This window comes from Bacillus sp. REN16, from assembly GCF_020731355.1.
GTDB lineage: Bacteria > Bacillota > Bacilli > Bacillales > Bacillaceae_L > Ferdinandcohnia.
On sequence record NZ_JAJFZK010000011.1, the window covers coordinates 397 to 115,739 of the forward strand.

At 39.1% G+C, this 115,343-nt stretch carries 111 protein-coding genes and 1 pseudogene (1 of these 112 running past the window's edge); 34 read left to right on the top strand and 78 right to left on the bottom strand.

Translation table 11 applies throughout. The features are described 5' to 3' along the window. The first annotated feature begins 396 nt into the window (after positions 1–396). The gene (locus LKW28_RS16010) at positions 397–540 is read left to right on the top strand and encodes a hypothetical protein (protein WP_229141359.1); all 144 of its coding nucleotides are present in this window, start codon (positions 397–399) and stop codon (positions 538–540) included. 195 nt (positions 541–735) lie between these two features. On the opposite strand, the gene treC is transcribed toward LKW28_RS16010, so the two are convergent. The 3 genes from treC to LKW28_RS16025 all read right to left on the bottom strand — a co-directional run bounded on the left by treC (position 736) and on the right by LKW28_RS16025 (position 3,421). Continuing rightward, entirely contained in the window at positions 736–2,418 is a 1,683-nt protein-coding gene (gene treC / locus LKW28_RS16015) for an alpha,alpha-phosphotrehalase (protein ID WP_229141360.1), read from the bottom strand. A 207-nt stretch (positions 2,419–2,625) separates the two neighbouring features. Then, positions 2,626–2,994: a DUF488 domain-containing protein gene (locus LKW28_RS16020; RefSeq protein ID WP_229141361.1), complete on the bottom strand. Its 369-nt coding sequence runs from the start codon at positions 2,992–2,994 to the stop codon at positions 2,626–2,628. Positions 2,995–3,049: 55 nt separating this feature from the next. Next, positions 3,050–3,421: a DnaJ family domain-containing protein gene (locus LKW28_RS16025; protein WP_229141362.1), complete on the bottom strand. Its 372-nt coding sequence runs from the start codon at positions 3,419–3,421 to the stop codon at positions 3,050–3,052. A gap of 276 nt (positions 3,422–3,697) precedes the next feature. Between LKW28_RS16025 and mreBH the strand changes: the two genes are divergently transcribed. Beyond that, the gene (mreBH, locus tag LKW28_RS16030) at positions 3,698–4,705 is read left to right on the top strand and encodes a rod-share determining protein MreBH (RefSeq protein WP_229141363.1); all 1,008 of its coding nucleotides are present in this window, start codon (positions 3,698–3,700) and stop codon (positions 4,703–4,705) included. 159 nt (positions 4,706–4,864) lie between these two features. Here mreBH and LKW28_RS16035 read toward each other — a convergent pair whose 3' ends face one another. After that, complete coding sequence (locus LKW28_RS16035) at positions 4,865–5,584, bottom strand: TerC family protein (protein ID WP_229141364.1); 720 nt, start codon at positions 5,582–5,584, stop codon at positions 4,865–4,867. Positions 5,585–5,835: 251 nt separating this feature from the next. Between LKW28_RS16035 and LKW28_RS16040 the strand changes: the two genes are divergently transcribed. Continuing rightward, the gene (locus tag LKW28_RS16040; protein ID WP_229141365.1) at positions 5,836–6,255 is read left to right on the top strand and encodes an SRPBCC family protein; all 420 of its coding nucleotides are present in this window, start codon (positions 5,836–5,838) and stop codon (positions 6,253–6,255) included. Continuing rightward, complete coding sequence (locus LKW28_RS16045; protein WP_229141366.1) at positions 6,252–6,623, top strand: ArsR/SmtB family transcription factor; 372 nt, start codon at positions 6,252–6,254, stop codon at positions 6,621–6,623. The genes LKW28_RS16040 and LKW28_RS16045 overlap by 4 nt, the downstream gene beginning before the upstream one ends. Before the next feature lie 231 nt (positions 6,624–6,854). Here the strand turns inward: LKW28_RS16045 and LKW28_RS16050 are convergent, their stop codons facing one another. From LKW28_RS16050 to LKW28_RS16070, 5 genes are all read right to left on the bottom strand, one after another. Beyond that, positions 6,855–6,998: a hypothetical protein gene (locus LKW28_RS16050; RefSeq protein WP_229141367.1), complete on the bottom strand. Its 144-nt coding sequence runs from the start codon at positions 6,996–6,998 to the stop codon at positions 6,855–6,857. Between the two features lie 217 nt (positions 6,999–7,215). Then, a complete protein-coding gene (locus LKW28_RS16055) occupies positions 7,216–8,412 on the bottom strand; it encodes an ATP-binding protein (protein WP_229141368.1) in 1,197 nt (398 codons plus the stop codon). A gap of 116 nt (positions 8,413–8,528) precedes the next feature. Beyond that, positions 8,529–9,209 carry a Na-translocating system protein MpsC family protein gene (locus LKW28_RS16060; protein WP_229141369.1) on the bottom strand — a complete coding sequence of 227 codons (681 nt, stop codon included), beginning with the start codon at positions 9,207–9,209 and terminating at the stop codon, positions 8,529–8,531. A 140-nt stretch (positions 9,210–9,349) separates the two neighbouring features. Continuing rightward, complete coding sequence (locus tag LKW28_RS16065; RefSeq protein ID WP_229141370.1) at positions 9,350–10,039, bottom strand: Na-translocating system protein MpsC family protein; 690 nt, start codon at positions 10,037–10,039, stop codon at positions 9,350–9,352. 225 nt (positions 10,040–10,264) lie between these two features. Continuing rightward, the gene (locus tag LKW28_RS16070) at positions 10,265–11,593 is read right to left on the bottom strand and encodes a polysaccharide biosynthesis protein (RefSeq protein ID WP_229141371.1); all 1,329 of its coding nucleotides are present in this window, start codon (positions 11,591–11,593) and stop codon (positions 10,265–10,267) included. A gap of 222 nt (positions 11,594–11,815) precedes the next feature. On the opposite strand from LKW28_RS16070, the gene LKW28_RS16075 reads away from it, so the two are divergent. Beyond that, positions 11,816–13,372, top strand: a complete 1,557-nt coding sequence (locus LKW28_RS16075) for an ABC-F family ATP-binding cassette domain-containing protein (protein WP_229141372.1) — start codon at positions 11,816–11,818, stop codon at positions 13,370–13,372. Positions 13,373–13,394: 22 nt separating this feature from the next. On the opposite strand, the gene helD is transcribed toward LKW28_RS16075, so the two are convergent. Next, the gene (gene helD / locus LKW28_RS16080) at positions 13,395–15,692 is read right to left on the bottom strand and encodes an RNA polymerase recycling motor HelD (protein WP_229141373.1); all 2,298 of its coding nucleotides are present in this window, start codon (positions 15,690–15,692) and stop codon (positions 13,395–13,397) included. Between the two features lie 283 nt (positions 15,693–15,975). Between helD and LKW28_RS16085 the strand changes: the two genes are divergently transcribed. Then, positions 15,976–16,197: a hypothetical protein gene (locus LKW28_RS16085; protein WP_229141374.1), complete on the top strand. Its 222-nt coding sequence runs from the start codon at positions 15,976–15,978 to the stop codon at positions 16,195–16,197. A 66-nt stretch (positions 16,198–16,263) separates the two neighbouring features. Here LKW28_RS16085 and LKW28_RS16090 read toward each other — a convergent pair whose 3' ends face one another. The 9 genes from LKW28_RS16090 to LKW28_RS16130 all read right to left on the bottom strand — a co-directional run bounded on the left by LKW28_RS16090 (position 16,264) and on the right by LKW28_RS16130 (position 24,763). Further along, positions 16,264–17,490 (bottom strand): ATP-binding protein, encoded by a 1,227-nt coding sequence (locus LKW28_RS16090; protein ID WP_229141375.1) that lies wholly within the window; start codon positions 17,488–17,490, stop codon positions 16,264–16,266. A 34-nt stretch (positions 17,491–17,524) separates the two neighbouring features. Next, the gene (locus tag LKW28_RS16095; RefSeq protein WP_229141376.1) at positions 17,525–18,727 is read right to left on the bottom strand and encodes a hypothetical protein; all 1,203 of its coding nucleotides are present in this window, start codon (positions 18,725–18,727) and stop codon (positions 17,525–17,527) included. A 178-nt stretch (positions 18,728–18,905) separates the two neighbouring features. Next, on the bottom strand, positions 18,906–20,051 hold the full coding sequence (locus LKW28_RS16100; protein WP_229141377.1) for an HD-GYP domain-containing protein: 1,146 nt from the start codon (positions 20,049–20,051) through the stop codon (positions 18,906–18,908). A 310-nt stretch (positions 20,052–20,361) separates the two neighbouring features. Beyond that, a complete protein-coding gene (locus tag LKW28_RS16105; RefSeq protein ID WP_229141378.1) occupies positions 20,362–20,994 on the bottom strand; it encodes a response regulator in 633 nt (210 codons plus the stop codon). Next, positions 20,987–22,027 carry a histidine kinase gene (locus tag LKW28_RS16110; protein WP_229141379.1) on the bottom strand — a complete coding sequence of 347 codons (1,041 nt, stop codon included), beginning with the start codon at positions 22,025–22,027 and terminating at the stop codon, positions 20,987–20,989. The genes LKW28_RS16105 and LKW28_RS16110 overlap by 8 nt, the downstream gene beginning before the upstream one ends. After that, positions 22,024–22,758, bottom strand: a complete 735-nt coding sequence (gene liaF / locus LKW28_RS16115; RefSeq protein WP_229141380.1) for a cell wall-active antibiotics response protein LiaF — start codon at positions 22,756–22,758, stop codon at positions 22,024–22,026. Before liaF ends, LKW28_RS16110 begins: the two co-directional genes overlap by 4 nt. A 99-nt stretch (positions 22,759–22,857) precedes the next feature. After that, a complete protein-coding gene (locus tag LKW28_RS16120) occupies positions 22,858–23,505 on the bottom strand; it encodes a PspA/IM30 family protein (RefSeq protein ID WP_229141381.1) in 648 nt (215 codons plus the stop codon). A gap of 49 nt (positions 23,506–23,554) precedes the next feature. After that, positions 23,555–23,902 (bottom strand): flagellar basal body rod protein, encoded by a 348-nt coding sequence (locus tag LKW28_RS16125; protein WP_229141382.1) that lies wholly within the window; start codon positions 23,900–23,902, stop codon positions 23,555–23,557. Positions 23,903–24,175: 273 nt separating this feature from the next. Next, a complete protein-coding gene (locus LKW28_RS16130) occupies positions 24,176–24,763 on the bottom strand; it encodes a DNA-3-methyladenine glycosylase (RefSeq protein WP_229141383.1) in 588 nt (195 codons plus the stop codon). 232 nt (positions 24,764–24,995) lie between these two features. Here LKW28_RS16130 and LKW28_RS16135 point away from each other — a divergent pair, with 232 nt between their 5' ends. Next, entirely contained in the window at positions 24,996–26,042 is a 1,047-nt protein-coding gene (locus LKW28_RS16135) for a hypothetical protein (protein WP_229141384.1), read from the top strand. A 17-nt stretch (positions 26,043–26,059) separates the two neighbouring features. On the opposite strand, the gene LKW28_RS16140 is transcribed toward LKW28_RS16135, so the two are convergent. From LKW28_RS16140 to LKW28_RS16150, 3 genes are all read right to left on the bottom strand, one after another. Further along, positions 26,060–26,887, bottom strand: a complete 828-nt coding sequence (locus LKW28_RS16140) for a cytochrome c oxidase assembly protein (protein ID WP_229141385.1) — start codon at positions 26,885–26,887, stop codon at positions 26,060–26,062. 204 nt (positions 26,888–27,091) lie between these two features. Next, positions 27,092–27,763, bottom strand: coding sequence for a GNAT family N-acetyltransferase (locus tag LKW28_RS16145; RefSeq protein ID WP_229141386.1), 672 nt, complete (start codon positions 27,761–27,763; stop codon positions 27,092–27,094). Between the two features lie 131 nt (positions 27,764–27,894). Beyond that, entirely contained in the window at positions 27,895–28,752 is an 858-nt protein-coding gene (locus tag LKW28_RS16150; protein ID WP_229141387.1) for a carbon-nitrogen hydrolase family protein, read from the bottom strand. 268 nt (positions 28,753–29,020) lie between these two features. Here LKW28_RS16150 and LKW28_RS16155 point away from each other — a divergent pair, with 268 nt between their 5' ends. From LKW28_RS16155 to LKW28_RS16165, 3 genes are all read left to right on the top strand, one after another. Further along, the gene (locus tag LKW28_RS16155; protein WP_229141388.1) at positions 29,021–30,004 is read left to right on the top strand and encodes a polysaccharide deacetylase family protein; all 984 of its coding nucleotides are present in this window, start codon (positions 29,021–29,023) and stop codon (positions 30,002–30,004) included. 84 nt (positions 30,005–30,088) lie between these two features. Further along, positions 30,089–30,283, top strand: coding sequence for a YwbE family protein (locus tag LKW28_RS16160; protein WP_229141389.1), 195 nt, complete (start codon positions 30,089–30,091; stop codon positions 30,281–30,283). Positions 30,284–30,307: 24 nt separating this feature from the next. Further along, complete coding sequence (locus LKW28_RS16165) at positions 30,308–30,784, top strand: hypothetical protein (protein ID WP_229141390.1); 477 nt, start codon at positions 30,308–30,310, stop codon at positions 30,782–30,784. 755 nt (positions 30,785–31,539) lie between these two features. Here LKW28_RS16165 and LKW28_RS16170 read toward each other — a convergent pair. From LKW28_RS16170 to pflB, 4 genes are all read right to left on the bottom strand, one after another. Further along, positions 31,540–32,601 carry a hypothetical protein gene (locus tag LKW28_RS16170; RefSeq protein WP_229141391.1) on the bottom strand — a complete coding sequence of 354 codons (1,062 nt, stop codon included), beginning with the start codon at positions 32,599–32,601 and terminating at the stop codon, positions 31,540–31,542. Next, entirely contained in the window at positions 32,585–33,109 is a 525-nt protein-coding gene (locus LKW28_RS16175; RefSeq protein ID WP_229141493.1) for an RNA polymerase sigma factor, read from the bottom strand. The genes LKW28_RS16170 and LKW28_RS16175 overlap by 17 nt, the downstream gene beginning before the upstream one ends. Positions 33,110–33,292: 183 nt before the next feature. Continuing rightward, positions 33,293–34,018 carry a pyruvate formate-lyase-activating protein gene (pflA, locus tag LKW28_RS16180; protein WP_229141392.1) on the bottom strand — a complete coding sequence of 242 codons (726 nt, stop codon included), beginning with the start codon at positions 34,016–34,018 and terminating at the stop codon, positions 33,293–33,295. A 22-nt stretch (positions 34,019–34,040) separates the two neighbouring features. Continuing rightward, positions 34,041–36,269, bottom strand: coding sequence for a formate C-acetyltransferase (pflB, locus tag LKW28_RS16185; RefSeq protein ID WP_229141393.1), 2,229 nt, complete (start codon positions 36,267–36,269; stop codon positions 34,041–34,043). Between the two features lie 466 nt (positions 36,270–36,735). On the opposite strand from pflB, the gene LKW28_RS16190 reads away from it, so the two are divergent. Next, entirely contained in the window at positions 36,736–37,692 is a 957-nt protein-coding gene (locus tag LKW28_RS16190; RefSeq protein WP_229141394.1) for a D-2-hydroxyacid dehydrogenase, read from the top strand. 42 nt (positions 37,693–37,734) lie between these two features. Here the strand turns inward: LKW28_RS16190 and LKW28_RS16195 are convergent, their stop codons facing one another. From LKW28_RS16195 to LKW28_RS16210, 4 genes are all read right to left on the bottom strand, one after another. Then, positions 37,735–37,965, bottom strand: a complete 231-nt coding sequence (locus tag LKW28_RS16195) for an excisionase family DNA-binding protein (protein ID WP_229141395.1) — start codon at positions 37,963–37,965, stop codon at positions 37,735–37,737. 214 nt (positions 37,966–38,179) lie between these two features. Further along, complete coding sequence (locus tag LKW28_RS16200; protein WP_229141396.1) at positions 38,180–39,757, bottom strand: M2 family metallopeptidase; 1,578 nt, start codon at positions 39,755–39,757, stop codon at positions 38,180–38,182. Positions 39,758–39,805: 48 nt separating this feature from the next. After that, positions 39,806–40,192 (bottom strand): DUF2500 domain-containing protein, encoded by a 387-nt coding sequence (locus LKW28_RS16205; RefSeq protein ID WP_229141397.1) that lies wholly within the window; start codon positions 40,190–40,192, stop codon positions 39,806–39,808. A 142-nt stretch (positions 40,193–40,334) separates the two neighbouring features. Further along, the gene (locus LKW28_RS16210; protein WP_229141398.1) at positions 40,335–41,054 is read right to left on the bottom strand and encodes a YebC/PmpR family DNA-binding transcriptional regulator; all 720 of its coding nucleotides are present in this window, start codon (positions 41,052–41,054) and stop codon (positions 40,335–40,337) included. Positions 41,055–41,399: 345 nt separating this feature from the next. Between LKW28_RS16210 and LKW28_RS16215 the strand changes: the two genes are divergently transcribed. Beyond that, positions 41,400–41,969, top strand: coding sequence for a helix-turn-helix domain-containing protein (locus LKW28_RS16215; protein WP_229141399.1), 570 nt, complete (start codon positions 41,400–41,402; stop codon positions 41,967–41,969). Positions 41,970–42,249: 280 nt separating this feature from the next. Here the strand turns inward: LKW28_RS16215 and LKW28_RS16220 are convergent, their stop codons facing one another. From LKW28_RS16220 to LKW28_RS16240, 5 genes and pseudogenes are all read right to left on the bottom strand, one after another. Next, positions 42,250–42,648, bottom strand: coding sequence for a VOC family protein (locus tag LKW28_RS16220; protein WP_229141400.1), 399 nt, complete (start codon positions 42,646–42,648; stop codon positions 42,250–42,252). Positions 42,649–42,693: 45 nt separating this feature from the next. Further along, entirely contained in the window at positions 42,694–43,581 is an 888-nt protein-coding gene (locus tag LKW28_RS16225; RefSeq protein ID WP_229141401.1) for a DMT family transporter, read from the bottom strand. A 66-nt stretch (positions 43,582–43,647) separates the two neighbouring features. Then, complete coding sequence (locus LKW28_RS16230) at positions 43,648–44,412, bottom strand: hypothetical protein (RefSeq protein WP_229141402.1); 765 nt, start codon at positions 44,410–44,412, stop codon at positions 43,648–43,650. Beyond that, the gene (locus LKW28_RS16235; protein WP_229141403.1) at positions 44,409–45,128 is read right to left on the bottom strand and encodes a hypothetical protein; all 720 of its coding nucleotides are present in this window, start codon (positions 45,126–45,128) and stop codon (positions 44,409–44,411) included. The genes LKW28_RS16230 and LKW28_RS16235 overlap by 4 nt, the downstream gene beginning before the upstream one ends. A gap of 160 nt (positions 45,129–45,288) precedes the next feature. Further along, positions 45,289–45,930, bottom strand: a pseudogene (locus LKW28_RS16240) (DsbA family oxidoreductase); the annotation flags it as partial. Between the two features lie 426 nt (positions 45,931–46,356). On the opposite strand from LKW28_RS16240, the gene LKW28_RS16245 reads away from it, so the two are divergent. Then, positions 46,357–46,578, top strand: a complete 222-nt coding sequence (locus LKW28_RS16245) for a hypothetical protein (protein ID WP_229141404.1) — start codon at positions 46,357–46,359, stop codon at positions 46,576–46,578. 97 nt (positions 46,579–46,675) lie between these two features. On the opposite strand, the gene qoxD is transcribed toward LKW28_RS16245, so the two are convergent. The 4 genes from qoxD to qoxA are packed head-to-tail and all read right to left on the bottom strand — an operon-like array spanning position 46,676 to position 50,472. Next, a complete protein-coding gene (qoxD, locus tag LKW28_RS16250; protein WP_229141405.1) occupies positions 46,676–46,957 on the bottom strand; it encodes a cytochrome aa3 quinol oxidase subunit IV in 282 nt (93 codons plus the stop codon). A gap of 1 nt (position 46,958) precedes the next feature. After that, a complete protein-coding gene (gene qoxC, locus LKW28_RS16255; protein WP_229141406.1) occupies positions 46,959–47,555 on the bottom strand; it encodes a cytochrome aa3 quinol oxidase subunit III in 597 nt (198 codons plus the stop codon). Continuing rightward, positions 47,552–49,501: a cytochrome aa3 quinol oxidase subunit I gene (qoxB, locus tag LKW28_RS16260; protein ID WP_229141407.1), complete on the bottom strand. Its 1,950-nt coding sequence runs from the start codon at positions 49,499–49,501 to the stop codon at positions 47,552–47,554. The genes qoxC and qoxB overlap by 4 nt, the downstream gene beginning before the upstream one ends. 56 nt (positions 49,502–49,557) lie before the next feature. Further along, positions 49,558–50,472, bottom strand: a complete 915-nt coding sequence (gene qoxA / locus LKW28_RS16265) for a cytochrome aa3 quinol oxidase subunit II (RefSeq protein WP_229141408.1) — start codon at positions 50,470–50,472, stop codon at positions 49,558–49,560. Between the two features lie 441 nt (positions 50,473–50,913). Here qoxA and LKW28_RS16270 point away from each other — a divergent pair, with 441 nt between their 5' ends. Both LKW28_RS16270 and LKW28_RS16275 read left to right on the top strand, forming a co-directional pair. Beyond that, positions 50,914–51,783: a VanW family protein gene (locus LKW28_RS16270; RefSeq protein WP_229141494.1), complete on the top strand. Its 870-nt coding sequence runs from the start codon at positions 50,914–50,916 to the stop codon at positions 51,781–51,783. Positions 51,784–51,932: 149 nt separating this feature from the next. Further along, positions 51,933–52,286: a hypothetical protein gene (locus LKW28_RS16275; protein ID WP_229141409.1), complete on the top strand. Its 354-nt coding sequence runs from the start codon at positions 51,933–51,935 to the stop codon at positions 52,284–52,286. A 36-nt stretch (positions 52,287–52,322) separates the two neighbouring features. On the opposite strand, the gene LKW28_RS16280 is transcribed toward LKW28_RS16275, so the two are convergent. Together LKW28_RS16280 and LKW28_RS16285 are read right to left on the bottom strand one after the other, a co-directional pair. Further along, the gene (locus LKW28_RS16280) at positions 52,323–52,772 is read right to left on the bottom strand and encodes a flavodoxin (RefSeq protein ID WP_229141410.1); all 450 of its coding nucleotides are present in this window, start codon (positions 52,770–52,772) and stop codon (positions 52,323–52,325) included. A gap of 16 nt (positions 52,773–52,788) precedes the next feature. Next, positions 52,789–53,496: a Crp/Fnr family transcriptional regulator gene (locus LKW28_RS16285; protein ID WP_229141411.1), complete on the bottom strand. Its 708-nt coding sequence runs from the start codon at positions 53,494–53,496 to the stop codon at positions 52,789–52,791. Positions 53,497–53,687: 191 nt separating this feature from the next. Here LKW28_RS16285 and LKW28_RS16290 point away from each other — a divergent pair, with 191 nt between their 5' ends. Then, complete coding sequence (locus tag LKW28_RS16290) at positions 53,688–55,043, top strand: transposase (protein WP_229141412.1); 1,356 nt, start codon at positions 53,688–53,690, stop codon at positions 55,041–55,043. Positions 55,044–55,551: 508 nt separating this feature from the next. Here LKW28_RS16290 and LKW28_RS16295 read toward each other — a convergent pair. The 5 genes from LKW28_RS16295 to LKW28_RS16315 form a co-directional block, all read right to left on the bottom strand. Continuing rightward, positions 55,552–56,544: a LacI family DNA-binding transcriptional regulator gene (locus tag LKW28_RS16295; RefSeq protein WP_229141413.1), complete on the bottom strand. Its 993-nt coding sequence runs from the start codon at positions 56,542–56,544 to the stop codon at positions 55,552–55,554. A 186-nt stretch (positions 56,545–56,730) separates the two neighbouring features. Then, complete coding sequence (locus LKW28_RS16300) at positions 56,731–58,362, bottom strand: glycoside hydrolase family 13 protein (RefSeq protein ID WP_229141414.1); 1,632 nt, start codon at positions 58,360–58,362, stop codon at positions 56,731–56,733. 24 nt (positions 58,363–58,386) lie between these two features. Then, the gene (locus LKW28_RS16305) at positions 58,387–59,211 is read right to left on the bottom strand and encodes a carbohydrate ABC transporter permease (RefSeq protein ID WP_229141415.1); all 825 of its coding nucleotides are present in this window, start codon (positions 59,209–59,211) and stop codon (positions 58,387–58,389) included. 38 nt (positions 59,212–59,249) lie between these two features. Then, entirely contained in the window at positions 59,250–60,149 is a 900-nt protein-coding gene (locus LKW28_RS16310) for a carbohydrate ABC transporter permease (protein ID WP_229141416.1), read from the bottom strand. Between the two features lie 153 nt (positions 60,150–60,302). Further along, on the bottom strand, positions 60,303–61,553 hold the full coding sequence (locus LKW28_RS16315; protein WP_229141417.1) for a sugar ABC transporter substrate-binding protein: 1,251 nt from the start codon (positions 61,551–61,553) through the stop codon (positions 60,303–60,305). Between the two features lie 526 nt (positions 61,554–62,079). Between LKW28_RS16315 and LKW28_RS16320 the strand changes: the two genes are divergently transcribed. Both LKW28_RS16320 and LKW28_RS16325 read left to right on the top strand, forming a co-directional pair. Continuing rightward, entirely contained in the window at positions 62,080–64,242 is a 2,163-nt protein-coding gene (locus tag LKW28_RS16320) for a glycoside hydrolase family 3 N-terminal domain-containing protein (protein ID WP_229141418.1), read from the top strand. A gap of 20 nt (positions 64,243–64,262) precedes the next feature. Beyond that, on the top strand, positions 64,263–67,595 hold the full coding sequence (locus LKW28_RS16325; protein ID WP_229141419.1) for a cellobiose phosphorylase: 3,333 nt from the start codon (positions 64,263–64,265) through the stop codon (positions 67,593–67,595). A 54-nt stretch (positions 67,596–67,649) separates the two neighbouring features. Here LKW28_RS16325 and narI read toward each other — a convergent pair whose 3' ends face one another. The 9 genes from narI to LKW28_RS16370 all read right to left on the bottom strand — a co-directional run bounded on the left by narI (position 67,650) and on the right by LKW28_RS16370 (position 78,607). After that, a complete protein-coding gene (gene narI, locus LKW28_RS16330) occupies positions 67,650–68,351 on the bottom strand; it encodes a respiratory nitrate reductase subunit gamma (protein ID WP_229141420.1) in 702 nt (233 codons plus the stop codon). Positions 68,352–68,682: 331 nt separating this feature from the next. Next, positions 68,683–69,285 (bottom strand): nitrate reductase molybdenum cofactor assembly chaperone, encoded by a 603-nt coding sequence (gene narJ, locus LKW28_RS16335; protein WP_229141421.1) that lies wholly within the window; start codon positions 69,283–69,285, stop codon positions 68,683–68,685. Next, entirely contained in the window at positions 69,282–70,784 is a 1,503-nt protein-coding gene (narH, locus tag LKW28_RS16340) for a nitrate reductase subunit beta (protein WP_229141422.1), read from the bottom strand. Before narH ends, narJ begins: the two co-directional genes overlap by 4 nt. Then, positions 70,774–74,451, bottom strand: coding sequence for a nitrate reductase subunit alpha (locus LKW28_RS16345; protein WP_229141423.1), 3,678 nt, complete (start codon positions 74,449–74,451; stop codon positions 70,774–70,776). Before LKW28_RS16345 ends, narH begins: the two co-directional genes overlap by 11 nt. After that, positions 74,435–74,719 (bottom strand): hypothetical protein, encoded by a 285-nt coding sequence (locus LKW28_RS16350; protein WP_420708898.1) that lies wholly within the window; start codon positions 74,717–74,719, stop codon positions 74,435–74,437. The genes LKW28_RS16345 and LKW28_RS16350 overlap by 17 nt, the downstream gene beginning before the upstream one ends. A 166-nt stretch (positions 74,720–74,885) precedes the next feature. Continuing rightward, positions 74,886–75,197, bottom strand: coding sequence for a hypothetical protein (locus LKW28_RS16355; RefSeq protein ID WP_229141425.1), 312 nt, complete (start codon positions 75,195–75,197; stop codon positions 74,886–74,888). Positions 75,198–75,236: 39 nt separating this feature from the next. After that, positions 75,237–75,662, bottom strand: coding sequence for a hemerythrin domain-containing protein (locus LKW28_RS16360; protein WP_229141426.1), 426 nt, complete (start codon positions 75,660–75,662; stop codon positions 75,237–75,239). Positions 75,663–76,760: 1,098 nt separating this feature from the next. Further along, a complete protein-coding gene (locus LKW28_RS16365) occupies positions 76,761–76,964 on the bottom strand; it encodes a hypothetical protein (RefSeq protein ID WP_229141427.1) in 204 nt (67 codons plus the stop codon). Between the two features lie 140 nt (positions 76,965–77,104). Then, positions 77,105–78,607 (bottom strand): MFS transporter, encoded by a 1,503-nt coding sequence (locus LKW28_RS16370; RefSeq protein ID WP_229141428.1) that lies wholly within the window; start codon positions 78,605–78,607, stop codon positions 77,105–77,107. 238 nt (positions 78,608–78,845) lie between these two features. Between LKW28_RS16370 and LKW28_RS16375 the strand changes: the two genes are divergently transcribed. From LKW28_RS16375 to LKW28_RS16390, 4 genes are read left to right on the top strand one after another with little or no spacing between them, the layout of a single operon-like run. Continuing rightward, positions 78,846–79,745 carry an ABC transporter ATP-binding protein gene (locus LKW28_RS16375; RefSeq protein WP_229141429.1) on the top strand — a complete coding sequence of 300 codons (900 nt, stop codon included), beginning with the start codon at positions 78,846–78,848 and terminating at the stop codon, positions 79,743–79,745. 1 nt (position 79,746) lies between these two features. Beyond that, complete coding sequence (locus tag LKW28_RS16380; protein ID WP_229141430.1) at positions 79,747–80,493, top strand: ABC transporter permease; 747 nt, start codon at positions 79,747–79,749, stop codon at positions 80,491–80,493. Further along, complete coding sequence (locus LKW28_RS16385; RefSeq protein WP_229141431.1) at positions 80,494–81,630, top strand: sensor histidine kinase; 1,137 nt, start codon at positions 80,494–80,496, stop codon at positions 81,628–81,630. Then, positions 81,627–82,229 (top strand): response regulator transcription factor, encoded by a 603-nt coding sequence (locus LKW28_RS16390; RefSeq protein ID WP_229141432.1) that lies wholly within the window; start codon positions 81,627–81,629, stop codon positions 82,227–82,229. The genes LKW28_RS16385 and LKW28_RS16390 overlap by 4 nt, the downstream gene beginning before the upstream one ends. A 76-nt stretch (positions 82,230–82,305) precedes the next feature. Here the strand turns inward: LKW28_RS16390 and LKW28_RS16395 are convergent, their stop codons facing one another. Together LKW28_RS16395 and LKW28_RS16400 are read right to left on the bottom strand one after the other, a co-directional pair. Next, positions 82,306–82,755, bottom strand: a complete 450-nt coding sequence (locus LKW28_RS16395) for a YueI family protein (RefSeq protein ID WP_229141433.1) — start codon at positions 82,753–82,755, stop codon at positions 82,306–82,308. A gap of 194 nt (positions 82,756–82,949) precedes the next feature. Continuing rightward, positions 82,950–84,380: a DEAD/DEAH box helicase gene (locus LKW28_RS16400; protein WP_229141434.1), complete on the bottom strand. Its 1,431-nt coding sequence runs from the start codon at positions 84,378–84,380 to the stop codon at positions 82,950–82,952. Between the two features lie 186 nt (positions 84,381–84,566). Here LKW28_RS16400 and LKW28_RS16405 point away from each other — a divergent pair, with 186 nt between their 5' ends. Continuing rightward, positions 84,567–85,760 carry an MFS transporter gene (locus tag LKW28_RS16405; RefSeq protein WP_229141435.1) on the top strand — a complete coding sequence of 398 codons (1,194 nt, stop codon included), beginning with the start codon at positions 84,567–84,569 and terminating at the stop codon, positions 85,758–85,760. A 157-nt stretch (positions 85,761–85,917) separates the two neighbouring features. Here LKW28_RS16405 and LKW28_RS16410 read toward each other — a convergent pair whose 3' ends face one another. The 3 genes from LKW28_RS16410 to LKW28_RS16415 form a co-directional block, all read right to left on the bottom strand. Then, positions 85,918–87,429 carry a sodium:solute symporter family protein gene (locus tag LKW28_RS16410; RefSeq protein ID WP_229141436.1) on the bottom strand — a complete coding sequence of 504 codons (1,512 nt, stop codon included), beginning with the start codon at positions 87,427–87,429 and terminating at the stop codon, positions 85,918–85,920. Positions 87,430–87,446: 17 nt separating this feature from the next. Next, a complete protein-coding gene (locus LKW28_RS23020; RefSeq protein ID WP_267498032.1) occupies positions 87,447–87,581 on the bottom strand; it encodes a hypothetical protein in 135 nt (44 codons plus the stop codon). A gap of 260 nt (positions 87,582–87,841) precedes the next feature. Continuing rightward, complete coding sequence (locus tag LKW28_RS16415) at positions 87,842–88,573, bottom strand: Crp/Fnr family transcriptional regulator (RefSeq protein ID WP_229141437.1); 732 nt, start codon at positions 88,571–88,573, stop codon at positions 87,842–87,844. A 306-nt stretch (positions 88,574–88,879) separates the two neighbouring features. On the opposite strand from LKW28_RS16415, the gene LKW28_RS16420 reads away from it, so the two are divergent. Beyond that, positions 88,880–89,311, top strand: a complete 432-nt coding sequence (locus LKW28_RS16420) for a GAF domain-containing protein (protein WP_229141438.1) — start codon at positions 88,880–88,882, stop codon at positions 89,309–89,311. 26 nt (positions 89,312–89,337) lie between these two features. Here the strand turns inward: LKW28_RS16420 and LKW28_RS16425 are convergent, their stop codons facing one another. The 7 genes from LKW28_RS16425 to LKW28_RS16460 form a co-directional block, all read right to left on the bottom strand. Further along, positions 89,338–90,831 (bottom strand): MFS transporter, encoded by a 1,494-nt coding sequence (locus LKW28_RS16425; RefSeq protein WP_229141439.1) that lies wholly within the window; start codon positions 90,829–90,831, stop codon positions 89,338–89,340. Further along, the gene (locus tag LKW28_RS16430) at positions 90,832–91,110 is read right to left on the bottom strand and encodes a hypothetical protein (RefSeq protein WP_229141440.1); all 279 of its coding nucleotides are present in this window, start codon (positions 91,108–91,110) and stop codon (positions 90,832–90,834) included. Continuing rightward, complete coding sequence (locus tag LKW28_RS16435) at positions 91,097–91,408, bottom strand: hypothetical protein (protein WP_229141441.1); 312 nt, start codon at positions 91,406–91,408, stop codon at positions 91,097–91,099. The genes LKW28_RS16430 and LKW28_RS16435 overlap by 14 nt, the downstream gene beginning before the upstream one ends. Before the next feature lie 180 nt (positions 91,409–91,588). Then, positions 91,589–92,116, bottom strand: coding sequence for a ubiquinol-cytochrome c reductase iron-sulfur subunit (locus LKW28_RS16445; RefSeq protein ID WP_229141443.1), 528 nt, complete (start codon positions 92,114–92,116; stop codon positions 91,589–91,591). 60 nt (positions 92,117–92,176) lie between these two features. Next, complete coding sequence (locus tag LKW28_RS16450; protein WP_229141444.1) at positions 92,177–92,734, bottom strand: 4Fe-4S dicluster domain-containing protein; 558 nt, start codon at positions 92,732–92,734, stop codon at positions 92,177–92,179. Further along, positions 92,735–94,903, bottom strand: coding sequence for a molybdopterin oxidoreductase family protein (locus LKW28_RS16455; protein ID WP_229141445.1), 2,169 nt, complete (start codon positions 94,901–94,903; stop codon positions 92,735–92,737). It lies immediately after the preceding gene. Continuing rightward, entirely contained in the window at positions 94,890–95,975 is a 1,086-nt protein-coding gene (locus tag LKW28_RS16460) for a hypothetical protein (protein WP_229141446.1), read from the bottom strand. Before LKW28_RS16460 ends, LKW28_RS16455 begins: the two co-directional genes overlap by 14 nt. Before the next feature lie 166 nt (positions 95,976–96,141). Here LKW28_RS16460 and LKW28_RS16465 point away from each other — a divergent pair, with 166 nt between their 5' ends. Beyond that, positions 96,142–96,810 carry a response regulator transcription factor gene (locus tag LKW28_RS16465; RefSeq protein ID WP_229141447.1) on the top strand — a complete coding sequence of 223 codons (669 nt, stop codon included), beginning with the start codon at positions 96,142–96,144 and terminating at the stop codon, positions 96,808–96,810. Next, the gene (locus LKW28_RS16470) at positions 96,803–97,909 is read left to right on the top strand and encodes a PAS domain-containing sensor histidine kinase (RefSeq protein ID WP_229141448.1); all 1,107 of its coding nucleotides are present in this window, start codon (positions 96,803–96,805) and stop codon (positions 97,907–97,909) included. The genes LKW28_RS16465 and LKW28_RS16470 overlap by 8 nt, the downstream gene beginning before the upstream one ends. 30 nt (positions 97,910–97,939) lie before the next feature. Here the strand turns inward: LKW28_RS16470 and LKW28_RS16475 are convergent, their stop codons facing one another. Beyond that, positions 97,940–98,812 (bottom strand): DMT family transporter, encoded by an 873-nt coding sequence (locus tag LKW28_RS16475; RefSeq protein ID WP_229141449.1) that lies wholly within the window; start codon positions 98,810–98,812, stop codon positions 97,940–97,942. Between the two features lie 144 nt (positions 98,813–98,956). Here LKW28_RS16475 and LKW28_RS16480 point away from each other — a divergent pair, with 144 nt between their 5' ends. Continuing rightward, positions 98,957–99,862 (top strand): nuclease-related domain-containing protein, encoded by a 906-nt coding sequence (locus LKW28_RS16480; RefSeq protein WP_229141450.1) that lies wholly within the window; start codon positions 98,957–98,959, stop codon positions 99,860–99,862. Between the two features lie 518 nt (positions 99,863–100,380). Here LKW28_RS16480 and fsa read toward each other — a convergent pair. Both fsa and tkt read right to left on the bottom strand, forming a co-directional pair. Then, on the bottom strand, positions 100,381–101,046 hold the full coding sequence (gene fsa / locus LKW28_RS16485; RefSeq protein WP_229141451.1) for a fructose-6-phosphate aldolase: 666 nt from the start codon (positions 101,044–101,046) through the stop codon (positions 100,381–100,383). Between the two features lie 104 nt (positions 101,047–101,150). After that, entirely contained in the window at positions 101,151–103,160 is a 2,010-nt protein-coding gene (gene tkt / locus LKW28_RS16490) for a transketolase (protein WP_229141452.1), read from the bottom strand. A gap of 312 nt (positions 103,161–103,472) precedes the next feature. On the opposite strand from tkt, the gene LKW28_RS16495 reads away from it, so the two are divergent. Further along, complete coding sequence (locus tag LKW28_RS16495) at positions 103,473–104,639, top strand: ROK family transcriptional regulator (RefSeq protein ID WP_229141453.1); 1,167 nt, start codon at positions 103,473–103,475, stop codon at positions 104,637–104,639. Between the two features lie 39 nt (positions 104,640–104,678). Here LKW28_RS16495 and LKW28_RS16500 read toward each other — a convergent pair whose 3' ends face one another. The 4 genes from LKW28_RS16500 to LKW28_RS16515 form a co-directional block, all read right to left on the bottom strand. Further along, positions 104,679–105,215, bottom strand: coding sequence for an HD domain-containing protein (locus tag LKW28_RS16500; protein WP_229141454.1), 537 nt, complete (start codon positions 105,213–105,215; stop codon positions 104,679–104,681). A gap of 32 nt (positions 105,216–105,247) precedes the next feature. Then, on the bottom strand, positions 105,248–105,970 hold the full coding sequence (locus LKW28_RS16505; protein WP_229141455.1) for an amino acid ABC transporter ATP-binding protein: 723 nt from the start codon (positions 105,968–105,970) through the stop codon (positions 105,248–105,250). After that, on the bottom strand, positions 105,967–106,623 hold the full coding sequence (locus LKW28_RS16510) for an amino acid ABC transporter permease (RefSeq protein WP_229141456.1): 657 nt from the start codon (positions 106,621–106,623) through the stop codon (positions 105,967–105,969). The genes LKW28_RS16505 and LKW28_RS16510 overlap by 4 nt, the downstream gene beginning before the upstream one ends. Positions 106,624–106,699: 76 nt before the next feature. Further along, positions 106,700–107,533 (bottom strand): basic amino acid ABC transporter substrate-binding protein, encoded by an 834-nt coding sequence (locus tag LKW28_RS16515; RefSeq protein WP_229141457.1) that lies wholly within the window; start codon positions 107,531–107,533, stop codon positions 106,700–106,702. Positions 107,534–107,773: 240 nt separating this feature from the next. Here LKW28_RS16515 and LKW28_RS16520 point away from each other — a divergent pair, with 240 nt between their 5' ends. From LKW28_RS16520 to LKW28_RS16530, 3 genes are all read left to right on the top strand, one after another. Beyond that, entirely contained in the window at positions 107,774–108,691 is a 918-nt protein-coding gene (locus LKW28_RS16520) for an ABC transporter permease subunit (protein ID WP_229141458.1), read from the top strand. Between the two features lie 15 nt (positions 108,692–108,706). Continuing rightward, entirely contained in the window at positions 108,707–109,603 is an 897-nt protein-coding gene (locus LKW28_RS16525; RefSeq protein ID WP_229141459.1) for an ABC transporter permease, read from the top strand. Between the two features lie 88 nt (positions 109,604–109,691). Beyond that, a complete protein-coding gene (locus LKW28_RS16530; protein ID WP_229141460.1) occupies positions 109,692–110,036 on the top strand; it encodes an ASCH domain-containing protein in 345 nt (114 codons plus the stop codon). Positions 110,037–110,079: 43 nt separating this feature from the next. Here the strand turns inward: LKW28_RS16530 and LKW28_RS16535 are convergent, their stop codons facing one another. After that, positions 110,080–110,505, bottom strand: a complete 426-nt coding sequence (locus tag LKW28_RS16535; protein WP_229141461.1) for a YbaN family protein — start codon at positions 110,503–110,505, stop codon at positions 110,080–110,082. 183 nt (positions 110,506–110,688) lie between these two features. Here LKW28_RS16535 and LKW28_RS16540 point away from each other — a divergent pair, with 183 nt between their 5' ends. Then, the gene (locus LKW28_RS16540) at positions 110,689–111,144 is read left to right on the top strand and encodes a DUF2269 family protein (RefSeq protein ID WP_229141462.1); all 456 of its coding nucleotides are present in this window, start codon (positions 110,689–110,691) and stop codon (positions 111,142–111,144) included. Between the two features lie 28 nt (positions 111,145–111,172). Here the strand turns inward: LKW28_RS16540 and LKW28_RS16545 are convergent, their stop codons facing one another. From LKW28_RS16545 to LKW28_RS16555, 3 genes are all read right to left on the bottom strand, one after another. After that, complete coding sequence (locus tag LKW28_RS16545) at positions 111,173–111,451, bottom strand: hypothetical protein (protein ID WP_229141463.1); 279 nt, start codon at positions 111,449–111,451, stop codon at positions 111,173–111,175. 123 nt (positions 111,452–111,574) lie between these two features. Continuing rightward, entirely contained in the window at positions 111,575–113,086 is a 1,512-nt protein-coding gene (locus LKW28_RS16550) for an acetyl-CoA hydrolase/transferase family protein (RefSeq protein WP_229141464.1), read from the bottom strand. Between the two features lie 150 nt (positions 113,087–113,236). Next, positions 113,237–113,881 (bottom strand): LytTR family DNA-binding domain-containing protein, encoded by a 645-nt coding sequence (locus tag LKW28_RS16555; RefSeq protein WP_229141465.1) that lies wholly within the window; start codon positions 113,879–113,881, stop codon positions 113,237–113,239. Positions 113,882–114,037: 156 nt separating this feature from the next. Between LKW28_RS16555 and LKW28_RS16560 the strand changes: the two genes are divergently transcribed. Both LKW28_RS16560 and LKW28_RS16565 read left to right on the top strand, forming a co-directional pair. After that, a complete protein-coding gene (locus LKW28_RS16560; RefSeq protein ID WP_229141466.1) occupies positions 114,038–114,514 on the top strand; it encodes a DinB family protein in 477 nt (158 codons plus the stop codon). A 560-nt stretch (positions 114,515–115,074) separates the two neighbouring features. Further along, on the top strand, positions 115,075–115,343 hold the start of the coding sequence (locus LKW28_RS16565; RefSeq protein WP_229141468.1) for a coiled-coil domain-containing protein. Its footprint extends 880 nt past the window's final position; only the first 269 of its 1,149 coding nucleotides appear in the window; its start codon is at positions 115,075–115,077; the stop codon falls past the right edge of the window.

Below are 115,343 nucleotides of genomic sequence, written 5' to 3' on the forward strand. Positions count from 1 at the left end.
CCGCGTAGATGCAAATACCTCCGCGACAATGCATATCTCTACGCGTAGATGCAAATACCTGCCCGACGATGCATATTTCCCCGCGTAGATGCAAATACCTCCGCGACGATGCATATTTCTACGCGTAGATGCAAATACCTGCCCGACGATGCATATTTCTACGCGTAGATGCAAATACTCGCGCGACGATGCATATCTCTCTTCCGAAGATGCAAATAAACCCGTTAAGATGTAAATTCGATTCACCAAACGCATATCCAATTTCTAAATACCAGTCAATTCCTCCCCCTCCTTGCATATAAGTATAGAAAGGGGCATCTTTGTGACGGAGGGACAGGTCCCTTAACCCTGGCTTCGTCGTTCTTCCTTGCAGCCCCAATATAAGGGGGGATACACTTGTTAGGACTATGGCTTACGCTGATTGGAATAGCTGTGTTGTATTTTATCTCCGCTGGATTCTGGTTTTACTTTGTTGCATCATCGATGGATCACGACGACACCACTAGAATTGACCCGCTACCCACAGATCGTGATTTTTAAAAAAGCCACACCCAATGACGGGCATGGCTCTTACAGTGTAGGCTTATCGTCTACACTTTTTTATTTTTAATCAAATACGTCTCGACGAATTTGCGCCTGATTTTTTTCGAGCCCGCTCGAAAAGCTTCCCCTGAAAAATCATGGCATCCGCCGGAGGCTTTAACTTAATTCTCGGGGATTTAAAACCCCGGAGAATTAAGTTAAATGATACACAACTGATTCATATGGCCGTAAGCTGATCCCTTTTGAAATATCCGTTTGCGAATCGCCATAGTTGGAAATCAGAAGATCCGTTGTGTGATTTTCTAGTTCAATGCTACCAGGAATCTCGAATGTTGCTTCTTTTCCGTAAAAATTATTTACAACAAGGAGCTTCTCGTTTTCCCCGTTTCTTACATAAGCAAAAATTTGCGGGTCATCCTCCAGTAAAAGCTCATAATCACCGTAAGTGATAATATCGTATTCCTTGCGGAGCTTAATCAGTTTTTGATAATGATAAAAGACTGAGTTTTTGTCCTCTAAAGCATTTTCAACATTAATGGTTTTATAATTGCCTGCAACATTGATCCACGGTGTACCGCTTGTAAAGCCTGCATGCTCTGATGCGTCCCACTGAACAGGCGTACGTGAATTATCACGGGATTTATGTTTCAAAATCTCAATGATTTCTTCGTTGCTCATACCCTGTTCTTTTTTTATGTTGTACATATTAATGGATTCGACATCACGATATTCCGAAATATCCTCAAATTTCGGATTAGTCATTCCAATTTCTTCACCCTGGTAAATATAAGGGGTACCTTGCATCATATGAATGGTTGTCGCAAGCATTTTCGCAGATTCTGTTAAATATTTATCATCATTTCCATATCTCGATACAATGCGCGGTTGGTCATGGTTGCACCAAAATAGGGCATTCCAGCCACCACCCTTATGCATTTCCACTTGCCAAGTTGAGAGTATTCGTTTTAACGCTTGGAAGTCAAAATCGGCAACCGTCCACTTATCCCCATTCGGGTAATCCACTTTTAAATGGTGGAAATTGAAGGTCATACTTAGCTCTTCACGTTCAGGATTCGAATACTTAATACAATCGTCAATTGTTGTTGAGGACATTTCGCCAACAGTCATACTGTCATATTTCGAAAAAACCTTCTGATTCATTTCATGCATGAATTCATGGACACGCGGGCCGTCTGTATAATACTTTCGGCCATCACCAGGCGCTACTGATCCATCATCATCAGGGAAGCGTTGGTCTTTTGAAATTAAGTTGATGACATCAAGACGGAAGCCGTCTACCCCTTTTTCAAACCAGAATGTCATCATGTTATAGACTTTTTTACGGACCTCTTCGTTTTCCCAATTAAGATCAGCTTGAGTCACATCAAAAAGATGGAGGTAGTATTGACCTGTTTTTTCGTCATATTCCCATGCATTCCCGCCAAATTTTGATTCCCAATTGTTTGGTTCATGGCCATCTTTGGGGTCCTTCCAAATATAAAAATCGCGATATGGATTGTCCTTAGACTGGCGAGATTGCTTAAACCATTCGTTTTCAGTTGACGTATGGTTAACGACGATGTCCATAATAATTTTGATGCCGCGAGAATGAGCTTCTTCAAGCAACCGATCAACATCCTCCATCGTGCCGTACTCTTCTTGAATTGCAAAATAATCACTTATATCGTACCCGTTATCACGCTGCGGTGATTTGTAAATAGGCGTAAGCCAAATAACATCAATACCTAATGCTTTCAAGTAATCGAGTTTTTCAATGATCCCTTGTATGTCACCGAGACCATTTCCAGTTGTGTCATTAAAACTCTTTGGATAAATTTGATAAACGACAGACTTCTTCCACCAAGGCTGTTTCAACTGCTACACCACCATAATTGTAATTTCTTGTAGTATTTCATAAATGGTAAATCTTATTTATAGTAGTAGTTTAACTTGTATATACAAGTTGGTCAAATTAAAAAATGGTGCATGAACGCCACCGCGAATTGGTTGGGTCCAGGCACCTTTGTATAGCGAGTCCTTATGTACTGTCACTATCTGAAATTTACTGTCACTAACTATTTTTCAAGTTGATTTTTCCACTTCCTGTTCCAAAACTTCCTTCAACACAACTGCCTGGTTATGCACCTCATCCTTTGCACCAAATAGAAGAGTCACTTTCCCCTCTTCATTCATGCGAAGTAATTCCTCGATTGCGGCTTTTTTCTCTTCATCTTCTTTTAATTCTTTTATGTATTGCTTCTTGAATTCTTTGAATCGTTCAGGTTTGTGGTTAAATTCTTTACGAAGTTCGGTGCTTGGAGCGATTTCTTTCATCCACAAATCAAGCTGGGCTGTGTCCTTTGAAATGCCTCGTGGCCAGATGCGGTCTACCAAAATCCGTTTCCCATCATCTTCACTGGCTGGCTCATAAATTCGTTTTAACACAATCATTTCTTCTCTCCCTTCCAAAAAAGGGGCAAAACAGATTGTTTTGGCCCCTTTCTCCTTATTTGAACTTATTATGCAATTTCATTTGATAGTCTTTGAAAACCGCCGAGTGAGAGGTCTTTCTATTTTTTAAGATCTGATTTAAGCGAAATTGTTTTTCGTTTAGCTTTTTCTGATAGATGACTCGTTGTTCCTCATCCTCACAATTATCAATCAGATTCTCGAAGGTGAGCAACTCTTTCTTAATTTCCGTTTCCTCATTAATGAATCCTGCATTTTTCATGACACGATATGCCATGCGAAGATCCTCTGGAATGCCAGAATCATTATCAAGCTTGAGAGGCTTGCCATATCCCGGCAGGTTTTCAAATTCCCCATCCTTATATGCCTTGCGAATTTTATCCTCTGAAACAATGTTTGAAAAATCCATGTGAATACCCTCCTTTTTTGGAGTGTTACTTCTATTACTATTTTACGTGTATTTTGAACAAATTGCCATTCTCCTCATATATTTCTCCTATATTTCATTTTTTACAATATGACAACAACCCCCAAAAATCGACATAATTTCATGAATTCTTATAAGGTGAAGTGGGTTAAATTGACTACTCATTAATACAGAGAAATATAGCTGAAAATGTTTTGGACACACGTTTTTAGGCTATTAGACATATAAAAAATGAAACCTATGAAGGATGGAGATAATATGTTTTCAAACGTAGAAATTGGAATTGACTTAGGAACTGCAAATATTCTAGTATATAGCAAAAATAAAGGTGTCATCATTAATGAGCCGTCCGTTGTCGCGATTGACACGGAAACTAATAAAGTTGTCGCTGTTGGGTCGGATGCAAAAAGAATGATTGGTAAAACGCCTGAAAAAATAGTAGCGATTCGCCCTTTACGTAAAGGTGTGATTGCAGACTTTAATGTGACTGCGGACATGCTTCGCCATATTATGAAAAAAGTAAGCCAAAAAACGGGTTATTCGCTTCGCAAGCCCAATGTGGTCGTCTGTACACCGTCTGGATCCACATCCGTCGAACGACGCGCCATCCAGGATGCGGTTAGACAATGTGGTGCCAAACAGGTTTACTTAATCGAAGAACCGGTTGCAGCAGCAGTTGGCTCTGATTTACCTGTTGATGAGCCAATCGCAAACGTGATTGTTGATATCGGCGGAGGCAATACCGAGGTTGCGATTATTTCCTTTGGTGGTGTTGTATCGTGCAATTCAATTCGAATCGGCGGTGACCAGTTCGACGATGATATCATTCAATATGTACGAAAAAAATACAATGTTCTTATCGGGGAACATACTGCCGAGCAGGTTAAATTTGAAATCGGCTATGCCCTTGTTGAGCATGAAATAAAAACAATGGATATTCGTGGACGCGACCTTGTTACGGGTCTGCCGAAAACCATTTCATTGCGTTCAACCGAGGTTCAAGAAACTTTAAAAGAATCATTACTTCATATTTTAGAAGCAATCCGCGCAACATTGGAGGATTGTCCGCCTGAATTAAGTGGTGATATCGTGGACCGCGGGGTCATTTTAACAGGTGGCGGAGCGTTATTAAATGGCATGCAGGAATGGCTCAGCCAGGAAATCTTTGTTCCCGTGCATCTTGCCCCTAACCCGCTCGAGTCGGTCGCAATCGGAACAGGACGTTCACTAAGTATTATTCAAAAGCTGCATAAGATAGCAAAATAAAACATAAAACATGGGGACGGTTCTCCCGTTCTCCTAAAAATTTCCAGAACCAACACATTGAACAGATTTCTCTTGGTTCATTTAGCTTTAGCCGTAAGATTGCCAGATATGTAATAGGAAAGGGCCAAATCACTAAGCGATTTGGCCCTTTTAACTTTATTATGCAGTATGTTGTAATGCTTCTCTTTTTGCTGCAATTTTTTTGTTTTTATAATACCCAAGTCCTAAGACAAGAATAGTTATTATAGCTGCGATTATATATGTTACTGGTCCATGCTCGATATGAAGGAAGTTTGTTAATCCTTCGTCCTTGAACACCATTTCCCCAGCAGTCCAAGCAAGAATACCTGCACCTACATAAGCAATCCATGCATATTTGTTCATGGCTTTTACAATGAATTTTGAGCCAAAAATCATAATCGGAATACTGATTAGAACACCAAGTGCGATCATACCAATGTGTCCGTCAGCAGCACCTGCAACGGCAACAACATTATCAAGACTCATAACCGCATCGGCCATAATAATTGTACCAATGGCTGCCATTATGCCGTTTGTTGATTTTACATGTGCTTCCGCTTCTTCTTCAACCAATACCTTGTAGGCGATGAAAAGGAGTAATATACCACCAATTACATTTACAAATGGAATTTTTAATAAGTAAACAATGATGGCTGCGAATAAAATACGTAAGATGACAGCACCACCGGTACCCCAAAAAATCGCTTTGTTTTGTTGTTCTTTTGGAAGGTTTCTTGTTGCCATCGCGATTACAACCGCGTTGTCACCAGATAAAATTATATCGATTGCAATGATTTTTAATAAAGCAATTGTCGCTCCTGACGAGATAGCTAGTCCAAGAATCGTTAGCATATCCATAGGGTAATTCCCCCTTAATTTATATTGTAAAATAGCTAAATTTTAATCACATAATCTAGAATACTCCTATTTTTTGTCACTTTCAATAATTGTGTTGAGAATCTTGCTTACAAAACCGCCACAATTATCCATTTGTTTATTTTCTAAAAATGCAAATACTATCTCAATATAACTTTCTTGACATAACACCTTTTGGTTACGTATAATCAAAAATGAAACCAAATAGTTTTATTTTTAAAGGAGCATGATTTATGGCAACTGTACCTGATATTAAGCAAACAGTATTAATTGAAGCACCGATCCAAAAGGTATGGGATCTTGTGTCGTCTGGTGAGGCCATCGGAACGTGGTTTATGCCAAATAATTTAGTAGCGGAGGAAGGCCATGAATTCCATATCCAATCTCCTTTTGGACCTTCTCCATGTAAGGTATTAGAGGTGGAGCCACCTCATCGTCTTACTTTTTCATGGGACACAGAAGGCTGGTATGTGGAATTTCTTTTAAAAGAAATCAATGGGAACACTGAGTTTACCATTATTCATGGCGGCTGGAAGGATTCTGAGGAGATTGTAGGAAAAGCTAAGCAAACAGCTGCGGATGTCCGCGAAACAATGAATGGCGGCTGGGCAGGCATTGTACAAAAGCTTCGTCGGGTGGCGATAGGCGAGTGAGTGAATCTGCTCAGAAATATGATGTGTTTCAAGCAATCGCCGATCCGACACGCAGAGAGGTGCTGCGCTTACTCTCGAAACAGGAATTGCCCATTTCAGAAATCACAAGCCATTTTTCAATGAGCCGGACGGCAGTGGCGAAGCATCTCCACATTCTTTCGGAGGCAAATTTAGTAAGCGGAAAAAAGGTTGGAAGGGAAAAGCGTTATCGGCTTCATCCTGAATCTTTTACGGAGCTTCATGAATGGCTTGCTTATTTCGATCAGTTCTGGAACAACAAGCTATCGGTATTAAAGCATATTGCCGAGAATGGTGCAGATGGTGGCGGGCTAAAAGTGGTGAAGCCTTCGGAGTTAGATAGTGAATAGAATTTTTTAAAGTGTCATGGTTAAGTACTTCATCTTGGTGATGAAGTACTTAACTTTTATAAAGAGCCTGATTGCGGTGCTGATGAAGAGGAAAACAACTCGGCATCTTACACAGAATCCTGTTCATAACAAGGATGAAGGACTTTCCGCTCGGGCTCCAGCTCCATTCGGGACTTCATCAACCTGACTGAAGAACTTTCCACTCAAGCTCCAGCCCCATTCGGGACTTCATCAACCCGATGAAGGATTTTCCGCGTAATCTCCAGCTTCGTTCGGGACTTCATCCGCCCGTTGAAGGTCTTTCCGCGTAAGTCCAGCTCCGTTCGGGACTTCATCCGCCCGATGAAGGACTTTCCGCTCGGGCTCCAGCTCCATTCGGGACTTCATCAACCTGACTGAAGAACTTTCCACTCAAGCTCCAGCCCCATTCGGGACTTCATCAACCCGATGAAGGATTTTCCGCGTAATCTCCGGCTACGTTCGGGACTTCATCCGCCCGATGAAGGACTTTCCGCGCGGGCTCCAGCACCATTCGGTCCTTCATACCACCGATGAAGTCCCCTAACCCCCACACCCTAACGCAAAATGGTCTTCATACCAGATGAAGACCTTCTTCCATTATTATTGGTAACAATATCTCTACGGTGGTGCCTTGGTTTTCGACACTATCGATTGTCATCTGCCCGCCGTGTTCTTGGATGATGGTTTGGCAAATCATCAAGCCGAGTCCGGTGCCTTTTTCCTTTGTGGTAAAGAACGCTTTGCCAATCCTAGTCAGCATGTCGGCTGGGATTCCAGAGCCATTGTCGGCAATTCGAATGACCGCATTGCCCGCTTTTGGATACATTGAAATATCGATAAGTCCCCCATCTTCCATCGCCTCAATGCTATTTTTTAAGATATTAATAAAAACCTGCTTTAGTTTATTTTCCTCACAATGGATGAACGCACCTTTTAGATCATCATTATAGGCTGTCTTAATCTGAATATTATGTAGGATCGCTTGTGTGTCTAATAAGAACACAACTTCGTTTAGGACATTTGTGATATTTTGCTTTCGCAATTGCAGCTTTTTCGGCTTTGCGAGCAGCAGCATCTCGTCGACAATTGTATTAATCCGATCAATTTCCGACACCATAATCTCTGAATAGGCATTCTTTTTTTCATCCTGTAAAAGCTGCGCAAATCCCTTTAAGCTTGTGAGTGGATTTCGAATTTCGTGCGCGATACCGGCTGCCATTTCACCAATCATGGAAAGCTTATCGGTTTGTTGAATGAGTTCCTGCCCCTTTTTCAACTCCGTAATATCACGGATGACAATATATTCACAGCTTTCTCCCCGATATGTAATTGGCATTATTTTGATCTCTGCATCTATTTCACCTAATGTAGGATGTTCAATTTTCCCCTCTGTAATCCTTTTAAATTTGTGCCCCTTTTCGATTTTCCGGGTTGATTTTTCATAATTGTATTGAATAAAGTCATCCAGTGAATGCCCGATGACCGATTTCTCATCAGCACCGATTAGATATTTGCCGGTATCATTGATATAGATGATTTCCTCATTATGCATAAGTAAAATTGCATATGGAGCATTTTCCACGAGAAAACGGAACTCTCGATTTTTTCGTGATTCATGAATGGATAATACTGAAGCAATAAGAGCTATCAGTAAAAGATACGGCTCCCAACGGTTCATAAGTCCAACATACAAGATTTGCCCTAAAATCAAAACTAAAAAACATAAAAAAACTGCAAAATTTAACGCCTTCCATCTCCTATTTCCCATTTCCACCCAACCTTTTCCCTATTTTACCAAAAAAAGAAAAAGACCTAACCTCATAAGTGAAGTTAGGCCATGTCGAAGGCTTGTCTGACGTTAAGACATCCTCGCATTTACCATGTTTATTTTAAAATAAAACAAATTAAGCTGTTATCATGTTTAAAGTTCCAGTCAACAAATATATCGTTAACCTCTCGGTGAAATAATTGATCAAATTTTCCATAGTGGTGCAGATAACTTTTTTCAAGATCGTCCTTTGTAAAATGGAGCTCCTTTTCAAACCCTGACTCGATTAACGCCTTTTCAATCGGAACCAAGATTCCTTCACGCTTCACAATAAAAATCCTCGGAGAAATTTGAAAACTAAGTGTTTCCTCCGGCGTCTTTTCGACAAGAAGGCTAATCCGAGCAACTTCAGATTCAAGTAGTGAAAAATCAACTTCCTTATTCATTTCCATTTGTACTAATGTGTCTTCCAACTCTGCAATTATGACGCCCGTATTATTCGGAAAGTTCCAATCATGAAAAAACGTCTTTACCTCTGTTTCAAGGGACACCTGAAATACACCCTTTAATTCAGGTAATATGCTTTTAATCACAACATCCCTTGCATGATCCACCTGAACATGATGATTCTCCTGCAAAAGAGCCTCTTCCATCGGTGAGACAAAACCACGGATATGCAGGACCAAAAAATGATCAGCTGTAACCGCAAAACAAGACTCGGGTCCCCGTCCAAATTTATTGCGAAGGAGTTTGCTTGTGTAACTGCTTATGTATTTTAATTTTTCCTGTAAATCCATGTGATTCCCACCTTTAGGGATTCACCACAATAACTAATGACTTTATATTCATCAGCCTTTATTATTGTAGCATCGATTCCCTTTCATTTCCATGTTTACAGATAGTTTGTCTACTTTGATGGGAAATATGAAAACAAGCTCTATTTACAATGAAATATTTTAAAGCTTTCATCTTTTTCGTAATTCCAAATCATAAAAATATCAGTAATTTCATTTTTGATGATTTTATTGAATCGGTAAAGATTTGTATCGTATCTGCTTCGGATTCTATTCTCTCTTTCTTCAAGAATGTGCATCCCTTTTTCAATCAGTAATCTTTCAATCGGCAGTAAGTAGCCAGCACTTCTTATGATATAAATCTTTTCACCAATCTTTGCGAAAGTCTGTTCCTTTGGTTGATATTGATAAAATTCACTTTGCTTACTAATTTCGTTTCGAAGCAACATAAATTCAAGCGAATTTTCACCTTCAAATTTCTGTTCTGATTTAACGACAGCAAGCAGAACACCTGTATTTTTAAAAAAATTCCAGTCCTGATATAATTGGCTGATTTGTTTATTACATGTCTCTTCCAACATTTCCTGTATTGGGTCTAAAAGGTCTTCCATGATGGAACTTCGGATTCTGATAGCAGTCTCAAAATCCTCTTTCTTTGTAAGTTCGCATTCAATTTTTGTCATAAACTTCTTGATATGAACGACAATGTATTGTTCCGAAATCGATGTATAACAAGTTTCCGGTCCTTTACCAAACTTTGATTTTATTAGTTTACTAACATAGCTGCTAATCTGTGTTAATTCTTCCTGTTTTGTAATGCTACTCCTCGACATGCTCCCCTTCTTCCTCCTAAAACGCAATAAAAAATGGCCTAACCTCTACACAAATAGAAGCTAGGCCATGGTTAGACTTAATCGTATTCTACCATTTACCAGTCTTTACGAAATTTATTTTAAAATTTTATAATCACATGTTCAATAAAATATATGAATAATGACAGCTAGACATTATTCTTGCTCATTATATCACGAAGCCCCCTTTATAACAAATAAAATGAATCAAACTGCGGTCCCCAAGACCTTTGTGGAAATCACGGAAACGCCAATTTTTCTGCAGATGGTGACGTAATGCATCAGTGCAAGTAAGACCGCCCCCATGTTCATGCCGATGATGATTCCTTCCATTTGTAATGTTTGAAGGGAACCCAAGGCAAACATAATTCCAAAAGACACGACTGTTGACCATACATTATGGATGAAGGCATCCTTCACTAATCCAAGTCCGATTAAGTACGCCTGCATTGGAATAAGGAAGAAATGGAATAAGAAATATGGCCACAGCATTTGTAAATAGACCGTCGCTGCTGATGATTCAAAGAAAATATGGGTGAGCGGTTCGGCAAAATAGTAGAAAATCACACATGCAGGAATTCCGTATAGGAAAGTCATTCTCATCACCTGTTGGAGCAGGGATCGCAGCATCGACATGTCCCGTTTGGAATAAGCTTCAGAAACCGTTGGAATTAACACTATCAGCAATGAATGAGCAATAAATGCTGGGAAAAATCCAATTGTTAAGGCCACCCCTGTCATCAACCCAAAATGCTCGGTTGCCACTGCCGTAGTCATACCCGCTTTTAGCAGGGCTGCTTTAATAAGAAATGGCTGAACCGCATGTGAAATGGCATGGAAGATACGCATTCCCGTTGTCGGCAAGGATACCGCAAGCAGGTTATTCCGCACCACTTTTCCACTTAAATTAGATCCTGGTCTTTGCCCCAATTTGCGATAATGGATGAGATATTCAAAGCCTAAATAACCAAATACGATTAAATCACTTGCTACAATGGTACATAGGGCAATTAAAATAGAAGTTTGAATTTCAAATTCAAGTAATTGATAAATGAACACTAACAAAATTAGTTGCACGGCCTTACGCAGAAAGTTCGCAAAGGCAATGCGTCCCATTGATTGAATCCCCATAAAGTAACCCCTGGCAATCGATAAAAACGAAACAATCGGGATAAAGATGATAACTAACCATTTCACAAATGGATGGTAATCATCGAATAATGGGATAACCGGTAAAATAACAAATGCCAAGGAAATAATAATTGCCGTAAACACCGTTGTTAAAACGGTGGCATGCTTTAACATGCTGCGGTGGTACCTTTCCTCTTTTTCAGCAACAAATTTTGAGATGGATACAGGCAGCTCAAGACTTGCCAAGATAACAACTAAAAAAATGGATGGCAGGATTGTCATATAGAGGCCCATTCCATGCCCGCCGAGTTCTTTTGCTAGAACGAGATTGATAAAAAATTCAACACATTCTCCAATAAATGCCGCAACGATCAATAACAATGTCCCTTTAAAAAATGTCTTCATCTTGTATGCCCCTTAACTTTTTTCAATACTATATGAATATGAGACAAGTCCCCAGATTATTTGACTAAAAAGAAATTTTTTACTGTACTACTAATAAACTACCCTTTCCAACCTCTGGATTTCTCGTTTATAATCGGTATATGTGTAACTTTATTGGACACAAATACGCCAATGCGTATCTGATTATAGTGATAACTAAACTAATGAAAAAGGTGTAAATAGATGAGTATATTAACAGTTTCGAATGTGAGTCACGGGTTTGGTGATCGTGCGATTTTTAATGATGTGTCGTTTCGTCTGTTAAAGGGTGAGCATATTGGGTTGATCGGGGCAAATGGTGAAGGTAAATCAACGTTTATGAATATCATCACTGGGAAGCTTGAGCCTGATGCAGGTAAGATTGAATGGTCAAAAAATGTCCGCGTTGGGTATCTTGATCAGCATACGGTGCTTGAAAAAGGAATGACAATCCGGGATGTGTTAAACAGTGCCTTCAAATATCTTTTCGATATGGAAGCGGAGATGAATGAGCTTTACGGAAAAATGGGAGAGGTTACTCCAGAAGAGCTTGAAAAAATGCTTGAGGATGTTGGGATTATCCAGGATACCCTTACGAATAACGACTTTTATGTGATTGATGCAAAAGTCGATGAGATTGCCCGCGGGTTGGGGCTTGAAGAGATCGGGCTTGAGCGTGACGTTCAAGATTTAAGTGGCGGTCAGCGTACCAAAGTTCTCCTTGCGAAGCTTTTACTTGAAAAGCCGGATATTCTTTTACTGGACGAACCGACTAACTATTTAGATGAACAGCACATCATCTGGTTAAAACGCTATCTGCTAGAATATGAAAATGCATTTATCCTGATTTCGCATGATATTCCATTTTTAAATAGTGTCATAAATCTTATCTATCATATGGAAAATCAGGAACTTAACCGATATGTTGGCGATTATGATAACTTTCAAAAGGTATATGAAGTGAAAAAGCAACAGCTGGAGTCTGCTTATAAAAAGCAACAACAGGAAATATCTGAGCTTAAAGACTTTGTTGCCCGAAACAAGGCCCGTGTATCTACAAGAAACATGGCCATGTCCCGTCAGAAGAAGCTTGATAAAATGGAAGTTATTGAGCTGGCAAAGGAAAAACCAAAACCAGAATTCAATTTTAGAATTGGTAAAACGTCCAGTAAGCTGATTTTTGAAACGAAGGATCTTGTCATTGGTTATGATGAACCACTTTCAAAGCCTCTTAGCATCCGTATGGAACGTGGCCAAAAGATTGCCTTAGTGGGAGCGAACGGAATCGGGAAAACGACCTTATTACGAAGCATTTTAGGCATGAACAAGCCGCTTTCCGGAACTGTTGAGCGTGGAGAAAACCAAGAAATCGGCTATTTCGAACAAGAAATTAAAGAAGCGAATTATAATACATGTATTGAAGAAATTTGGAGTGAGTTCCCTTCCTTCAACCAATATGAGGTCCGGGCTGCCCTTGCAAAATGCGGTCTTACGACAAAGCATATTGAAAGTAAGGTTGAAGTATTAAGCGGTGGAGAAAAAGCGAAGGTACGTCTTTGCAAGTTAATCAATAAAGACACAAACATCCTTCTTCTCGACGAGCCGACAAACCACCTTGATGTCGACGCGAAGGATGAATTAAAACGTGCGCTTAAAGAATATAAAGGAAGCATGCTACTCATCTGCCACGAACCTGAATTTTATCAGGATGTTGTGACAGATGTGTGGAATGTTGAATCTTGGACAACAAAGGTATTTTAATTTAAAAAACGCAAAACACGATTCAGGTGTTTTGCGTTTTTTCATATAATTCATCATCCACGTTATCGAGCAGAAAATTGGTAAGGTCAGTTCCGAAAAAATGCAGTCTATGCAATGGACGTGTCATGGATACATACAGAAGCTTGATGTCGATTTCATTATTATAAAATTTTTCCTCATTTGAATAGACAATCACCGCATCAAATTCTAACCCCTTCGATAAATGCGAGCTAACAATCACGACTTCTTCTTTGTTAATCTCCTCATTTTCCTTCAAAAGTTGAACAGGGAGATCACTGTGTTTTTTAAAGGCTTTCGCTAACTTCTGACACTCCTTATTTGTCTTCCCAATGATTGCGACTGTTTTCATGTTTTCATCGTATAGCTTTCGAATCACTTCTTTTAGTACATTCACAGTTTCTTTTTCATCATTATTAATCTGATGAAATATCGGTTTCTCCCCATGGCGAACTACTGGCTCAACCATCGGTAAATCCAGCTTCAACAGTTCGAGTAATTGATTGGCTGTGTTCATAATTTCGATAGTGGTCCGGTAGCTTTTTTGTAAGGTTTTATAGGTCGCCCTTGGAAAGATTTTATCAAGAACCGGTGCCCAATTATTGATTCCCCGGTAGGAATGGATCCCTTGCGCTAAATCGCCGACTATCGTGAACATATCCGTTTCGAGAGCTGTTTTTAACGATGCTAACTGAAAATAGCTATAATCCTGTGCCTCATCAATAACGACATTTCGGGCTTTTAATTCCTTTTTCACTCCATATAGTCTTGCCTTCAAATAAAGGAGAGCAGCTAAATCCTCAAGTTCATATTGCTTTGATTTTTGAAGCTGTTTTTGATAATCCATAAAAAAATGGATTTGCTCATCGTTCAGGTATCCGGAAGCATACGTAGGAAAGTCTGAAAAAAACCTTTGAATATAGTAGAAAACATCATGGTGTGGCAGCTTTTTTATATAAGCATTAACGGCGGTCCGGGATTGCTTAGTGATCTCTTCGACAAGCTCTGCTTTTTTATCAAGAGCTTTCGTCACATAGCGCTTTCGTTTTTCCGGGTCAATCTTCGTTTTAAACAACACGTTATCCAGCTTATCATCATAAAACTTCGTAATCTTATGAAGCATGTTTTTCTTTTGCAACCGGACTGTGTTTTGAAGTACCTTTTTTACCTTATCAATCCGCTTATAATAAGGAAGATAACGATATTCATAGGTCATTAAATGATGGATATCTTTCGCTTTATACAGTCGAAACTTCGAGACAAAGAAGTCCTCTTGCGGCAGTAACGAACTTAATATATCCTCCACATAATGCTCCAGCATATCGCGGTACTCGAGAGAACCCTTAAAAGCTGAAATCCACTTAATCATGTCCGGGTTTTTGAATTCGTCATGAATAAAGCCAAGTAGCTTTCCGTCTGGCTTTGTGAGTTTAACCGGTTTTCCGAGGCATTTTTTCACAAATTCAACATAGGTCGTTTGCAGAATGTGATCAACGCCCAGCTCAGGGAGTACTTCAGAAATATAATCAATAAAAAGTCGGTTTGGTGCTAGAATCATTAGTTGATCAGGCAAAAAATATTCAGCATAGGTGTAGATAAAATAGGAGATTCGATGTAGGGCAATCGTTGTTTTCCCACTTCCTGCTGCCCCCTGAACGATGATCGGTTTATTCAAATCAGCACGGATGATGTTATTCTGTTCCTCCTGAATCGTTGACACAATATCAGTCAGCCGATTGCTTGCACTCTCTGATAACGATTTTTGGAGAAGCTCATCTGTCGTAGTTAAATCAACATCCCTTATTTCCTCAAGCTCTCCATCGTCAATGATGAACTGACGTTTTAAGGACAGATAACCCTCGTACTCCTCACCCTCAGCTTGATACGACACTTCTCCTAGACGACCATCATAGTAAAGGTTCGCAACTGGAGAGCGCCAATCCACGATAATTGGCTGCTGGGTTTCCTTATCAAAAAGAGATACCTTGCCGAAGTAGAGAATCTCCTCGTTTCCCGATTCTTCCCGTTTGAAGTTAATCCTGGCAAAATAAGGCTTGTTCCGGTTCCGCTTAAGGTTTCGCACCTCTTCATTCGTCCTTCTTAGCAGGGTTGAATTCGTTAACATATTCAAATAACTCAAACTGCTATCTTTAAAGTCAACACCTTCCAGGGCTCCCTTCAGGTTTTCCCGAAAGTTTTCCTCGGTTGACTCTGAAGCCTGAATCACAATATCCATGTACTTTTTTGTAAAATCCAAGCGCTCTGCTTCTACCTCAAATTCGGTATGTTTCTCCTCCGCCATCCAACCACCTCCAAGTAACAAACAAAAAACCATGAATTAGCTGTAATCCACGGTGTGAAAGAACAAAGTATTCGGACAAAAGACGTATTTTTGATTATAGTATATGACTTTCACGATATCAACCCATTTTTTCCTTTTTATAATTTGGAAAGGATTCGATTTTTAGCGCTTTCATATTACGCATTAAAGGAAAATGGTGTATAATTTAAAGTAAGTTCACAAATTATACACAATCGTTGAATACATATATAAATTAGAAGAAAAAAATAAGGGGGATTATGCTATGATTCGCTTTGGGGTAGCTGCATTTTTGAGTGTCTTTTTATTGCTCTTTGAAGGCTTTATTGTAATCAAATTAAAAGGATATACCGGCATTTATTTTGGAGATATTCAACTTTTAGTCAGCGTACTCGCAATGAATTTCTTTTTTGCATTTTCCATCTTAACACATATCAAGATTTGGATTGAAAACAAAGGCGCTGAGGAAACACAAAAGCTTGGATAAAATACGCAAAAACAGGACGGAGTGGTCCTGTTTTTTTGTAATGCGAAAAAGATAATGCAACTAGGCTTATTGTGAAATCGGCATGAGGATTTCCACTTTTGTGCCTTTTCCTTCTTTACTTTCAATCTCTATTTTTCCGTGATGTTCTTCAATGATTTTTTTAGACACCATTAAACCTAACCCCGTACCATAGTCCTTCGTTGTGAAAAATGGTTGAAACAGCTTTTCCTGTACATCCTTGGGTATTCCGAGTCCTTCATCGCATATCCGAATGGAGACTTGATTGTCTGCAACCCGACTTCCTTCAATCGTCAATTTGCCACCTTCTGGCATGGACTCAAACCCGTTTTTAATAAGATTTAAGAAAACCTGTTTCATCTGTTTCTCATCACATTCAACAGGAGGAAAAGAGTCATCCACTTTCAATTCAACTTCAATACTTTTCCCCTGTTCAGATTGCTCGATGATCGAAATAACATATTCTAGAAATTCCTTTAAATTGGAATGCGCCACTTGGATTTGCCGCGGCTTCCCAATAACTAGTAAGTCATTCAAGATTGAATCAATTCGGTCGATTTCTTGCTCCATGATTGAATACTGAAGATCATCTTCCTTATGCTTTTCCCGTTGAAGCTGAGTAAAGCCTTTTAATGATGCCAAAGGATTGCGAATCTCATGACCAATCGTCGTCGCCAACTGCCCTACAAACGCCAGCTTCTCCTTATTTCGAAGCTCCTCGTGTGTTTCCGTTAGTGCCTTAATATAGGAGTAGAATCGGTTTAGAAGGATGTAGGCAATAAGGGCTAACAATAAAATTAGCACCATTGGGGCCATCACACTACCATTTCCTAATAATAGACCAATCAAACTATATTTCATTGTAATCCCAATTGAAACCGTCAAAAAGAATCGTTTATTAATAAAGATCGGAGAAAAGAGCAGCAGGACGACTTCTGCGGCATTCCCGCTGATATAGGATTCTCGCTCCGCAAAGGTAATCACATCATCAAATGTTGTAATCACAAAATAAGTCAGCACATACATGTATTTAATGGCAAAAAGCTTGTTTATTTTTTTCAAATAATACGAAGTAGGCAGCAGGATAATCATAAAAATATAAACCCAAAAGACTAGTACAGTAGGAAAACCAAGCTTTGCATGAATAACCATCGGATATAAGTAATAATAAACAAAGTCATACATAACTAAAACACTATAAAACAATAGCAAATACAGACGTAAAGCTTTCTTCTCTTCGTGCACTAGAAGAGAGCTATGATTTTGATAAGTCATTTTTTTCCTCACTTAGTAATGCATTATGCGTTTATTATATATTATTTTCTTCACCTGAGTATATAGTCCTATTATTTTTCCTATTTCCGTATTTTTTCGACAATGAATATAATAGAAGCCAAATCATGATAAGGAACTGACCAAATAAAACAGCAGCATCCCAAAATTGAAGGGTCGATACCGATTCAGCAAACCCAGGAAGTACATTCATCATCATAAAGACTAATTGAGGTATATAATAAAAGCCAAACATCGAGAAAGTCAACAAAATTCCAATCAAAAAGAAAACAGAATAGAAAACGACCATTCTATTTTTTTGATCTTTATGTTTTCTAGCAAAAAGACCTTTCAAAAATTCAATACCACTTTCCATTAAATTATAATTTCCAGTACTATTTTCAAACACATAATAAAGGTCCGTCTTCATATAAATACAGCACTGATAAATGATTCGTATGACGATATCAAAAGTAATCAAACCTATAATTCCATTCATCATCTCAAGCGAAAATGGACTGGTTATTTTTAAAATCAATGCAATAAATAGAAGGACACTATCAAAATAGATTCCTGCTAAAAATAAAATATTTCGATCCTTTGAAGGAAGGCTCCATGCTTGTGTAAGATCTGTTTCTAACACAACAAAAAACAATCGATTTCCAATTTGTAATCGCGTTGGAAGGCCGAATGAACGAATCGCCAAAATATGACCACTTTCATGAATAAAAATTAAAACAATCGAAATTCCTGCATACAACATTATATTAAACATCATTGTATCAAAAACAAATAAATCCTGATAGCGTGGAAAAAGATGATGATGACTAATAAAAAGGACGAGATTCACTAGTAAAAGTAATGGATAGAAAAAATGAGTAAACCGATTAAAGAAAAACTTCCCTATTTTTGGCGAAATCCATTTAAGCCCTAATTTCTCTTGAGTACGAACCTTTTCTACACTTACTTTTGTTCCATCTACCATTTCGATAAGATCTAAATCTAGTAATTGTTGAGCAAAGTCTAGCAAATCCACTTCATCATTCGGGTATTTTTCTTTGAGTAGGTGTTCGATTTCACCAAGTGATATACCATTGTTAATTAACACTATTGCATCTATACAGATTACTGGCATTTCATAAAACTCCTGGGTTACCAAATCTTCAATAATATAATGTTTATTATCTTTTCGAATCTTCAATTCATGTAAACTTATAATAGATTCAGCAGTTAATTGCAATCGTCACACCTACCCTTTTTCATAATAAAAGGATGCTATTATCTAAGATAAGCATCCTCATTCATAAATTATCCTCTTGGTCCACCAGGTACAAATATACACCACCAGCAAGTTGCCTTGATTTTTTTTAACTTTTTGATTTTCATATTGTCACCTCCTTGCTGTTTAAAATATTATTTTATGATTCTTGTTGTATATCAACCCATTTTGGGTAAACTTTTTTAAAGATTGCTACAAGGCTTGGATCAAATTGGGTGCCTTCCCCTTGAAGAATTCGATTATAGGCCTCTTCTACTGGCAAAGCCCCTCGATAGGACCGAGAAGAAGTCATTGCATCGAAGGCATCCGCTATTGCCACTACGCGAGCGTTTAATGGAATATCTTCACCATTAAGCTGGTCTGGATATCCTTTTCCATCCCATCTTTCATGATGCGATCGTATAATACTTAAACTTGTTCCAAGTCCCTCAACATTTTTAACTGCTTCTACCCCCACTACGGGATGTGTTTTTATAATTTCATATTCTTCGTTGGTTAACTTTGCCGGCTTCATTAGTATGGAATCAGGTATATTCACCTTACCAATATCGTGCAACAAGCAAGCATAATTAAACGACTTTAATTCATCTTGAGAAAAGGTTCCCAACTGTTTGGCTAACTCCATTGCATATTTAGCCACTCTCTCACTATGACCTCTAGTATAAGGATCTTTCAATTCAAGTGCTGCAATTACACCTTTTACAATCCCCTCCATTTGTTGATCATAAGAGGTGCTCAAAGCATTAATATAACTTTGAAATCTATTTAAGAAAATATATGCAATAATTGCAAGGACAATTATTATTACAATAGGAAAAGCGGCTAATATATTTAGCAGTAGACCACCTAGTAATAAATATTTAGTAATCAAGCCTATTACAACTGTCCAGAAATATTTTTTGTTCACAAAAATTGGAGAAAACAGTACAAAGAAAACTTCCACTGCATTACCACTTGATAATGATTCAGGTTTGTTCCAGAAAGTAATTAGCTCATTGATTAGACTTAAAATTACATAGGTAAAGAAAAAATAATATTTAGTAGAATGCTGCTTATTTTTCCTATTATTAATGAATATGACAGGTATTAATAGCAAAATAAAAAAGTACAATACATATACAAAATCGGTCGGGAATCCATAGGTTACTATAGAATCATACCTAGGAAAAATAAAGTAATAAAAGATATCATAGCCAAATAGTATTATAAAAAATAAAATACTAAACCAGGTTACAGTCCTTTTCTCCTCATATAAAAATACCGATCTTTTGTTCATTTTCTGCATCTCTTTTTCTCCATTTTCTCTTATATTTCTAGATATCTATTCAAAAATCCTTCTTTTATTACAAAATAGGTACAAAAGTCACAGACGAAATTCGTCAATAATCGACTTTGTTAATTATAAACCATCTGTACTACAAACTGAATAGTAGTTTAGGTACAAATATATTCCTTTTCTATATAAAATATGGTAATTCTTGAATGGTTCTTTATTCCTGTTGAAGGTATAAAGCACTGTTTTCATCTTATATTTTACCAAAAAATAAAAAGCACATGTAGATTTATGTGCTTTTTTGTCGAAATTTATCTAATTTTTATTTTACGAGAGAATGTTTAAATGCATAAATGGCTGCTTGAGTACGATCCTGGACCTCAAGCTTACTTAATATGTTGCTTACATGTACTTTAACCGTTTTTAATGCGATAAATAGTTCATCAGCGATTTCTTGATTTGTTTTTCCGTCCGCAATTAGAAGTAATATTTCCATTTCGCGGTTTGTTAATTCCTCATGTGGAAGAAGAGTATCCTTTTGTCGCATACGAACCATCATTTTCCCTGTAACCTCTGGCTCTAGAACTGACTGTCCATGAAACGTCTTACGAACTGCTTCGGCGATTTCACTTGCCTTAGAGGTTTTCAGCATATAGCTTGTTGCTCCGGCTTCTAGTGCCGGATACACTTTTTCATCATCAATAAAGCTTGTTACGATGATGATTTTGGCTTCTGGCCAGCTCTCAATGATTCTTCTCGTTGCTTCAATACCGTCCATTTCCTTCATCACAAGATCCATTAAAATAATATCTGGCCTAAGTGTAAGTGCAAGGTCTATCGCCCTTTTACCATCATCCGCTTCTCCAACAACTTCAATATCCGGCTGTGCTGATAAGTAGGAAGAAACCCCTATCCTTACCATTTCATGATCATCGACAAATAGTACTTTAATCATTTTCTTCACCCTCTAATAATGGTACTTTCACTTCAATCCGAGTCCCTTTTTCCTTAATGCTCACGATTCGCATTGTGCCGCCAATTTCAACTGCGCGTTCGTACATATTTTGCAACCCATAGGATCCTGCCTTCGCTTGTTCGACATCAAATCCAATGCCATCATCAACAATGCGCAAAATAACAAAATCATCCCTTTTAATTAACAGGACTTCTAACTGATTTGCTTTCGAATGTCGAAGGGTGTTTGAAACTGACTCTTGGAGGATGCGGAATAAATGGTCCTCGACCCCTTTATCAATTTGAAAGTCTTCAATTTTCGATTCAATGGTGACTGGTACTTTTTGCACTAGTTCAACTAATAGCTCTTGAATCCCTTCCTGCAGTGTCTTTCCTTTCAAAGCAGCTGGACGCAAATGAAGCAAGAGCGCGCGCATTTCAAGTTGGGATTGATTTATCATTTCCTCAACGAGCTTAAACTGTTTTGCTTCACGTTCGTCTGTTCGTGTATTGGACTCATTAATGGCAGACATCATCATCGAAGCTGCAAAGAGCTGTTGACTAACGGAATCATGCAGTTCACGCGCTAAACGATTGCGTTCTTCTGAAACAATTTTTTGAATACGCTTTTCTTGATCTTCTGCTTTCTCGTTCGCTAGTTTTTGAGAAAGCTTTGTTTGTTCAGCTATATGTGTTTGGACTTTTTTTATCCGATCCCATAACATTGTGAATTCAGCGGTTAGGTTTTCAGGAATTTCTGGCAATACCCTTCCCTGCTCCATTTTATAAATAGCATCAGACACTGACAGCAGTTGTTTTCTCCATAAAAACCCCGATAGAATACCAAAGACTAGTCCACCTAGTAAGCTTAGACTTATCGCCAGGATGATATAGGGTAAATCCCATAGCTCCGTTTGCCAAAGTGCAGCCCAATTGGCCAGTGGAAACGCCATAAACATAATGACATGAGCGAGTACAAACAAAAACACCGAGACAGAAATTCCAACTATTATTTGTCTTTTGACTGTACTCACGCTCGTTTCACCTCAAGGTCTCCGACACCCACTGCTGTCACAATTTTAAGCTTATGTTCAGCAGTATCATACTCTTGCGTCTGATAATGAAGTGTTTGATTCATTGTTTTTGAATCATGATTTTCAAATATTGTGGTTGCACCGTAAAGGACAGAATGATGCACCTTTACTTCTACCTCATATGGAACAAAAACCTGAACATTGCCAATCATATTTCGAATGAAAATAACCGATTCACCCTTGGGCAGAACCGTGTAGCTCAAATCAATAATTGTATCTCCAATTCCGGATTGGATATTGACATCATTCCATTCATAAGCATACTCTGGTGTTTTTTGCTGACCATAGACGATATTTTGGAACAGCGGCTGACGCTTTACAATCGGTTCCTGTGTGGATGATTTCTGTGCTTCTTTTATTTCTGGTTTAATATAATTTGGTTTTTTCTTTGATTGAAAAAATTGAGAGAGCAGATAGATAAGTGCAGCCAGAATTAAAAATTTGACTGTCATCATCCCTAAAATCGTAAAGGCTAAACTAATCCATCCAAACCAAAACAGGATTTTGCCAAATGTTTTTGGCATTTTTTTACGACCAATATAAATACATCCAAACGAAATGACAAAAGAGAATAGAACCCCACCGTTAAAAAACGTAATTTCTATGATTAATAAAATAATCCCAAAAAGAATAAATGCATTAAGATTGTCTGATTTTATTTTATTTAACAAGTTTGGCTCCCCCTTTCATTGAATGTATCGATTATTATCCGTAAATTTGGGATAAGAAGACGCAGATTGTCTACGCCTTCTTAGAATACCATGTTTTCACTATGAAATTGAATGTGTTTCTTCATTTTTTACTTCTTTTTCAAGTTGAGCAATTCTTGCATCAATCGTGTTGCGGTGGTATGAGGAATTTACTTGGTTTTCAAGACGATCCAAATATGATTCCATTTCTTCAAATGTTCTTGATGCTTTATTTGTATATGCATTTGTGTCTAGAACTTGATTCATGCGGTGGTTCGCACGTGCAATGTTTTCTCGTCCCATTAATTCCATACGCTTGATATGCATATCCTTCAGTTTATGTTTCATTTCTTCGTACTTTTTCTCAAGCCCAATTAGTTCTGCCCCTGCATTTTGTAAAGCTTCTTGTAATTTTGCAGCGCGCTCTTCATATGCCGCCTGCTCCTGAACAGCAAAGTCATAAAGTTCCGTTTCACCCGCTTGCTGTGCCACACTTGCTTGGTATTTACGCTTTTCAGCAAGGTCCGCTGCCTCACGCTGTTCTCTTGCAAATTGATCCTTAAGGGAATGCTGACGTTCTACAAGTTTGCGTACCTTTTCTACCTCTGCCTCACATTGACGAAGGTACTGGTTAAGCAACGCAATCGGATTTTTCTTTTCCTTTTCATCTAAAATGCCGTGAAAGTCTGCTAGTACTGTGTCCTTAATACGAGTTAATAAATTTGCCATTTGTATCATTCTCCTTTTGTTTTGATTTCGTAGCTTTGCATTTTTACAATTAATGTTTGTTTAATTCAGCCCATTGTTTTTCAAAGTTAGTGAATGGGTCAGATGGTTCAGTAATGACTTGATGCTTTTCTTTTTTCCATTTTTTAATGACAACGTAGAGGATGTATGCAGCCACTAAACCTAAAATTGCCGGTACATTTGAAGCTGATGCTGTTAGTGCGATTACGCCGACGATCGCCCATAAGACCTTGCCTAATGTTGAATCTGTTTTGATAAACCCTTTAAATGCAAAATACAGAATCGCTAAGCTGATCACGAGGCCAATCATTGGACCAACCTGTGATAAAAGTACAATCGCTGCAATACCTCCAAGAATAAACAATCCGAATTTTTTCATGTATACTTCCTCCTTTCATGATTCAATCTTATCCTGAATTTGGGTTGGCTATAATGAGCCCCAGTTATATTTTTGAATAGGACTTGAGGCTTATTTGGAAAAGCGCAAGCGCCTTGCTCAGCCACGACAAGCACAAGATAAGCGCTGACAGAAGGCGTTCTTTGCCTTCAGAAGCGATTAGCTTGTGACCTCGAGGGGCTAGGCGCTGGAGCTAGACATAAAAAATTTGGAAATCCTTTTAATGAAAAGGGTCTGCTCTATGTGAGCAAACCCTTATCTTTTGCGGGATACATAGAGATTGTCCGTGACCCAAAATCGCCATGGATAGTCCTTTGCCTCTCCTGTATTATCGATTCCGATTCGCGGTCCGGTTGAGATGTTCTCGGGTGTGTAGCCTTTTGCAATGTAAATCGGTGGTTCGAACATTGGCAGTCCGTAGTCCTCCATTGAAATCCCTAGTGCTTTTGTAAGTTTTCCGGGGCCATTTGTCAGGTTTTTAGCGGGCATTTGACCACGGCGTTCATACATGAGATCAATTCCTTCGGCTGGCTCAACGGCTCGGATTAGTACCGATTCTGGCATTTCGATTTCACCACTTACAACATTAATGAGACAATGTGTATGCATTCGATGCGTGTACGCACGCCCTGGTTTGCCAAACATTACCTCAGTTCGCTTCGTCCTTCTATTATTGTAGGAGTGAGCTGCTTGATCTGCCGGACCCCTGTATGCTTCCGTTTCGACGATATAGCCCGATGCGATGCCATGGTCAGTGTGCTTCACAAGCTGGCAGCCAAGGAGTGCCTTGGCGAGTTCTAATGTTGGTTGATAAAAAAATGATTCTGGCAGGATTTCAGTCATGGTGGCTCCTTCACGTTTTTTATTTTTAGTATGAGGCTTGGATGATGGGTGTATTCTACGGGGATTTTTTGGTTCTATGGTCGTTATTTTGCTTCAATGAGCGTTATCCAAGTTTTATGGGCGTTAGCAACTAACAACCACTTACCGTAAAAAAAATTACTCTATAACGAAAATAATTATTGCATTCAAACGAAATTTAGTTTACTCTAAAAAGTAACAGGAGGTGTAAATTTTGGAAGATATTCGACTCAATGTATCTTTGCTTCGCAGAAGAGTACCAAATTTAACAACTGCTGCACGGTCTGTGGGATTACGTCCGGCCACTGTATCAAATTTGTGCACCGGAAAGATTCCCGTTGGACGTGCGGAAGTGCGCACATTAGTAGCGCTTGCTGAATTAGCTGAATGTAGTTTGGATGAATTACTAATTCGAGGGGAGAAAATTGAAATGATTGAAACTGGGATTAAAACGCTTGATGTCTTTGCTCCATTAGCAAAAGGTGGTACCGTTGGTCTTGTCGCTCGTCCTGGAATGGGGCAGCTTGTCGTACTTGCTGAATTATTTCACCGCTTACGCAACAATGACTTTGCAACTGTTTTACTTTTGCCGGAAGGGGATCATCCTGAAGTAAATGATATTCTAGATGAAGTTCAAATTCAGGTAAAAACAATTAATGAAGCATACGACGAAATTGCAAAGCTTGGTAAGACAAAAGAGGTGGCTTTTGCTGCTGACCGCTCCCATGTTATCACTGGTGAAATTCAAACTTTACAGGATAAGCTTCATTCAATCGGAGTTGATTCTGTCACAACCATTCTTGTAGATTTAAAGGGAGAAGTTGTTGACGAAGATGTCCCATTTGGCCCGCTTGAAACTCTATGGCAATTTGATGCTGATCTCACTGCTAGACATCAATTCCCTGCAGTCAACCCAGTATACTCTACCTCTTCAGTCCTTGAGGGGGCACACCTGGATCAAACACATTTCACGATCCAACAGCGAGCGAAAAAGATGTTGCGCCGGTACCGCGAGCTCCGGTCACTCGTTACGGTGCACGGTCTTGAAAAGCTCCCGGAAACTGAGGTTCAAACCTATAAGCGCGGCGAGCGCCTTGAAGCCTATTTGACACAACCTTTTTATGTCGCCGAAGCTTTTACCGGCAAAAAAGGAGAAACCATCAGTTTACAGGATACCCTTCAGGACATTCGTAAAATCCTTGATGGCACCACCGACTCAAAAGAAGCTGCAGAATTGGCTTATATCGGAAAACTTAGCTAAATAGCAAAGGCAGGAATTCATTTCCTGCCTTTTTTCATAAACAACCATATTACACTTAAGCCGAAAATCAATGCTTGTGAGATAAATAAGATAATCGCTCCGTTCTTTTGCTCACCAATTGGCGGATATGGAAGCAATGTTTCCAATAAATCCGGTGGAATCTCTTCACCGATAGGCATACATAAGGCTAACGCTGCAAGCATTTGACTTGTGTCACTGTAAACCGAATACAACTCGGTATTTGCAAACCATAAAAAGAGTGTGACTGGCACAAACATCACAATATTGACAACGATATAGATAAGCTTTTGCTTAAAACTCAATTGATCTTGCTCTTTAATTGGCCCGATGATTGGCCACCATAATAGCGCCGCAGCTAAAATCAACCCAACTAAAAAGAAATAGTTTGTAAAATAACCTGTTCGAATCCAGTCAAATACAACTGGCACATGGTATCCAATAAATAAACCATGAAATAAAACAATTGCAAACACTGGATGAGTTAGAAAACGATAAACCTTTTTCGCACCACTATTTTTTAACATTTTTTCAAGCAGGTTGGTCTTCAAACCGATTACTAGTAAAGGTGCCGCAATTAAAAGGACGACGACAATTTGAATGATGTGGGCGCGGAACAGCATACGTCCCAGAAGGTTCAACGGACTTCCGACAGCAAAAAGAATCAACAGCATACTTCCTGCAAACGCAATTGATTTATACTTTTTGTGGTCCTTCGGAGTGGGTAAAAGGAACATATATAAGACAATTAAAATAAGTGTAAAAAAGATGACTCCGCCGTTCCATTGGGAGTGAAAGCTAAAACCATCTAAAATTTGACTAATCACCATATCACCAGCTTTATGGATATTTAGTTGTTCAAAAGGTCAACATCAGGTCCGAAGAACCGTTCGAACATACTCTTCTATCTTCATTCTAAATCCTCTCGCACCATATGGAATATGATTTATATCACATGTCGTTTTTCAGACAATATTCAGACAAAAAAAGTCCATATTTAAATCGGTATGATTTAAACATGGACCTGATTATTATAATGGAAGCAAGTTTACTGATTCTTTTTCCTTTAATCCATTCACCATTTCCAGCCATTCTGCTGGTTTGTTTGGAAGAACAGTGTAATAGGTTGTTAAGAAATCTGCGACTAATTGGCTTGGCAGCTCATTAACTTGTTCATCGCCAGGCATGAAACATAAATCAAGCCCCTTCACAGCTTCTCCATCATTGTTCCAAGATGGGTGAACATAGTCGAGATTAAGACGCTTATACCCTAGATGAGACAAAACCTCACGGCGTACGAATGGATCCATTTGCTTCACTGTACCAAATTCATAGTGTGCAACCTGGTAGGGATCATAGATCTCAGCAAACATTCCAAAAAGCTCTTTTCCATTTCCCTCTGCAAGCTTCTGTAAATCCTTCGTACGGTTTTGCGCTAAAAAGCGACCAATGCTTAAGCCGGGTTGACCAATAATCGTAAAATCAGTCATTGCGATATTCCAGTCTGGGTAATAACGGTATTCCGTCGCTCCGACAACCTCATCCTCATTTACAGCTACGAAAACGCGGATGCTCGGGTCTTCAAGAGGCTCCTTCCAAAGCTCAAAATCTAGAACTTCTTCTTTAGGAAACACATTCTTCATTAATTCATGCATTTTAAAAAATAATGGGTCATTGATGCTTGTTATTCTTTTATAATCCATTTCATACTCTCCTTTTAATCAAATGCGCTTTGGCGTATTTGCGCCCGATTTTTTTCGACCCCTGTCGAAAAGTTTCCATTTAAAAATCGTGGCATCCGCCGGAGGCATTAACTTTATTCAGTTGAATAAAGTTAATCCCAATCGGGGTAAAGGTCCGTTCTGCGGTCGCGCCATGTTGTAACAGATCCGCGTTCACGAACTTCGTAAAGAAGATCCAGGTCAAGATCAGCTGTTACAATCATGTCGTTATTTAATTCCCCTTCAACTAAAATCCCTTTCGGCGGAAATGGGATATCATTAGGCGTAATGACCACTGCTTGCCCAAAATTGGCACGCATAAAATCAACCGTTGGGAGTGAACCAACTGTACCCGTTCCAACAACATATACTTGGTTTTCCACCGCTCTTGCGTGGCTTGTATACCGCACACGATGGAAGCCGTGGCGATCATCTGTACAAGACGGACAAAAGATCACATCTGCTCCCTTTGCTTTTGCAATCCTAACGATTTCCGGGAATTCAATATCATAGCAGGTCAGCATCGCAATGCGTCCTTTTTCTGTATCAAACACCTGGAAGTCGTCACCTGGTGTCATATTCCACTCATTCACTTCTGTTGGTGTAATATGCAGCTTTGCCTGCTCCCCAATTTTTCCATCTGGGTAAAATAAATGGGCTACATTGTTTAGGTGGTCCCCTTTACGGATCACATGTGTTCCGCCAATAATATACACATTATATTCTTTTGCAAGCTTAGAAAAAAGTGCTCTATACTGTTCTGTAAAGCTCGGCAGGTCGTCAATGGTCATACTTGACCCATCTTTCCTGCCTATTGATAAAAGCTGTGTAGTAAAAAATTCGGGAAATAATATAAACTCTGCGTCAAATTCCATAGCTGTTTTTATATAATGCTCACATTGGGCAGCAAACTCATCAAAGGAACGAATCGTGTGAAGATGATATTGCACCGCTGAAACCCTTAATTTCAAATCGAGATCCCCCTTCAATTCTAAAAATCTGTATAAGTGGATTATTAACTATTTTTCCGTTTGAAACAAGTTAATTATCCTTTTAATAGTAGACTATAAAGATTCGATTCTCAAAAACCTTTTTTTGCCAAATTTCTCTTTTCCCACAACCCTCCCTTATGATAAGATAGTCGTTGTTGCTGTAAAATTGTCGTAATATTACTGAAACCTTTCTGCAACATAAGACGTCTTATATAGTGAAGAATACACAGCAAAGAAGGTATGCTAAATGTCGGACACAAAAAAAATGGGGAAGGGCAATATTGTAAAAATTATTGCGTTGTTTGGCTTTATTGTGTTGTTACTCTTTTATTCTTTTTTTCTACTAAAATCGAAGTTTTTTCTTGAAGCAGATGCATCTGAACCGATTGTTGAGGTTGTAGCACCTGTTGAAACTCCAGAAAAAAATGAACCAATAGATGATGATTTAAAAGTGGATGACCAACCTAAAGGTACTATTGATGAAGAAAAGCCCACTGAGGAAGAACCTGCACCTACAACAGAAACCACAGTAGAACCAGCTCCAGTTACCATGAATCCAGCAACTCCCGAAGTAGATGATGAACAGGAAGCCGATGAAGAACAGGATGGGCCGAAGGAAACTCCAGCCCCACCATCAAGGGCGGTATATCTCACTTTTGACGATGGTCCACATAAGGTTTCAAAGGATATTCTTGCTTTACTCGATCAATATGATGCGCTGGCAACTTTTTTTATGTTAGATAATAATATTAAACATTATCCTGATGCTGTAAAGGAAATGGTTAGTAAAGGGCACAGTGTCGGCCTTCATGGCGTGACCCACGATAAAAATAAATTCTATCAATCTTCTAACTCCGTCCTAGGGGAAATGGACCAAACGCAACAAACGATTTTAGAACTTACCGGTATCGAAACAGACCTTATTCGGACGCCATTTGGCAGTTCACCATATATGACGGACGCTTATAAAAATGCAGTTGATACAGCTGGATATAAGATGTGGGATTGGAATATCGATAGCCGTGATTGGCAATTTCGAGACAGTCGCTATGTGGACAGTGTAATCGATCAATTGAATAAGCTGAATCGTGTCAATGAACCAATTGTGATTTTATTGCACGAAAGACCTGAAACACTTGAACATTTACCAAAGCTACTCGACTACTTAAAGGGGCAAGGCTATGAATTCAAAGCACTGGACTCGACCATGCACCCCATCCAACTATTTTAACAGATGGCTATCTAGGCCATCTGTTTTTCTTTATGAATTTAAGGTAAACTAAATGAACAAATAAAGAATGGAAGGATTTTCGCAATGAATGGGCAAAATCGTGCAGACATAACACCAGGAATTCTAGTGCAAATTGTGTTAAAGAAAGACCAACGTACGGGTATACTGACAAAAGGAACCGTGAAAGATATCTTAACAAAGTCCAGCTCTCACCCTCATGGGATTAAGGTTCGGTTGGAGGATGGACAGGTTGGCCGCGTGAAGGAAATTTTAAAATAAAAGAATTGAAATGAGGACTTATACATGTTATCTTTCGAAGAAAAACGTAAAATCATTGAATCATTCCCGGAGCTTCAACGGAAAGATGTATCTTTAAAAAGAGTGAACTTTCATTATAACGACAGTGTCTTTGAGAAAAAGATTGTCGTTCAGCATCTCCACCCAAATGGCAATGGTTTTGTATATGCCGGAAACCTTCAAAATTATGAGGTGGATGAAAAAGGATTTGTTAATATTCGCGACTTCTCTGAAGCTGATCTGCGAAGAATCGTGAAGGAATCCATTCAATCACTCTCTGCAAATTCTCCTCATGCAAGGGAAAATGCCATCATTGGTGAAGGACAAGAGGAACGCTGGGTGAATGATGAGGGACAAACCTTGCTGCTCGTGTTTGAGGACGAGTGGTGGAATATATACTCCGGATTAAATCTGGAAGAAGCTTTTGGCTCCTATGACGAAGCTGAAGATTATTTATATGACGAGGGCTTTAGACTACAATAAACAAAATCCAACCTCCTGTAAAAATGGGGTTGGATTTTTTCATTTCACTATTGAATTGGCATAAAAGATACCTTCCAAACGGCGTTTTCCATTTACATCCAATAATAATGTCATATTTGGCGTTTATGGTATGGGTTTTTCCATTTACATCCAACAACCATGTCATATTTGGCGTTTATGGTGTGACTTTTTCCATTTACATCCAATACCCATGCAATATTTGGCGTTTATGATATTTCTTTTTCCATTTTCATCCAATACCCATGTCATATTTGGCGTTTATGGCGTGGCTTTTTCCATTTACATCCAATACCCATGTCATATTAGGCTTTTATGGTATGGCCTTTTCCATTTACATCCAATACCCATGTCATATTTGGCGTTTATGGCGTGACTTTTTCCATTTTCATCCAATATCCATGTCATATTTGGCGTTTATGGTATGACCTTTTCCATTTACATCCAATAGCCATGTCATATTTGGCGTTTATGGTGTGGCTTTTTCCATTTACATCCAATATCCATGTCATATTTGGCGTTTATGGTGTGACTTTTTCCATTTACATCCAATATCCATGCAATATTTGGCGTTTATGGCGTGACTTTTTCCATTTACATCCAATACCCATGTCATATTAGGCTTTTATGGTATGGCCTTTTCCATTTACATCCAATATCCATGTCATATATAGTTTTTGATGCGTCTTTCCATATCCCATCTAATTCCTAATCCTAGTAGGACGAAAAACCGAGTCCTATTGTATTGGCATAAAACCTACCTTCCAAACGCCGTTTTCGTCTTTTACCATTTGGAAGCCCATATCTCCATTTTTATTACGGAAGGAAATATAACCTTCATATTCGCTTTGTTGACGGAAGGTTCCAGAACCTAACCCGTAATAAGCTTTATTGTCTATTTCGGAAAACATCGGATCTTGTTCCCAGTACTTCTTATCCTCTTCCTCTGACCACATGACTCTGTCCTCTCTCTTTGTATACAAGGCATAGGAGGTTTCTTGATCACCATCTGCTATGGCTTGGAGATAGATTTTCGCCACACTGATTGGCTCGAGGTTTCTTAGTGCCTCAGGATTATGATCGACTTTGAATGCATCGTACGCAGCCCTTTCCTGCTCATTAAGTTCAAGATCATTTTCGATTTCTGGGACATATTCATCAAGGGGGGCATAGATTTCTATTTGCCCTTCTTCCCAGTAGTTAATATGAATATGGTGCAGCTTTTCCTCATTATTTTGCGTATATGAAAAGACCATTTCAATACTCGGTTCAGCCTGACTCTCCTTAAACGACTTAATAGTTAGTGATCTCACATCGATCCCCTTGTAAAAATCAAGTAACACTTCAACTTCTTTTTCTGGATTCGCCGGAAAAAATACATTTTCCTTAAGGAATTCCTTATCTTCCACATGAAGTGCCTCGAAAAAATTTACTACTAGCTTACCAGCTTCTTTTATTTTCGTTACCTTTAAGACTGAATCATACAATTGTTGGTACGCAGGATTCTCAGCTAACAACGTTTCAAAATCCGGATTCACTACTTTCGTATTTTCTTCTACTTCAACCGGCTGCTGCCCTTGTTCGGGATCACTCATCACATAGGATACAGTTATGACTGTAAACAAACAAACTGCCACTGCTAGTGGGACCCACATTTTTAGCCAAGAAAAATTTCTTCTCTTTATCTTATAATTTTCCGTTAGCTTTTCTTTTAGCTCATTTGCAAAAACTGGATTCGGTTCAAGCTCAGGACGATTTTTCAAGGGTTGTAACCATTTTTCATCATTTCGATTGTTCATTGAGCCCCCACCCCTCCTCATCTACTTGAACAAGCCTTTTCATTTGTTGAATAGCTCTGTGGTAGTCAACGCGTATCTTTCTTTCACTACATCCCATAATTTCAGCCGTTTCCTTAATGGACAGCTCTTTTAATCCCCGTAAAATGAGGACGGACCGAAAAGTAGGCTTTAATTTAATGAGTGCTTCTTGCAGCTCTTCCCAGTCCTTTTTTTGAATGACTTTATTTTCAGGTGTAGCCTCTTCTGATGCTTTTTCGTAAATCCAATCCGGTAGGAATTGCATAAAGCTTTGTTTTCGTTTTAGGTCAATGGCCGTATGCTTTGCTATTGAAAAAATCCATGTCTTCATTCGTTCTGGATTTTGCAGGCTAGCTATGTTTTTCATAATTTTAATAAAGGTTTCCTGTGTAATGTCTTCCGCTTCTTGACGGTTATTTGTATAAAACAGCGCAAAATGATAAACATCCCGGTGATACAAGTCGTAGATTTTTTCAATATCGAATGACATATTCTCCAATGCCTCGCCCCCAATCAAGAATAAGTCGTTTCAATCGCTTATTTGTTTCAATCTTTTTAAAATTTATTTCCTTACCTACAATTCGTCTCAATTCCTGCTTTTCCTGCAAGAAGGAAAAATCCATAAAAAAAGAGAGCATGAAATTCTTCAAGTGATTTCATACTCTCAACTATTCTATCCAATTAGAATTCTTTCTGCGTTTTTGACTCGTTCTTCGGTTGGGGGTTCGACGTCTTTTAGTTTATATTCGAGACCGAGGCTTTCCCATTTGTAAATTCCGAGCTTGTGATACGGAAGTATTTCGATTTTTTCTACGTTTTTTAGAGTTTTTATAAACTCGGATAGTTTCGTAAGATCCTCATCATTATCACTAATCGTTGGAACGAGCACATGCCGAATCCAAACCGGGACCTTTTTATCTGATAAATACTGGGCAAAATCCAGAATATGTTCGTTGCTCAATCCCGTTAATTCCTTATGATTTACTGGATCGATTTCCTTAATATCAAGTAAAATCAAATCGGTTAGTGTGAGCAGTTCCTCTAAACGATCCATAAAATGAGGAGAACGAGTAAAGCATCCGCCAGAGCTATCGATTGTAGTGTGAATCCCTAGCTTCTTGCATTCTTTAAAAAGCTCAATTAAAAATTCAAGCTGGAGCAAAGGTTCCCCACCACTTACCGTCACACCGCCGCCTGATGCTTGGAAAAAGGGAAGATATGTTTTGATATCATCGATAATCTCTGAAACACTCATTTCCTTCCCCTTATTTAATTTCCAAGTATCCGGGTTATGGCAGAACTGGCAACGGAGCAGACACCCCTGTGTGAAAATAACATAACGTAGTCCTGGTCCATCTACCGTTCCACAAGTTTCTATGGAATGAATGCGTCCGTTCATGCTTCTCGTCCTCCTCTTTCTTTTACATGCTTTCGTGGAAAGTTCGATTTATTACATCAATTTGTTGTTCTCTTGTTAGTTTGATAAAATTCACGGCATATCCTGAGACACGAATGGTTAACTGTGGATAAAGCTCAGGATGCTCCATTGCATCTAACAATGTCTCTCTGTCAAAGACGTTCACGTTTAAATGGTGTCCTTTTTTCATTGCATATCCGTCAAGTAAGCCCGCTAGATTACTAATCCTCGCATCTTCCTCTCTACCTAATGCTTTTGGAACAATAGAGAAAGTATTTGAAATTCCATCTAAGGCATACTCATATGGCAGCTTCGCAACAGAGCTCAGTGATGCAAGTGTACCCTTTGTATCACGGCCATGAAGTGGGTTGGCACCTGGTGCGAATGGTTCCCCAGCTTTTCGGCCATCCGGTGTGTTCCCTGTTTTTTTACCATACACGACATTTGATGTGATCGTTAAAATCGATTGAGTGTGAACAGAGTTGCGATATGTTCTATGCTTTTTAATTTTATTAATAAAACGTTTCACTAGCTCAACCGCGATGTCATCAACACGGTCATCATTGTTTCCGTATTTCGGGAAATCCCCTTCAATCTCGTAGTCTACGACAATTCCATTTTCATCACGAATTGTTTTGACCTTTGCATGTTTAATAGCACTAAGTGAATCTGCAACAACTGACAGACCCGCTATTCCGCATGCCATGGTTCGTAAAATTTCACGATCATGGAGTGCCATTTCTATACGTTCATAGCTGTATTTATCATGCATATAGTGAATGATGTTTAATGTGTTAACATACAAGCCTGCAAGCCATTCGAGCATCATATCATATTTTTGAAGGACTTCTTCATAGTCCAAATACTCTGTGGTAATCGGTGCATATGTTGGTCCAACTTGAATTTTTAGCTTTTCATCAATACCGCCATTGACTGCATAGAGTAAAGCTTTCGCAAGGTTCGCTCTTGCTCCGAAAAATTGCATCTGCTTTCCGATTGCCATAGCCGATACACAGCATGCGATACCGTAATCGTCACCATATGTTTCACGCATGATATCATCATTTTCATATTGAATAGAGCTTGTTTTAATAGACATTTTTGCACAATATTTTTTAAAGTTTTCAGGTAGTTTTACAGACCAAAGGACAGTTAAGTTTGGCTCAGGTGCTGGGCCAAGATTGTCTAGTGTATGCAAGAAACGGAAAGAGTTTTTCGTCACTAATGGGCGTCCATCAAGTGCTACTCCTGCTAGTGATTCCGTCACCCAGGTTGGATCACCGCTGAAAAGTTCATTGTAATCTGGTGTTCTGGAAAACTTCACGAGTCGCAGCTTCATCACAAAATGGTCAACAATTTCCTGTGCTTCCTGCTCGGTTAAAATTCCATTTGCTGTATCTCTTTCAATATAGATATCTAGGAATGTAGACACCCGCCCTAAACTCATCGCAGCCCCATTTTGTTCCTTGATTGCAGCCAGATAAGCAAAATATAACCATTGAAAGGCCTCTCTTGCATTTGTTGCCGGCTCTGAAATGTCATACCCATAGGATACAGCGAGCTCCTTCAATTCCTGAAGGGCACGAATTTGTTCAGAAATCTCTTCCCGATCACGAATGATGTCATCCGACATGGCTCCATTTCCGGTTTCATACAGGTCTTTCTTTTTATCTTCGATTAGGCGGTTTACACCATAAAGTGCTACTCTGCGGTAATCGCCAATGATTCGTCCACGGCCATATGCATCAGGCAGTCCAGTGATAATTCCCGCTTTTCTTGCAAGTTTCATTTCTGGTGTATAAGCATCGAACACGCCTTGGTTATGCGTTTTTCGATACTCCGTAAACGTCTTTACAATCTCCTCATCAATTTCAAATCCATAAGATCTTGCAGAATCGACCGCCATTCTGATTCCGCCAAACGGCTGAAGCGAGCGTTTAAATGGTTTATCCGTTTGGAAGCCAACGACTTTTTCCTTTTCCTGATTTAGGTAACCAGCACCATGTGAAGTGATCGTAGATACAATTTTGGTATCCATATCAAGCACTCCACCATTTTCACGTTCCTGTTTTGTTAATTCCATAACCTGTTCCCAAAGAGCATTTGTTGCTTCAGTTGGCCCTTCTAAAAATCGATCATCTCCAAGATATGGTTTGAAATTCTCTGTAATAAAATCCCGTACATCAATTTCCTTTTGCCATTTTCCATTTTTAAAACCAGTCCATGCTTTCATTATCAATGACCTCCATTACAAGGTATTTTATCTGCTTTGAATTAAGTTTTTTGTTTGCTCACTACTGAACAAACTTCCTTACAACATTATCATACAATGAGCAGGGTTCTTTGTCATGTGAAATATTTCACAAATTAGTGAAATTACCAATTCCGCCACAATTTCATCGAAAATTGGTCAAAAATGATCTGGTGTTAGGAGACAGGTTGCGACGGAGGGAATTTAGCTTGTTTGGCTGCCTTCAACCTTCTATTTACAGGAATGTGATGACACCCTAAAGCTGCTGGAACACCTCCACTCTCCTAATATCTGGAATGTAATGGCACTTCAACTCTGCCGGAGTACCACCATCCTCCTAGTACCTGGAAAATAGCGACTTACCAATACCTGTCCCCATCTGCCACTAGTAATGCATGCCGGTCTGTATTAAGATAAAAATAAATATACTTGGGATTGGGGGAACACCATGTCAAAGCTAGTCATTACACAAGATATTGAGAAGTTACATTTGGAGCAAATCAAAGCAATCGTTCCTAATTGGGAGATTGTTGCTGGACGTGATTCGTCTGTTTGGCTGGAGCATTTACATGATGCTGAAGTGATTGTCGGCTGGAAAAAGGAGATCGCGGAGCAAAGCATATTTACTGAGTCAAAGCTTCACTGGCTGCAGAGCTGGAGCGCAGGTGTTAATAGCATGCCTCTTGCAGAAATGGAGAAGAAAAATATTCTTCTTACAAGTGCAAACGGGGTTCATGCGTATCCCATTTCGGAAACGATCTTTGCACTGATGCTTGGATTGACGAGAAAAATTCATACATATGTAAGAAATCAGCAGGAGAAAAAGTGGGATCATTCCGATATGAAGCTAGAGATTCACGAAAAGACGATTGGTATTATAGGCGTGGGGCATATCGGAAAGGAGACGGCCAAAATTGCAAAAGCTTTTGGAATGACGGTTCTTGGAGTTCGCCACTCTGACCGTTCAGAAGAGTTCGTCGATGAAATGTACACGACCGATCAGTTGTCTGAAGTCCTACCAAAATGTGATTATGTTGTAGTAACATTGCCGCTAACCAATGAAACCCATCATTTATTTGGAGCAAGTGAATTTAAGCAAATGAAGTCTTCTGCATTTTTCATTAATATTGGACGTGGCGAGATTGTTGTCGAAGATGATTTGATTGAGGCATTGCGTTCAGGCGAGATTGCCGGGGCTGGGTTGGATGTTTTCACGAAAGAGCCGTTAGATGAGAACAGCCCGTTATGGGAGTTTGAAAATGTTATTGTTACACCTCACACATCTGGTTCAACAGAACATTACACAAAGCGTGTGATCGAGGATATTTTTATTCCAAATTTTAAAAGCTATGCTCAAGGTGGAGTGCTGCCGAAGAATTTAGTGGATTATAAGAAGGGGTATTAGGCACGGAGCCTGCAAAAATGAGGTGGGACGTTTATGCCCACCTCAATCCTCATCCTTCACATCGATATCCTCTGGAATTGGTTCGCTCAGCCATTCCTCGTAGAGCTTTTTGTATTTTTCAAGCTGTTCAAGTGTGGTAGTAAATTGGTCTTTATTTAGAAGGTACTGCTCCCCGTCAAAAAGTGCACGTACCTTTTTTTCTTGAATAAGCTTTTTCACTAAATCTTCAGGAATTGACAAATATTCTGCTGTTTCTTCTACTGTTAAATACAACCTGCTTCATCCTTTTTTACGTTCTGATTTTGTATGCGCGTCGTTCTGCGTATTCCGAGCAAGGAATGCACACCCTTATTATATACCCTTTATCATCGACATACTTTCGCAACGGCTTGATTTTTCTATTACAAATCGCACATTTTGCACCCAAAAAAGAGAACATCAACACCCTCCTTTTGATGAAAAAAATGAGAGAAAAGCTCTCTCATTTTTACTTTACGGCAACAAACTGATCAATAAAATGCTGCGGATTTAGTTTTTCACCAGTGGCTCTTTCAATTTTTTCATTCCAATTATATAACGCGCCTGGCTTAAAGAAATCATTCAACAAGAATTCTCCCACTTTTTCCGTAAAAAGATCTGTTGAGATATTCTTCTCGATATAACGCTGAAGCTGTGAAGTTGTAAGCTCTCCCAGTAAATAGTTTTGGTAATATACTGGCACCAACGTAAAGTGGATCTTCGCTGCCCAATGCGGATAATCCTGATTTTCAGGTGGTGTCAAAAATTGAACCTCACTCACAATCTTCCACCATAAACGGTTCAAATCTTGATCTGGATTCTCATAAAGTTCGCGTTCAAAGAACACAAATGTCATAATCCAACGGCCTGCAATCAGCATTTGACGACGTAAAGATTTTTCAATAACCGGCCTTAACTCATCAACCTGATCTTGGTCCAATCCTAAAAACTGTTCGAGCCATTCTGGATTTTTCCCGAAGCGTCCATATAACATTGCAATTGCCTCAGTTGTTAATGTATGTGCTGGACTGCGTAATAAGAATGGCAGACTGCGATCGATATACTTGAAATACACCGCATGCCCGTATTCGTGCATCATTGTGTTGGACCAATAATCGGACGGTACATTATTACTTAATACGCGCACATCCCCCTCACGGTCAATATCGGTACAGAATGCATGCTGGTTTTTCTTCTCCCTTGGATAGAGGTCACTTTTTTGAAGCATATCGGTAATATCCATACCCATTTTCGCGAAAGTCTGAGTTGATAATTCCTCAAGATTTTTTCCATCATAAAATGGATCTAAGTCCAATTCCTTTGAAGGTGGTGCTTCTTGGAAAAATGGATCTGCATAATGCCATGGACGAAGGTCTTGGACATCAATACCAAAACGTTCTGCAAGTTCTTCATCCATCTCCTGCTTCACTTGACGAAATGGCTCATCAGACAGTTCCTTTAGCTTTGTAAAAATCGAAAAGATTTCTTCGCGGTCAAGCTCCTGTGATTCGAAGCTCAATTGATGGAAATTATCAAAGCCTAGTGTGCGAGCAGCCTCATTGCGCTTTTTCACTAGTGTTAATAACTTTTCCTCAACTTCTTTCGCGATTTGTTTACTTGCATGCCATGCTTGCTCCCTTAGTTCAAGGTCATTGCTTTTAATTAAAATTTGACGCACATCGTTTTCCGATACTTGCTCTCCATTCAATGTCGCGCGGTATGTATTAAACACCCCAACTAATTCAGTCGATAGCTGAACCATTTCCTTCAGTTTGTTTTCCGGAAGTTGGTTTTCAAGCATGTTTGAATATAAAAGTTCCAACTGGCGTTTTTGTATGGGATCCACTGTTTGTTCCAGATATTTTTTTACCTGCTCGAAGCGCTCCGCATCTGAAAAATAAACACCATTTGCTGTGTCCGCATCCGCCGACTTCGCATTCCATTCGTCATCCCCAGTGGTTGCTGCCATCCATGAAGCTTCTGCACTTTTAATATGTAATTCGCGAATTGCTTTATTTTGTTCCTCTAAAAATTGTTCAATTGACATTTTAACCCCTCCTCCACTCTATAATTCTAGAAAAATCGACAATATCCTTTAACCTCTTATTCTTTCAAACCCTAAATATCGTGTTCCTTGAAAGGTTAGTTTCCCTTGATCTCCTTCGGCAAGCTGACCATAATCATTACCAGATAGTGCAAACTCAGACCGATCCCCACTCTCAAACTCAAATGTAACATAATAACTTGTAGATGATGATACATGATGATGGTGATGTGGCTCAGTATGATGGTGTGTATGTTTACTAACATGTGTACGCTTTGTTTTAACAATTGCAGGAACACTCAGCCTTGGTGAATCCTCATTCTTCTTCCATTGGCTGATTCCCTTTCCCATATTAATAACAATGAGTCCAATTACAACAATAAACCCAATCATCACAACAATTGGAACGATATTGAACATCGCATCTCCCGGGTACATAAACTTCCCCCTTTTTATAAGGATTCTTTACTAAGTTATACGCTTAAAAAACAAGGAAGTTTCAACGTTCAAAAAATTCTACATAAAAAAACAGACCTTTGGTGAAGGTAAATTACCTATACCAAAAGGTCTGCGATTAAGATTATTCACCTAAATCGACGTTGTGGTAAACCTGACGAACATCTTCCAAGTCTTCTAATACATCGATCATTTTTTCGAATTTTTCTTGAGCATCTTCTGGAAGGGTTACATCGTTTTGTGCAAGCATCGTTAATTCAGCTACTGTAAACTCAGTAATTCCAGCGTTTTTAAACGCTTCCTGGACTGCGTGGAATTGTTCTGGCTCCGCGTACACAATGACAGAATCCTCTTCTTCAAGAATGTCACGTACATCTACATCTGCTTCCATTAACAGTTCTAGCACTTCATCAGCCGATTTCCCTTCAACACCGAAAACAGCAGTTGCATCAAACATGTAAGCTACTGAACCACTGACACCCATGTTACCGCCATTTTTACCAAAAGCAGCACGTACATCTGATGCTGTACGGTTCACGTTATTTGTTAAAGCATCAACAATGACCATCGATCCGTTTGGTCCAAAGCCTTCATAACGTAGCTCATCGTAAGTTTCCTCTGAACCACCTTTTGCTTTTTCTATTGCGCGATCAATGATTGCTTTTGGTACACTGTATGTTTTCGCACGCTCAAGAACGACTTTTAAATGTTGGTTTGACTCAGGATCAGGCTCGCCTTGTTTTGCTGCTACATAGATTTCACGTCCAAATTTTGCGTAGATTCTACTTGTATTCGCATCCTTGGAAGCTTTCTTTTCCTTAATATTGTTCCATTTACGTCCCATCTTGAACACTCGCTTTCAGCTATTAAATCTAATACTATTATAATGTAAGTTTTGACCACTTCAAAATGTCACCGTTCCATAACCTACATTTGAACAAATAATATTATACTCCAACAAATAACGCTTTTCGAGAAAAAAATTAGAAGAAAATGTAACCAATGCGTTTTTTTAAAGCTCTTTAATACCCAAGCTCAAATTATTTTTACCTTCTTCCGAAATATAGTGTTAAATCCTATAAAATCAACATTGCTACGCAAAGTAGCATACATGTAAACACATATATCTTGTCTTTAATATGCGCATAAGGATAAGCTTAATCTATCAATCTAACTAGGAGGAACGATTATGACTTTAGGGGAAAAAATGAAGCAAATGAGAAAAAATGCTTCCCTGTCACAAGAACAATTGGCTGAAAAATTATGCGTATCCAGACAGGCGATTTCAAAATGGGAAGGTGGCAGAGGTACCCCCGATGTTGAAAACTTGCAAAGCATAGCAAAGCTTTTTGGTGTTAGTGTCGACTCCTTATTAGGGGATGGGACTTTAACAACAGATATTATGAAAGAGAAAATTGATATTTCTAAATATGAAAAAACAGGGAAATCCAGATCAAAATATGATGCGGTGGTCAAAGAAAAATACCCGAATGCAACGGTAATCCACCCTCTTGTCAGAAGAAAAAAATTAAATCGCTGGGAATCAATCATCGATTTCATTGTGCAACCCGGTGTACTGGCGGTGGCTGATTCATTTGATGATATGTCATCTTATTATCTTGTAGAGTTACAGCATAAACGAATGCTTGTCAACGTAACAAAGGAATTTATTGAAAGTCAGGACCTGAATGGTGAATTTAACGGTAAAAAACGTGTGATTGGAAATAATCTGTTCGTCAAGGCACCTTATACCCTCTAATTAGCCAGCGACGTATTATAAGCGGAAATTTTTCGCTTATATCCAGAATAGAGTACGTTTCGGGATAAATAAACGGAGGTTTTCCGACTATGCAAAGCAAAAATGCCCCATTTACGAGCTTTTCGAATAAATAGACGGAATTTTTCCGTCTATTTAAGCTTTTTTTAATAACATTTACCAATTAAGCGGAATTTTTCCGACTATTTATCCGTTGGAAACTTACCCTGATAATCCTCCAAGGAAAACGAATCCCTTGAGGTAGATAAAAGGACATTCTTACTTATTGAAGAGTGAGTTGCCACGAAACTCCAAAGCGGTCATTAATCCAACCGAATTTTTTGCTAAAACCATAATTGCCCAACGGCATTAGTTCTCCTCCGCCTTCTTTTAGTTTTTGATATAGGGTATCAATTTCTTCTTCCGTACTGCAAGTTAGATAAATTGAAAATGAAGGTGTGAACGTGAACTGATGCTTAATATTGCTATCAATACACATGAACTCCTGCCCTTTTATCGTAAAAGTTGCATTCATAACGGTACCTTCTTCTCCCCCAGGTTGATTCGCTCCATACCGCATAATGCTTTTAATCTCAGAATCCTCAATAAGTGATGTATAAAAGTTCATCGCTTCCTCTGCATTTCCATCCTGAAACATTAAAAATGGTGTTACTTTTTCCATATTAAGTTCTCCTTTATATTCCAATTCTTATTTTTCATTATATCCCTAAAGTGCTTTATCCAAATGACTCATTTCGTTCATTTGTTTTTCTTGCGTGTTTTTACTATTTACAAACCAGATCCCGACGAGCACAAGTAAAATTCCCGCTAGCGTGATCACGCTTAGGCTTTCATCTAAAAATATGTAACCCGAAACAACGCCTACAATTGGTACAACCAATAAGGAAGTCGATGCTTTGCTTGCTTCTGTACGCCTCAAAATATGATTCCACATGACAAAAGCAAGGGCTGAAGCAATCACTCCAGAAAACAGAATATAAACTACCGGCATGAAGCCCCAATGTGATTCACCCGTTTCAAATGAAAGAGTATATACCAATAATCCGACTGTTCCAATCGTCATCTGCCACGTTGTAAATTGAATGGTATCACAATCTTTTAACTTTACTTTAAAAAACAAGCTAGCTATGGCCCAAGAAATTGCAGAGCTTAGCCCCAATAACACGATCCAAAAGGAGCCTCCAAAATGGATATTCATAGCAAGAAATAACCCTACAACGCCAATCACAATTCCGAACGTCTTCCTGACCGTCAACCGTTCACCAGGAATCCAACGGTGTGCCATGATTGACAGAAAAAGCGGCATACTGTAGGTTAAAACAGAGGTAAGACCAGCACTAATGTGATTAAGTGATATTTGAATTGCAATGTTAAAATAAGTGGTCTGGAGTAGTCCGCATATAACAAGCCACTTAAGATCTGATTTATTAGGCAGTGGTATTTTTTTTATAAAACAAAGACCTAGGAGTACAATTGAGCCCGTCAAAAATCGTAATGCAGCAAATTCTCCAGGAGGAAAAACACCGTTTCCTAATTTCATGACAACATAATTAAATCCCCAAATTAGACATAGAATGGCTAATGATATATACATAGGTGCAGAGTCTCCTTTCCTTATACCTCAAAAAGGATTAGCTAACCATATAATTCTTCACCAAAATTATTCCTTTATATTAAAATACTCAAGCTGTTCTTCATTCAAATACATGACAGGTTGAAAATCAATACCGCCCCATGAACCGCCTCCACCATTGTGAGAGTTATGGGCATTCTGCCTTTCATGCTCCTTGTTATATGGAAGCCATCCTAAATTTACCTGATGATACACGGGGGAAAAGTGATTAAAAAATGGATCTGGTTGCCTAGCTTCCTCCATTTTAATTGAAGCTTCAATAACCTTCTGCCATTCATCCGGAAAATCCATCATCCCATATGGTGTTTCCTCAAAATCAAGGATGGTCTTCATTTGCAGGCGAGGGTAATAATGATCAATTCCTTCTGTAATACGATAATTTCGATCGCGAATATAATATAACTCTCCATAGCTTAAATGATCATCAGGATGGATATTCCAAAAAACTTTGTAGCTGCTTGGGTCACTACTATTTATTTTCAACATTTTGGGTGCTCCATTATCGCTTTCAGCCACGAGTTCCCACTTATGTTTTTCCCACATCCACAGGCTTGTTCCGTATTTATTATCCTTTGAAATAAATGGCACATATACATGTTGGTCATCAATTTCAATAATTTCAAGTATTTCAGTAGCTTCGGAGTCAGGGGAATATGTATTTAATCTTGCGAGAATCTCTTCTGACGATAGGAAGCTACTTGGCTTTGCCAGGAAAAAATAATATATTAAAGGGATCATACTTAAAACTAGAGCGATAAGAGCCATCAATTGAACTTTCCGTTTTCTTGTCATTCGTGGTTCACCCCTTCCAGGAATGAATCATCAGATCGAAAATAATATTGTTTTTTCGGTGTTGCGATTAATAATCCTTTTCCATCCTCTTCAATAAAAATCACCGAGTGTGTGGCGCTGCCCCATTTTTCCTTAACTCCAAATACTTGGTACGGGAACCGTTCTTTTCGTTGATTTTCCTCACCACTCATGTATGTTTCCCCATACCATTTATCACTAAAAAATTCAGTCTGTTCCATTGAAGGCAATTGTTCCATCAAAATATCTTTTTGTAGAGTAACTTCCTCTGCCGAAGGGTGTGTATTCACAATCGTTGCACTGTCTACATTAGAGATATAGGTTGATAGTTTGTCAGGTGGATACAGCACATGCTGAAAGCCAATCGTTACAAATGCCAGCCCTAAAAAAATGAAATTTCCTAGGAAGCCTAGCCAGGCAAATCTGCGATACCTCTCCCAGCGGCCTTCTTTGGATCGAAGGAAAAAATAAAGAATCCAAACCCCAAGTGGTAAAAGCGGTATTTTTATGATTGTTTGAAACATACTCGCATTAAATGAAAATGAAAAAAGTCCAACCCATATGACAAAAATCATTTTCCAATATTTGATTTTCACATTTTGCTTTCTATACATTCTAACAGTAAGGGTTGTAATTACTGCCCATCCAATTAATAAAAAAAAGAGTGAAATCGGACTTGCCTCCAAACCGAAACGCAATTGGTACCACCCCTTTTTCTTTTACCCTACTATATATTCGAATTGTAGTGCCAGATTCCTTTTTTAAACAACTAAAAAAGTGCAAAACTATTGGCTCTGCACTTTTTTGTTTATTATTTATTAGCCGTCATCTGTGCAAACAGTACCGTTCTTACTGTTCCGGATTTTCCTCTTGCCAAACCTGCTGAAGTGCGCCTAGGAAAGTAGACGTTGGCTGCGCACCAGAGATGGAGTATTTTTGATTGATTACGAAAAATGGTACACCGGTCACCCCGATTTGTTGGGCAATCGATTCGTCAATGCGCACATCATTCGCATATTGCTTTTCGTCTTTCAACACATTGAGTGCAGCTTGGCGATCAATTCCGACAGACTCCGCAAGTTCCGCTAATACCTCGTGGTCACTTATGAGTTTACCTTCTTCGAAATAAGAACGAAGAAGAATCTCGGTCATTTCTTTTTCTTTACCCACAGTTGCGGCATACTTTGCAAGGCGATGGGCATCAAATGTATTAGTGTGTTTCATTTCATCAAAATTATAGTTCAGACCCACATCAGTGGCTTGCTGCCCAACATTTTCATTCATTTGCTTTGCCTGAGCAACGCTTGTACCATATTTCGAAGCGAGTAATTCATGGATGCTTTGTCCTGAATATGGCTTTGCATTTGGATCTAATTCAAAGCTTTTGAATTCCACCTCTACTTGATCGCGATTGGGAAATTGCTCAAGTGCTTGCTCTAAGCGGCGTTTCCCTACATAACAGAACGGACATACAAAGTCTGACCATACCTCTATTTTCATTTTGGCACCTCATTTTAGGTTATTTTTCACTATGGTAACATATCTTTTTTGTAAATGCTCATTGGACAACTTCTGGTTAACCCCCTACTAATCCGATTGAGTCCTGTTAGGGTACATAGGTAGGTGGATTTGGGTTCGAGCGTGTACGGACAGATCATTCTTTTGGTACATGCTTTGGATAAATATGCTCTGGCGTGTACCTCTAAACCATTCTTACGGTACATGCTCGGAGGAAATCCGCTCGTCTGTGTACCGCTAGGCCTTTCTTGCGGTACATACTTAGCCAAATTGAGCCAAATCATGTCACTCAAAGACACTTATCCACCCATCACCCACGTCCAAAATACTATTTTTGAATATTTGGTGAAAAGTATTTGACAATTTTGTGAACAAGGTGAATAATTTATAGTAGGAGGATGAGGAAAAATGAAATTTACTATGCTTGAGGCTGTTAAGTATTTTGGGGGAACAGTGCTTATTGCCGGTATCATTATTTTTTGTCTTGGATTCTTCGCAAGCGGTTCCAGTGTGTTAACACCAATTGGAATCGGAACGGTTATGGGGGCTATTTTTGTCTTTTTAATGGGGTTATTTTTAATCGCATCGGAAGAAATGTTGCTGAAGGCTCAGGGCGCAAAACAAGAATAAATAAACTATCGGTTACTTATAGGCTTAGCCACTTCAACGGCTAAGCTTTTTATCTTGTACAAAAAAAGAGTGCCTCGAAAGACACTCCCATAAAACTTTACATATCCCACATAAAGAGGAATAGTGTACAGAATATAGTTACTAAAGCGATGAAAATCATGAAAAATACAGTTGAGTAAATCGACCATTTGTCCTTTGTTTCACCTGCATGCATAAAGACGATCAGTTGCAGCAATGCCTGAATGAATGCTGTAACAATGAGTACCATTAAGCCTGCTGCAAAAGATAAGTCGAAGAAGTATACTCCGATTGCAATAAAAGTAAGTGCCAATGAAAAGATGAAGCCCATGACTTGTTTGGCTGGGAATAATTCTTTCATATTACATCATTCCTTTCAAATAGATGAAGCTGAAGATGAAAATCCAGACAACATCTAGGAAATGCCAATACAAGGAAAAGATGAATGATTTACCAGCAGTTTCTGCCGTTATGCCTCTTTTTCTAATTTGAAGAATAATCATGGTTCCCCAGAATAATCCAAATGTTACGTGAAGCCCGTGTGTCCCTAAAGTTGTTAGCAAAATCGCTGTAAATGCACTAGTTTGTAAACCTGCCCCTATGTGAACATAGTGGACAAACTCATAGATTTCAACACCTAGGAAGGTTAGACCTAATAACAGTGTCACCACGAAGAAGCCTACCATTGCCTTTTGTCTGCCGATGCGCATCGCATGAACCGCAAGCCCGATTGTAAAACTACTTGTTAACAATAAAAATGTTTCGATTAATACAGGTGTGATTTCAAAAATCTCTCCGCCTGCTGGACCGCTGCCGACACGGTTTTCTAACGTAAAATACGATGTAAACAAGGTTGCGAAAAGCATGATTTCGGCACCCAGGAAAATCCAGAAACCAAAAATATTTAACTGGTTTTGATGCGAACTATATTCAAGAGGTTGCGAGTGATCTAGTTTCATAACTTAGCACCTCCAAGTTTTTCTTCTGTTTCATTTACTTTTTCAGCTGGAATATAATGTCCAGGATCTTTTTCAAATGAACGGTATGCCATACAACCAAAAATAGCAATTGTTGAAATAATCAATAGTGGCCAAATCGCAAACACGAATGAGAAGCCCCAGACAAAGAAAATGCTGCACATGATGAATGGAAGTCCACTATTGTTTGGCATGTGAATTTTATCAATTTTACCTGGGAAGAGCTTATGCTTCTTCTTCTTGTCATCCCAGAATGGCTCTCTTGAGTTTACACTCGGTGTTACTGCAAAGTTATACTCTGGAACTGGTGTATGTGTTGCCCATTCTAACGTACGTGCATCCCATGGATCGCTTCCGATATCTCTTGATGCATAACGAATGCTGTAGTATACGTTATAGACGATTAAAATAAAGGCAATCGCCATGATTCCAGCTCCGGCGAATGAAAGCATGTTCAACGGACCAAAGCCAGTTGATTCGGAATATGTGTACATACGACGAGCTTGACCGTCTAATCCTGTGATGTACATTGGGAAGAATGCAAGGACAAACCCAATTGAAAGTAACCAGAATGTCCATTTTCCAATTCGTTCATTTAACATAAAACCAAACATTTTTGGCCAATAATAGGTGAGCCCAGCTAGCATCGCAAATACAACACCAGGAATAATTGTATTGTGGAAGTGAGCTACTAAGAACATTGTATTATGGTACTGATAGTCAGCTGCTGACATTGCAAGCATAACCCCAGTTACCCCACCTATTGTGAACAGCGGGATAAAACCGATTGAGTAAAGCATTGGAACGGTGAAACGAATTTTACCTTTCCATAACGTAAATAGCCAGTTAAAGATTTTCACACCTGTTGGCACCGCAATTGCCATTGTTGTAATCGAGAAGAAGCTGTTAGATGCTGCTCCTTGGCCCATAGTAAAGAAATGGTGCGCCCAAACAAGACATGAAAGAACCGAAATAATAACGATTGATCCTACCATTGATGTGTACCCATACAGGTTTCTGCCTGAGAAGGTTGAAATGATCTCACTGTAAAGACCGAACGCAGGCAGGATTAAGATATATACCTCAGGATGTCCCCAAACCCAGAATAGGTTTGCCCAAAGCATATCCATACCACCGTTTGTACTTGCAAAGAAGTGCGTTCCGAATAGTCGATCCATTGTTCCCATTGCTAATGCAACGGTTAAAACTGGGAACACGGTAACAACGATTAAGTTCGCCACTAATGTAGTCCATGTGAACATCGGCATTTTCATTAAAGTCATACCAGGTGCTCTCATTTTCATAATTGTTGTAATCATATTGATACCTGTCATTAACGTACCTAGACCTGAAATTTGCAAGGCAATCATGTAATAGTTCGTTCCAACTGATTGACTGAAATCATTGCCTGCAAGTGGGAAGTACGAAGTCCAACCCGCATCAGGTGATCCCCCAATGACAAAGGAGATATTAAATAGCATTGCCCCCATAAAAAAGAGCCAGAAGCTAATCGCATTTAGGCGTGGGAACGCTACGTCACGTGCCCCAATTTGTAATGGTACAACATAGTTCATAAATCCAAAGATAAACGGCATCGCCATGAACATAATCATGATAACACCATGAGTTGTAAATATTTCATTATAGTGCTGTGCGTCTAATAGCTTTGCTTCCGGTGCAGCTAACTGTGCACGTAGCATAACTGCATCCACTCCACCACGGAACAGCATGATTAAGGCGGAGATTAAATACATAATACCAATTCGTTTATGGTCAACGGTTGTTAACCATTCACGCCAGAGATACCCCCATTTTTTAAAATAGGTTAATCCAGCGACGATTCCAATTACGGTAAGCCCGATTGCGACCATCGCTGCATAGATAGCTGGACTTGGATGTGGTATGGCAAAACGTTCGAAGAATTCCATCCGTTTGTTACTCCTTTCAAATGAAGTCTAAATTAGGCATTCAATATCTATTTATATCAATGACTATTGTGTTCTGAATGAGCTTCGTGCTTTTCATGATCTTCTTCGTGGACTTCGTGATCCTCTTCAGAATCACCTGATCCGTGATCATGCTCCGGCGGTGGTGCGAACTCTAGGTGAGTTCCTGTAAACGTCATTTGTCCAAGATGGCCAGGTTGTAAAATCTCATCAAATTTTTCTTCTGTTAGAGGCTTCGCAGTTTCTTTAACCTCGTCTACCCATTCATCAAAATCCTTCGGAGAAACGGCGTTAACGCTAAATGTATTTTCTGCAAATCCTTTACCACTGAAGTTTGCGTTACGTCCCATTAATTCACCTTGCTCATCAGCAGCAAGATGCAAAGTTGTAATCATATCGGCCATGGCATATTTTTGCCCGCCAAGCTGCGGAATCCAAAAGCTTGTGATTGGCCCATATGAATAAAGTTTAAATTCAATTGGGCGGTCGGTTGGAATATATAAGTAATTGACTGTTTCAATATCCTCTTCTGGATAGCTAAAATGCCACTTCCAATCTGAGGACGAAGCATAAATCACCAATGGCTCTTGGTCTTCGTAGCCTTGTGGTGTTGATTCAACAATGTAGTTACTTTGAACAGATACAACTGAAAGATAACCAACGATGATAATTGGAATCCCAATACAAATGGCCTCCACCCATTTATTCCCTTCAATATGTGGTGGTTCATAATCCTCAGGCATTTTAGAAGCCCGATACTTAATAAGGATATAAATTAAAATGGCAAAAACAACAATCACGACAATGGACATGATTCCAATTGAAAGCATAATATCACGAGCTTGTCGTTCTGCTTGTGGACCTTTTGGATCAAAGACGGCTAATGGCTCGCAACCTGTTAACACAGTGGCAATAGTGATAACCATCATAAAGAAAAACGATTTGATTTTCATAAAAGTACTCCTTTCCAAATGGATGCTCTTATTCACAACTATGTACGTCGCACTTTAATTGTGTACAACTTCACAAAGTTGTCAAAAATTTTTTAGCTACGTGTTTTTTTTGTAATATGTTGAAACTGCAGCTAAGGTTTATTGTGCAAAATATTATTTTAAAAACTTTATCACTGTGTAAACGATAATAACATCAAGTACCATAAAAAGTTGTTACAGAATAAGGAAGGAAGAATTTGTAAAAAGAAATTATATTAACATAAGCTTCCCAAACCTTGATGTGATGCATATCACAGGTGTTTTTTCGATTTTGAACAATTTGTTACAGTATTAAATTCAAAAAAGTTCCCACCATAATTAATGGAATTGTGACTATCAATCCATACTATAAAAAAGAGCTTCTTTAAGGTGGTGGGGACACTGAAAATATTATGGACTGTGATGCTTTTCTTTTCTGTTCAACAATTCCATTCTCAGGATAATCTGTACATAACTTATAAAGGAAATCCGATTGCCACGGTGAACCGTGCTGAATATTCACTTCCATTGATCGGTGTTCCTGCATTGAACACACAAAAGTATAATGATTTTTTAACCTACTTAGATGAACAAGTATTCGAGGAATCAAAGGACGCAAGGATTGGCAAAACGGGTGAAATCGTCAAGGAACAGGTTGGCGTGAAATTGAATAAGGATAAATTCACAAAGCTATTTTACTCTAATTTTTTTGGAAAAGGGGATTTCCTCGAGGTACCGCTAGAGCGAATTTATCCGCGAGTAGATAGTGAGCTATTATCAACCATTCGAGTAAAAAAAATAGGCCAATATGTAACGCATTTTAATTCCTCCAATAAAGAGCGTTCGACAAATATTGCTCTTTCAGCAGCAGCCATTGATAGTTATGTGCTTTTCCAAAATGAAACCTTTTCTTTTAATCAAGTAGTTGGAAAACGAACAGCTGCCAGGGGATATCAGCCTGCACCTGAAATCATTCGGGGTGAACTGATTGAAGGGATAGGTGGTGGAATTTGTCAAACTTCCTCCACCCTATTTAATGCTGTCGATCTTGCCGGTGTTGAAATTGTTAAGCGTTATTCGCACAGCAAACGTGTCGGTTATGTACCACCAGGCCGCGATGCAACAGTAAGCTGGTATGGGCCTGATTTTCTTTTTAAAAATACATATAATCAGCCGATTTTAATTAGGGCAAAGGTTTACGGCGGCACGCTTATCGTAACTGTTTATTCGTCGGAGGATATTAATTATACACCACGAAAAATCACTCCTAAAGTAAAAAGGGATAAAGACTAACACGACACCTTTGTTAGCTAGGTGAATACTATAGAAATGGGCAAAAAAGTTTTGATATACAGATGAAGCGCTCATGATATAGAAAAGAAATTCTACCGCTAACTATGGAACCTATAAATCCCTTATTTATAGTTATGGAGGGAGTGTTCATGAATAAGGATAAAAGGGAAACTATCGTCGCCGCTGCCAGCAATAGCGAAGGTGGCTCGAACTCATCTCCTAGTCATTTTCAATATAAACCACCTAACAATAGTGGAACCATCTTAGGAATAATCGGGGGTGCTTTAAGTGCCGCAGGTGACGCTCTGGCGACTATTGGAGCAATCATTCAACTCAATACCGATGTTTCTGACGACTTTCAAGATCAGGTAGATAATTTTAAATCAGCTCAAGAGAAGAATCAGATGCAGGAAGAAATTAACGATCTACAGGAAAAAGTGAAACAGCTTGAGGACCTTATTAAAAAGAACCAAAATCAAAACAAAAAGAGAGGCCACTCGTAATTACTTTGGTCTCTCTTTTTCGAACTATAATTGCACTTACGAAGCGATTAGTTTTTCGGCAAATTGTCTGCCAAATTCTTTGCAAATCAATTCGTCTTCCTCGTTTGGGGTGAGTTCAACTTTTAATGGATCTGCAATGACTTCTGCACCTCGTGCTTTTAGCTTTTCCGCGAGCAAGTCAACGGCGCCGCCGTAATTCGAGTAGAGTGTGCTCCCTGACCCAAATACTGCACTTTTTTTATAACGAAAATCAAGATGTTCCATTTCATCGTAAAAGTCTAGTAATTCATCGGGAAGCTCACCCTCACCCCAGGTATAGCTTCCGATGATAATTCCATCATAGCTAACGAGTTCCTCGGGGCCGATTTCAAAGCATTCTTTCACATCCAGTTGGACTCCTTTTTCCTTCACACCTTCTGCAATATACGTTGCCATTAATTCTGTATTCCCCGACATGCTTGCATAAACGAGAATGGCTTTGTTCAACGTAATCACCTTTTCGTTAGTTGTTCGCTTTTTTCCTAAGCTCATCTAGTTGTTTGATGATAATTTTTCTTTGTCCTTTTAGCTCAATTAAGCCCTGGTTTTGAAATGCTGAAAGCCTGCGACTCAATGTTTCCTGAGAGGTTCCGAGATAGGATGCAAGATCTCCTTTGCGTACCGGCAATTGAATCATCATCGATGCTTCATCCTGACCCTCGATTAGCTCGACTAAGTAGCTTGCAACACGCTTTTCCACATCCTGTGAGTTTAATTTTTCGATGAGGGCTTCTGTTTCATGGAGCCTACTCGTGAATTCCTCTAGGATTTTTAATGAAATGGTTGGATAGCTTAGAAGTAGTTGATGAATGTCCTGCTGATGGATTGTACAAACCTCTGTATCTTCCATTGCTTCCGCAAAGCTTGTTGTCATTGTTTTAGAAAAGAGGGAAAGCTCGCCGATGAAGTCACCTTGTTCAACAAATCGGATAATTTGTTCTTTCCCATTTTCAGTCATTCGGTACATTTTGACCAAGCCTTTATGAACAATGAAAAGATGTTCGGAAAGCTCATCTGAGTGAAATAGGAGCTCACCTTTCTTAAGCCGTTTTCTCACTGCAACTTGAGAGATTTCAGCCATTTCATTTTCGGTTAAATGGTTAAAAATCGGTACCCTCGAAATACATGAATTTTTCATGTGATCTTCATGATTACAAGAATGACAAGACATTCATCGACACTCCTTTTTTATTGTTCAGTCACTTGGACAAGTTTAAGGATTTTTTATACACCTGAATCAATTTCATAAATTTGAGCCCTACGGGCTCAAGGCTTTTAAGCACTAAAAAAAGGAGTACCTCCCCAAAATGTCGAAATAAGTAGTCACCACAACAAACTTATAAGACTGGAGGAAGACTCCCTATGACTATTATACGACAAGGAAGCCTATTTGACATACAAGAATTATACGATTTAGAACCTACCCAACGATTTGAAGCTATTTTTTCTGCTATTGACATTGATCCAATCTTCGCTGTGGTAACGAAGAAATCACGTTTTGGTAGACCTGTGGAGCTAAATTATGCTGCAATGATCTATTCATTAGTCGCTAGAATAACTGAACGTATTCCATTTGTTAAAGATCTAGTTAAGCGATTAAGGAATGATATGATATTCCGTCTCGACTGCGGTTTTTTAGTATCTGATTCTGTACCGTCTGAAGCTGCTTTTTCAAGAATGATTACAATCATCAGTGAATCAAATGTTTTGGAAGAAGTACAAGAAAACCTTCTTCAGAATGCGATTACTGAAGGATTCATTTCAGATGATACAGTCGCTATTGATGCTACTCACTTTGAGGCGAAAGATCAGGCTCCACCGAAAGAAGAAAAACCTATAACTGAACCTAAGAAACGTGGTCGCAAATCAAAGGAAGAGCGAGAACAATGGTTGATTGAAAAAGCTGAATGTGAAGCCACTCTTCCTCTATTTGAAAAGAAAATTGAAGAACAGTTAGACGTTCCTTTAGCCAACCTTCGAGCTGAGATTCCCCAAGATCCTCAGTGGGGTGTAAAGAAAAATAGCGAAGGAAAAAATGTTTTCTGGTATGGCTTTAAAGCCCACTTAGCTGTTGGAACAACAAGCCAATATATTTTTCAATCCCTGTTTTCTTCAGGTAATCTGAATGATGGGAAAGCTGCACTTCCCTTGTTAAAAGGGATTCATGAGCGAGTTAAACTTTCGACTCTATGTTTTGAAACAATGGATGCTGGATACGATTACGATGCTATCTATAAGCAGATACATCGAATGGGACACCAAGCTGTGATTGCTTATAATAAACGGAATGAGCCTGAGCCTATTGGATTTGATAAACATTTCGCACCAACATGTTTCCGAGAACATTCCTATCGGTATGACAGCTTCGATACGAAATATGAAACATTAAAATATACAAGTCCGAAGGAATGTAAAGATTGTCCTTTAGCTAATGAAGGTATCTGTCAAAAAGTATACAAAGTTCGGATTACAACAGATTTAAGAAAGTACACGGCACCAGCCCGTGGTTCAAAATCATGGAAGACAATTTTCAAACGACGTACAGCTGTTGAGCGTGTAAATGCCTACCTCAAGGGATATTTTCAACTTAACAATGTTCGATATCGTACTGGAAAACGTGCCAAGGTACATTTTGACCTAGTAACTTTAGTTTATAATGCTTCAAAACTAGCCGTAGACCGCTTCAACGCCATGTTAAACCAACAACAAGCTGCCTAAATCAAAGGCGATGATTAATCTATTCATTTTTGCCTTGTTGATTGGAGCAGAAGGCGGCGACTCCTGCGGGAAAAGCGTGTCCAGGTGAGACCCCGCAGGAGTGAAGCGACAAGGAGGCTCACGGACCGCCCGCGGAAAGCGTCCGCCTGGAGCGGAAATCAACAACTAAGTTCGTAGAGTTAAACTTATAAAATCCTATATTTCCCTTAGGGATACTTTAAACTTTTTCAAAACAGGGAATTATGAAATTGATTCACCTGTTTTATATTAATAAACATACCAGATGCAAGGAAAAATGCGTTGAAGAAACATGAATGATTAATTTATTTGTCACAATTGAATCGAAATTTTCTTCCTCGTCTTTATTGTAAGCGGAGGCGGTTAGATAAACTTTGACGCAGGTCAAAATTGGGGAGGGAATTTGAGGAATATAAAAAAGAGGAGGCAACCCTCCCTTAGTTTTGACGCGTATTTTTCGAATATCCATTGCGCGAGCAGTATTGCTGTTTCAAGAGTTTTGTCTTACAGAATTTCGCTCAATTAATTCTGTTGTTAATTTATAATATTCATCAATTTTTTCCATTGAGAGCAATTGGAAAATAAGGTGAACAGCAAGAGCACCTGCTTCATATTTCGGCTGCCTTATTGTTGTCAATGGTGGTGAAATATATTCAGCTAATTGAATATCATCGAATCCTATAATAGATATATCATTGGGGATATCAATTTTCTTTTCTTCTAAAGCTTGTACTCCGCCAAGTGCCATTTCATCATTTGCGAAGAATATAGCTTGTGGCAATTTTTGCTGAGCGATTAAAAGCTTTGTTGCCCGATATCCACCTTCACGTGTAAAATCTCCTGATATTTTCCACTTTGAGTAAAATGGGATGTCATGTTGTTCCAAAGCTCTTTTAAATCCTTTAAATCGCATTTCATTATCATGGGATTTATATGGCCCACTAATATACGCAATATCTTTATGTCCATTCTTAATCAAATACTCAGTAGCAATAAAGCCGCCTTGTTCGTTATCAACCGCGACATGGTACACGTACTCACTTGTAATATCTCGATCAAGTACTACAATTGGGAATCCTTCTCTCGCGGACTCAAGGATTACCTCATTACTGATATTATGAGCTAATATAATCGCACCATCTACTCTTTTTTCTTTGAGAAATTTAGCTGCTGTGGATTGTGTTCCCCCGATTGAACTACAAGCAATCAAATCATAGCCGTTAGCCATCGTAACTTCCTGCACACCCCTAATTAAATCTGAATAATACGGTCCTGATAAGTCACTTAATATTAAAGCAATAGTATTTGTTTTTGTTCTCTTAAGGTCTGATGCAATTCCATTTTTTTGATAGTTCAACTGTTTTGCAGCTTCCACAACTTTCTTGATTGTATCCTTGCTAACCTTACTACTACCATTGAGTGCATAGGATGCAGTAGATATAGCAACTCCAGCTAACTTAGCCACATCTTTTATTGTTGTCATTGTACTCACCTCCCTAGTGTAAAGGCTTCACTATGTGTAAACGTTTCCTTCTACATTGATAGTTTGATATTACCCTATTGATTTTGATTTTTCCATATTTCAGGCTAAGCATTTATCATTATCTATTTTTTGATTAAAAAGTAATAAAAAGGCGACCCTTGAGTCACCCTTTCTTTTTTATTTTCATTATGATAAAGAATAGACAATTGCTTCATACGGACGTAATTCAATAGAAGTCGGATTACTAGAACAAGTATTATAGTTACTTATTAATACATTAGCCTTGTTATATTGAATATCATTGGGTAGAGAAAAAGTATGCTTTCCATCGTAAAAATTCGCAACAATTAATAAAGTTTCATTATCGAAACTTCTTGTATATGCAAAGATTTCCGGATGTTCCTCTACTAACAATTCAAAGTTACCGTACACAATTGTTTCATTATTTTTTCTTAACGAAATTAACTTCCGATAATAATGGAAGATTGAGTTTTCATCTTCCAATGCTTGTCGAGCATTTACTTTACTATAATTGGGATTTACAGAAATCCAAGGGTCCCCAGTAGTAAAACCTCCATTAGGTGAATCGTTCCATTGCATAGGGGTTCTTGCGTTGTCTCTTCCTTTTGCATAGATTGATTTCATGATTTTCTCATGAGGTATTCCCGCATTCATTCTTTCCTTGTAAAGGTTTATTGTTTCAATATCTTTATAGTCATCAATGCTATCAAAAGCAATATTAGTCATACCAATTTCTTCACCTTGATATATATAAGGTGTCCCTTGCATCATATGAAGAACAGTTGCAAGCATTTTAGCTGATTCTACTCGATACTGCTTATCATTACCCCATCTTGAAACAATTCTTGGTTGGTCATGATTATTCCAGTATAAGCTATTCCATCCATTATTATGGAGGTCCTTTTGCCATTTCATAAGTACTCTTTTTAAATCTAAAAGCTCTAAATCCTTTAACTCCCATTTACCTTTCCCCTGGACTTCATCAAGTGACATATGTTCAAAGGTAAATACCATATCTAATTCGTCCCTGCCAGGACCAGTATAAAGCTTTGCAATATCAGTAGTGGCGGAAGGTGTTTCTCCAACTGTCATGACCGGATATTTAGACAAAACTCTTTCATGCATTTCATGTAAATACTCATGAAGTTTTGGACCATTTGCGACAATTCCATTGTCTATCTCTTTACCAATTAAATCTATTACATCCATTCTGAACCCACTAATACCCTTTTCAAGCCAAAAAGTCATCATTTTATAAAGTGATTCCCTCACCTTATTGTTATGGAGGTTAAGGTCTGGTTGCTTCTTGCTAAATAAATGAAAGTAATATTGGTCTGTTATAGAATCAAATTCCCAAGCCGAGCCACCAAATACAGAGGTGATATTACTTGGAGGCCCACCATTGCCATCTCGCCAAATATAATAATCACGGTACTCATTGTTCTTCGATTTTTTTGATTCAACAAACCATGGATGTTCGTCAGATGTATGGTTAATGACCAGATCCATTATAATTTTTATATTCTTTTTGTTAGCCGCTGCTATGAGTGATTCCATATCTTCCATTGTTCCGAAATCATCCATTATCGAATAATAGTCACTAATATCATAGCCATTATCGTCATTCGGAGACTGATATACAGGACTTAACCAAATGACATCGATTCCCAGAAGTGCTAAATAATCCAATTTCTTGATAATACCAGGTATATCACCTATTCCATCTCCATTACTATCATTAAAACTTCTTGGATAAACCTGATATACAGTGGCGGTATGCCACCATGCCTTACTCATACTATTCCCCCTTTGAATTATGGATTATTTAATCCCAGACATTGTGAATCCTTCAACAATATATTTTTGGAAGAATGAGAAGACGATCATAATTGGTACAACCATTAAAGTCGCACCCGCCATTTGTAATGCAAAGTTATTGCCATATTGTCCTTTTAATAACGAAAGTCCTACAGATAACGTATATAAACTTTCATCATTCGCAATAATTAATGGCCACAAGAAGCTATTCCATGCACCAATAAATGTAAGAATTCCCTGCACCGCAAAAATTGGTTTTGCTACTGGAATGATTAATTTAAAGAAAATATATAGTTCACCTGCACCGTCTAATCTCGCTGCTTCAATTAGATCAGTTGGTATTGTTGACATGAACTGCCTAAACAAGAATATGCTGAACGCTGCTGCTAAACCAGGTAATACGATACCTGTCATTGTGTTTGTTAGTCCCATCTCATTTAGCAATAGATATACAGGAATCATTGTAACCTGTCCTGGAATCATCATAGTCGCAAGAACGATATAGAAAAGTTTTTCTTTTCCTTTAAAATCATATTTTGCAAAACCATACCCGGCCATTGCATTTAATAACAAACCTACAAATGAAAGGAATACTATAATAATCGTATTACGGAAATATATTCCGAAATTCATACTTTCAAATAAGTTAATGTAATTTTCTAAAGTTGGATTATCTGGTATTAATGTTGGAGGTATCTGTAAAACTTCACTCTCTGGTTTAAATGAGCTTGATATCATCCATATGAAAGGAATAGATACAAGAATTCCACCGATAATTAATAACAAAGTTATCAAAACACGCTCAATTTTTCCTTTTTTTGATGCCATTCTTTTCAACTCCGATACTTCAAAAAATAATTACTGTTTTACATATCTGTATTAGATTTTTGTAATCTAAATTGAATCAATGTTACGATAATGATTATGATAAATAGAACAAATGAACCTGCTGCTGCATAACCAAATTCACTGAACTGAAAACCTGTTTTATAAATAAATAAGGCAAGTGATATGGTCCCGTCTAATGGCCCACCGTTTGTCATAACAAATGGCTCTTCGAAAAATTGTAGCCAACCAATTAATGTTGTAACTGTTACAAAGAATGTCGCATAACGAAGAAGTGGAATCGTAATATTAAATAAAATTTGAAATCTATTAGCTCCATCCATTTCCGCTGCTTCATAATAAGATTTTGGTATTCCTTGTAATGCTGCAAGGAAAATGATCATATTGATACCAATACCTTTCCAAACCGCTAACAATATTAAGGATAGCTTTGCAATTGTTGGCTCATCTAACCAAGGTACCTTGTCTACATTTAATAATGAAAGTAAAAAGTTAAATAACCCGTATTCCGTGTTATAAAGATATCCCCACACAACAGCTACCGCAATGATGTTTGTAATGGATGGCATATAATATACACCACGGAAAAATCTGAAGATGAAACTTGTCCCATAATTCAGCAACAAAGCTATACTTAGTGAAATAACAATAACAAGAGGAACACCGATAATTACATAGAAGAAAGTATTAAAAAGGGATTTATGAAATAATTCGTCTGATAACAATTCAACGTAGTTTTCAATACCAACAAAATTGATATTAGACCAATTAGCAAGCCCTTTTAAATCTAAGTCGGTAAAGCTAATTACAAATGCAATAATAATCGGTATTAAACTAAACACAGTTAATATTAAAACTGCTGGTGCTATAAACATATATGGATGTCTATTTCTAAATAAACTCTTTATTCCGTTGCCCATATTACCCCACCTAACTAAAACGAGCTTCCTAACTGATAAAAATGGAGCACAAGCATATTTTACGACCCATATGAATAATAGTACGTACCATGCTTGCAACTCCATATCTAAGAAAGGATAGCGCTTATTCTATTAATAACTATAAGTCTTACATTAATCCTGCATAATCTTCTCTACTTCAGTTCGGAATTTATCAAGTTCTTTGCTTAAGTCTGCACCACCAACATTAACTTTTTCTAATGTAGCAATTAGCTCTTGAGCAACTTTTTCAAACTGAGTAATTTGTGGACTACCTGTTGTATTTTTCAGTTGTTCTCCGAAGGTTGATAACATTTCATTTTCTGCTAAAACTGGATCTTCCCAAGCTTCCACTCGTGAAGGCAGCGTATTCGAAATTTCAAGCCACTCTAATTGTGTATCAACATCAGTAACATATTGAATGTACTTTAAAGCTTCATCTACATTTTTAGAATTATGGAAAACAGTAAAGTTTGCTCCACCAATGCTTGAAGTATTTGTTTCTTTTTTAGGCATAACCGCTACTGACCATTTACCGTCTAAATCTGGAGCTTGATCATTAATGATATTAATCATCCATGGACCACTGAAGAACATTGGTTTTACGCCATCTTTAAAGGCTTGGATAATGTCCATACCTTTAGTTGTTGGACTTAATCCTTCTTTGAAATAACTTGTTAGATACTCCATTGCACCTTCAAATTCAGGGCTATCAAGATTCAAATTCGGCTTTTCAGTATCAAACTCAAATCCATTTTGCCAAGCAAAGATAAATGGTGTTACTTGGTCTGCTTGGTCGATATCAAGACCATAGAATCCCTCGCCGCGAGCAGTAAGCTTTTCTGCTGCATCTTTTAGTTCATCCCAAGTTGCTGGTCCGTTTGGATAACCAACTTCCTCTAGTAAATCGGTTCTATAGTATATAAGTCGTGTTTCAACATACCAAGGAACCCCAACAATTTGATCTCCAAAATGCATTGATGTTTGTGCGCCTTCAAAATAATTTTCAGGCTTGAATTGAGGATAATCCTCTAAATAAGGTGTTAAATCTAATAGCGCTCCTGCATCTGCAAATTCAGGTACCCAAGTAGTTCCTAATTGTAGGACATCCGGACCTTTACCAGAAGCAACTGCGGTTAGCAATTTATCATGTGCAGTATCCCAAGGGATCGCTTGTACTTTAACTTTGATACCAGGGTTTTCTTCTTCAAACTTCTTAGTTAATTCATCTAATTTTTTACCTTCTTCTCCCATTGCCCAAACAGAAATTGTTTTATCTCCATTTTTTCCGCCTTTAGCATCTTCTGTATCATTTCCACCACAAGCTGCTAACAACATGGTAATAGAAATCATTAAAGCTAATAGTAAACCGAAAGATTTCTTCATCATTTCTAGCTCCTTTATTAAGAAATTTTTCAACAAAGTAGTAATTGCTTATATGATTGTACTTTTCCCTATTACTTGGTAAACATTCATACAATTATAAGCCCCTTACTCAAAAAAACGGAACGTTTCACTAATAAGATCAAGAAGTCCAAGCGCTATTTTCCTTTACTTCTTTTAAAAAAACTTCATTTCTTTACACATCATTTCGAAACGTTTCGACAAATTGATTATAATCCGATTTGAATTCGCTTTCAATAGTTTTATTTAAAATCAATAAAAAAATTTTTTTTTGGAATAATAATACCAGCACTCACATCCTAATTTATTTAGCATGAAGCCTTGTATCTACTAGGTTTGTTCTCTTATTGTAATTGAATTTCTAATCTTGGTTTTTGTCTGTAATAGATTCTTTCCATTGACTCTATGATTAAAAACCACTTATAATCCAAATTGTATTCACAATAGAAACGTTTCACTAAAAAATAACTCATGTTATAAAATAGGGTTTAGATTTGGAGGATTAAACATGAATAACAAATTAGCCTTAATAATTGAAAAGATGACGTTAGAAGAAAAAATTGCACAATTGATGCAATTGGCTACTCCTTTCTTTAAAGGTGCAGCTGATCAGGGACAAATTACAGGTCCTATGCAAAATATGGGTATAAGTGAGAATGATATAAAAAATACAGGCTCTGTATTAGGTGCTTCCGGTGCAGCAGAGGTTATCAATATTCAAAAGAAACATATCGAAGAAAACCGATTAGGAATTCCTCTATTAGTAATGTCTGATATTGTACACGGATACAAAACAATTTTTCCTGTACCATTAGCAATTGGATGTTCATGGGACTTAGAATTAGCAGAAAAGAGTGCTGAAGTTGCCGCCAGAGAGGCTGCTGTTTCAGGGGTACATGTAACTTTTGCACCAATGGTAGATTTAGTTCGCGACCCTCGTTGGGGCAGAGTAATGGAGTCTACTGGCGAGGATCCCTATTTAAATAGTTTGTTTGGAAAAGCATTTGTTCGGGGGTTTCAAGGATCGGATTTATCAAATGATTATTCTAGAGTTGCAGCTTGTGTAAAACACTTTGCAGCATATGGAGCTTCAGAGGGAGGACGCGATTATAACACTGTCGATATGTCTGAACGTCAGCTTCGTGAATACTACCTACCTGCATTCAAAGCAGCGCTTGATGAAGGCTGTGAAATGGTAATGACGGCATTTAATACGGTTGATGGCGTTCCAGCAACAGGAAATAAAAAATTAATGCGTGATTTACTACGTGATGAATGGAAGTTTGAAGGAGTTCTGATTTCAGATTGGGGAGCTGTGAAGGAATTGATCCCTCATGGAGTAGCAGAAGACGAGAAAGAAGCAGCGTATAAAGCAATTGAAGCTGGTGTTGATATTGAAATGATGACTGCTTGTTATGCGAAACATCTAAAAGAACTTATTAAAGAAAATAGGATTGCAGAGGAATTAATAGATGAATCTGTCCTTCGTATCTTGACTTTAAAAGAAAAACTTGGCCTATTCGAAAATCCGTACCGTGGTGCAGACGTTGAAAAGGAAAAGGAAATTGTATTAAATGAGAATCACCGCAGATTATCTCGTGACCTTGCGACTAAGTCTTGTGTTCTTTTGAAAAATGAATCCGTTTTACCACTTCAAAAGGATCAAAAAGTTGGTCTAATTGGCCCATTTGCAGAAAACGGTGACATTCTTGGTCCTTGGTCTTGGTTGGGTTCTAAAGATGATGCTATAAAACTAAGTGACGGTATAAGAATGAAACTGGATGCTAGCCAACTTCTGATTGCAAAAGGCTGTGATATCGAGACAGGCACAAGTGAACAAATTAATGAAGCCATGCAAATAGCTAAAGAATCTGATGTTATTGTTTTAGCTCTAGGGGAAGCATCAGAAATGAGTGGTGAAGCTGGTAGCCGAGGAAATATTCGTTTACCGCAAATTCAGTTAGAACTTGTTGCAAAAATAAAAGAACTAGGTAAGCCAATGGTAGCTGTTTTATTTAACGGTCGCCCACTTGATTTACATGGAGTAATTGATCAAACAGCTGCTGTTTTAGAGGCTTGGTTTCCAGGTACTGAAGGCGGAGCAGCAATTGCCGATTTATTATTTGGAGATTCGAACCCTTCCGGTAAGTTATCAATGTCGTTCCCATTCTCTGTCGGTCAGATCCCTGTGTATTATAACCAATTTAATACCGGCCGACCTAAACATGCGCAAGATGCCCAAGAACGGTATGTTTCACAATATATAGATATACCAAATTCACCGCTTTTACCATTTGGCTTCGGGCTTAGCTATACAACTTTTACCTATAGTGATATGTCAATTTCATCTGATAGATTGACACATGACAATCCGCTAACTCTTTCAATTACAGTTAGCAATAGTGGCCAAATAGCCGGCGAAGAGGTAGTACAGCTCTACGTAAGAGATATAGTTGGCGACGTTGTTCGCCCGGTAAAAGAACTAAAGGATTTCAAAAAAATTCAACTCCAACCTGGTGAAATTAAGAAGGTGACATTCACTTTAAAAGAAGAACAACTTCGTTATCATCATAGTGACCTTTCGTATACAAGTGATCCAGGAAAGTTTTTAGCATTTATAGGTTCGAATAGTAGAGACGTTTTATCTTTACCATTTGAGTTACGTAAATAAATTGGCAAGGAGACAATAAAATGGATTTTAAAAAGAGACTTGAAGCAGGTAATGTACAATTTACGTTTTTGAACAGTGGTGACATTTTTCATGTATCTCACAAAACTACAATGATTAATCAGTTAATGACAGATCCAATTAACGGGTCATTAAATAATCTTTATCTCCGCCTATATTATCCAACAGGAATAAAGGCGATTCCTTTACTTGGTGTACATTCTTCCAGCCATGTAGAATTCTTGGATTCTAAAGTTATATGGACAGGTTCCGTAGACGAAGTTCATTACCAAGTCATTTTTACATTAACAAAACAAGGTATTTGGTTCTGGGATGTAACACTCAAGGGAAATGATGTTGAGGCTGATATCATTTATGGCCAGGATTTAGGGCTTGCTGATCAAGGTGCTGTGAGATCGAACGAAGCCTATATGTCCCAATATATGGACCATGCAGTCTTTAATGACGAGAAAAGAGGATATATTGTATGCACTCGCCAGAACCAACCACAATCTGGTGGGACTTTCCCATATATCCAACAGGGATCCTTACAAAAATCGATTGGATATTCTACTGATGGATTTCAATTTTTTGGATTGTCCTATAAAGAAACAAACGAACCTGAAATACTAACAAAGAACACCTTAGCGAATGAGGTCTATCAGTACGAATTTGCATATATTGCCTTACAATCTGAAAAAGTTACACTATCTGGGACACACCAATTCGTTTTTTATGGGGTATTTAAAGAAAACCATTCAAGTGCTATAACTAGCTTAGAATTCGAAGCGGAACTATTACAGGCTTGGGAGCAAGCAAAAATGTCTGAAACATCCATTGGTCAACCGGCTCCTAAAGTTGTCATTTCCTCTTCAATCGGTGAACCGCTTCAAACCATTTCAATGACAAAAGAGGAAGTTGATCAATACTTTCCAATCCGTTATCAAGAGGAATGGGATAGTAACACTCTATTATCTTTTTTTACAAACACATACGAGCATGTTGTTCTTAAGGAGAAAGAGTTACTTGTTGAACGTCCACACGGTCATATCTTGATGAGCGGTCAAAATGACAAAGTTAAAGATGATACAATGACGACAACTTCCTATATGTACGGCGTCTTTAATTCACATATCGTTATTGGAAATACATCCATGAATAAGATGATGACAAACATGAGGAACGCACTCAACAATACAAAAACCTCTGGTCAACGCATATATGTTGATATAAATGGAAGCTACCAACTATTAACGATGCCATCTATGTTTGAAATTGGTTTTAACTATGTTCGTTGGTACTATAAAACTTCTGAAGACTTACTTATGATTACAAATTATACAACGTTAGATCGTCCTGAAATCCGTTTACAAGTCAGATCAGCAAGTGGAAAAGAGTATCGCTATTTGGTAACGAATCAGATTACTATGAACAATAACGAATATGAGGTTCCATTCCGTTATGAAGCCCGGAATAATGAGATTACATTCTTTGCAGACTCTTCTTCAGATAGTGCAAAGACATATCCCGATTTAACATACAAACTATATCTAACTGGGTCTAAGATGACAGTATCAGACGAAGAAAAAATAGCTTCAAACGTTGAGCCGGGTTCAGCTTCTCTAGTCGTTTTAGAGGTTGCTCCCACTAAAGAGTGGACAATTACCATCCAAGGACTTCTAAATGGTGAAGATATAACACTTGTGGAGCTTGATCCAGCATATGAAATTGAACGTTATCGCACTTATTATCGTCAAGTCATGAATGGCTTCCATTTGTCCATGCAAGGTGAATCTTCAGAAGAGCTTGAAAAAGTAAACGCCCTTGCCTGGTGGTATACTCATAATATGCTTGTTCATTTCTCAGTACCACATGGACTTGAGCAATATGGTGGGGCTGCTTGGGGTACTCGCGATGTATGTCAAGGACCTACTGAATACTTTATGGCTACACAAAATTATGACACTGTCCGCGACATTATTAAAATCGTATATTCTCACCAATATCAAGACGATGGTAACTGGCCACAGTGGTTTATGTTCGACAAATATTTTAAATTTCAACAGGATGACAGCCACGGAGATATCATAGTATGGCCTCTAAAAGTAATTAGTGATTATTTGGATGTAACGAGAGACTTTTCAATTTTAGATGAAGAAGTTCCTTATACTGTCCGAGGAAGCTTTGATTTCACTGAAAATAAAGCTACACTCAGAGACCATATTAATAAGGAAATCCAATATATAAAGAATAATTTCTTACACGATACCTATTTATCATCCTATGGTGATGGTGATTGGGACGATACATTGCAACCAGCCAATCCACAATTAAAAAAATATATGGCAAGTAGTTGGACAGTAGCCTTAACCTATCAGGCAATTACTAAATTATCTAAAGTTCTTTCCGACGTTAATGAAACAGAATCAGAAAAGCTTATGACCCTTGCTAACGGGATTAAAGAAGATTACAACAAATATATCTTGCAGACAGACGTTATTCCTGGATTCGTATACATGGAAGATCCAAATAACCCTGAGTTGATGGTACATCCGTCAGATACTAAAACAGGTATAAACTATCGTCTTCTTCCAATGCAACGCGGAATTATTAGTGAATTATTAACACCGGAACAAGCGAATGCGCATTATCAAATAATTAAAGATAAACTATATTGTCCGGATGGAGTTAGACTAATGGATCGCCCTGCCCAGTATAAAGGTGGAGTGAGCACGAATTTTAAACGCGCGGAACAAGCTTCAAATTTTGGTCGTGAAATTGGACTTCAATATGTTCATGCACATATTCGTTATGTTGAGGCAATGGCAAAGCTTGGTTATATTGATGAGGTTTGGAACGGCTTAGAAATTATTAACCCAGTTGGTATACAGAACGTTGTTCCAAACGCGGAACGTCGCCAAAGTAACGCATATTTTAGTAGTTCAGATGGTAAATTTAATACCCGTTACGAAGCACAAAAACGTTTTAATGAATTACGTGAAGGAACTGTAAAAGTAAAAGGTGGTTGGCGCATTTATTCAAGCGGCCCTGGAATCTATATGAACCAATTAATATCTAATTGTTTAGGAATACGCTATGAAGCAAGAAATTTAATCATTGATCCTGTGTTGCCACAAAAGCTTAATGGCCTAACTCTAAATTTTGAGATGATGGGACAACAAGTAATAATTACGTATCACTTGGAGCAAAAAGAAAAATCCATTTTAATCAATGGCAAGAAAATTGATACAGAGACAACTAAAAATCCATATCGTCAAGGTGGATTCTTAATAACAAAAGAAACAATTGAACAACTGTTTAAGAGTAGGGATAATGAAATAGAAGTTTATCTATAACCAAAAGAGCCAGTTTTCGAACTGGCTCTTCTTGTTATTCCACTATGTGCTCCCCTAGTTTTGACGCGTATTTTTCGAATATCCATCGCGCGAGCGGTATTGCTGTGGTGCTCTTGCTGGGTAGCGCAATGGGAAGCTGAACATATGGACAAGCTTTGTAAATGGAATCGATGCAAATAACAGGAACGACAGAATGACATGCGTCTTAAACAAAGTAGGAACCCCGAGCATTAATTCAGGCTGTGGATTAAGTGTGAATAAGCTTCGAAACCACGGCCCGATTGAAATTCGGTACTCGTATGCCGCTACTGTTGTGTTGTACACCAAAGTCATATACGTACCTAAGCCAGCCACTATAAGCAGTAAAATAATAGTGAAATAACTCCCTGCTGATGTATGAACATGTACACGCTCAATTGCAAACTTTCGAATCAAAAATAAAATTAATCCGAGCACAACCATAACTCCAGCAACACCACCCCCCGCTATTGCAAACAGGTGATAGGTATGGTCGTCAATTCCAATTGCATTATAAAATTCAAGAGGAATCAGCATCCCCATTACATGACCGACAAAAGCAAAGATGATTCCGTAATGGAAGATGACCGATGCATAGCGCAGCCACTTTTTCTCAAAGATTTCCGTTGATGGTGCAGTCCAGCTTTTTCCACGGAACACAAACCGATAAAATGTTCCTACAACAAGGATTGCGATGCATATATAAGGATATGCGGTCCACCAGAAATGTAGTTCCATCCAATAACCTCCTTTCAAAATTGAAAAGCGCAAGGCACCTGCCTATCGGCGACAAGCATAAGACGAGCGCTGACAGAAGGTGCCCTTGACCTTCAGAAGCGATTGACTTATGACCTCGAGCCGATGGTGCCTGGAGCTAGCCATCGAAAACGACTTACAAAAATTTCATTTATCCACATAAGAACATTTGTTTTCCACAGCCTGTGGATGCTTTTGTGGATAGTGCCGAGAATTGTCAGATATTATTTTTCCACAATATCCACGTTATCCACAGAAAAACATCACTTTTATCCACATTGTCCACATTATCCACAAAGTTATGAACATTTTCTTATTGATAAAGCATTGGATATGGCAGCTCTTCTAAATCTGCTTCCTCACGCTGATTTTCTAGCAAGGTGATTTCTTCTGCTTCTGGTGCTTCAAAGACAAACATCATTAATAGGTCCATAATCCTGTGGTATGGATTCGAATCGAAAAGGTTTTTATGGATTCGATCGACCGCAAAGGCTAAGCGCCGATATAACCGTTCAAAGTTTTCACCCTCTGGTGCATGTGCTAAAAGCTCAAACAGCATGGGGATGTAATCCACAATTTCCTTCCCGTGATATTCAAACCCACCTTCAACAATTAGTTTTTGCAGCTTAATTAAGGCCGCCCCTCGTTTTCGGCTATCTCCCAATTCATGGGCTGTTAAGTAAAGACCAGTTCGATCCTTATAATCGAAGGTTTCTACATAGAGTTCCTGCAATTCGAGCAATGGCATCTTAAAAAGAGGTGCAATTCTTTCCAAGATTTCATTTCTCATTTTTACAGAGCCAACTTCTTCATTCACATATTCCTCGATATCCGGATACCCTTCAAGAAGAGGTTGGTCCGGATAATCAAGGATACGTGACATGATCATTAAAATTGCTTTTGCTTCATTGGTCATTGATTTCCACTTCTTTCAAATGGATATGTCACCATTCCTTCTGGTGGTGCTAAATCCTCAATACTACATGCGCCTTGCTTGTAATGGAGGTCTTCATCCATTTCGCGGCGACCTGTCGGAATCACAAAGCGCTCATTGTATTTTGCGACCCCTAATAAGCGATTCATTTCTTCAAGCTCTTCAGGTGATGTATTGGCTTCCTTTATAAGCTTGCTCATTGACTCACCATCAATTCCTCCAACGGTTTTTGCACGCATATGGACACGCATTGCAGCCATCTTCAGCAAGACGCGGCGAATGACGTCTGTATCATCTGCTGATAAAATCGATGCCAAGTACTCCATCGGAATTCTCATGTCATCAACAGCTGGTATATATCCTTCAGCATTCAAGTTTTGCTCATTTGTAATATGGTTCATAATTGGGCTAAGTGGCGGCACATACCACACCATTGGCATTGTGCGATATTCAGGGTGCAATGGTAACGCAATCTTCCACTTCATCGCCATTTTATACACCGGTGACTCCTGCGCACTTTTAATCCAACTATGATTAATTCCTTGCTCCTCTGCTTTTGCAATCACTTCTGGATCAAATGGATCTAAAAAGACAGAAAGCTGTGATTCATATAAGTCTTTCGGATCTTCAACAGACGCTGCTTCCTTCACGCGGTCTGCATCATATAACACAACCCCGATATAACGAATACGACCAACACAAGTCTCGGAACAAATCGTTGGTAGACCCGCTTCAGTACGTGGATAACAGAAATTACATTTTTCAGCCTTGTGAGTGTTCCAGTTATAGTAGACCTTGTGATAAGGACATCCATTCATACAAAAACGCCAGCCGCGGCAAGCATCCTGATCCACCAGAACAATTCCATCCTCATCCCTCTTGTATAGTGCACCTGAAGGACAAGAGGCAACACAGGATGGATTCAAGCAATGCTCACAAATTCGCGGTAAATACATCATGAATGTTTTTTCATATTCCATCGCAATATGCTCTTGAAGTTTTTGCACGTTCGGGTCCATTGGGACGACCTCACTACCACCCGCAAGGTCATCATCCCAGTTTGGGCCCCATTCCGGCTTATCCATGTATTTACCGGTAATCATTGATTTTGGTCGTGCAACAGGGATGTTTTCCCCTTTTTTTGCATTATGCAGATGTTCAAAATCGTACGTCCATGGTTCATAAAAATCATCGAGCTCTGCCATATTTGGGTTGTAAAAAATGTTTGCAAGTTTGGAAATTGGACCTCCAGCTCGTAGGTGAAGTTTGCCGTTTTTTAATGTCCATCCACCCTTATAGCGATCCGTGTTTTCCCATTCCTTCGGATACCCTGGTCCTGGACGAGTTTCCACGTTATTGAACCAGACGTACTCCATACCGGGTCGATTCGTCCATACATTTTTACATGTGACAGAACAAGTATGACAGCCGATACACTTGTCTAGGTGCATTACCATCGCCACTTGTGCTTTAATCCTCAAGCCAGTCGACCTCCTTTAATGGGCGAACAATTGTCAACGTATCTCTTTGGCTACCTGTTGGTCCATAGTAATTAAATCCATAGCTTAGCTGTGAATAACCACCAATCATATGTGTTGCCTTTGGATAAATTCTCGTCACGCTGTTATGTGTTCCACCGCGATTTTTGTTAATTGTATTTCCTGGTACACCCATTACCCGGTCCTGAGCATGGTGCATATAGACCGCTCCGCGCGGCATTCTGTACGTTAACACAGCTCTAGCCACAACGGCGCCGTTTCGGTTATATAGTTCAATCCAGTCATTGTCTTTAATTCCGATTTCAGCCGCATCTTCTTCATTCAACCAGACAACCTGCCAGCCCCTAAATAGCTGTACCATATTCTTCGTATCTGTGAACATCGTGTGGATACCCCATTTTTGGTGAGGTGTCATATAACGAAGTGTGATCGACTTCCCAGTGTTCTCAACCTCTTTTTCACCCTTAATAAAAGGACCTTTATTAATCGGCGGAAGATAAAGTGGAAGACCTTCACCATAATCGAGCATGACCTCATGATCTAAATAGAAGCTTTGTCGTCCAGTAAGTGTGTGCCACGGAATATGGAACTCTTTATTAACAGTAAAAGGTGAGTACCGACGGCCATCATTTTCAAGCCCACTCCATACCGGGGTTGAAAGGGTTTGTCTTGGCTGAATTGTCAGAGCATCTAATGTAAAGTCCTCTTCTTCACGTTCTTTTGCAATAGACTCAAGCTTCTTCCCAGTTTTCTGCTCCATCGACTTCCAGCCTTCAACAGCACGCTTCCCATTCGTCGCACCTGACATGAGAAGAATCGCATTGATCGCTTTTACATCGGAATATAGAGATGGAAGACCTTTTCCAACACCTTTTGATTTAGAAGGTCCTAGGCGATCCATGAGCGATTTCGATACCTTATCCCCAGGGATTTTGACCCCTTTCGTTCCGTAGCCATTTTTAATATTCGGTCCTACAGTTATCCACATATCATACACATTTGGATAATCGCGCTTCACGAAATTAAGGTTCGGCATCGTTTTTCCTGGAATTCCTTCCACTTCGCCTTTGCGCCAGTCTTTCACTTTTCCGAAAGGTTGGGCGATTTCATTAACCGTGTCATGGGCAAGCGGTGAAATGACGAGATCCTCTTGCGCCGGCAAATGGTCTTTTGCAAGATCTGAAAATGCTTTTGCAATTTCCCTAAAAGCATCCCAGTCACTTCTTGTTTCCCATGGCGGACTAATTGCCGCATTAAACGGATGCACAAACGGATGTAAATCTGTTGTACTAATGTCTTGTTTTTCATACCATGTAGCGGCAGGCAGGATGATATCAGAAAACAGCCCTGAACTTGTCATCCGGAAATCCATGCTGACGAAGAGATCCGTTTTTCCTTCAGGTATATCTTCAGTAACCTTAACATCCTTTGGTTGCCAGGATTGTTCTGGGTCTGATAAAACCGTATCCTTCGAACCAATTAAATGCTTAACGAAATATTCATGGCCTTTCCCGCTATCACCTAATAAATTGGAGCGCCAATTAAAGAAGACTCTTGGAAAGTTCCGCGGGTCATTTGGGTTTTCAATCGCAAAATCGAGTGTTCCATCGACCATTTGCTTTGCAATATAATCAGTCACCGCTTTGTCATCACTATTTTTTGAACGAGCTTCCCTCATGATATCCAATGAATTTTGCGAAAGTGTCGGGAAGCTTGGCAGCCAACCAAGACGTGCCGACAACGCATTAAAATCCGCCGGGTGCATATCGGAATACTTGCTGCCCCAATCTGTTTCTTTATCATCAAAATCATATTCATAGCGGAACTGCTCGGTTGCAAAATAGAAAAAGGATGTTCCGTTCATTAATCGAGGTGCTTTTACCCAGTCATTAGCAAACGCAATTTGAGAGAAGCCCTCTAATGGTCGAACCTTCTCCTGTCCTACATAGTGAGCCCAACCTCCGCCATTCACTCCTTGTGAACCTGTTAAGAGAACAAGATTTAAAATGCAACGATAGATTTGGTCACTATGGAACCAGTGATTTGTACCTCCACCCATTGCAATCATTGATTTACCTTGGGTTAGTTCTGCATTTTCTGCAAATTCACGCGCTACCTGGATAACATGTTCCTTTTTCACACCTGTAATGCTTTCCTGCCATGCAGGTGTATATGGTCGAACCGCGTCATTATAATCAGTCGGATAGTCCCCTTGAAGTCCGCGGTCAATACCTGTATGAGCAAGCATTAAGTCGTATACAGTTGTCACAATCAGTTCATTACCGGATTGGTCGATCATCCGTTTGATTGGTACACCGCGTTCCACTTTTCCGCCCTCTTTTTCGGCGAAATAAGGAAATTCGACCATCGCAACATCATCTGAATCCTTGATAAAGCTTAGCTTCGGATTAATGCTTGTGCCATCCTCTGTTGTCATATCAAGATTCCATTTCGTGCTGCTATCCCATCTGAAGCCTTGGCTTCCATTTGGAATCGCGATTTGATTCGTCGTTTCATCCCAAACCACAGTCTTCCAATCACCAAGCTCATGTAGATCAGAAAAATCAGAAGCTCTTAGAAACCGGTCGGAGCGATAGTTTTCGCCTTTTTTAGTCAGGGTAATTAGGAACGGCAGATCGGTGTATTGCTTTGCATAATCACGGAAATAAGGTGTTTCTTTATCCACATAAAATTCCTTTAAAATCACATGTGTCATCGCCATGGCAAGTGCTCCATCTGTACCCGCTTTTGCGGGTAGCCAAATGTCTGCAAACTTGTCATATTCCGCGTAGTCCGGGCTGACCCCAACCACCTTTGTTCCGTTATAACGAGATTCCACCATAAAATGGGCATCAGGGGTTCTCGTTTGCGGAATATTGGTACCCCAAATAATGAAGTATTTCGTGTTGTACCAATCACCGCTTTCCGGAACATCCGTCTGGTCACCCCACACCTGTGGCGATGCTGGCGGCAAATCTGCATACCAATCATAGAAGCTTAGAATGGTTCCACCGATTAAGGATAAAAATCGTGCCCCACCTGCATAGCTCACCATCGACATTGCCGGAATCGGGCTGAAACCGACAACTCGGTCTGGACCATATTTTTTGATGGTGTAGATGGAGGATGCTGCAATCATTTGGCAAACATCCTTCCAGTTTCCTCTGACGAATCCCCCTTTACCACGGGCAGAAACATATGATTTTCGTTTTTCCGGATCGGTGACAATATTTTCCCACGCTTGTATTGGGTTATCCGCCTTCGCAACTTCATCCTTCCATAAGGAAAGGAGGTCACCTCGTACATATGGGTATTTCACACGAGTTGGGCTGTATGTATACCATGAAAAACTCGCACCACGCGGGCAGCCGCGGGGCTCGTAATCTGGGAAATTGTCTCCGGTAGACGGATAGTCTGTTTGCTGGGTTTCATAGGCGATGATTCCGTCCTTAACATGAATTTTCCAGCTGCATGAACCTGTACAGTTCACTCCATGTGTAGAGCGGACAACCTTATCATAGGCCCAACGATTGCGATAGATCGATTCCCAGTCACGCGGGCGTGGATTTTCTTCTGTCCAGCCATCGTTTATTCGTTCTCCACGCACTAAATGCTTTAGCGAGTGGAAGAGACTATTTTGCTTTGCCAATGTCTCCATCCCTTCCCTTTAGGATATTGGCCAATGGGTTAAAGTCCTCCCCCACTAACCTGAAGCTTTGTGTGCCTGCTTGAAACTCTTCAAGGAAGACCTTCCAGCTTGATGCATTTGCCGCAGCTAAGATGAGGCGCTGCAATGTATTCATATCCTGTATTTCATAGATTTCTTCTACCATTTTTCCAGGAATATCACCAAATCGCATTCGAATTATAGCAATCAAGTCTTCCCGATCATCAATTAACATGGCGTCATTCTTCATTGAAAACAACAAACCAACCCCTTTATTTAGAAATGCGCAAGCGCCTTGCTCAGCCCCGACAAGCATAAGACGAGACGGCGAGAAGGTTGCCTTTTGACCTTCTTGACGGATTGGCTTATGACCTCGAGGGGCTAGGCGCTGAAGCTAGATATAGAGAACTGTGCCGCTATAGCTTGATCATCTTGTAATAGTCGGAAATCAACTGATTCTTACATTTTTCAGCTGTTTCTTTGAAAAAAGAAATAATCTCTTCATCTGGATTCTTTGCTTGTTCAAAGCTTACAAAGGCTGTGACAGATTGAGAAAATGATTGAGAGAATCGCAATGTCAGATCAAAGCCTTCCTTCTGCTTGACCACAGTTGCATAGATATCATAAGAGTGAATGTTATATGCGAAAAAAGTATCGACCAGCTTTTGATATAGATTTGGTGCCGCAAATCGCATCAGTTTTTCCTCAATTGCATCTTTTTTACCCATTTTCATCCCCTTTCCTCTGTTTCCTAATTTTTCATTTTATTATTCGTTACCCGCTAGCAATTTATTCATTTCATCATCGTTATGGATTTCATCAATAATGATTAAGCTGTCTAGGAGAGGTATCATTCTGTGATCGGCCTCTTCGGTCTCCAGGCTTTTCTTCATCGTTGCAACGATGCGGCGCATTAAATCATGATCACGTGTTAATTGATTGATCAATTTTTCAAGCTTCGGATCTTTATCCTTTAATTCTTTATATAAACCTTCTTCCTCAGAATCGGCATGTTTCAGTGTTCGAGATTCCCAATGGTCGATTGCAACCTCAGCTACCTGAAGTGCTTTCGCCTTATCCCCCTCCTCAACACACTTCCGGAATATATTGCGGAGCTCCTTCGCTTCATGTAAAGCCGCCTCGTGAATAGCTGAATGAGCATCCGTTTTTCGTAAACTTGGTCCTGTTGCCATTACAATCATCCTTTCTTTAATGAAAAAATAGAACTATCTTCATAATCCTTTCCAACTAGATACTACTTAAACTCCTATGCTTGTAATTCCTTAAAAATGTCACAATTAAGAGCACCAAAGTTAGTCCGATATGAACTTTTGAGGTGGGGTTATCGATTCGAATTGTGGAATGGCGCCTTATTTTCTGTAATTGCGTTTTAGTTCGCGGAATTGCGCTTTAGTTTTGATAATTGCTTCTTCGATTAGGGATTTGCTTCTTAATTATGATATTTGCTTCTTCGATCGGGGATTTGCATCTTCATTTTGATATTTGCTTCTTCGATCGGGGATTTGCTTCTTCATTTTGATATTTGCTTCTTCGATCGGGGATTTGCTTCTTCATTTTGATATTTGCTTCTTCGATCGAGGATTTGCATCTTCATTTTGGTATTTGCTTCTTCGATCCGCGATTTGCATCTTCATTTTGATATTTGCTTCTTCGATCGAGGATTTGCATCTTCATTTTGATATTTGCTTCTTCGATCGGGGATTTGCATCTTCATTTTGATATTTGCTTCTTCGATCGGGGATTTGCTTCTTCATTTTGATATTTGCTTCTTCGATCGAGGATTTGCATCTTCATTTTGGTATTTGCTTCTTCGATCCGCGATTTGCATCTTCATTTTGATATTTGCTTCTTCGATCGAGGATTTGCATCTTCATTTTGATATTTGCTTCTTCGATCGGGGATTTGCATCTTCATTTTGATATTTGCTTCTTCGATCGGGGATTTGCTTCTTCATTTTGATATTTGCTTCTTCGATCGAGGATTTGCATCTTCATTTTGGTATTTGCTTCTTCGATCCGCGATTTGCATCTTCATTTTGATATTTGCTTCTTCGATCGAGGATTTGCATCTTCATTTTGATATTTGCTTCTTCGATCGGGGATTTGCATCTTCATTTTGATATTTGCTTCTTCGATCGGGGATTTGCTTCTTCATTTTGATATTTGCTTCTTCGATCGAGGATTTGCATCTTCATTTTGGTATTTGCTTCTTCGATCCGCGATTTGCATCTTCATTTTGATATTTGCTTCTTCGATCGAGGATTTGCATCTTCATTTTGATATTTGCTTCTTCGATCGAGGATTTGCATCTTCATTTTGATATTTGCTTCTTCGATCGGGGATTTGCTTCTTCATTTTGATATTTGCTTCTTCGATCAGGGATTTGCTTCTTAATTGTGATATTTGCTTCTTCGATCCGCGATTTGCATCTTCATTTTGATATTTGCTTCTTCGATCGGCGATTTGCATCTTCATTTTGATATTTGCTTCTTCGATCCGCGATTTGCTTCTTAATTGTGATATTTGCTTCTTCGATCGGGGATTTGCTTCTTTACTTAGGTTTTCTCAATTATTGTAGAACATCAGCAAGAGCCGAGTTCACCCCCGGCCCTTGTTTACGTATCATTTTTTTCAGTTAAATCATTAAATAGGCCAACATAGTATTTAACCTCACCCGCCTCATTTTTCACTTCACTGATGGTCAGCCATTCTAGATAGAGCTCTTTGTTTTTTCGCCGATTCCAAATTTCCCCCTGCCAGTAGCCTTTACTCCGTATTGACTCCCACATCTGATCGTAAAAGGCTGAATCATGCTTTCCGGAGCGCAGGATGCTTGGCGTACTTCCAATTGCTTCCTCCGGCTCAAATCCAGTAACAGTAGTAAACGCATGATTGACTTTTTGGATGATACCCTTTGAATTTGTGACCATCATCCCTTGGGCAACATTCTCGATAAGTTTTGCTTCGGTCTGGATTTTTTCTGTGTAGAACATCCACACAACAAATACAGAGCTTAATAGGGCAAACATGGCAAGTGACATAAATCCAATCGCGTAGTGCCCTGTCATACCGAATACAATTGAAAGAACGAGTGGCGGGAAGAATCCGCCTAATCCGCCCATTGCCGATACGATTCCGTTGACAATCCCGGCTTGCTTTGAAAAATAGTATGGGACAAGCTTGAAAATCGTCCCATTTCCGATGCCAGCGCAAATCGAAACGAGCAGGCAACCAAGGGTGTATAAAACGATATTAGGTGTAAATGCCAGGAGCACTCCTGCAAAAGTAATGACGTTAAAGACAATAAACAAAATTAAATATGGATTAAATTTATCACCAAGCCAACCTCCAACCGGTCGCAGAAGGGTCGCCAATGTGATAAATCCAGCCGTTCGCAATCCCGCGTCAACCGTTGTTAATCCAAAATGAGTGACTAAAAAATTTGGTAAATACACGGTAAACGCAACAAACGAACCAAACGTTACAAAATAGAACAAGCTGAGAAACCAAAGCTTTTCATTTTTATATACACTTTTAATCTGTTCACTCAGCGCCTTGTTCACTTTAGGTTCGTTGCGGTCACCAAGTAAAAAATTTAAGAGGGCAAATAGGATAACTGGTATAAGAAATAATCGAACCGTACTTTGCCACCCGATGTTCACTGCGAGCACTGGTGCGGCAAAGGATGTGATCGCTGTTCCAATATTTCCTGCACCATATATCCCGTTCACAAATCCGTGACGTTCCTTCGGATAATACTTCGGCAACGAGGTAACCCCAATTGAGAACAAGGCTCCCCCTACCCCAATAATAAGCCCGCCAAGAATTAAATCGAACATCGAATCAGCCTTACTAATATAAAAAATTGGAAATATTAGGATGATAAATCCAATGAAAAATAACCATCTAGCACCATATCGATTTGTCCAATAGCCTAATAATATTCGTAACAAAGATCCTAAAATGACAGGAACGGCGGTGACCATTGCCGTTTGGGTATCTGTTAATGGAATATCCTGCTTGATACTAGACATCAGGGAAGACAGAATCACCCAAACCATAAACCCAACAACCAAGCTTGCAGTTTGAAGTGGCAGCTGCAACTTTTGTGTCTTCATACCTTGAACTCCTCCTCCAAACATTCCTCAAGTATTTTTCCTAGTTTACGGAATTACACGAAAATCAAACATACTTTTTTTGCGGATCAGAGGAACAGGTCCATTGACCCCAGAAAATTTACGGTGGGACGCGGAACCTGTCACCACGACCCGGATGACAATTGTCATGTGAGTTGATGACTTTATACACTAATCGGGATTGTTGGGGCGTTTTACAATGATGGTGGAGGTGTTTTATATGGAACCGATTATTGAGTTACTTCAGGTTAGTAAGTTGTTTAAAAATAAAAAAGCTGTTGATCAAATTTCTTTTTCAATTCAAAAAGGTGAAGTTGTCGCTATTCTTGGACCAAATGGTGCGGGAAAAACAACAACGATGATGATGATGTTAGGTTTATTAGAGCCATCAGATGGAAGTGTAGAGTTATTCGGGCAATCACCGAAGGAGAAAACCACCCGTGAAAAAATTGGTGCCTTGCTTCAGGAGGTAAGTGTGATTGACGCTTTAAAAGTGCGGGAGATTATTCAGCTTTTCAGGAGCTATTATCCTCAACCTTTATCCTATGAGGAATTAGTTACGTTCACTGGATTTACGAAGGATGAATTACAAAAACGGGCCAATAAGCTTTCTGGCGGTCAAAAACGGCGCCTTGGCTTTGCCCTCGCAATGGCAGGAAACCCCGATGTACTATTTTTTGATGAACCGACAGTTGGCATGGATGTGACTTCAAGAAAATTATTCTGGAACACTGTAAACGAGTTAAAAATGCGTGGCAAAACGATCCTTTTTACAACACATTATTTACAGGAAGCTGATGATATTGCCGAACGAGTGATTCTTTTTGACAAAGGAAAAATCATTGGAGATGGAACCCCTCAAAATATTAAAGCCAAACTGTTAAAACAATCAGTCTCGTTTACTCCTATTTCAGTAATAAGCTTTGAAGAAATAAGAAACATTGCACATGTAACAGATGTATATGAAAAAAATGGTCGAATCTATGTATTAACGGACAATACTGATGCTGTTTTGGCGTCCATATTTGACCGAAAGCTTCCCGTCCAACATATCGAAATAGAACGAGGTCGTCTTGAGGATGCATTTGAACAATTAGTCGAAAAAAGGGAGGCTATCTAAAATGAATGGTTTTTTCATGCAATGTAAGGCTGAGATATTACGGATTTTCCGTAATCCATATTATGTGTTTTGGTCGCTATTCATGCCAATCGCTTTTTACTTTGTTTTTACGAGAATTTTCAACTCAGGATTAGATGATCATCAGTTATGGAAGGCACATTATTTAATGTCAATGACGACGTTTAGTGTGATGGGATCTGCAATTTTAACACTTGGCATTCGGCTTGTTGAGGAAAGAAAACAAGGCTGGTCCATGTTTATGAGAATTACCCCGTTATCTGACCAAGCATATTTTGCTGCAAAAATGTTCGGTCAAACGGTGATTCATATTTTTTCAATCCTCATTATTTTTACAGCTGGTGCACTCATAAATGGGGTATCTCTCTCTGCATCAGAGTGGATCATGTCTGGATTATGGATTTTATTCGGCTCATTGCCATTTCTTGCATTGGGAACTCTTGTTGGAACAATGAAAAGAGTGGATACAGCAGCTGGCGTTTCAAATATGATTTATATGGTTCTTGCTATTAGTGGCGGCATGTGGATGCCGATGGAGGTAATGCCAAACTTCATACAATCGATTGGAAAATGGCTTCCGTCTTACCATTTCGGAAGTGGTGCATGGGAAATTGTCCGCGGCGGCCATCCAGACTGGCTTAATATCATTCTTTTGGTTGGGTATCTATTCCTTTTCATGGTAATATCAGGATATACAAGGAGAAAACAGGAAGTGGCGGTGGTAAGCTGAATGCTTCAAAAACTAAAGGAGTTTAGGGCTTTTCCTGCGAGGTATGGGTTCTTCCCTTATGTCTTTCTTATCTATCTTTTTATGCCGGCATACTACATTTCAATTGAGCAAGGATGGAAACAGACTTTGGGGATTGGGCTGTTGCTGTTGTTTCTCGTAACCTATCGGCAACTCTATAATACATTCGATAAAAATTCATACACATTTTGGTTTGTTGTGCAAATTATTATCGTTTTAATTCTTGCAATCTCTTATAATCTGTACAATTTATTTTTAGGATTTTTTTCGGCCCATTTTATTGGATGGTATCAGAGCAAGCTGTCATTTTATCGTGCATTGGGGTTGTTTGGACTTGCAATTATCATTCCATTTCTTGTTAAGTGGGATACCTTGATTATCGAGACGATTTACTTTTATTCAATTTTTATGATCATTATGCTCATTTCCCCTTTTGGTATTCGCTCAATGAATAGCCGTATGGAACTTGAAAAAAAGCTTGAAGAAGCGAATGAACAAATTGAGGAGCTTGTGAAGCGTGAAGAACGAATGAGGATTGCAAGAGACCTTCACGATACGTTAGGACATACGCTATCAATGATTACCCTAAAAAGTCAACTCGTCCATAAATTGATTAGTAAGGATACTGAAAAAGCAAAGTTCGAGACGAAGGAAATTGAACGAACATCCCGCTCTGCACTAAGACAAGTAAGAGAATTAGTATCCGACATGAGGGCCATAACGGTCGCCGAAGAACTCATTGAAACGGAGTCAATTTTACACGCAGCAGGCATTTCATTCACATTCGATGGAGACTCAAAGCTTGAGAATATCCCGTTGCTCACTCAAAATATCCTTAGCTTATGCCTGAAGGAAGGTATTACAAATGTCGTCAAACATAGCCAAGCCAAGAATTGTGCTGTCCGGCTATTGAATCATCCAGGCGAAATTGAGCTTTCCATCCATGACAATGGAAAAGGACTAAATGAAAATGTTCGAGATGGTAACGGGTTAAAAGGAATTAATGAAAGATTACGCTTAATCGATGGTTTTGTAAAAGTCATCTCACAAAATGGAACGAAATTAATGATTACGATTCCAATAATCGCTAAAGAGAAAAAGGCTGGTGTGGGTTCTTGATTAGAGTAATGATCGCCGAGGATCAAGGGATGCTTAGGGGCGCTTTAGGATCTTTACTAGATTTTGAGGAAGATATTGAAATTGTTGGGGAGGCCTCGAATGGCAAAGAAGCGTTGAAGCTGATCCTGTCGCTTCAGCCTGATGTTTGTTTAATGGATATCGAAATGCCTTATATGAGTGGTCTTGAAGTAGCAGAAGAAGCAAAAAAGCATTTTTCCACAAGTAAAATCATCATATTAACGACATTTGCCCGCCCTGGTTATTTTGAACAAGCCGTTAAAATTGGCGTACATGGGTATATGCTAAAGGATGGCTCAGTTGATGAGCTTGCGGAATCGATTCGGAGTGTGATGAAAGGAAAACGCGAATTTGCACCGGAACTGATTTTTGGAAGCATGAAAGAAGACAATCCGTTAACAGAGCGTGAACAGGACGTACTGCGATTGGCTTCAGAAGGAAAAACTTCAAAAGAAATTTCATCACAATTGTTTTTATCACCTGGAACCGTCCGAAACTATATATCCGAAATCATAAATAAACTTGGCGTCAAAAACCGCACCGAAGCCGTCACCGTCGCCAAAGAAAAAAGATGGATTTAAGGCGGCTGGGTCAGATAGACAGGTCCATTGTCTCAGGGAACTATGGTGGGACGCTGAACCTGTCTCTTAGACCCGCCTACTTTTTTTTGCTTTTTTTAAAGAAAGAGAAGAATCCTTTTTTTTCAGGTTTTTTCTGCTGTGTCAGGATTGGTTTTATTTTTTCATTAATATAGATCTCATCTTTGTCAATTGCATGATCGAATGCGAGTACTAGTCCAAGATCTGAATTGCTGTCTTTGTTTGTGACAATCGTGTATTCAATGTTATTAGCACTCGCTAGCTTCACATATTTGGACAAAAAGCGATAATCCACATGGCCATTCAAGTACATATGTACTTCATTGTTCTTTTTACAAGCATCTTGTATCTCCTGATATACTTTATTTTCTCTAACCTGTGATTGTGTGAGTACAAATTCGACTCGTTCTCTAATAGTTCCAAGAAATTTTTTTCGCTCTTCTGGCTTTATTTCCTTCGCTCCATGTATCCCCTGTTGAAGATAATCATCTACATTCTGATTCGCCATATCTGTCCTTCCCTTCATCGCTCATCTTCATTATTTCCCATTATACCAATATCTTGCTCCTTTTATGAGTATTCCGGCTTGCACGTCCATGTTCGAAAATCTTAGGGATTTACAAACGAAAAAGGGAAAAATTATTGGAAGAATATAATGTTAAATTACTAAAAAAATGAGCATCCCCCCGGACGCTCCATTTTTTATCGTGCGATATGCACTTTCAGCTGTTTTCCTTTTATCGTTGTATGTTTCATTGCCGCAAGAACAACCTGACCTTTTCCGTTTAAAATATCCACATAGGTTGCGTTCTCCTGGATGGTGATGATTCCAATGTCCTCTGCAGTAACCCCAGGAATTTTTGCAATCGTACCCACAAAATCGACCACTCGCAGCTTCTTTTTCTTTCCGCCATTAAAATAAAGCTTAACAATATCTTTGTTTATTTTCTCAGTTTTATCGTGTTTGAGTCGAGGCTTGGAATTCATTTTTTCTGCAAATGCCGATTTTGCACGAGCAACCTCAGCACTGCTTGGAGGTTCAATCCTGCTAATTTTCTCCCCAATGTATTCTTCGATTTCTTTTACTATATTTTCTTCATTCGATGTTGCAAATGTTATTGCTTTCCCTGTTTTACCTGCCCGTCCTGTCCTTCCGATTCGATGAACATACCGCTCCTTGTCCTGGGGTACGTCGAAGCTGATAACTAGGGAAATATTTTCAACGTCTATCCCCCTTGCTGCGATATCGGTAGCAACTAGATAACGGAATTTTCCTTTTTTAAAATCATCCATAACGGCGAATCGATCCTCCTGGATCATATTGCCATGGAGCTTGTCACATGAATAATTGGCTTTTTCCAGCTTTCGGTACAATTCGTCCACACCCTGCTGCGTCCTGCAGAAAATGATGCAACTATCCGGATTTTCTACCATCGTAACATCCTTTAAAAGGGAAAGCTTGTCTTCTTCCTCGGTATGGATTAAAAAATGATGTATGTTTGATTTCGTAATATTTTCTACATCGATATGCACTGGTGATTTCATGTATTGAACGGACAGATTTTCGATATCCTCTGGTAAGGTTGCCGAGAATAACATTGTAACCCGATTCTCTGGCAGTGCTTTAATAATGGCTTCAACCTGCTCAATAAAACCCATATTCAACATTTCATCTGCTTCATCGATTACCAAAAATTTTAGATTCTCGACATGAAGGGTCCCCTTTTGTAAATGGTCCAGCACCCTTCCAGGTGTTCCGACAACAACATGTGTCTTTTGCTTTAGCTCAAGCTTTTGTCGCTCATAGGACTGCTTTCCATAAATGGCGGTCGCTTTGATTCGTTTAAAACGGCCGATATTGATCACATCATCCTTCACCTGTGCAGCAAGCTCTCTTGTCGGAGTTAAAATCAAAGCTTGAGGCTTGTTTTCCTCCCACTCAACCAATTCACAAATTGGAATCGCAAACGCCGCCGTCTTCCCACTTCCAGTTTGCGATTTTCCAACAATGTCCTTTTTCATGAGTGCAATAGGAATAACCTTCGCTTGAATCTCTGTCGGGGCTTTATAACCCAAACCAGTAAGAGCTTTTACAATTTCATCATTTAATTTAAATTGTTCAAATCCGTTCATCAAAACTACCTCGTTTTTTCTTTTTATTATAACCTTTTGTTACAAAAAGCTAGTCTTTTTGAACTTTGTCGAAATTTTGGTACATATTCTCTTTGACTTCTTGGTTAAGTTGTAATAACTTAGTATAGTTATTGAAAACTAAGTTTGAATATTAATTGCTTACTAATAGATAAAAGAGGTGTATAGATGACGACGGATCAACGGAAAAAAATGATCATTTTGATGATCAATATGTTTATCGCAATCGGAAGTTTTGGGATTATTATTCCCATTTTACCTGCTTATCTTGAATCGATTAATGAGGGTGGAAAAGCAGCTGGCCTCATGATTGCGATTTTTGCAGGAGCACAATTTATTTTTTCACCAATCGCTGGAAAGTGGACGGATCAATTTGGCCGCAGAAAAATGATTATATACGGACTATCGGGTTTGACACTTTCCATGTTTATTTTTTATTTCGTGGATTCCATTTGGCTGCTGTATGCATCTCGTGTTGTCGGCGGAATAGGTGCGGCTCTTCTTATTCCGGCTATATTTGCTTACGTTGCGGATATTACAACGATGGAACAACGCGCAAAAGGGAATAGCTATATATCTGCTGCTATGTCGCTTGGAATTGTAGTGGGACCTGGGATTGGCGGATTTTTAGCTGACTATGGTATTAAATTTCCTTTTTTAATTTCCGCTTTGGTTTCACTTGTTTCGGTTATTTTCTCCTTTGCGGTATTAAAGGAAAGTCAGCAAAAAGTAGAAGGCTTTATGCCTGTTGATGACGAAACCATGGCAAAAAAGCTCTTGCGCTCCGTACGGATGCCATTTTTCATTCCATTGGTTATTACACTTGTCATGAGCTTCGGTTTAATGGCCTTTGAATCGGTCATTGGTCTGTTTGTTGATAACCAATACAACGCAACACCACAGGAAATCGCGATTATGGTCACATCAACTGGAATTGTCAGTGTAATTGTTCAATTATTTGTCGTGGATCGTATGGTCACACGCTATGGAGAAGGAAAAATTTTAAACATTTTTATTTCTGTTGCGGCATTAGGATTCCTTCTTTCATTGTTTGCGAATAGCTTTGAATTGTTCTTTGGAATTTCGCTGCTCATCTTCCTTGCGACTTCCATCCTGCGTCCGGTATTAAACACATTGATTTCAAAGCTTGCAGGTAATGAACAAGGATTTGCAATGGGGATGAACAACGCATACATGAGCATTGGAAATATATTAGGCCCAACACTTGCCGGATTATTATATGATGTGCAGATCATCTATCCATTTATGCTGGGACTATTACTCCTAATGGTCACTTTACTCATCACAATTCTTTGGCAAAAAAACACAAAAACGAAAACTCGTGTAAAAGCAGTGATATAATTGGACAAATCCCTTGACCAAGCGAATATGCCTGTTTTAATAAAACGTGAAAAGGTGACCTACAAAGTAGGTCACCTTCTTTATTTCGGACATTTTTTACTAAGAACCCAGGCCACACAGTATTCTTCCAATAGTTTCCGTGTATTTCCCTCTTCTTTTATTCCCTAATCTTCGCATACAACGCATCAGTCGATTCACTAACTTCCGCGTTAAAATAAGGCTCATATGCTTCGACAGGTGGTTTTTTAGTAGTAAAGACTGCTATTATTACTCCAATTAATGAAGCTGTTACTGCCACGACGAATGGATTCGTAGCTTCCATCGCTTTTGCGATAATGTACACTACGGAACCAATTAGAATTCCAGCATAAGCTCCAGCCTTGTTCATCCTCTTCCAGTATAAGCCAAAGAATACAACCAAGAAGAAAGCTGCTCCAAAGCCACCATATACATAAGTGAAGCCCATTGCAATAAACCACGGTGGTTTAATGGCAAGTAATACGGCGACGATTGCAATACTAAAAATACTTAGTCGCAGCCAATTTCTAAATCCTTTGTCAGACACCTTTTTCGAAAAAATGTTTAAATATACATCATAATAAAGTGACGTTGCACAGTGTAAAAGCATTGAGTTAGCAGTTGATATTGCTGCCGCACAAATTGCGATAAGTATAACCGCACCAATAAATGGATGCATATACTCTTGGATCAGCAATGGAACAATATAATCTGTTGTTTTCCCAACAGGTAAGCTAGGTATTAACACTTTTGCACCAAGACCAACGATGATAAGTGTTCCCATAATGAAAATCAATAAAAATATGGTGCCCATAATCTGCAAGATTGCAATTTTGATATTTTTTGGTGCCATCATTCTTGCAACCCAGTGTGGTGAAGATGGAGTTCCAAGTGAGTTAGAAATGAAGATTGAGAACAATGCTCCCAGACCAAAAGATCCAACTGGGGACAGAAGGATTCCTGTTTCAAGTTCAGGTCCCCCAACAATAGTAGGTGCTGTCGTAGTTGCAAGTGTATCAAGGATATTGGTCATTCCGCCAGTTAGTACCAAAACAACACCAGCCGCTAAAATAACCCCAATCATAATAAGTAGTGTGTTCAAAGTATCTGTTGCTGCAACTGACCAGAATCCGCCCAGGCTTGTTAATAGAATAAATAGTAAGAAACCAAAAATAGCAATTTCATATTTAATACCTGTGATTGTGGAAAACACAATGCCGAAACCTGTAACCTGAATATTAACTAAGAGTAAATAACCGATAAACATTAAAATTCCGACCAAAGCTTGAAGTGAGCTCTTTTTCTTAAATGGTTCAAATCTGAACCGAACAAATTCCGGAAATGTCCTTGCTGGCACTTTTGGCCTTCTGACTTTGTAGGCGACAAGAGGGAGTAATGCTCCGCCAAAGGCCCAACCGGCCACCCAGCCTATAATCGTTGCTACCCCTGTGCTATATAAATATCCTGGAATTCCAATAACCGAAGCCACACTTACCCAAGTAGCGGTTGTAGTACCGATACTCATTAACAAGCCCATTCTATGGCCGCCGATCGCAAAATCATCAATTGATTCTGCCGCCTTAAGACTTTTAATATTTGCCCACACGAGAAACACAATGTAAAAAGCAAATACTGCTATGTACCAAACCATCAATTTCCCCCACTTTCCTATTTATATTTAAATAACTTTCCGGTTGCGCCCCAACGTTTGACACCTGATTTTTCAACCTTATAGCAAAGAAATGTATTTAACACTACACTAAACACCATGACTCCAACCCAAAACATCATTGCTATAAACATACGAAATCCCTCCTTATGATTTTTCATCTGATTTCCATCCATTAATAACTAACGGAAACCACAAATACTTTCCAAAAATAGTATTCTTAAAATAGAATAATAAGGGTAATATTATTCCTAATACAAAAGTTTGTCAATGTTATAAATTATTAGATTATCTGACTAATTTTAAAAAAATAAAAAGGACAGCACTGTATGCTGTCCTTTTTTCGGATAATATTATTTGGAATTGTCTTAAAAAATCTTTGGTGGATGCTCCCTTAATGCACGCCACCCGTAAACTCACAAATTTCGTAGAGACGGTCGATGCGGTAAATGACAATTTTATGATCGTACATTTCGACGATTCCTTCGCGTTTCCATCCGTTTAAGAGGCGGTTGACACTTTCTCGGGTGGTGCCGATGAAATCACCTAAATCCTTGTTTGTTAATTCGATTGTGATGAGAATCCCATCCTTGCATTTGACCCCGTGTGTTGTGGTTAGTTTGATTATTGTCGATGCTAGTGCACCTTGCTTATCTAGAAATAGGAAATCGTACAATTTGTTTTGCATGATACGCTGTGTCCAGCCAATCCAACCCATGAATTCGACTGCAAAATTGCCGAATTGGTATAATAATTTTTTTAGATCACTCATATGGATAATGCCGATCTCAGCTGCCTCTTCTACATCTGCACGGTAATTGTAGTATAGTTTTTCTGTAAAGCCACCAAATTCTCCAATTAGACTTCCCTTTTCTTTAATGGATAATAAGAAGTCCTTTCCTCGTTCCGAGGATGCACGAAGCTTCACTCGTCCAGAGATTATATAGTACATTTTTTCAGCTTCCTCACCATCCCAAAAAAGGTGAGTACCTGCCGCAACTTTTCGAATACGCATAATGCTTTGTAATTTATTTAAATTTTCTTCAGATAGAAATTGTTCGATGCTTTCATTAATGGATTCTATGTGAGGAATCTCGTTATTTAGTTCCTGAATAATCATTGCCATTTTGAATCCCCCCGACATGACTTTATACTATAATCATACGGCTAATAGTGAAAACAGGGTATCGGGGGAACTCCTGAACTTTTCTTCGTAAATCCCCTATTTCCACTCCAGTGTTTTTCCCTAAGCTAAACACACTTATTAGGAAATCCCCCTAATCAGGATGTAAAGTTCATCTTTTTTGACCATAAAGTTAAGGGAATTCCCTGACATACAACCCCATTAAAAAGATTTACAATAAGATAAGTAGATAAGAATTCTTTACGTTGATATAAATTAATCACCATCAGTGGTCGAGGAGAGATACTCTTGGAAGCGATACAAGTGGAAATTGAGAAAAAACTTCGTGATTTGTGTACAAATACCTCTAGTGATTTCTCTGCGATTGCATATGTTGATCAAGGAAATCAGACAATCCGCTGGGAACATGCACACGGTTTTACAAATAATCGTTTTAAAAATATGGTGATTCGGCCTGGCAAAGGACTATCAGGATCAGTTGTCCGTTTTGGTACAACAATGATTTTGGACACTGATACACCTGATCGGCAACGTACTCGACTTCAGTATCCAATCATGCTTGCCGAAAACCTGGTTTCAGCAGTGGCTGTCCCGATTCATATGAATGGTAAGGTTAGTGGGGTCCTTCTAATCGGCTCACGAACCGAAGTAAAATACACACCGGAGCAAGTGGACTTCGTAAAAAAAATGGCAGATGAGATAGCTGAAATTAAAAAATGAATCCCGCAATAGGATTCATTTTTCATTTATTTATTTCCGGTCATATCACTAAACATTCCCGCGTATTGCACAATATCCCCGGATTCATTTTTAATCGCACTGATTGTAAGCCATTGTAAGTACGTTGATTCATCCTTGCGCTTGTTCCAGATTTGACCTTGCCAGAAGCCTTCTGTTTCGATTTTTCTCCAGAGCTCCTCGTAAAATTCATTTGATTGTTTACCAGATTTAAGGACATTTGGCGTTTTCCCAATAATTTCTTCTGCCGTAAAGCCTGTAATAGTTGTAAAAGATGGATTCACGGAAATAATTTTCCCATGCAAATCTGTCACCATTATTCCTTCGATCGTATGGTCGATAACCTGCTTTGAAAGCTCCATCCTTCCATTATAGTACATCCATATGACAAGAATTAAGCTTGCTAATGCCACCTCAGATAACGCCATAAAGCCAATTGCGTAGTGGCCGTTGACATGGTAGAGGATCCCTAACAGAATAGGCGGGAAAAATCCACCAAGGCCGCCGATTGCAGAAACAATCCCATTCACAATTCCGGCTTGCTTTTGGAAATACATTGGTACTAATTTAAAAATAACTCCATTTCCCATCCCTGCACAGAAGGCAATGGTTAGACATCCGATGGTGTACCAGCCAATTGATGGAGCAAACGATAAAATCATTGCAGACACGGTATAGCACCCAAACACAAACATTAAGAGTTTTAGAGAATTGAAACGGTCTGCCAGCCATCCGCCGATTGGACGCATTAAGGTCGCGAGCACGATAAATCCAGCCGTTCTAACCCCTGCGTCTACCTTATCTAAACCAAAGTTCTCGACTAAAAAGTTAGGCAAATAGATGGTAAAAGCAACGAATGATCCAAATGTGATAAAATAGAATAGACTTAACAGCCAAAGTTTTTCGTTTTTATAGACACCCTTGATTTGTTCCATCAATGGGGTTTGAACTTTTACTTCCTTTTTGTCTCCTAATAAGAAGTTTCCTGCGATAAAAACCGCAAGTACGATTAAATATAATTGAACGGTTAAAGACCAACCAATTTTTGTTGCAATGACAGGTGCTGCAAACGTTGATATCGCTGTTCCAAGGTTCCCTGCTCCATAGATTCCGTTCACAAAACCGTGTTTTTCCTTCGGATAATATTTAGGTAATGATGTTACCCCAACTGAGAAAACCGCGCCCCCGATCCCAAGGAAGAGCCCTCCAACTAATAGGTCGGTTACTGAATCCGCTATACTAATATAGTAAACTGGAAACAATAATAGGATAAAACTGAGTAAAAAGATTTTCCTTGCCCCAAATTGATTCGCGTAATATCCAAGTGGAATCCGCAAAATCGAGCCCAGGATAACGGGGATTGCAGTGACCAATGCTATTTGATTCGCTGGGATTGCAATATCCTCTTTCATAAACGGTAAAAGAGATGAAATAAGCACCCAGACCATAAAGCCTACAACAAGGTTTAATGTTTGTAAGGGAAGCTGAATTTTCCTAACCACTTAAACCACTCCCTTTTTTACAACATAAGTTAATCCCGCTTGCTGGTCATAGGCCGACCAAATATCATCACTTATCGCTGCCTCTGCTGTTAATGGAACAGCAAAAAACTGGAGCCGATCAAAATAAATGCGGAGATGGGTCCCATCTGGACAAAGCTCCGTTTTAATAATTTTCTTTTTAACAAACGGGGCTTTGTCATCCCCGTCTTCATCTAAAATGGAGACTTCCACATCACCCAAAATAAACGATTCTAAGCTTTTCATTTCAGTTAACTCCACAGCTGCTGCACCCCTTCTTTGCGGGATAGATGAACATTTTATAGCCTTGAAGATAGGACCAAAAGGTACGTTCCGCATGCGTTTCGATGTATTCAATCGCGTCATCCTCTGACTGCCACTTGCTCATGCCCTTTACTTCTGCAATGACAATTGCAATGCCTTCCTCCGTCTTTTCTTCCAAATACCAGTTCAACCGTATCCCCTTAAAAAGCTTAGTTAAGAGCTCATTGACTTCTTCTGTGAAATTTCCGGTTGCCTCTCTTATAAAACAAAAATCAAGATAGGTTTCGTTGTTCATGTATGTCACGCCTTTTTTAACTTTTTATAGACAATCCATGCGACCGGAAACAACACAATGTTTAAGCCGCAAAAAATGAGTGTATTTACATAGTTCTCGTAAAAAAATTGGTGAACCATTTTTTGTGTAAATATAATATTTAATAACAAGAGCGCGGAAAGGATGAGTACACCTTGGTAACTACGCTTCATAACGTTTCACCCTTACCGCATAAACAGCACCGTTCTCCACCTTCACCTGAATTTCAGGCAATGGACGTCGAGGCGGACCAGCTGTTGGTGCACCCGTTTGGGCATCAAAGAATCCATGATGGCAAGGACAAACCATTTGTCCTTCCTCCTTCACCCAAAAGACAGGGCAACGAAGATGGGTACATGCATTTTGATAGGCTACATATTTGTTATCTGAAAGCCTAATTAAAATCGCATCATCATGATCACCGGGGAAAGTAAAATTTGTTGAATCCCCGACAGCCAATTTACTTACATCAATAATTTTTTTATGGGGATATTCTTTATCCCCAAGTCCCATTAATTCCTTTGCAGCCACAGCACCCCATGGCAAAGACGAAATCGCAAACACTCCTGCGGCCCCAACCAATGTCTTCATGAAGCCACGGCGATCAAGGCTTCGTTCATTATTGCGGTTAATATTATGCGTGTAATTATCCTCATTGAAAGGGATTTGATTATTTTTATCAGATGGCATTCCCATCACTCCTTAGCGGATGTTCAAAAAGTGCGGTGACATGACACTTCGAACACTTTTCTAAAATAACTTCTCAATACCCTGTAAAATACCAGGTAAACTAATTTTTACGTTTGTTTCTCCTTCAAGCGGCATACTTGTGACCCATTTTCCGTTGTCGAGATTGTGGCTTTGTTTCTTCGCCTCAATTTCTTCATCTGTCAGCCATTGAATAGTGTTTGATGGACAAACACTTGCACACATTGGTGGAATGCCATCCTTTGAGCGATCGATACAAAGGTCACATTTGTACATCAAGTTTTGCTCTTCATCGAACTTTGGAATTCCATAAGGGCACGCAATCGTACAGTTTTGACAGCCAATGCATTTTTCTACGAGTGCAGATAGGACCGCACCAGACTCATGGATTTGAATTGCTTGCGCCGGACAGCTTCTTGCACACGCTGGGTTCACACAATGAAGGCACATAAGCGGCATGGTCTGCCTGTTCACAAGCGGATTAACATCATACACATAGTTTCGGTTCCGTTCTTCATGCCCCCCGCACTGTGTACAAGCCGCAAGACAAGAGCGGCAGCCGATACAGTTTTCAAGTTCTAAGTAAAGCCTCTTTTGCATTTACTGCACCTTCTTTACAACTAGTTTTTCAATCTGGGCAGCACATGCCTTGAATTCCGGCATTTTTGAGATCGGATCAAGCGCTGCAATTGTCAGTAGATTAATAGATTCTTCATGACCGAAATGATACGGAACAAACACGGTATCTTTTCGGATTGCTTCTGTGATTTTTACTTTGTAGATACTTTCGCCTCTTCTTGTAAAAAGACGAACTCGTTCTTCATGCTGAATATCGTATTTCGCTGCCGTTTCCGGATGGACCTCAACATATGGTTCTGGACACATATCGTGCAGGAACGGGATACGTCTTGTTTGGTTTCCTGATAGATAGTGGTACACTACACGTCCCGTTGTGAGGCGAAGCGGATACGTTTCATCCGGTTCTTCAGCCGGCGGACGGTATGGCAATGCACAAATCTTTGCTTTTCCATCTGGATGATAGAATTTTTTATCGAGGAACATATGTGGTGTTCCCTTATCTTCTTCATCACGGCAAGGCCAGAAAACCCCGTCCTGCTTATCGATTTTATCCCATGTTGCTCCGTAGTAGTCGGCATAGCCGCCCTTACTAGCAAGACGGAATTCGTCGGCAACATCGCTAGCTGTTTTTAAATGTGAAAAATATTTTCCTCTTCCAAGACGCTCTGCAAGCTCAACCTGCATTTGCCAATCAGGCTTAGATTCACCAATTGGTTCTTGTGCTTTATTAATTTTGATGATGCGTCCTTCGAGATTGGTTACAGTTCCTTCGTCCTCAGACCATGTCACAGACGGTAGAACGACATCTGCAAACTCTGCAGATTCTGATAAGTAAAAGTCTGCACACACCATGAAGTCCAATGATTTAAGAGCTTTTCTCACAAAGTTTAGGTTTGGTGCAGATACAGCTGGATTCGAGCAAAGTAAATATAAACCACGAATTGTTTTTTGCTCCATTAGCTCAAACATTTCATACGCGGATACACCTGGTTGCGGCATTTCTTCTGGTGTAATCCCCCAAACCTGACAGACCTCTTTCACATGCTCTGGGTTTGTCAGTTTGCGATAGCCTGGCAATAGATCTGATTTTTGTCCATGTTCGCGGCCACCTTGACCGTTTCCTTGACCTGTGAAAGTCGCAACACCTGATTTTGGTCGACCAATTTTACCAGTGACAAGTGCCATATTCGTATAGCCGGATACATTGTCGACACCCTTATGCTGCTGCTCAATCCCGCGGGCAAACATAACCACTGCGTTTGGTGCTTTTCCGTAAATTTCTGCTGCACGAATAATTTTTTCAGGTGCTACCCCAGTTAACTCGCTTGTGTATTCAGGTGTGAATTCCTTCACAAGCTCCCGCGTCTCTTCAAAGCCATTCGTGTGATTGGCGATAAATTCTTCATCTGCATATCCGTTTTCAATCAATAAATGTAAAATTCCATTTGCTAATGCCAGGTCCGTTCCTGGTTTTAAATCTAAATGTATATCCGCTCTTCTAGCTACTGGTGTTTCACGCGGGTCAACAACAATGATATAGCCGCCCCGTTCCTGAACGTTCCAAACGCGGAACATGGAGGTCGGATGACATTCAGCTGTATTGCTTCCTGCTATAAATAAGCAATCCGTTTCATGAATATCTGTCCATGGAAGTGTTGATCCACGGTCAACCCCAAATGAACGAAGGAATCCGCCGGCCGCACTTGACATACAGAAACGTCCGTTGTAGTCGATGTAGCGAGTACCAAGTGCCACACGAGCAAACTTCCCTGTTAAATAGCATTTTTCATTCGTCATTGACACTCCACTGAAGACAGATAATGAATCCTTCCCATATTCCTCTTGCAGTTTCGTGAATTTTTTGGCGATTAAATGATATGCCTCATCCCAGCTTGCTTCACGAAAACCTTTTGTCGTTCCTTTTAATGAAGCATCATCGCGGATAAGCGGTTTTAAGATCCGGTCCTTATGATTCGTTTGTTGGTAGGCAGTAACTCCTTTCGGACACATTTTTCCGACAGTTACTGGCCAGTCATAGCGCGGTTCAACACCGATAATTTTATTTGTCGCTGTGTTAACTCTAAGATTCATTCCACATTGCATCCCGCAATAGCTGCAATGTGTTTTAATTAATTTTTCATTTGGATGAATGACATTTTCGATCTCTTTAAAAAACTTATCCCTTTGCATTCTGATTTGCCTCCTTGACTTTTACCTCGTGGGTCGGGAAGCCGGAAAATTGTGCAATCCGGTATTTTCTTCGACATGGAAGACACATTTCAGCTAAATGATGGCCTTCTTTTGTTTTAAAATGAATATCGTTAACATCGAGTACCTCGATGACATCTTGAGATTGATCTACGGAAACAAAGCCCGCTCCACAAACCTTACATTGCTTCGTTTCTTTTTCGGCATAATGCTCACGATAGTTTCTCGCCAATACACTCATTGGACGGAATGGAATATGAGCAAGCTTTCCGAATGGCAGGTAAATCAGTGTGATAATAACCGACCATTGGTGAATCAAGGACATCACAGGCTGACCAGCCCCATGTAAGAAAATGTTCATGAAGGTTAAAAGTAAACCGGTAATACTTACGAATAACAGCATATACAACGGCATCAAGTCATAAATAAACTTTTGTTCTGCTTTCGCTTGGAAGTTTTTCACTCGACGGTAAAGCGCCATACAAACTCCCATGATTACCATCACAGCCGTAATATTTAATGCATTATAGGAAAGGTTTGCGATGATACCGTCCGCTGGAACAGTCATCACCTTTATTCCCATTGCGATAATGTTGTAGTAGCCATTGTCATCCATCGTGAAGTACATCCAACCGAAGACAAGTGGAAATGTAACAAAACAAGAAAGGATACAGCCCCAACCGATTAAAATATGTTGGGTCCATCGGTAAATTCCCCTATTCCAGATGAAATTGTATGTACCCAAATGCTCAACTGATGTTTTTGGTGTTGATTTTCGAAACAGCAGTTTTATTCCTTTTTTAATAATGATCTTAGTTGGCGGTCTTTCCCCCCACGCAATAAAGCGATAAAAGAATCCTCCAATAAAAACGATGGTTCCAACCATATAGCCATAAAGATTTAAATCAACATGTGTAAACATTCGTGTTCCGATAAATGATAATAAAGCCAGCCCTAGAACAGATAAAAACATGGACTTGGCAAACTTTGAAGCAAATGCATTATTATAAGCCGGTGACTGCTTCTTTTGGACGGCAGCAGCTTTTGCCTGCATACGAACTCCTCCTCAATCGATTAACTTATACTTATTGTAGAAGAACTGTGATTTAAAACATATCAGGGAACACCCCTATCTTTGATCGAAAAACCCCTTAATTGTAACAATTTCTTGAACTCAAAATCGCTTAGTTAACATGTTATAATAAGAGTACTGAAGATTTATGGGGAGGTTTATTGTGGTTAAACTACTGATTGTTGACGATCATGCCGTTGTCCGTTCAGGACTGATGATACTGTTGAACGGTAAAAATCATATAGAAGTCATTGGGGAAGCTTCTGAAGGGGACGAGGCGATAAAAAAAGCAAGGGAATTAAACCCTGATGTGGTACTCATGGACTTAAGCATGCCACACGGAAAAGACGGGTTGACTGCTACACAAGAGCTTCATGAGCTTATGCCAAAGATCGCGATTTTGATTTTAACAATGCACGATGATGAGGAGTATTTATTTAGAGCGATTCATGCCGGAGCTTCTGGTTATATTTTAAAAAATGCTCCACACGAGGATTTACTCGGGGCGATTGAGTCTGTTTCCTCAGGCAATGCGTACTTAACCCCTTCCGCAACAAAGGTGCTAATGAGCGGCTATTTAGATCGTGTCAAAAATGGGGATAACGCAGATTCCTTTGCCTTGCTGTCTGAGCGTGAAAAAGAAGTGCTAGAATGGATTGCAAAGGGATATTCCAATAAAGAAATTGCGGAGCATCTAGTGATTAGTGTAAAAACCGTTGAATCTCATAAAAGCAATTTGATGGAAAAACTCGGTTTGAAAACACGGCCTGAACTTGTGAAATATGCAATGAAGAAAGGATTGCTACATTTTGAATAAAATTGATCGACTCAAACACCAATCCGAAATTGGCGGCCCCAGTGTCGTTTCACTTCTTGCAGATCTAGATAAGCATATAGAGGATTCAAATTTTCGGGAGGATGTTGAAAAATCATTGCGACATCTTGCGGATTTAACATTTGCACTGGATGAATCCTCAATCGTGGCAATCACTGATCGACAAGGAAAAATTCAATACATTAATAATAAGTTTTGTGAAATCTCGAAGTATTCGAAAGCAGAACTATTAGGGCAGGATCACCGAGTCATTAATTCTGGACACCATGACAAGGAATTTTGGAAGGAAATGTGGAGGACGATTGGTTCTGGTCATGTCTGGAAGGGTGAAATTAAAAACAAAGCGAAGGACGGTTCCTATTATTGGGTCGATACGACAATTGTTCCGATTTTAGCTGAAAATGGACGCCCAAATCAATATTTAGCTGTTCGTCACGAGGTCACTGCATTAAAAGAAACCCAGGAAGAACTAAAAAATATGATGACACGTGTGATCAGCATTCAAGAAGAAGAGCGGAAGCGTTTTTCACGTGAGCTTCATGATGGAATTGGGCAAAGTATGTTTTCATTATTGATACAGCTTGATCAGATGCTAAGTGAAAAGCCAGATGAACGTCTCGGGCAATTGCGTCAGGATGTTTCTTTTATGATGGAGGATATTCGAGGTCTTGCCTGGGAGCTACGCCCTTCCGTTCTCGATGACCTAGGCGTTGTCCCAGCACTTCGTAAATATGTTGAAAACTACTCCCAGCATTACGGGATTCATGTTGAATTTGAATGTACATTAAAGACGCGTCTGGATATCCATAAGGAAACAACGATTTATCGCGTTGTCCAAGAAGCGTTAACAAATACTGCGAAATACGCAAATGTGTCTGATGCCATTGTTAAAATTCATGAAGAAGAGTATGATGTCACTGTTGAGGTAATTGACAATGGCCAAGGCTTTACTAGCGATGAAAAAGGAAACGGCGTCGGCCTCTTTAGTATGGAAGAACGTGCCCGAGGTATCGGCGGGAGCATTACTTTGGAGTCTGAAGTTGGAAAAGGAACAACGCTGAAGCTTGTCGTACCGAAATAGAAATATGATGGCCTGCCCTTGGGCAGGCCTTTATTTTGAAACTTTTCTCTGATAAGTAGATAAAATGACACCTCCAACAATGAACAGAGATCCCACTATTTCCGCACCCGTTATTGGTTTCAATAATATGATGAATCCCATTAGCATCGCAACAAAGGGTTCCAGATTAGATAATATAGAAGCCTTCGAGGCATCGACATATCTAATATAGTTATTCCAGATAAGATTTGCAATGCCATGCACAACAACGGCAGTTACAATCAACAAGGCCCAATCGGAAATTGTGGAGCTTATTCTTAGTGGAGTGTCGATTGTAAACGCAAACGGAATCGACACAATCAGCCCCACGATATTTGAATATAACGTAATGGCCATCGGGGACATTCGCGTCGATAGTAGTCTTGTCATAATAATCATAACTGCAAATGTAATCATCGTTAAAACGATCCATAAAAGCCCCTTATCCACATGAATCGAAGAAAATGTCCCTTTTGTGACAACAAAGAAAATCCCTACAATGGCAACAATGGATCCTACTAACATACGCATCGTAAATTTTTCCTTCAAAAATAGAGCTGCTAAAATTCCCGTTAAAATGGGAGTCGTTGCTAAAATTAATGCGGATGTGGTTGGATCAGCCGTCTCTAATCCTTTAAAAAATGTCCACTGGTTGATGAAAACACCAACCACTCCAAGTATGAGAATGGAAACAAGATCAGATCTATTAATCGATTTCTTCCCTTTATTGAATGTGGACAATCCCATTAAAAAGAGGACAATAAACAAAAGTCTTAACATCGTTAACATGGTCGGCGAAAAATGTACAACTAATATTTTACCAAATACAAAATTGCTTCCCCATACCACTACACAAAAAGTCAGCCAAGAATAGGCTTTTAACATCTATAACACCTTCCACTAATTACGCTACTTTGATTTATTTTGTCTCGATATCATCGAATTCAATCATTGGCGACTACGATTTCTCTTTGAATCTACTAATTTTTCAAATATAATGAATTTAACTATTAGAAAAGGATGTGGACTATGATTTATAAACCTCGTACTAAGTCCGAAGAATTAACTATTTTTGAGTTTTTAAACAAGCGAACAGAGTTATCCAGCAAGGACAAGCAGTATTTTACGAATCTGAAAAAAGGGTACGAAGGAGAAGTACGATTCGATTCTTTTACAGAAAAACTTCAATGTGACTGCTTAGTAATAAATGATTTATTACTTGAAGTGAATAACACAATCTTCCAAATCGACACTTCCATTTTGATCAATGCAAAACTTCAATTCTATGAAGTGAAAAATTATGAAGGCGACTACTTTTATGAATCGAACAAACTATTAAAGAAACCCAAACACGAAGTGACGAATCCCCTACTTCAATTGAGTCGAAGTGAATCATTATTGAGTCAATTGCTTCGTAACCACGGAAGTCACCTCCCGATTGATGCTTCTGTTGTCTTTATCAATCCTACTTTCACCCTTTACCAAGCACCCCTAAATTTACAAGCTATTTTACCGACGCAACTCAAAAATTACATGGGCTCCTTGGATGCAGACCCATCAAAAATAAACGAAAAACAGAAAAGGATTGCTGATCTGTTAGTTTCATTACATATCACCAAATCCCCTTATTCTAAGATTCCTAGTTATCATTACGACGGTTTACGAAAAGGGCTTACCTGCGCGGTATGTGATTCATTTTCTATCGTAATTGAGGGTCGGAAATGTAGATGTGAAACATGCGGACACAAAGAATTGGTTTCAGATGCCGTACTGCGAGCTGTTAAGGAATTTACGATCCTATTCCCGGACGAAAAGATTACAACGAATATTGTTTATGATTGGTGTCGGGTGGTTCCGTCAAAGGAGAGAATTCGTTACATTCTTTCTAAGAATTTCACATTAGTGGGAACTCATCAATGGTCATTTTTTGTTTGAATTAAAGCGTTTGTGCTTTTTGAAAAAGAGGCGTGCTTGTATAAAAATTTACTTATAATAGCTTACATTATTTTTGAAGGGGAATTAGGCGAGTCTCCTTGCCCCTTTTCCTCTTCATTAACTCGATGAACGGGATTCGGGCATGGTTCCTCGCTTCTTTTCCTCTTCATTGACGGGATGAAAGGGATTTGCACACGATTCCTTGCTCCTTTTCCTCTTCATTACAGAGATGAAAGGGATTTGCGCACGATTCCTCGACCCTTTTCCTCTTCATCAAAGCGATGAACGGGATTCGTGATTGATTCCTCGCTCTTTTTCCTCTTCATTGACGCGATGAAGGGGATTCGGACTTAATCCCTCGCTCCTTTTCCTCTTCATTACTGCGATGAAAGGGATTTGCCCACCATTCCTCGCTCCTTTTCCTCTTCATTCCGCCGCGCCAACTTATTTTGTTAACCTAAAAAACCCCAATCCGCACCGCGCGAACTGGGGTTTCCCTTAAAACGTAAAAATCTCAATTATTTTACTGCTTTTACCCAGTCAGCTGCGAATTTTTCTAAACCTTGGTCTGTAAGTGGGTGCTTTGTAAGTTGCTCAATTACAGAGTATGGAATAGTTGCGATATGTGCACCAGCCAATGCTACGCGAGTAACGTGGTCTGGGTGTCTTACGGATGCAGCGATAATTTGAGCATCTAAGTTGTGAACACGGAATAGCTCAGCGATTTTAGCTACAAGTTGTACACCATCTTCAGAGATGTCGTCAAGACGGCCCAAGAATGGTGATACATATGTTGCACCAGCACGAGCTGCTAATAATGCTTGATTCATTGTGAAGATTAAAGTAACGTTTGTTTTAACGCCTTTTTTAGCTAGGTAGCGAGTAGCTTCTAAACCTGCTACTGTCATCGGAACTTTGATTGTGATGTTTTTGTCGCCACCGTTAATTTTTAGAAGCTCTTCTGCTTCAGCAATCATTTGTTCAGCTGTTTCAGCGCTTGGAGATACTTCAGCAGATACGCTTTCTACCTCTGGCACAGCTTGAAGGATTTCAGCGATGCGGTCTTCGAATTTAACGCCTTCTTTTACTACAAGTGATGGGTTAGTTGTTACACCAGATAGTACACCCATTTTATACGCTTTTTTAATATCTTCCAGGTTAGCTGTATCGATAAAAAATTTCATTTCTTTTTCCCTCCAGTAACTTTATTATATCACAGATATTTTTAACACATTTGACTCACCTATTCGCAAGGTTAAGTCAAATGCGATTAGTAAAAACTACTATATTACAGTACTTCTTTAAAGTTCTTAACAACATTCTCTACTGTAAAGCCGTACTCAGCAAGAACTTTATCTGCAGGTGCAGATGCTCCAAATGTGTTAATAGCAAGAACTTTACCTTGGTCACCAACGAATTCTTTCCATCCAAGCGGAGATGCCATTTCGATTCCAAGACGAGCTTTAACAGATTTTGGAAGAACACTTTCTTTGTACTCAGCAGATTGCTTTTCAAAGCGATCCCAGCTTGGCATACTTACGACTGAAACGAAGATGCCTTCTTTTTCAAGCTCTTGTTGTGCACCAATCGCAAGTGAAACTTCAGAACCTGTTGCAAGTAATAGACCCGCAACTTCTCCTTTTGCTTCAGAAACAACGTAAGCACCTTTTTTAACACCTTCATACACAGCTTCTTGATCAAGCCCTAAAGTAGGAAGTCCTTGACGAGTTAAGACAAGTGCTGTTGGAGTATCCGTACTTTCAATGCTTAAGCGCCATGCTGCTGCAGTTTCTTTTGCGTCAGCTGGACGTAGGATTGAAAGACCTGGCATTGCACGTAATGCAGCTAATTGCTCAACTGGCTCATGTGTTGGGCCGTCTTCACCAACTGCGATTGAATCATGTGTAAATACATATGTTACAGGTAGCTTCATTAAAGCAGCTAAACGGATTGCTGGACGTAGGTAATCAGAGAATACGAAGAAAGTTGCTCCGAATACTTTTACTCCGCCATGAAGTGCCATACCGTTGATTGCAGCACCCATTGCAAATTCACGAACACCAAACCAGATGTTACGAGCAGCAAAGCTGTCGATTGCATAGTTCTTTTCAGAAGTGATTAACGTTTTGTTTGAACCTGCTAAGTCTGCTGATCCGCCGATTAACTGTGGAATTGCAGTAGCAGCAGCATTTAATGATTTACCAGATGCATCACGCGTTGCCACTGAAGTTCCAGCCTCAAAGCTTGGGAGTGCAGCTTCCCAGTTTTCAGGAAGCTCGCCATTTAATGCCATTTCAAATTGCTTCGCTAATTCCGGGTATTCTTTTTTATATTCTGCAAATAATTCATTCCATACACTTTCTTTTTGCTTACCAGCTTCTAAAAATTGACCGTAGTGCTCTTTTACTTCTTCTGGAACGAAGAATGGCTCTTCATAATTCCAGCCGTACGCAGCTTTTGTTAATGAAGTTTCGTCTTTACCTAGTGGAGCACCGTGTGATGCAGATTTTCCACCTTTATTTGGAGAACCGAAACCGATTGTTGTTTTAATTTCAATTAAAGTTGGACGGTTTAAATCTGCTTTTGCTTCTTGTAATGCTTTTTGAATTTCATCCGTATCATTTCCGTTTTCAACACGGATTACTTGCCATCCGTATGCTTTAAAACGACCTTCAACACTTTCAGAGAAAGAAAGGTTTAAATCACCATCTAATGAAATGTCGTTTGAATCGTACATAACGATTAGACGTCCTAATTTTAAATGACCTGCAAGTGAAGCCGCTTCCGCAGAAACACCTTCCATTAAGTCTCCATCACCACAGAGTGCATATGTGAAGTGGTTGACTAAGTCGTAATTATCTTTGTTGTAGGTTGCCGCTAAATGTCTTTCGGCCATTGCCATACCAACAGACATCGCAATACCTTGTCCTAGAGGACCAGTAGTTGCTTCTACACCAGAAGTATGTCCAAACTCGGGATGTCCTGGAGTTCGGCTTCCCCATTGGCGGAAACCTTTCAAGTCTTCAATTGTTACATCATAACCAAATAAATGTAATAAGCTATATAAAAGCATGGAACCATGTCCAGCTGATAAAACAAAGCGATCTCGGTTGAACCAATTTGGATTTGCAGGATTGTGATTCATTTCTTTTGCCCACAAAGTGTAAGCCATAGGCGCAGCACCCATAGGCAATCCTGGGTGTCCAGAATTTGCTTTCTCGATAGCATCAATAGAAAGTGTTCGAATTGTGTTAATTGATAACAAATCAAGTTCTTTTTCATTTAAAGCCGTTTTCATTTTACCACTCTCCCAAACTATTAAATTAATAATTCTATATTGTAATACCCTACCTAAAAAATCCAATCTTTTCAATCTTTAAAATAAGATGTATAATTAATTCGTTCACTAAACAAATTATAACCATTAATAATGTACCACCCTTATCTTTATTCGTCAATTATCTAACATAAACAATTACTTCAAATGTTTTTTATCCTTTTTTGAAAGCGCCGTCAAAAACAAATGCGCATATTACGTATCATTATGTGTAATTTAAGGATGAATAATTGCATTGAAATAGTTGTACTTACTGTCAAATGGGGGATTTATATGATCACTGGAGATGCAGCATATATAAAAAAAATAAATCGCTCGCTTATTTTGGAGAAAATAGTAGAGGAAGGCATGATTTCAAGAGCTGACATTTCCAAAGCAACCGCACTTACAAGAGCGACGGTCTCTGCACAGGTTGCTGACTTATTAGATGATGGATTAATCATCGAAACACAGCTCGTGCATAATACTGTGGGAAGAAAGCCAATTATGCTTTCTTTGAACGCGAATGCAGGCTATGCACTTGGTATAGATGTAGACTACGAACAAATCTCTTTTACCATTTCAGACCTGCTCGGGAATCCTGTTTCCGAAAGAACAATTGAATGTAAAAGTCTAGACTATGACTACATTCTGCAAATTCTAATTGAACAAATTAATTTATTTGATAAGGAGTTCAATGATAATCGCTACGGCATTATCGGGGTCGTGATAGCGATTCACGGGCTTGTAGGAAAAGATGAAAAAATTCATTTTGTGCCTCGCTTCCTGTGGCGATCTGTAGATTTGAAGGCTGACCTCGAAAAAGCGTGCAGTCTCAACATTCAAATCGAAAATAACGCAAATATATCCGCTTTTGCTGAGAGAGTGTTTCACCATCATGAAACAAACAGTCTTCTGTGCGCAACGATATATTCTGGAATTGGACTCGGAATGATTGTAGATAATCATTTTTTCAGGGGGAATGACGGTTTTGCCGGTGAAATCGGGCATATGATTGTGGTTCCACATGGCAGACCATGTTCATGTGGCAATGAAGGCTGCTGGGAACAATATGCCTCAGAAACAGTCTTTCTTCAAAATCTAAAAGCGGAAAAAAACCTATCATCTTTTTCCTATGATGATTTACAAAAGCTTATTGAGGCAGGCGACAAGGACATTAATGAAAGTCTCGATCAATTTATTTACTACCTTTCGATTGGTTTAAATAATATGATTAATATGTATAACCCGGACACAATCGTACTTGACGGTGAAATCCTGCGTCTTTACCCAGATGCGATTGAAAAAATAGAGGAACATCTCACCTCCACTATTAATCATTATCGCCAGTTAACAGTCTCATCTTTTGGGAAACGATCCGTTCAAATGGGGGCCTGTGCCCTGGCAATTAAGAGATTCTTAGGCGTACCAATGATTAATCTCACTTATAAAAATACGTAAAAGGAGCCCAGCAGCTCCTTTTTTTGCAATGCAGTATACTTAACCAAACAATCTGTCTACTTCCTTTTTTAGCTCCTCTAATAATGGAAAGGTTGAGGCATACCCCAGGCTATCTGTTACATTTCGGTAGTACCACTCTTGTTTTTCCTTGCCGCGGCTAAATCTGCGCCATACTTGCTCACCCTGATCCCTATAATCACGGATAATCGAACGAATATTATGTAGTTTATCCGCACATACGACTGTACGAGTGTCTTCTGATGCCGTTCTTAGAAAGGAAATCGTGTGCTCCTTCCTTGCTTCCCAAGGCAGTGATTTATCGGGCTCTGAGCATCCTTCTACAAGTTCTGCTACTTCTTCACTAAAACCGTTTTTTATATCCTCTAAAGTAATTTCTGTATCCTCCACAGTATCGTGTAAGATTCCTGCTACTACCAGTTCCTCGCGTGCATTTATCTTAATTAACAGCAGACCGACACCAAGTGGATGTGTGATATATGGAATATTAGTTAGCTTTCGGTATTGCCCGTCATGTGCCTTACTCGCTACAATGATTGCTTTTTCAATCATGTCCATTTTTTGGCCTCCTTATAAAACAGCCTTTAGGATTAAAGAATTTTACTTAAAAAAGCTTTTGTACGATCATGTTGAGGGTTTTCAAACAATTCTTTTGGCTTGTTTTCCTCAACAATATAGCCATCGTCCATAAAGAGTACACGGTCGCCAACTTCACGCGCAAAGCCCATTTCGTGGGTTACAACGACCATGGTCATTCCCTCTCGCGCCAGCTGCTTCATAACCTCTAAAACCTCTCCAACCATTTCGGGGTCGAGAGCAGAGGTCGGTTCATCAAATAGCATGATTTTCGGCTCCATCGCGAGTGCCCTAGCTATTGCGACACGCTGTTTTTGGCCACCGGACAGTGAATCTGGGTAGGCATCCGCTTTTTCAGAAAGGCCTACCTTTTTCAAAAGCTCCATCCCTTTATTATATGCTTTTTCATTGGAAAGCTTTTTGACTTTCAAGGGAGAAAGCATGATGTTTTCCATCACCGTTTTGTGAGGAAAAAGATTGAACTGCTGAAACACCATTCCTACATCTGTTCTGATTTTGTTGATGTTTGTCTTTTTATCTGTAATATCGATTCCTTCAATATAGACATGGCCATCATCAATCTTCTCTAATAAATTTATGCATCGCAGGAAGGTTGATTTTCCGGAACCTGAAGGCCCAATAACCACTACAACCTCTTGGGGGTTGATATCGGCTGAGATCCCTTTGAGCACCTCATTTTTCCCAAACGATTTCTTAATATTGTCTACTTTAATCATTCAGTTTTCAACCTCTTTTCTAGATGGTTCAGGAGTAGAGTTAATGAAAGAGTAAGAATTAAATAAATGAAGGCTGCCATTAAATATGGCTCCCATACTTTGGCATACTGTCCCATCATCATCCGGCCCCAATGCATGATTTCCGGAGTGGCTACTACGGATAAAAGGGATGAATCTTTTATTAAAATGACAAATTCGTTTCCTAGTGGAGGAATCATCCGTTTGAAGGCTTGCGGGATAATGACATATCTCATGGCTTGTACATGTGTCATTCCTAATGAACGTGCTGCCTCCATTTGTCCCCGATCGAGGGACTGAATACCCGCTCTGAAAATTTCTGCTATGTATGCCGCTGCATTCAAAGTAAGTGCGATGACACCGGCTATAATTCCATTTGTGGTGCCTAGAAACATCGGGACGACCCCAAAGTGAACTAAGAAGATTTGGACAAGTAAAGGAGTTCCCCGAAAGAAGGTGACATAGCATACAAATGGAAATGCTAGCCACTTATTGTGAATCATTTTTCCAAGGCCGATGAACAAGCCCAGGATTGTTCCAAGTAAAATACCCGCAATTGATAATCCAATAGTCAGTAATGTTCCCTTCCAAAAGTAAGGAAGATAGTCAATGATTATATCAAAATTAAGATTCATGCTGTGTCCCCCTGTTTTATTTCGATAAGGAAAAAAAAGCGTAACACGCTGAAGTCGTTACGCCATTTTCTTCTTATTATTTTGAAGCTTCTTGTTCTGCCTTAAGGGCTTCTAAATCTGGCTCCGCTCCAAACCATTCTTTATAAATTTCTGTGTATTTTCCGCTTTCAATAACAGCTTCAATCGCCTTATCAAAGTCAGCTTTTAAGTCGTCGCTGCCTTTAGGGAACATCATTCCATAAAACTCTGCGTCGAATGTATCTTTGTCTCCAACAACCTTTAGCTTTTTATCTGGATTTTGTGCTGCATAGTATTCAATAACACCGTTATCTGCTACTACTGCTTCCGCACCGCCGCTTTCAAGCTCAAGGATAGCCAGATTGTTGTTTTCAAATGCTTTAATGTCCGGGTGCTTTTCGCCAAGCACCTTCTCAACCGCAAAATGTCCTGTGGTGGAAGCTTGAACCGCCACCTTTTTCCCTTTGAGGTCATCTGCTGTTTGAATATCACTGTCTTCAGGAATCATAATTTTGTTCGTCGATAGGAAGAACGGAATCGTAAATAGATATTCCTTTTGACGCTCCTCCGTAATCGAAATCGATGAAATTGCCATGTCATATGACCCTTTGTTTAACTCCACGAAAATTGGATCCCAACCAGTATGTTTGATATCTAAATCATATCCTGCTTCCTCAGCGACAGCTTTTATTACATCAATTTCAAACCCGACGATTTTGTCACCCTCCATGAATTCGAATGGTGCATATGCTGCATCTGTCATGACTTTTAGTGTCTTTTTGCCTGAGTCTTCTCCTTCTTTCTCTCCACCTGCCCCACTTGTATCACTCGTTCCACAGGCTGCTAAGAATAGAAACACAAGCAGGATTGAAAAAACAGTTAATTTTTTCACAAATGTAACCCCTTTCTATTTTTATAAAATTTAAATAATTCACTTTTTTACTATATTATCACATTGATAGTCTAAAAGAAATATAGAATTGTCGATTTGCCCCACCTGCCCCTTTCTCCCTACATTTTATGAAACAAAGCTAGAACAATAGAACTAAACCATTCGACAAATAGTGGTGACACACACCTCAATTTTGTATATATTTAAAATAATAGGTATTTTCAAAAAGGTGGTTTTATTGTGGGTGTTGTGAAGGAGTTCGGAAAAATAGTAGCCATTTATTTATGTGTATTTTTATGTGTGATTTTATTTGTCCTATTCCCTCGCGAAGCTAGTATTGATTATGCGGGTAAGGCAATGACAGTTGAGTATTCCTATCATTTTAATTTGAAAGAGTATACAACCAATGTCGTTACCTTTATAAAAAATACATATGAGAATAAAAGTCTTGGAGGTACTAAATTTGCCACTCTCACTGCTGAGGATGAAATCGTAAAGTTTTTCCCACGAAGTCTCAAGATTATCTTGATAGGATATATTCTTAGCGTCGTCTTTGGAGTTGTAAAGGGCATCATTGATTACCGGTTTACAAATACGAAAAAAAGTTTGTTCGGAAGTGGCGCTACCTGGTTTCTTTCAGGGGTACCCGACTTTTTTATCATTATCTGTTTAAGCTACTTTCTACTATTATATGTTCCTGATTTTAGCATCATGGGCACGGAAGCCTGGTGGAAATTTATTGCACCTAGTATTCTTGTATCGATTGCACCGATGTTATATGTTGCTAGGATCACATCGGTTTCCCTGCTTACCCAGGACCGCGAACCATACATACAGGTAGCCTTCGCTAAAGGCTTTACGAAAAATAAAGTTCTGCTCAACCATATGATGAGGTCATGCTTGATCACAGTTTCAAGCCACCTTCAATCTATTATGGTGTTTGTTCTTTCAAACTTACTAGTTGTCGAATATTTACTAGGTTACCAAGGGGCAGCCTATCGACTATTTACGGCAATTGGCTATACAAATTTTATCCCTCCTAGTGGCGGGGCAGATGAACGCGGTTTAATCATTGGGATTTGTATAAGCTTTCTATTGCTCGTGATGGTGGCTCATATTATAAGTCAAGTCATTAAAATGAGATTGGATCCGAAATAAGGGGGTGTTTTTAAGTTGAATCGAAATTGGTTTTTAATCACAGGCTTTATTATGTTGGGAATCCTGCTTCTCGTGACTTTTGCAGGACCGCAATTACCATATGTAAAGGAGGGAATTGAAGGAGAGAGAATTCGTTTCATTGACGGCGGTAAGGATTTGCTAAAGGCACCATTTACCCCCGTTCAGCAAGCTCCCTTTGGGTCAGACCATGAAGGAAGAGACCTATTGAGCGTTTTAGTTGTCGGCGCAAAGGACACCCTGAAAATCATTTTAGGAATTGTTGTCCTTCGCTATTTGATTGCAATCCCGTTCGGGTTACTTGCTACTAGAAAAAATAATCCATTTTCCTGGATTGTGACTACTTGGAACAATGTCTTTTCAAGTATTCCAATCATTTTTTCGGCACTTCTTCTGTTAGCCATACCCGCTCTTGTTATGAACGAAAATCGGTTATGGTGGTCGATTTTACTTTTAGCATTAATTGAGGTTGGAAAGGTAAGCCATGTGATTCGCGAGGAAACCCAGCGAATTGTGAGGAAGCCTTATATTGAGGCGGGAATCACAGTTGGTATTTCCCCACTACGACTTGCATTAGGTAATATTTTACCGAATACATATCCTGCAATCATGGTGAATTTCTTCATTGATATCGGAAGAACCTGTCTTTTAATTGCACAATTAGGGATTTTTGGCGTGTTTCTTTCACAGATATTTGTTCAGTTGAATTATGGTTCCGGTGAAATGATTAACACAAGCTTTAACTGGCCAACTTTACTGGGGCAAGCTAGAAAAGACATGATTAGTTCGATTTGGATCCCGTTTTGGACATGTGTTGCCATCTCCTTTACGATGTTTACTTTTACCATTTTAGGGGAAGGCTTGAGAAGGTATTTTGACCGCAAGACCATCTGAGTTGTAACAAATGAAAATTCTTGTTAAAGTGTAAAGTAAATGTTGGAAGATCCGCAAATTAGAACACTCAATTTAAAGGAGCTTATATATGACTACACCAAATCAGAATTTACCAGAAAAAACATGTTCGGTTGAACGTCTTGTGACAATGGAGTCCGATATAAAGAAGGTTATCGAAGGTAAAAAAACGGCTACACGAAGAAATGGAAGATATGCAGATGTTGGAGAAATAATGACACTGGAAGGTCAATCTTTTAAAATTGACCGTGTATACGAGCAATCCCTTGGTGAACTTACAGATGAAGACGCAAAAAGGGAAGGCTTTAATACAGTTGATGAATATAAAGAATCGATCCTTTCTTATCATCCGGGTATGCCATGGCTTCCTCAAATGAAAGTATGGGTTCATGAGTTTAGTAAGATAGAGGAATAATACAAAACCCTTGTCATCACTAAATATGACAAGGGTTTTTCGTTTATTTATGGCTTGTTTTTTCAACAAGCGCTTGCTTATGAATGGCATGTGTTTCTGGTGTCACGGTTTTTATTTTCGTGATGAAGTAATAGTATTTATAAATAACGACCGCAACCAAAAGCAGCTTTACGGCGATGCTATCTAAAATAATAAATGGGACTGCAATCATCGCATCTGCTGTTAACAGAATCGTTAGCTTTTGTCTTAGTGTCATTTCTCGTCGCTTCACAAAGCCTTCTAAATACTTTTTATATAAACTTGTGCTTTTAAACCAGCGATCAAAGCGTTCCGATCCCTTTACAAAGAAGAAGGATGCAAGCAGTAATAGGGGCGTAGTTGGGATGAGCGGCAGCACAATTCCTATTACTCCAAGGCCTAAGAAAAGAAAACCTAACACAATATATAAAAATTTCGTGACGCTTTTCACAAAATTGCCCCCTTTCCATGACGTAAAAATCTTTTATTATTATACCACGTATCTCTTACTGGAAAACCAATGTCACAAAATAGTAAGATAATGAAGATGGAATTGTGAGGTACATCACTTATTTTTTTTATTATAGTGCTATCATTAATTGTGGAATATGTTGTGAATGGGGGTTTCCTTCGAATGGATGTCGTTTATAAAGGTCTTGTTTTCATACATATTTTTTCAGCCATCCTAGGCTTGGGACCTGGCTTTATTTTAACAACAGTCGGAATGTCTGCTAATACGATGACAGAGCTACGGCATTCGTATGCACTCAGACATAGACTTCATATATTTGTCATGATTGGTGGTATCCTTCTGCTTGCGACCGGTCTTTTAATGGGAGTAATTCATCCGTATTTATTTAAAATGGGCTGGTACGTGACAAGCTTGATGCTTTTTCTTGTTTCGTTAGCGATGGGGCCATTCGCTCTAAAACCTAAATCAAAGCCTATAAAAGCATTATTAGAATCACATCAAGGAGACGACATTCCAGCAGAATACTATCCTTTGGCAAAGGCCCTTTTTAGAGCAGAACATATTGAGAATACAATCTTTTTGATTGTGATTACGTTAATGATTTTGAAGCCTTTTTAAAAGTTTATTCAACGAAATCCCCATTCATTCATTGGTGGGGATTTTCTTTGATTGGTTGTTTCTTTTTGAATGGAAATGGGGCTCCTTGTGTGAATAGGCTTATTAAAGTAACCGCGCCGACAAGTAAGGATGCGATGATCCAAAAGTTAATGCCGAATCCGACGATTTTAAAGGCACCTTCATAGTAATTTACGTCCGGTCGATTCATGTTGGATGATACGATTGCAGCGGTAATGTGTTTTGTGGCATACAAAAAGGCAGACACCGCGATGAAAAAACAACCAACAAATGCCTTGATTTGTTTCATATTAACCCTCTTCCCTATTTTTTCCTTCCGTTCATCGTACCATGATTCCAAATGATGGGATATATTACTTTTTACCTAATAAAAACGCCGCATAAAGAATTTCTTCTTTATACGGCAAAATAATTACGCTTCCACTAATTCTCTTTGTAGCATTGTTCCTGTTTGGGCGAAGTTTGTATGCCATGAGAATGCTTTTTCTAATACATGCGGTGTTTGGCCACCTCTAGTTAGTGCTTCCTCAAAGTATTCACGAAGCTGCCCCTTGTACATTGGATGTGCACAGTTTTCAATTAGTAATTCCACACGTTCTCTAGGTGCAAGTCCCCTTAGATCTGCATAACCTTGCTCAGTTACGATGACATCCACATCATGCTCGGTGTGGTCCACATGGGATACAAATGGAACGATACTGGAAATGTTTCCGCCTTTAGCAATTGATTTTGTAACGAAAATGGCGAGGCGTGCGTTTCGAGCAAAGTCACCCGATCCGCCGATTCCATTCATCATTTTTGTACCTGACACATGTGTTGAATTCACGTTTCCGTATATATCTAACTCTAGAGCTGTGTTAATGGAGATAAGTCCGAGACGGCGAATGATTTCTGGGTGATTTGAAATCTCCTGAGGTCTCATGATCAAACGGTCACGATACTGGTCAAAATTTGTAAACACCTTTTTCATTTTTTCTTCTGATAGAGTAATAGAGCAGCAAGACGCAAAATTTACTTTCCCGGCATCCATTAAGTCAAATACCGCATCCTGCAGAACCTCAGAGTAAACCTCTAAATCTGTAAACTCCGAATCAAGCATGCCGTGAAGCACTGCGTTCGCTACGGATCCGATACCAGATTGTAGTGGAGCAAGTCTCTCAGTTAATCGACCAGCTTCTACTTCATTCCCTAAAAATGATAACAGATGCTGTGCCATGATTTCTGTTTCTTCATCAGGTGGTACAATTGTTGACGGTGAATCTGTTTGGTCGGTAAACACGATTCCTTTGATCTTTTCAACGTCCACTTTAATTCCAGGCAGACCAATTCTATCATTTGAATTAGTTAAAGGAATCGGCTCCCTTTCCCCTTGCTTGCCCGGTGCATATAAATCGTGTACTCCTTCAAGCTCTGTTGTTTGGGCAAGATTGATTTCAACGATAATTGATTTTGCGTGCTGGGCAAACGTTAATGAGTTTCCGATTGAAGTTGTTGGAATGATTAAACCATCCTCTTTAATCGCAATGGCTTCCAATATTGCAACATCGACTTCCATTACATTGGAACGAATTAATTCTGATGTATGTGATAAATGCTGATCTACAAATAAGAAGTCCCCTTCATTAATCCCTTTTCTCATTGTTGGATCAGCTTGAAATGGTAAGCGCTTACCCAGAATTCCTGCCTCTGCAAATAATTTATCAACATCAGAACCTAATGATGCTCCAGTATATACATTTACTTTTAAAGGTTCGTTCTCAGCACGTTTTACTAGCGCGAATGGAACCGCTTTCACATCGCCCGCACGTGTAAACCCGCTAAGTCCTAATGTCATGCCGTCGTGAATCCATTCTGCCGCTTCTTCCGGTGTGACAACACGGTTATGCAAACGGGTATCTTTAATACGATCCAGTTTGTTATTCATTTCTCCCATCCCCTTTATGAAATTGAATATTAAGATAATTTTACCTGTAATTTCAATAAGGTAAGAGATTTCTGGAACAAAGAACAATAAAGTCAGATAAAAAAGAAGAACAAACCTCCAAAGCAGAAGATTAGTTCTTTTTCTAGCAAATTAGAAGCCCAACAGTTTTCGAAAATAACTGGAATAGTTTTGGCTGACTGGGACCCGTGCACCATTTTTCATTTCCAGTACGAAGGTGGAATGAGTATCAGGGTGAATTTCTTTTATTTGATTGACATTAACAATAAACGAGCGGTGGCAGCGGATAAAAGAATCCTTTGGCAATGTATATTCAAATTCCTGTAACGAGTATTTATGTGTTCCAGAGAATCCTTTTGTATATACGTGAGTTTTCTTATCCTTCGCCTCTAGATACAGACAATCTGAAAAAGGAATCGGAACCCATCCATCTGGAGATTTCACAGTTACAACTGACTTTCCATCCGTTAATGCAGGATAGATCGCCGTTACACACCCCTCCAGCTCATTACCATGAAAAAAAGGTACCGCCATTCCATGATAAGGAATGCCAAAAACATCCCGATTGATAAATTCGGAAGCCTTCTGTTTAGAGGTAATCGCTTTATATGCAATGGTTCCCTCTTTTATCTCATCACCAGGTTTTATTTTTAAATCAATTCGTTTACTAGGCCGATAATAGATGTATTCTTTTGTATTGGAGACCGCAATTGAAATTTCATCGGAGAACAATTCCCCAATCACATCTAAGAGTGAGCTAATTGTTATATCCTTCACACGTCAACATCCTTTGTAATATAAAATCTAGTATCCGATTCTATTTTACAGGTAATGTTGTGATAAAACATTAACTTCTTATACAGAGCGTTTAAAAAGGCATTTTGTTGTGCATGAAGTATAATGGCAGTAACCACATTTTTAGGAGGAATACATATGTACCATACACTTGAGGAATTTTTGCAAGACTGGAATTATGAAGGCGGTGCTACTCAAAAAATCCTAGACGCCTTAACAGATGAATCATTATCACAAGCGGTTGCACCTGGTCATCGTACATTAGGTGAGCTTACGTGGCATGTTGTGACTTCTGTCCATCTATTTCTTTCACAGGCTGGACTAGAGTTTGAAGGAGCTAGTGGTGAAGCGGTACCTGCAAGCGCAAAGGAAATGGCAGATAGCTATCGTTCAACAAACGAGAACTTAGTGACAGCTATCAAAGCACAATGGAATGATGGAACATTGAAAGAAATCAAAGAGGTGTTTGGTCAGCAAATGCCTGCTGCAGTATTGCTTGGAATGCTGAACACTCACCAAATCCACCACCGTGGACAAATGACAATCTTAATGCGCCAAGCCGGGTTGAAGGTACCAGGTGTTTACGGTCCTTCCAAAGAAGAATGGGGCGCATAATCATACGGTCAAAGGGAGCCAATATTTAGTTGGCTCCTTTTTATTGCTTAAAACCTCTATTTAGTTGACATAATATTTTTCAATCAAACGTTTGTTTAGCGGTCTATCCCTTGGCGCACATGGGTTTCGATTTTCAATCAAGCGTTTGTTTGAATTTTTGCTTACAAAATTTATTGCAGTGGAGCTGATTTCAATCAAACGTTTGTTTAAATCCCAACCCTTGGCCCACAAGGGTTTATCAATTCAATCAAGCGTTTGTTTGAATTGCCCATTTCTTCATTATCTGCTTTTTCTTTTAAATAGTCCTCCTATCCTACTTTGGTAGGAAAATATTACCACATTCTATCATTCATTTTTCTTTTGTTACAAATATATTTCGACATTAAAAATGAGGTCCATTCATGACTACCCTTGATTCTATTGGGTTTTAAAACATTACAATTATAACAAAATGTAACAATTTCGCGACAAATGGAGAAATTCATAGAAATATATGATAATATGAGAAAGTAAAAACTACAGAACAGACTAAGTAGATTAGTAAGAAAGTAGGAATTATTTTGAAAAAGACACTCATAACCTTAAGTGCCACTTTAATGCTAAGTGCCTTTTCTCCATATGTAATACAAACTAGTGCTAATACATTGAACTTACTTCAAAGTGATCTTTCAGAAACTCAAAATGCTTTAAAAGAGTTAAACGCACAAATTGCAAAAGTTGATCAAGCGATTGAAGAAAACCATAAACTGATCACTCAAACAGAATCAGATATCAAGAAATCTGAAGAGCAAGTACAAACTCTTCAAGCAGAGATTGATAAGCTTGAAAA

Coding starts and splice junctions, on each gene's coding strand:
- LKW28_RS16415 (WP_229141437.1), bottom strand. CDS start 88,573: ATGGCAATGATTATTCAGGAACTAAATAACGAGATTCCTCACATAGAA.
- LKW28_RS16460 (WP_229141446.1), bottom strand. CDS start 95,975: ATGCAGGCAAAAGCTGCTGCCGTCCAAAAGAAGCAGTCACCGGCTTAT.
- LKW28_RS16055 (WP_229141368.1), bottom strand. CDS start 8,412: ATGGGAAATAGGAGATGGAAGGCGTTAAATTTTGCAGTTTTTTTATGT.
- LKW28_RS16395 (WP_229141433.1), bottom strand. CDS start 82,755: ATGGCGAATCAGAATGTAGATGATTATCTTCAACAGGGGATACATGGA.
- LKW28_RS16405 (WP_229141435.1), top strand. CDS start 84,567: ATGACGACGGATCAACGGAAAAAAATGATCATTTTGATGATCAATATG.
- LKW28_RS16205 (WP_229141397.1), bottom strand. CDS start 40,192: ATGTACCCGGGAGATGCGATGTTCAATATCGTTCCAATTGTTGTGATG.
- LKW28_RS16370 (WP_229141428.1), bottom strand. CDS start 78,607: ATGAAGACACAAAAGTTGCAGCTGCCACTTCAAACTGCAAGCTTGGTT.
- qoxD (WP_229141405.1), bottom strand. CDS start 46,957: ATGAAAGAATTATTCCCAGCCAAACAAGTCATGGGCTTCATCTTTTCA.
- helD (WP_229141373.1), bottom strand. CDS start 15,692: ATGGCGGAGGAGAAACATACCGAATTTGAGGTAGAAGCAGAGCGCTTG.
- LKW28_RS16040 (WP_229141365.1), top strand. CDS start 5,836: ATGGCAACTGTACCTGATATTAAGCAAACAGTATTAATTGAAGCACCG.
- LKW28_RS16025 (WP_229141362.1), bottom strand. CDS start 3,421: ATGGATTTTTCAAACATTGTTTCAGAGGATAAAATTCGCAAGGCATAT.
- LKW28_RS16480 (WP_229141450.1), top strand. CDS start 98,957: ATGATTTATAAACCTCGTACTAAGTCCGAAGAATTAACTATTTTTGAG.
- pflA (WP_229141392.1), bottom strand. CDS start 34,018: ATGAACGGACGCATTCATTCCATAGAAACTTGTGGAACGGTAGATGGA.
- LKW28_RS16065 (WP_229141370.1), bottom strand. CDS start 10,039: ATGTCGAGGAGTAGCATTACAAAACAGGAAGAATTAACACAGATTAGC.
- LKW28_RS23020 (WP_267498032.1), bottom strand. CDS start 87,581: ATGTTTATAGCAATGATGTTTTGGGTTGGAGTCATGGTGTTTAGTGTA.
- LKW28_RS16530 (WP_229141460.1), top strand. CDS start 109,692: ATGACTACACCAAATCAGAATTTACCAGAAAAAACATGTTCGGTTGAA.
- LKW28_RS16230 (WP_229141402.1), bottom strand. CDS start 44,412: ATGACAAGAAAACGGAAAGTTCAATTGATGGCTCTTATCGCTCTAGTT.
- LKW28_RS16475 (WP_229141449.1), bottom strand. CDS start 98,812: ATGTTAAAAGCCTATTCTTGGCTGACTTTTTGTGTAGTGGTATGGGGA.
- LKW28_RS16365 (WP_229141427.1), bottom strand. CDS start 76,964: ATGAAGATGCAAATCGCCGATCGAAGAAGCAAATATCAAAATGAAGAT.
- LKW28_RS16200 (WP_229141396.1), bottom strand. CDS start 39,757: ATGTCAATTGAACAATTTTTAGAGGAACAAAATAAAGCAATTCGCGAA.
- LKW28_RS16320 (WP_229141418.1), top strand. CDS start 62,080: ATGAATAACAAATTAGCCTTAATAATTGAAAAGATGACGTTAGAAGAA.
- LKW28_RS16060 (WP_229141369.1), bottom strand. CDS start 9,209: ATGGATTTACAGGAAAAATTAAAATACATAAGCAGTTACACAAGCAAA.
- pflB (WP_229141393.1), bottom strand. CDS start 36,269: ATGAAAGCATGGACTGGTTTTAAAAATGGAAAATGGCAAAAGGAAATT.
- LKW28_RS16310 (WP_229141416.1), bottom strand. CDS start 60,149: ATGGGCAACGGAATAAAGAGTTTATTTAGAAATAGACATCCATATATG.
- LKW28_RS16540 (WP_229141462.1), top strand. CDS start 110,689: ATGGATGTCGTTTATAAAGGTCTTGTTTTCATACATATTTTTTCAGCC.
- LKW28_RS16500 (WP_229141454.1), bottom strand. CDS start 105,215: ATGGACATGATTGAAAAAGCAATCATTGTAGCGAGTAAGGCACATGAC.
- LKW28_RS16070 (WP_229141371.1), bottom strand. CDS start 11,593: ATGAAGACATTTTTTAAAGGGACATTGTTATTGATCGTTGCGGCATTT.
- LKW28_RS16125 (WP_229141382.1), bottom strand. CDS start 23,902: ATGAAAAAATTCGGATTGTTTATTCTTGGAGGTATTGCAGCGATTGTA.
- LKW28_RS16175 (WP_229141493.1), bottom strand. CDS start 33,109: ATGTCATTCGATATTGAAAAAATCTACGACTTGTATCACCGGGATGTT.
- LKW28_RS16120 (WP_229141381.1), bottom strand. CDS start 23,505: ATGGCAAATTTATTAACTCGTATTAAGGACACAGTACTAGCAGACTTT.
- LKW28_RS16285 (WP_229141411.1), bottom strand. CDS start 53,496: ATGTCTTGTCATTCTTGTAATCATGAAGATCACATGAAAAATTCATGT.
- LKW28_RS16105 (WP_229141378.1), bottom strand. CDS start 20,994: ATGATTAAAGTACTATTTGTCGATGATCATGAAATGGTAAGGATAGGG.
- LKW28_RS16210 (WP_229141398.1), bottom strand. CDS start 41,054: ATGGGACGTAAATGGAACAATATTAAGGAAAAGAAAGCTTCCAAGGAT.
- LKW28_RS16160 (WP_229141389.1), top strand. CDS start 30,089: ATGAATGGGCAAAATCGTGCAGACATAACACCAGGAATTCTAGTGCAA.
- LKW28_RS16550 (WP_229141464.1), bottom strand. CDS start 113,086: ATGAATAACAAACTGGATCGTATTAAAGATACCCGTTTGCATAACCGT.
- LKW28_RS16090 (WP_229141375.1), bottom strand. CDS start 17,490: ATGACTTATCAAAATCATAGCTCTCTTCTAGTGCACGAAGAGAAGAAA.
- LKW28_RS16445 (WP_229141443.1), bottom strand. CDS start 92,116: ATGCCATCTGATAAAAATAATCAAATCCCTTTCAATGAGGATAATTAC.
- LKW28_RS16385 (WP_229141431.1), top strand. CDS start 80,494: ATGCTTCAAAAACTAAAGGAGTTTAGGGCTTTTCCTGCGAGGTATGGG.
- narI (WP_229141420.1), bottom strand. CDS start 68,351: ATGGAACTACATTTCTGGTGGACCGCATATCCTTATATATGCATCGCA.
- LKW28_RS16100 (WP_229141377.1), bottom strand. CDS start 20,051: ATGCAGAAAATGAACAAAAGATCGGTATTTTTATATGAGGAGAAAAGG.
- LKW28_RS16050 (WP_229141367.1), bottom strand. CDS start 6,998: ATGGAGCTGGAGCCCGAGCGGAAAGTCCTTCATCGGGCGGATGAAGTC.
- LKW28_RS16435 (WP_229141441.1), bottom strand. CDS start 91,408: ATGAACAACGAAACCTATCTTGATTTTTGTTTTATAAGAGAGGCAACC.
- LKW28_RS16505 (WP_229141455.1), bottom strand. CDS start 105,970: ATGATTAAAGTAGACAATATTAAGAAATCGTTTGGGAAAAATGAGGTG.
- LKW28_RS16145 (WP_229141386.1), bottom strand. CDS start 27,763: ATGGATTATAAAAGAATAACAAGCATCAATGACCCATTATTTTTTAAA.
- qoxB (WP_229141407.1), bottom strand. CDS start 49,501: ATGGAATTCTTCGAACGTTTTGCCATACCACATCCAAGTCCAGCTATC.
- fsa (WP_229141451.1), bottom strand. CDS start 101,046: ATGAAATTTTTTATCGATACAGCTAACCTGGAAGATATTAAAAAAGCG.
- LKW28_RS16085 (WP_229141374.1), top strand. CDS start 15,976: ATGATTCGCTTTGGGGTAGCTGCATTTTTGAGTGTCTTTTTATTGCTC.
- tkt (WP_229141452.1), bottom strand. CDS start 103,160: ATGAAAACGGCTTTAAATGAAAAAGAACTTGATTTGTTATCAATTAAC.
- LKW28_RS16315 (WP_229141417.1), bottom strand. CDS start 61,553: ATGAAGAAATCTTTCGGTTTACTATTAGCTTTAATGATTTCTATTACC.
- LKW28_RS16130 (WP_229141383.1), bottom strand. CDS start 24,763: ATGACTGAAATCCTGCCAGAATCATTTTTTTATCAACCAACATTAGAA.
- LKW28_RS16275 (WP_229141409.1), top strand. CDS start 51,933: ATGAATAAGGATAAAAGGGAAACTATCGTCGCCGCTGCCAGCAATAGC.
- LKW28_RS16355 (WP_229141425.1), bottom strand. CDS start 75,197: ATGGGTAAAAAAGATGCAATTGAGGAAAAACTGATGCGATTTGCGGCA.
- LKW28_RS16510 (WP_229141456.1), bottom strand. CDS start 106,623: ATGAATCTTAATTTTGATATAATCATTGACTATCTTCCTTACTTTTGG.
- LKW28_RS16325 (WP_229141419.1), top strand. CDS start 64,263: ATGGATTTTAAAAAGAGACTTGAAGCAGGTAATGTACAATTTACGTTT.
- LKW28_RS16360 (WP_229141426.1), bottom strand. CDS start 75,662: ATGGCAACAGGACCAAGTTTACGAAAAACGGATGCTCATTCAGCTATT.
- LKW28_RS16410 (WP_229141436.1), bottom strand. CDS start 87,429: ATGGTTTGGTACATAGCAGTATTTGCTTTTTACATTGTGTTTCTCGTG.
- LKW28_RS16400 (WP_229141434.1), bottom strand. CDS start 84,380: ATGAACGGATTTGAACAATTTAAATTAAATGATGAAATTGTAAAAGCT.
- qoxC (WP_229141406.1), bottom strand. CDS start 47,555: ATGAAACTAGATCACTCGCAACCTCTTGAATATAGTTCGCATCAAAAC.
- LKW28_RS16215 (WP_229141399.1), top strand. CDS start 41,400: ATGACTTTAGGGGAAAAAATGAAGCAAATGAGAAAAAATGCTTCCCTG.
- LKW28_RS16225 (WP_229141401.1), bottom strand. CDS start 43,581: ATGTATATATCATTAGCCATTCTATGTCTAATTTGGGGATTTAATTAT.
- LKW28_RS16165 (WP_229141390.1), top strand. CDS start 30,308: ATGTTATCTTTCGAAGAAAAACGTAAAATCATTGAATCATTCCCGGAG.
- LKW28_RS16300 (WP_229141414.1), bottom strand. CDS start 58,362: ATGAGTAAGGCATGGTGGCATACCGCCACTGTATATCAGGTTTATCCA.
- LKW28_RS16455 (WP_229141445.1), bottom strand. CDS start 94,903: ATGCAAAGGGATAAGTTTTTTAAAGAGATCGAAAATGTCATTCATCCA.
- LKW28_RS16020 (WP_229141361.1), bottom strand. CDS start 2,994: ATGATTGTGTTAAAACGAATTTATGAGCCAGCCAGTGAAGATGATGGG.
- qoxA (WP_229141408.1), bottom strand. CDS start 50,472: ATGAAAATCAAATCGTTTTTCTTTATGATGGTTATCACTATTGCCACT.
- LKW28_RS16220 (WP_229141400.1), bottom strand. CDS start 42,648: ATGGAAAAAGTAACACCATTTTTAATGTTTCAGGATGGAAATGCAGAG.
- LKW28_RS16155 (WP_229141388.1), top strand. CDS start 29,021: ATGTCGGACACAAAAAAAATGGGGAAGGGCAATATTGTAAAAATTATT.
- LKW28_RS16450 (WP_229141444.1), bottom strand. CDS start 92,734: ATGCAAAAGAGGCTTTACTTAGAACTTGAAAACTGTATCGGCTGCCGC.
- LKW28_RS16270 (WP_229141494.1), top strand. CDS start 50,914: ATGCTTTTCTTTTCTGTTCAACAATTCCATTCTCAGGATAATCTGTAC.
- LKW28_RS16035 (WP_229141364.1), bottom strand. CDS start 5,584: ATGGATATGCTAACGATTCTTGGACTAGCTATCTCGTCAGGAGCGACA.
- mreBH (WP_229141363.1), top strand. CDS start 3,698: ATGTTTTCAAACGTAGAAATTGGAATTGACTTAGGAACTGCAAATATT.
- LKW28_RS16380 (WP_229141430.1), top strand. CDS start 79,747: ATGAATGGTTTTTTCATGCAATGTAAGGCTGAGATATTACGGATTTTC.
- LKW28_RS16375 (WP_229141429.1), top strand. CDS start 78,846: ATGGAACCGATTATTGAGTTACTTCAGGTTAGTAAGTTGTTTAAAAAT.
- narJ (WP_229141421.1), bottom strand. CDS start 69,285: ATGACCAATGAAGCAAAAGCAATTTTAATGATCATGTCACGTATCCTT.
- LKW28_RS16290 (WP_229141412.1), top strand. CDS start 53,688: ATGACTATTATACGACAAGGAAGCCTATTTGACATACAAGAATTATAC.
- LKW28_RS16190 (WP_229141394.1), top strand. CDS start 36,736: ATGTCAAAGCTAGTCATTACACAAGATATTGAGAAGTTACATTTGGAG.
- LKW28_RS16305 (WP_229141415.1), bottom strand. CDS start 59,211: ATGGCATCAAAAAAAGGAAAAATTGAGCGTGTTTTGATAACTTTGTTA.
- LKW28_RS16465 (WP_229141447.1), top strand. CDS start 96,142: ATGGGGAGGTTTATTGTGGTTAAACTACTGATTGTTGACGATCATGCC.
- LKW28_RS16170 (WP_229141391.1), bottom strand. CDS start 32,601: ATGAACAATCGAAATGATGAAAAATGGTTACAACCCTTGAAAAATCGT.
- LKW28_RS16295 (WP_229141413.1), bottom strand. CDS start 56,544: ATGACAACAATAAAAGATGTGGCTAAGTTAGCTGGAGTTGCTATATCT.
- LKW28_RS16560 (WP_229141466.1), top strand. CDS start 114,038: ATGTACCATACACTTGAGGAATTTTTGCAAGACTGGAATTATGAAGGC.
- LKW28_RS16545 (WP_229141463.1), bottom strand. CDS start 111,451: ATGAAACAAATCAAGGCATTTGTTGGTTGTTTTTTCATCGCGGTGTCT.
- LKW28_RS16075 (WP_229141372.1), top strand. CDS start 11,816: ATGAGTATATTAACAGTTTCGAATGTGAGTCACGGGTTTGGTGATCGT.
- LKW28_RS16350 (WP_420708898.1), bottom strand. CDS start 74,719: ATGAAGAATGACGCCATGTTAATTGATGATCGGGAAGACTTGATTGCT.
- LKW28_RS16245 (WP_229141404.1), top strand. CDS start 46,357: ATGAAATTTACTATGCTTGAGGCTGTTAAGTATTTTGGGGGAACAGTG.
- LKW28_RS16495 (WP_229141453.1), top strand. CDS start 103,473: ATGATCACTGGAGATGCAGCATATATAAAAAAAATAAATCGCTCGCTT.